The sequence below is a fragment of the Pseudarthrobacter sp. S6 genome, from assembly GCF_050156575.1.
Taxonomy (GTDB): domain Bacteria; phylum Actinomycetota; class Actinomycetes; order Actinomycetales; family Micrococcaceae; genus Arthrobacter.
Map to the genome: position 1 here is coordinate 3,525,047 of NZ_CP189581.1, position 114,262 is coordinate 3,639,308.

106 protein-coding genes, 2 pseudogenes and 1 riboswitch (1 of these 109 only partly in view) are annotated in these 114,262 nt (G+C 65.5%); of the genes and pseudogenes, 44 read left to right on the top strand and 64 right to left on the bottom strand.

All coding sequences use genetic code 11. The features are described 5' to 3' along the window. The first annotated feature begins 330 nt into the window (after positions 1-330). Both ACQCS0_RS16920 and ACQCS0_RS16925 read left to right on the top strand, forming a co-directional pair. Positions 331-2,196, top strand: a complete 1,866-nt coding sequence (locus tag ACQCS0_RS16920) for a protein kinase domain-containing protein (protein ID WP_354155288.1) — start codon at positions 331-333, stop codon at positions 2,194-2,196. Further along, positions 2,196-4,490, top strand: coding sequence for an ATP-binding cassette domain-containing protein (locus ACQCS0_RS16925; protein ID WP_354155287.1), 2,295 nt, complete (start codon positions 2,196-2,198; stop codon positions 4,488-4,490). Before ACQCS0_RS16920 ends, ACQCS0_RS16925 begins: the two co-directional genes overlap by 1 nt. Before the next feature lie 24 nt (positions 4,491-4,514). Here the strand turns inward: ACQCS0_RS16925 and ACQCS0_RS16930 are convergent, their stop codons facing one another. Genes ACQCS0_RS16930 through ACQCS0_RS16945 form a run of 4 tightly spaced genes read right to left on the bottom strand, consistent with a single transcriptional unit; the run spans position 4,515 to position 9,897 of the window. After that, positions 4,515-5,240: a hypothetical protein gene (locus ACQCS0_RS16930; RefSeq protein ID WP_354155286.1), complete on the bottom strand. Its 726-nt coding sequence runs from the start codon at positions 5,238-5,240 to the stop codon at positions 4,515-4,517. 10 nt (positions 5,241-5,250) lie between these two features. After that, on the bottom strand, positions 5,251-6,237 hold the full coding sequence (locus ACQCS0_RS16935; RefSeq protein WP_426938823.1) for a GDSL-type esterase/lipase family protein: 987 nt from the start codon (positions 6,235-6,237) through the stop codon (positions 5,251-5,253). 23 nt (positions 6,238-6,260) lie between these two features. Continuing rightward, on the bottom strand, positions 6,261-8,042 hold the full coding sequence (locus ACQCS0_RS16940; protein ID WP_354155284.1) for a zinc ribbon domain-containing protein: 1,782 nt from the start codon (positions 8,040-8,042) through the stop codon (positions 6,261-6,263). A gap of 49 nt (positions 8,043-8,091) precedes the next feature. Continuing rightward, a complete protein-coding gene (locus tag ACQCS0_RS16945; RefSeq protein ID WP_426939917.1) occupies positions 8,092-9,897 on the bottom strand; it encodes a hypothetical protein in 1,806 nt (601 codons plus the stop codon). Positions 9,898-10,451: 554 nt separating this feature from the next. On the opposite strand from ACQCS0_RS16945, the gene ACQCS0_RS16950 reads away from it, so the two are divergent. Further along, positions 10,452-10,892 (top strand): AraC family transcriptional regulator, encoded by a 441-nt coding sequence (locus ACQCS0_RS16950; RefSeq protein WP_354155282.1) that lies wholly within the window; start codon positions 10,452-10,454, stop codon positions 10,890-10,892. A gap of 154 nt (positions 10,893-11,046) precedes the next feature. Here the strand turns inward: ACQCS0_RS16950 and ACQCS0_RS16955 are convergent, their stop codons facing one another. The 9 genes and pseudogenes from ACQCS0_RS16955 to sigK all read right to left on the bottom strand — a co-directional run bounded on the left by ACQCS0_RS16955 (position 11,047) and on the right by sigK (position 19,443). Further along, on the bottom strand, positions 11,047-11,658 hold the full coding sequence (locus tag ACQCS0_RS16955; protein WP_426939918.1) for a transposase: 612 nt from the start codon (positions 11,656-11,658) through the stop codon (positions 11,047-11,049). Next, positions 11,556-12,485: pseudogene (locus tag ACQCS0_RS16960) on the bottom strand (transposase); the annotation flags it as partial. The gene ACQCS0_RS16955 and the pseudogene ACQCS0_RS16960, both read right to left, overlap by 103 nt. 440 nt (positions 12,486-12,925) lie before the next feature. After that, positions 12,926-15,472, bottom strand: a complete 2,547-nt coding sequence (locus ACQCS0_RS16965; protein ID WP_426939919.1) for an AMP-binding protein — start codon at positions 15,470-15,472, stop codon at positions 12,926-12,928. A 207-nt stretch (positions 15,473-15,679) separates the two neighbouring features. After that, the gene (locus tag ACQCS0_RS16970) at positions 15,680-16,132 is read right to left on the bottom strand and encodes a cupredoxin domain-containing protein (RefSeq protein WP_354155279.1); all 453 of its coding nucleotides are present in this window, start codon (positions 16,130-16,132) and stop codon (positions 15,680-15,682) included. A gap of 42 nt (positions 16,133-16,174) precedes the next feature. Then, positions 16,175-16,741 carry a class F sortase gene (locus tag ACQCS0_RS16975; protein WP_426939920.1) on the bottom strand — a complete coding sequence of 189 codons (567 nt, stop codon included), beginning with the start codon at positions 16,739-16,741 and terminating at the stop codon, positions 16,175-16,177. 146 nt (positions 16,742-16,887) lie between these two features. Further along, positions 16,888-17,658, bottom strand: coding sequence for a CHRD domain-containing protein (locus tag ACQCS0_RS16980; RefSeq protein WP_426939921.1), 771 nt, complete (start codon positions 17,656-17,658; stop codon positions 16,888-16,890). A gap of 184 nt (positions 17,659-17,842) precedes the next feature. Further along, a complete protein-coding gene (locus ACQCS0_RS16985) occupies positions 17,843-18,271 on the bottom strand; it encodes a hypothetical protein (RefSeq protein ID WP_426939922.1) in 429 nt (142 codons plus the stop codon). Positions 18,272-18,315: 44 nt separating this feature from the next. Beyond that, entirely contained in the window at positions 18,316-18,699 is a 384-nt protein-coding gene (locus ACQCS0_RS16990) for a cupredoxin domain-containing protein (RefSeq protein WP_354155275.1), read from the bottom strand. A gap of 162 nt (positions 18,700-18,861) precedes the next feature. Beyond that, positions 18,862-19,443: an ECF RNA polymerase sigma factor SigK gene (sigK, locus tag ACQCS0_RS16995; protein ID WP_426938830.1), complete on the bottom strand. Its 582-nt coding sequence runs from the start codon at positions 19,441-19,443 to the stop codon at positions 18,862-18,864. A 290-nt stretch (positions 19,444-19,733) separates the two neighbouring features. Here sigK and ACQCS0_RS17000 point away from each other — a divergent pair, with 290 nt between their 5' ends. The 4 genes from ACQCS0_RS17000 (at position 19,734) to ACQCS0_RS17015 (ending at position 22,522) form a co-directional block, all read left to right on the top strand. Continuing rightward, a complete protein-coding gene (locus ACQCS0_RS17000; protein ID WP_426938831.1) occupies positions 19,734-20,354 on the top strand; it encodes a TetR/AcrR family transcriptional regulator in 621 nt (206 codons plus the stop codon). A gap of 169 nt (positions 20,355-20,523) precedes the next feature. After that, positions 20,524-20,949, top strand: a complete 426-nt coding sequence (locus tag ACQCS0_RS17005) for a helix-turn-helix transcriptional regulator (RefSeq protein ID WP_426938832.1) — start codon at positions 20,524-20,526, stop codon at positions 20,947-20,949. Positions 20,950-20,971: 22 nt separating this feature from the next. Next, on the top strand, positions 20,972-21,373 hold the full coding sequence (locus ACQCS0_RS17010; protein ID WP_104063759.1) for a VOC family protein: 402 nt from the start codon (positions 20,972-20,974) through the stop codon (positions 21,371-21,373). 174 nt (positions 21,374-21,547) lie between these two features. Then, complete coding sequence (locus tag ACQCS0_RS17015; protein ID WP_426938833.1) at positions 21,548-22,522, top strand: hypothetical protein; 975 nt, start codon at positions 21,548-21,550, stop codon at positions 22,520-22,522. Between the two features lie 74 nt (positions 22,523-22,596). Here the strand turns inward: ACQCS0_RS17015 and ppsA are convergent, their stop codons facing one another. Together ppsA and ACQCS0_RS17025 are read right to left on the bottom strand one after the other, a co-directional pair. Then, a complete protein-coding gene (ppsA, locus tag ACQCS0_RS17020) occupies positions 22,597-24,990 on the bottom strand; it encodes a phosphoenolpyruvate synthase (protein WP_426939923.1) in 2,394 nt (797 codons plus the stop codon). A gap of 151 nt (positions 24,991-25,141) precedes the next feature. Then, positions 25,142-25,960, bottom strand: coding sequence for a pyruvate, water dikinase regulatory protein (locus ACQCS0_RS17025; RefSeq protein ID WP_426938835.1), 819 nt, complete (start codon positions 25,958-25,960; stop codon positions 25,142-25,144). A gap of 144 nt (positions 25,961-26,104) precedes the next feature. Here ACQCS0_RS17025 and ACQCS0_RS17030 point away from each other — a divergent pair, with 144 nt between their 5' ends. The 4 genes from ACQCS0_RS17030 (at position 26,105) to ACQCS0_RS17045 (ending at position 29,905) form a co-directional block, all read left to right on the top strand. Continuing rightward, positions 26,105-27,472 (top strand): TrkH family potassium uptake protein, encoded by a 1,368-nt coding sequence (locus ACQCS0_RS17030; RefSeq protein WP_426940235.1) that lies wholly within the window; start codon positions 26,105-26,107, stop codon positions 27,470-27,472. After that, positions 27,465-28,157 carry a TrkA family potassium uptake protein gene (locus ACQCS0_RS17035; RefSeq protein ID WP_354224621.1) on the top strand — a complete coding sequence of 231 codons (693 nt, stop codon included), beginning with the start codon at positions 27,465-27,467 and terminating at the stop codon, positions 28,155-28,157. Before ACQCS0_RS17030 ends, ACQCS0_RS17035 begins: the two co-directional genes overlap by 8 nt. A 108-nt stretch (positions 28,158-28,265) precedes the next feature. Beyond that, positions 28,266-29,000 carry a GAF and ANTAR domain-containing protein gene (locus tag ACQCS0_RS17040; RefSeq protein WP_354155266.1) on the top strand — a complete coding sequence of 245 codons (735 nt, stop codon included), beginning with the start codon at positions 28,266-28,268 and terminating at the stop codon, positions 28,998-29,000. 167 nt (positions 29,001-29,167) lie between these two features. Further along, a complete protein-coding gene (locus ACQCS0_RS17045) occupies positions 29,168-29,905 on the top strand; it encodes an ANTAR domain-containing protein (protein WP_426939924.1) in 738 nt (245 codons plus the stop codon). Between the two features lie 46 nt (positions 29,906-29,951). Here ACQCS0_RS17045 and purU read toward each other — a convergent pair whose 3' ends face one another. The 9 genes from purU to gcvP all read right to left on the bottom strand — a co-directional run bounded on the left by purU (position 29,952) and on the right by gcvP (position 41,626). Next, on the bottom strand, positions 29,952-30,806 hold the full coding sequence (gene purU, locus ACQCS0_RS17050) for a formyltetrahydrofolate deformylase (protein WP_354224619.1): 855 nt from the start codon (positions 30,804-30,806) through the stop codon (positions 29,952-29,954). After that, positions 30,803-32,296 carry a D-serine/D-alanine/glycine transporter gene (gene cycA / locus ACQCS0_RS17055; RefSeq protein WP_354224617.1) on the bottom strand — a complete coding sequence of 498 codons (1,494 nt, stop codon included), beginning with the start codon at positions 32,294-32,296 and terminating at the stop codon, positions 30,803-30,805. Before cycA ends, purU begins: the two co-directional genes overlap by 4 nt. After that, on the bottom strand, positions 32,286-33,116 hold the full coding sequence (locus ACQCS0_RS17060) for a methylenetetrahydrofolate reductase (protein ID WP_426939925.1): 831 nt from the start codon (positions 33,114-33,116) through the stop codon (positions 32,286-32,288). Before ACQCS0_RS17060 ends, cycA begins: the two co-directional genes overlap by 11 nt. Before the next feature lie 27 nt (positions 33,117-33,143). Next, on the bottom strand, positions 33,144-34,154 hold the full coding sequence (gene lipA, locus ACQCS0_RS17065) for a lipoyl synthase (RefSeq protein ID WP_354155263.1): 1,011 nt from the start codon (positions 34,152-34,154) through the stop codon (positions 33,144-33,146). Positions 34,155-34,167: 13 nt separating this feature from the next. After that, positions 34,168-35,565 (bottom strand): L-serine ammonia-lyase, encoded by a 1,398-nt coding sequence (locus ACQCS0_RS17070; RefSeq protein ID WP_426939926.1) that lies wholly within the window; start codon positions 35,563-35,565, stop codon positions 34,168-34,170. A gap of 240 nt (positions 35,566-35,805) precedes the next feature. Beyond that, positions 35,806-37,116: a serine hydroxymethyltransferase gene (gene glyA / locus ACQCS0_RS17075; protein WP_426938838.1), complete on the bottom strand. Its 1,311-nt coding sequence runs from the start codon at positions 37,114-37,116 to the stop codon at positions 35,806-35,808. Further along, positions 37,113-37,496, bottom strand: coding sequence for a glycine cleavage system protein GcvH (gcvH, locus tag ACQCS0_RS17080; RefSeq protein WP_252570121.1), 384 nt, complete (start codon positions 37,494-37,496; stop codon positions 37,113-37,115). The genes glyA and gcvH overlap by 4 nt, the downstream gene beginning before the upstream one ends. A 142-nt stretch (positions 37,497-37,638) precedes the next feature. Next, positions 37,639-38,751, bottom strand: a complete 1,113-nt coding sequence (gcvT, locus tag ACQCS0_RS17085) for a glycine cleavage system aminomethyltransferase GcvT (RefSeq protein ID WP_426938839.1) — start codon at positions 38,749-38,751, stop codon at positions 37,639-37,641. Between the two features lie 22 nt (positions 38,752-38,773). Next, positions 38,774-41,626, bottom strand: a complete 2,853-nt coding sequence (gene gcvP / locus ACQCS0_RS17090; RefSeq protein WP_426939927.1) for an aminomethyl-transferring glycine dehydrogenase — start codon at positions 41,624-41,626, stop codon at positions 38,774-38,776. Positions 41,627-41,786: 160 nt separating this feature from the next. Continuing rightward, a riboswitch (glycine riboswitch) is annotated at positions 41,787-41,884 on the bottom strand. A gap of 652 nt (positions 41,885-42,536) precedes the next feature. Between gcvP and ACQCS0_RS17095 the strand changes: the two genes are divergently transcribed. From ACQCS0_RS17095 to ACQCS0_RS17130, 8 genes are all read left to right on the top strand, one after another. Further along, positions 42,537-43,304 carry an integrase catalytic domain-containing protein gene (locus ACQCS0_RS17095; RefSeq protein ID WP_426940211.1) on the top strand — a complete coding sequence of 256 codons (768 nt, stop codon included), beginning with the start codon at positions 42,537-42,539 and terminating at the stop codon, positions 43,302-43,304. 431 nt (positions 43,305-43,735) lie between these two features. Beyond that, positions 43,736-44,275: a hypothetical protein gene (locus ACQCS0_RS17100; protein WP_354222363.1), complete on the top strand. Its 540-nt coding sequence runs from the start codon at positions 43,736-43,738 to the stop codon at positions 44,273-44,275. A 231-nt stretch (positions 44,276-44,506) separates the two neighbouring features. Continuing rightward, entirely contained in the window at positions 44,507-45,055 is a 549-nt protein-coding gene (locus tag ACQCS0_RS17105; RefSeq protein ID WP_426938842.1) for a protein tyrosine phosphatase, read from the top strand. 34 nt (positions 45,056-45,089) lie between these two features. Beyond that, complete coding sequence (locus ACQCS0_RS17110; RefSeq protein WP_426938843.1) at positions 45,090-45,641, top strand: RNA polymerase sigma factor; 552 nt, start codon at positions 45,090-45,092, stop codon at positions 45,639-45,641. After that, a complete protein-coding gene (locus ACQCS0_RS17115; protein WP_354222369.1) occupies positions 45,638-46,216 on the top strand; it encodes a hypothetical protein in 579 nt (192 codons plus the stop codon). The genes ACQCS0_RS17110 and ACQCS0_RS17115 overlap by 4 nt, the downstream gene beginning before the upstream one ends. Positions 46,217-46,386: 170 nt before the next feature. Next, complete coding sequence (locus ACQCS0_RS17120) at positions 46,387-46,560, top strand: hypothetical protein (RefSeq protein WP_354222371.1); 174 nt, start codon at positions 46,387-46,389, stop codon at positions 46,558-46,560. A gap of 254 nt (positions 46,561-46,814) precedes the next feature. Continuing rightward, entirely contained in the window at positions 46,815-47,456 is a 642-nt protein-coding gene (locus ACQCS0_RS17125; protein WP_354222373.1) for a low molecular weight phosphatase family protein, read from the top strand. A 109-nt stretch (positions 47,457-47,565) separates the two neighbouring features. Beyond that, on the top strand, positions 47,566-48,672 hold the full coding sequence (locus tag ACQCS0_RS17130) for an LCP family protein (protein WP_354222375.1): 1,107 nt from the start codon (positions 47,566-47,568) through the stop codon (positions 48,670-48,672). 81 nt (positions 48,673-48,753) lie between these two features. On the opposite strand, the gene ACQCS0_RS17135 is transcribed toward ACQCS0_RS17130, so the two are convergent. Together ACQCS0_RS17135 and ACQCS0_RS17140 are read right to left on the bottom strand one after the other, a co-directional pair. Next, complete coding sequence (locus tag ACQCS0_RS17135; protein ID WP_426939928.1) at positions 48,754-48,951, bottom strand: hypothetical protein; 198 nt, start codon at positions 48,949-48,951, stop codon at positions 48,754-48,756. Between the two features lie 83 nt (positions 48,952-49,034). After that, positions 49,035-49,451, bottom strand: a complete 417-nt coding sequence (locus ACQCS0_RS17140) for a hypothetical protein (protein ID WP_354222377.1) — start codon at positions 49,449-49,451, stop codon at positions 49,035-49,037. Between the two features lie 170 nt (positions 49,452-49,621). On the opposite strand from ACQCS0_RS17140, the gene ACQCS0_RS17145 reads away from it, so the two are divergent. Both ACQCS0_RS17145 and ACQCS0_RS17150 read left to right on the top strand, forming a co-directional pair. After that, a complete protein-coding gene (locus tag ACQCS0_RS17145) occupies positions 49,622-51,286 on the top strand; it encodes an alkaline phosphatase D family protein (protein WP_354155248.1) in 1,665 nt (554 codons plus the stop codon). 385 nt (positions 51,287-51,671) lie between these two features. Next, positions 51,672-53,915: a S9 family peptidase gene (locus ACQCS0_RS17150; protein ID WP_354155247.1), complete on the top strand. Its 2,244-nt coding sequence runs from the start codon at positions 51,672-51,674 to the stop codon at positions 53,913-53,915. An 89-nt stretch (positions 53,916-54,004) separates the two neighbouring features. Here the strand turns inward: ACQCS0_RS17150 and ACQCS0_RS17155 are convergent, their stop codons facing one another. The 3 genes from ACQCS0_RS17155 to ACQCS0_RS17165 form a co-directional block, all read right to left on the bottom strand. Next, entirely contained in the window at positions 54,005-54,472 is a 468-nt protein-coding gene (locus ACQCS0_RS17155; protein WP_354155246.1) for an SRPBCC family protein, read from the bottom strand. Positions 54,473-54,587: 115 nt separating this feature from the next. Next, positions 54,588-55,142 carry a GNAT family protein gene (locus ACQCS0_RS17160; RefSeq protein ID WP_354155245.1) on the bottom strand — a complete coding sequence of 185 codons (555 nt, stop codon included), beginning with the start codon at positions 55,140-55,142 and terminating at the stop codon, positions 54,588-54,590. Between the two features lie 9 nt (positions 55,143-55,151). Then, on the bottom strand, positions 55,152-56,318 hold the full coding sequence (locus tag ACQCS0_RS17165; protein WP_354155244.1) for an acetate kinase: 1,167 nt from the start codon (positions 56,316-56,318) through the stop codon (positions 55,152-55,154). Positions 56,319-57,301: 983 nt separating this feature from the next. On the opposite strand from ACQCS0_RS17165, the gene ykgO reads away from it, so the two are divergent. After that, positions 57,302-57,424: a type B 50S ribosomal protein L36 gene (ykgO, locus tag ACQCS0_RS17170; protein WP_354155315.1), complete on the top strand. Its 123-nt coding sequence runs from the start codon at positions 57,302-57,304 to the stop codon at positions 57,422-57,424. A 62-nt stretch (positions 57,425-57,486) separates the two neighbouring features. Here ykgO and ACQCS0_RS17175 read toward each other — a convergent pair whose 3' ends face one another. Then, on the bottom strand, positions 57,487-58,722 hold the full coding sequence (locus ACQCS0_RS17175) for a transposase family protein (RefSeq protein WP_354156531.1): 1,236 nt from the start codon (positions 58,720-58,722) through the stop codon (positions 57,487-57,489). 186 nt (positions 58,723-58,908) lie between these two features. Here ACQCS0_RS17175 and ACQCS0_RS17180 point away from each other — a divergent pair, with 186 nt between their 5' ends. Next, positions 58,909-59,169 carry a hypothetical protein gene (locus ACQCS0_RS17180; protein ID WP_354155243.1) on the top strand — a complete coding sequence of 87 codons (261 nt, stop codon included), beginning with the start codon at positions 58,909-58,911 and terminating at the stop codon, positions 59,167-59,169. A gap of 56 nt (positions 59,170-59,225) precedes the next feature. Here ACQCS0_RS17180 and pta read toward each other — a convergent pair whose 3' ends face one another. Then, positions 59,226-61,310: a phosphate acetyltransferase gene (gene pta, locus ACQCS0_RS17185; RefSeq protein WP_354155242.1), complete on the bottom strand. Its 2,085-nt coding sequence runs from the start codon at positions 61,308-61,310 to the stop codon at positions 59,226-59,228. A gap of 154 nt (positions 61,311-61,464) precedes the next feature. Here pta and ACQCS0_RS17190 point away from each other — a divergent pair, with 154 nt between their 5' ends. From ACQCS0_RS17190 to ACQCS0_RS17200, 3 genes are all read left to right on the top strand, one after another. Further along, entirely contained in the window at positions 61,465-61,938 is a 474-nt protein-coding gene (locus ACQCS0_RS17190) for a hotdog fold thioesterase (protein ID WP_354155241.1), read from the top strand. A gap of 7 nt (positions 61,939-61,945) precedes the next feature. Next, positions 61,946-63,301 (top strand): AMP-binding protein, encoded by a 1,356-nt coding sequence (locus ACQCS0_RS17195; protein ID WP_354155240.1) that lies wholly within the window; start codon positions 61,946-61,948, stop codon positions 63,299-63,301. A gap of 101 nt (positions 63,302-63,402) precedes the next feature. Next, positions 63,403-64,008, top strand: coding sequence for a TetR/AcrR family transcriptional regulator (locus ACQCS0_RS17200; protein ID WP_160673990.1), 606 nt, complete (start codon positions 63,403-63,405; stop codon positions 64,006-64,008). Between the two features lie 28 nt (positions 64,009-64,036). On the opposite strand, the gene ACQCS0_RS17205 is transcribed toward ACQCS0_RS17200, so the two are convergent. Together ACQCS0_RS17205 and paaZ are read right to left on the bottom strand one after the other, a co-directional pair. Further along, positions 64,037-64,432 (bottom strand): VOC family protein, encoded by a 396-nt coding sequence (locus ACQCS0_RS17205; RefSeq protein WP_354155239.1) that lies wholly within the window; start codon positions 64,430-64,432, stop codon positions 64,037-64,039. A gap of 73 nt (positions 64,433-64,505) precedes the next feature. Further along, the gene (gene paaZ, locus ACQCS0_RS17210; RefSeq protein ID WP_354155238.1) at positions 64,506-66,608 is read right to left on the bottom strand and encodes a phenylacetic acid degradation bifunctional protein PaaZ; all 2,103 of its coding nucleotides are present in this window, start codon (positions 66,606-66,608) and stop codon (positions 64,506-64,508) included. A gap of 131 nt (positions 66,609-66,739) precedes the next feature. Here paaZ and ACQCS0_RS17215 point away from each other — a divergent pair, with 131 nt between their 5' ends. Then, positions 66,740-67,186 (top strand): hotdog fold thioesterase, encoded by a 447-nt coding sequence (locus ACQCS0_RS17215; protein WP_354155237.1) that lies wholly within the window; start codon positions 66,740-66,742, stop codon positions 67,184-67,186. A gap of 70 nt (positions 67,187-67,256) precedes the next feature. Here the strand turns inward: ACQCS0_RS17215 and ACQCS0_RS17220 are convergent, their stop codons facing one another. The 3 genes from ACQCS0_RS17220 to ACQCS0_RS17230 all read right to left on the bottom strand — a co-directional run bounded on the left by ACQCS0_RS17220 (position 67,257) and on the right by ACQCS0_RS17230 (position 70,232). After that, positions 67,257-69,269, bottom strand: coding sequence for a S1 family peptidase (locus ACQCS0_RS17220; RefSeq protein ID WP_354155236.1), 2,013 nt, complete (start codon positions 69,267-69,269; stop codon positions 67,257-67,259). Between the two features lie 109 nt (positions 69,270-69,378). Then, positions 69,379-69,540, bottom strand: a complete 162-nt coding sequence (locus ACQCS0_RS17225; RefSeq protein ID WP_354155235.1) for a hypothetical protein — start codon at positions 69,538-69,540, stop codon at positions 69,379-69,381. Continuing rightward, positions 69,537-70,232 carry a tyrosine-protein phosphatase gene (locus ACQCS0_RS17230; protein ID WP_354155234.1) on the bottom strand — a complete coding sequence of 232 codons (696 nt, stop codon included), beginning with the start codon at positions 70,230-70,232 and terminating at the stop codon, positions 69,537-69,539. Before ACQCS0_RS17230 ends, ACQCS0_RS17225 begins: the two co-directional genes overlap by 4 nt. A gap of 198 nt (positions 70,233-70,430) precedes the next feature. Here ACQCS0_RS17230 and ACQCS0_RS17235 point away from each other — a divergent pair, with 198 nt between their 5' ends. Next, a complete protein-coding gene (locus ACQCS0_RS17235) occupies positions 70,431-71,240 on the top strand; it encodes an SGNH/GDSL hydrolase family protein (protein ID WP_354155233.1) in 810 nt (269 codons plus the stop codon). 34 nt (positions 71,241-71,274) lie between these two features. Here the strand turns inward: ACQCS0_RS17235 and ACQCS0_RS17240 are convergent, their stop codons facing one another. From ACQCS0_RS17240 to ACQCS0_RS17265, 6 genes are all read right to left on the bottom strand, one after another. Continuing rightward, positions 71,275-71,883: a GNAT family protein gene (locus tag ACQCS0_RS17240; RefSeq protein ID WP_354155232.1), complete on the bottom strand. Its 609-nt coding sequence runs from the start codon at positions 71,881-71,883 to the stop codon at positions 71,275-71,277. 9 nt (positions 71,884-71,892) lie between these two features. Continuing rightward, positions 71,893-72,753: a 3-hydroxyacyl-CoA dehydrogenase family protein gene (locus ACQCS0_RS17245; protein WP_354155231.1), complete on the bottom strand. Its 861-nt coding sequence runs from the start codon at positions 72,751-72,753 to the stop codon at positions 71,893-71,895. Further along, complete coding sequence (locus tag ACQCS0_RS17250) at positions 72,750-73,574, bottom strand: enoyl-CoA hydratase/isomerase family protein (protein WP_426938855.1); 825 nt, start codon at positions 73,572-73,574, stop codon at positions 72,750-72,752. The genes ACQCS0_RS17245 and ACQCS0_RS17250 overlap by 4 nt, the downstream gene beginning before the upstream one ends. Beyond that, on the bottom strand, positions 73,574-74,785 hold the full coding sequence (locus ACQCS0_RS17255) for an acetyl-CoA C-acyltransferase (RefSeq protein WP_354155229.1): 1,212 nt from the start codon (positions 74,783-74,785) through the stop codon (positions 73,574-73,576). The genes ACQCS0_RS17250 and ACQCS0_RS17255 overlap by 1 nt, the downstream gene beginning before the upstream one ends. A gap of 90 nt (positions 74,786-74,875) precedes the next feature. Beyond that, positions 74,876-75,538 carry a pentapeptide repeat-containing protein gene (locus ACQCS0_RS17260; RefSeq protein ID WP_354155228.1) on the bottom strand — a complete coding sequence of 221 codons (663 nt, stop codon included), beginning with the start codon at positions 75,536-75,538 and terminating at the stop codon, positions 74,876-74,878. Next, a complete protein-coding gene (locus ACQCS0_RS17265; protein WP_354155227.1) occupies positions 75,538-75,996 on the bottom strand; it encodes an SRPBCC family protein in 459 nt (152 codons plus the stop codon). The genes ACQCS0_RS17260 and ACQCS0_RS17265 overlap by 1 nt, the downstream gene beginning before the upstream one ends. 133 nt (positions 75,997-76,129) lie before the next feature. Between ACQCS0_RS17265 and ACQCS0_RS17270 the strand changes: the two genes are divergently transcribed. Continuing rightward, entirely contained in the window at positions 76,130-76,303 is a 174-nt protein-coding gene (locus tag ACQCS0_RS17270; RefSeq protein ID WP_282330097.1) for a CsbD family protein, read from the top strand. Between the two features lie 98 nt (positions 76,304-76,401). Further along, the gene (locus ACQCS0_RS17275; protein WP_354155226.1) at positions 76,402-77,160 is read left to right on the top strand and encodes a dienelactone hydrolase family protein; all 759 of its coding nucleotides are present in this window, start codon (positions 76,402-76,404) and stop codon (positions 77,158-77,160) included. A 77-nt stretch (positions 77,161-77,237) separates the two neighbouring features. On the opposite strand, the gene ACQCS0_RS17280 is transcribed toward ACQCS0_RS17275, so the two are convergent. From ACQCS0_RS17280 to ACQCS0_RS17300, 5 genes are all read right to left on the bottom strand, one after another. Beyond that, positions 77,238-78,698, bottom strand: coding sequence for an amino acid permease (locus ACQCS0_RS17280; protein WP_354155225.1), 1,461 nt, complete (start codon positions 78,696-78,698; stop codon positions 77,238-77,240). A gap of 189 nt (positions 78,699-78,887) precedes the next feature. Next, complete coding sequence (locus ACQCS0_RS17285) at positions 78,888-79,241, bottom strand: Rieske (2Fe-2S) protein (protein WP_354155224.1); 354 nt, start codon at positions 79,239-79,241, stop codon at positions 78,888-78,890. Beyond that, a complete protein-coding gene (gene nirB / locus ACQCS0_RS17290; protein ID WP_354155223.1) occupies positions 79,238-81,754 on the bottom strand; it encodes a nitrite reductase large subunit NirB in 2,517 nt (838 codons plus the stop codon). The genes ACQCS0_RS17285 and nirB overlap by 4 nt, the downstream gene beginning before the upstream one ends. Then, entirely contained in the window at positions 81,754-82,101 is a 348-nt protein-coding gene (locus ACQCS0_RS17295; RefSeq protein ID WP_354155222.1) for a molybdopterin oxidoreductase, read from the bottom strand. The genes nirB and ACQCS0_RS17295 overlap by 1 nt, the downstream gene beginning before the upstream one ends. A gap of 130 nt (positions 82,102-82,231) precedes the next feature. Continuing rightward, positions 82,232-83,959: an ABC-F family ATP-binding cassette domain-containing protein gene (locus tag ACQCS0_RS17300; RefSeq protein WP_354155221.1), complete on the bottom strand. Its 1,728-nt coding sequence runs from the start codon at positions 83,957-83,959 to the stop codon at positions 82,232-82,234. A 339-nt stretch (positions 83,960-84,298) separates the two neighbouring features. Here ACQCS0_RS17300 and ACQCS0_RS17305 point away from each other — a divergent pair, with 339 nt between their 5' ends. From ACQCS0_RS17305 to ACQCS0_RS17330, 6 genes are all read left to right on the top strand, one after another. Then, positions 84,299-85,549 (top strand): Nramp family divalent metal transporter, encoded by a 1,251-nt coding sequence (locus ACQCS0_RS17305; RefSeq protein WP_354155314.1) that lies wholly within the window; start codon positions 84,299-84,301, stop codon positions 85,547-85,549. 66 nt (positions 85,550-85,615) lie between these two features. Continuing rightward, on the top strand, positions 85,616-86,377 hold the full coding sequence (locus tag ACQCS0_RS17310; RefSeq protein ID WP_426939929.1) for a CPBP family intramembrane glutamic endopeptidase: 762 nt from the start codon (positions 85,616-85,618) through the stop codon (positions 86,375-86,377). 137 nt (positions 86,378-86,514) lie between these two features. Continuing rightward, the gene (locus ACQCS0_RS17315; protein ID WP_354155219.1) at positions 86,515-86,955 is read left to right on the top strand and encodes a VOC family protein; all 441 of its coding nucleotides are present in this window, start codon (positions 86,515-86,517) and stop codon (positions 86,953-86,955) included. A 21-nt stretch (positions 86,956-86,976) separates the two neighbouring features. Then, positions 86,977-87,930: a 1,4-dihydroxy-2-naphthoyl-CoA synthase gene (locus tag ACQCS0_RS17320; RefSeq protein ID WP_354155218.1), complete on the top strand. Its 954-nt coding sequence runs from the start codon at positions 86,977-86,979 to the stop codon at positions 87,928-87,930. An 86-nt stretch (positions 87,931-88,016) separates the two neighbouring features. Beyond that, positions 88,017-89,207, top strand: coding sequence for an AMP-binding protein (locus ACQCS0_RS17325; RefSeq protein WP_354155217.1), 1,191 nt, complete (start codon positions 88,017-88,019; stop codon positions 89,205-89,207). Positions 89,208-89,286: 79 nt separating this feature from the next. After that, the gene (locus tag ACQCS0_RS17330; protein WP_354155216.1) at positions 89,287-90,168 is read left to right on the top strand and encodes a 1,4-dihydroxy-2-naphthoate polyprenyltransferase; all 882 of its coding nucleotides are present in this window, start codon (positions 89,287-89,289) and stop codon (positions 90,166-90,168) included. Positions 90,169-90,184: 16 nt separating this feature from the next. Here ACQCS0_RS17330 and ACQCS0_RS17335 read toward each other — a convergent pair whose 3' ends face one another. Beyond that, positions 90,185-90,511 carry a DUF4229 domain-containing protein gene (locus tag ACQCS0_RS17335; protein WP_354155215.1) on the bottom strand — a complete coding sequence of 109 codons (327 nt, stop codon included), beginning with the start codon at positions 90,509-90,511 and terminating at the stop codon, positions 90,185-90,187. 60 nt (positions 90,512-90,571) lie between these two features. Between ACQCS0_RS17335 and ACQCS0_RS17340 the strand changes: the two genes are divergently transcribed. Continuing rightward, the gene (locus ACQCS0_RS17340; protein ID WP_354155214.1) at positions 90,572-91,033 is read left to right on the top strand and encodes a PLDc N-terminal domain-containing protein; all 462 of its coding nucleotides are present in this window, start codon (positions 90,572-90,574) and stop codon (positions 91,031-91,033) included. 6 nt (positions 91,034-91,039) lie between these two features. Continuing rightward, the gene (locus tag ACQCS0_RS17345; RefSeq protein WP_354155213.1) at positions 91,040-91,660 is read left to right on the top strand and encodes a hypothetical protein; all 621 of its coding nucleotides are present in this window, start codon (positions 91,040-91,042) and stop codon (positions 91,658-91,660) included. 9 nt (positions 91,661-91,669) lie between these two features. On the opposite strand, the gene ACQCS0_RS17350 is transcribed toward ACQCS0_RS17345, so the two are convergent. The 10 genes from ACQCS0_RS17350 to ACQCS0_RS17395 all read right to left on the bottom strand — a co-directional run bounded on the left by ACQCS0_RS17350 (position 91,670) and on the right by ACQCS0_RS17395 (position 105,684). Further along, entirely contained in the window at positions 91,670-93,163 is a 1,494-nt protein-coding gene (locus ACQCS0_RS17350) for a dynamin family protein (RefSeq protein ID WP_354155212.1), read from the bottom strand. After that, positions 93,160-95,052, bottom strand: a complete 1,893-nt coding sequence (locus tag ACQCS0_RS17355; RefSeq protein WP_426939579.1) for a dynamin family protein — start codon at positions 95,050-95,052, stop codon at positions 93,160-93,162. The genes ACQCS0_RS17350 and ACQCS0_RS17355 overlap by 4 nt, the downstream gene beginning before the upstream one ends. 157 nt (positions 95,053-95,209) lie before the next feature. Next, a complete protein-coding gene (locus ACQCS0_RS17360; protein ID WP_354155210.1) occupies positions 95,210-96,262 on the bottom strand; it encodes an IniB N-terminal domain-containing protein in 1,053 nt (350 codons plus the stop codon). A gap of 164 nt (positions 96,263-96,426) precedes the next feature. Continuing rightward, positions 96,427-98,481, bottom strand: a complete 2,055-nt coding sequence (locus tag ACQCS0_RS17365) for a LuxR C-terminal-related transcriptional regulator (RefSeq protein ID WP_354155209.1) — start codon at positions 98,479-98,481, stop codon at positions 96,427-96,429. 3 nt (positions 98,482-98,484) lie between these two features. Further along, on the bottom strand, positions 98,485-100,578 hold the full coding sequence (locus ACQCS0_RS17370; protein ID WP_354155208.1) for an Hsp70 family protein: 2,094 nt from the start codon (positions 100,576-100,578) through the stop codon (positions 98,485-98,487). A gap of 154 nt (positions 100,579-100,732) precedes the next feature. Continuing rightward, complete coding sequence (ccsB, locus tag ACQCS0_RS17375; protein ID WP_354155207.1) at positions 100,733-101,854, bottom strand: c-type cytochrome biogenesis protein CcsB; 1,122 nt, start codon at positions 101,852-101,854, stop codon at positions 100,733-100,735. Beyond that, a complete protein-coding gene (gene resB, locus ACQCS0_RS17380) occupies positions 101,854-103,596 on the bottom strand; it encodes a cytochrome c biogenesis protein ResB (protein ID WP_354155206.1) in 1,743 nt (580 codons plus the stop codon). Before resB ends, ccsB begins: the two co-directional genes overlap by 1 nt. Next, entirely contained in the window at positions 103,596-104,351 is a 756-nt protein-coding gene (locus ACQCS0_RS17385; RefSeq protein ID WP_354155205.1) for a cytochrome c biogenesis protein CcdA, read from the bottom strand. Before ACQCS0_RS17385 ends, resB begins: the two co-directional genes overlap by 1 nt. A gap of 15 nt (positions 104,352-104,366) precedes the next feature. After that, positions 104,367-104,999, bottom strand: a complete 633-nt coding sequence (locus ACQCS0_RS17390) for a TlpA disulfide reductase family protein (RefSeq protein WP_354155204.1) — start codon at positions 104,997-104,999, stop codon at positions 104,367-104,369. A 4-nt stretch (positions 105,000-105,003) separates the two neighbouring features. Beyond that, complete coding sequence (locus tag ACQCS0_RS17395) at positions 105,004-105,684, bottom strand: histidine phosphatase family protein (protein WP_354155203.1); 681 nt, start codon at positions 105,682-105,684, stop codon at positions 105,004-105,006. Positions 105,685-105,887: 203 nt separating this feature from the next. Between ACQCS0_RS17395 and ACQCS0_RS17400 the strand changes: the two genes are divergently transcribed. The 3 genes from ACQCS0_RS17400 to ACQCS0_RS17410 all read left to right on the top strand — a co-directional run bounded on the left by ACQCS0_RS17400 (position 105,888) and on the right by ACQCS0_RS17410 (position 108,191). Further along, the gene (locus ACQCS0_RS17400) at positions 105,888-106,436 is read left to right on the top strand and encodes a YceI family protein (RefSeq protein ID WP_354155202.1); all 549 of its coding nucleotides are present in this window, start codon (positions 105,888-105,890) and stop codon (positions 106,434-106,436) included. Positions 106,437-106,541: 105 nt separating this feature from the next. Beyond that, complete coding sequence (locus tag ACQCS0_RS17405; RefSeq protein ID WP_354222400.1) at positions 106,542-107,150, top strand: hypothetical protein; 609 nt, start codon at positions 106,542-106,544, stop codon at positions 107,148-107,150. A gap of 255 nt (positions 107,151-107,405) precedes the next feature. Continuing rightward, entirely contained in the window at positions 107,406-108,191 is a 786-nt protein-coding gene (locus ACQCS0_RS17410) for a hypothetical protein (RefSeq protein WP_354155200.1), read from the top strand. Positions 108,192-108,248: 57 nt separating this feature from the next. On the opposite strand, the gene ACQCS0_RS17415 is transcribed toward ACQCS0_RS17410, so the two are convergent. Then, the gene (locus ACQCS0_RS17415) at positions 108,249-108,992 is read right to left on the bottom strand and encodes a redox-sensing transcriptional repressor Rex (protein WP_426938863.1); all 744 of its coding nucleotides are present in this window, start codon (positions 108,990-108,992) and stop codon (positions 108,249-108,251) included. A 93-nt stretch (positions 108,993-109,085) separates the two neighbouring features. Then, positions 109,086-109,337: a glutaredoxin family protein gene (locus ACQCS0_RS17420; RefSeq protein ID WP_282330126.1), complete on the bottom strand. Its 252-nt coding sequence runs from the start codon at positions 109,335-109,337 to the stop codon at positions 109,086-109,088. Between the two features lie 72 nt (positions 109,338-109,409). Here ACQCS0_RS17420 and ACQCS0_RS17425 point away from each other — a divergent pair, with 72 nt between their 5' ends. Further along, a complete protein-coding gene (locus tag ACQCS0_RS17425) occupies positions 109,410-110,228 on the top strand; it encodes an HAD-IB family hydrolase (protein WP_354155198.1) in 819 nt (272 codons plus the stop codon). Positions 110,229-110,346: 118 nt separating this feature from the next. On the opposite strand, the gene ACQCS0_RS17430 is transcribed toward ACQCS0_RS17425, so the two are convergent. The 4 genes from ACQCS0_RS17430 to ACQCS0_RS17445 all read right to left on the bottom strand — a co-directional run bounded on the left by ACQCS0_RS17430 (position 110,347) and on the right by ACQCS0_RS17445 (position 113,368). Beyond that, complete coding sequence (locus tag ACQCS0_RS17430; protein ID WP_003792170.1) at positions 110,347-110,445, bottom strand: 30S ribosomal protein bS22; 99 nt, start codon at positions 110,443-110,445, stop codon at positions 110,347-110,349. Between the two features lie 157 nt (positions 110,446-110,602). Then, a complete protein-coding gene (locus ACQCS0_RS17435; RefSeq protein WP_043452394.1) occupies positions 110,603-110,815 on the bottom strand; it encodes a helix-turn-helix domain-containing protein in 213 nt (70 codons plus the stop codon). Positions 110,816-110,957: 142 nt separating this feature from the next. Continuing rightward, the gene (locus ACQCS0_RS17440) at positions 110,958-112,064 is read right to left on the bottom strand and encodes a 3-deoxy-7-phosphoheptulonate synthase (protein ID WP_354222402.1); all 1,107 of its coding nucleotides are present in this window, start codon (positions 112,062-112,064) and stop codon (positions 110,958-110,960) included. Positions 112,065-112,354: 290 nt separating this feature from the next. Continuing rightward, the gene (locus ACQCS0_RS17445) at positions 112,355-113,368 is read right to left on the bottom strand and encodes an acetylxylan esterase (RefSeq protein WP_354155196.1); all 1,014 of its coding nucleotides are present in this window, start codon (positions 113,366-113,368) and stop codon (positions 112,355-112,357) included. Positions 113,369-113,468: 100 nt separating this feature from the next. On the opposite strand from ACQCS0_RS17445, the pseudogene ACQCS0_RS17450 reads away from it, so the two are divergent. Together ACQCS0_RS17450 and ACQCS0_RS17455 are read left to right on the top strand one after the other, a co-directional pair. After that, positions 113,469-113,885, top strand: a pseudogene (locus ACQCS0_RS17450) (substrate-binding domain-containing protein); the annotation flags it as partial. Further along, positions 113,845-114,262: the beginning of an FAD-binding oxidoreductase gene (locus ACQCS0_RS17455; protein WP_426939930.1), read on the top strand. It continues 977 nt past the right edge of the window; 418 of the gene's 1,395 nt are visible here — the first part of the coding sequence; its start codon is at positions 113,845-113,847; its stop codon lies off the right edge, out of view. The pseudogene ACQCS0_RS17450 and the gene ACQCS0_RS17455, both read left to right, overlap by 41 nt.

Genomic DNA, 114,262 nt, shown 5'->3' on the forward strand with positions numbered 1-114,262 from the left:
TCAAGGAGGGGCCTGGGGTTGACCCCTAAAGCATCCGGGAACATCGGTGGGAGGCGATCCAGCCGGACCGCCGCCCCGGGCAGCGCCGGCCCGTCCGAATCCCACGTTCCGTCCGCCAGTACGCCGCCGTTGCCTGGTCTCGCTCCATTTCGTGACACAAATGCGCCGGTACGCTGTTCTGCCTCATCGCGGCCATAGACTGGTCACGCTCGGCCAAGTAATGGACGGGCACGAATTTCGGACACGAGTCGTTCCGAGTCGTTGATCGCGGTTGTGGGGGCATCGTGGTTTTGCCCTCACACCTGTCTCAGGTGGGATAGTGGGGGCGTCTTGAACCGTCAGCTTGGCAGTAAGTACATTCTTGAAGACAGCATCGGCCGGGGGGCCATGGGTGAGGTCTTCCGGGGGCACGACCATCAGGGCACCGCCTTGGCGTTCAAAGTTCTGCATCCGGACCTCGCAAGCGATGCCGACGTCGTGGGCAGGTTTGTCAAAGAACGCGGCATCCTGGAAGCGCTCAAGAGCCCCAATCTGGTGGGCGTGGTGGACCTTGTTGTTGAGGGCGCAACCCTGGCAATCGTCATGGAACTAGTGGACGGACCGGATCTCCGGTCATACCTCAGCCAGCGCGGAACCCTCGCCCCGTCCGAAGTGTGCCGGATCGGCTCTGCCGTGGCCACGGGCCTGGCAGCAGTCCATGCCGCCGGAATAGTCCACCGCGACATCAAGCCGGAGAACGTCCTCATGAAGGACTCTGATAGCCACGCCCTTCCCAAGCTGACAGACTTCGGCATTTCCTCATTGGTGGATACCGAACGCGCCCGCAGCACCATGCTGGTGGGAACTCCCCAGTACATCGCCCCGGAAGTCAGCGAAGGCCACGATGTCACGGCCTCGTCGGACCTGTATGCCCTGGGCATCATGCTCTACGAACTGGCCTGCGGGGTCACGCCCTTCGCCGGCGGTTCGGTGATGGCAGTGCTGCGCCGGCACAGCGATGTTCTTCCCGGCCGCCCGGACTCCCTTCCGGACGAACTGTGGGACCTCATTTCGTGGCTGCTGAACAAGCAGCCCGGACAGCGTCCGCCCACTGCCAGGCAGGTAGCCACCATCCTTGACGCGCTGGGCCCTTCCCTGACCAATTTCCCTCCGGGCCAGGTTCTGACAGAACCGCCGGCTCCTGTCACCGGCCTCCAGTCCGGTGTGACCATGGCAGTGCCGTTCACCCAACTGCCCGCCACGTCGGCACTTCCGCGCCAGGGCGCGCCGGACAGGCCCGCTGCCCTGCCGCTTCCCCCTGCGCCTGCGCCGGCAGCTGCGGCCTCAGTGCCCGACAAGCCAAATAAGAAGCGGCGTCTGGTGATAATCGCCGGAATCGCGGCGGCCGTGCTGGCTGTTTCCGCCGGCGCATTCACGGCCGTCAACGCGCTGAGCGGCGCCGGCAAGGACGCAACGGCAAGCGAGACCGCTGTGGCGTCGCAGTCGGCCACCGCAACATCTTCCATTTCGCCTTCAGCATCTGCCTCCGCGCAGAGCACTTCGTCCGCCAGTGCCAGCGCGGCTGCGTCGGCATCGGGCTTCGTGAATGTAGTGGGCAAGCTCCTGCCTGACGCACAGAAGACCCTGGGCACTTCTGTAACCGTGCAAGTGGTGGACAAGTATGACGCCACCAAGCCTGACGGCACGGTGCTGGCACAGGCAGCGGTGACCGGGTCGACGTCGCGCATTGAACTGACGGTGGCGCGCTCGGAAGTAGTGGCGTACCTGGCAGACCGGATCCCCGTCAGCGGCCGCTGGGGCAACTTTGAACCGGCAGTCACTATCTCCGGGACCACATACGCGCACAGCGTTGCCGCGCAAACCTGCGGCTACAACTCGGGCGAATCCGTTGAGTACAACCTGGGCCGCAACTACCAGACGTTCAATGCCACCGCTGGCTTGGGGGATGGCTCCCAGGACAGTACGGCGGTGGTCCTGGTGGAAGTCTTCGCCGACGGCCGCAAGGTGTCGAGCCAATCGGTGACGTATGGTCAAGCGTTCCCTATCAACGCTGACATGACGGACGTACTGCGTATGAAGATCCAATGGCAGCCAACCTCGTGCAACAAGAACAACGGCTCAGCGAACCTTGCGCTGGGCAGTGCGAAGCTCCTGGGTCTGCCTGGCCGCGTACCCGTACCCACTACGGCACCGTGATGACAGCAGCGGGAACCCATCTTGAAGTCCGCTTCGGCGTCCGCTCCTGGGTACTTGCGCCGGGCGATTCAGCCCGGATCGGGCGGGGCACCGAGGTGGAAATCAGCGTCCCGGAGCCGTCCGTTTCGCGGATCCATGCCTTCGTCCACTACGACGACGGTTGGTGGATCCAGGATGAGGGGAGTGCCGCCGGGCTCTGGGTAGGAGGCAGGCACGAGCCCCATGCCAGGATCGACGCCGCCACCTTCGCCCATTTAGGCAATCCAGAGTCGGGTGCACCCGAGGTCACCCTGACGCTGCGCGCGCCCGAGCGTGCGCCCGCCGCTTTCGCGGCCGGTCCTGCCCCGGCAATGCTCACGGCAGGGACTGTGCGGCTGGGCCGCGGCGCGGGGAACGACGTCGCGATCTCCGACGTAATGGCCTCGCGGAACCACGCGGTTCTTCGTCCGGCCGGAATGCAGATCCTGGTTGAAGACCTGGGCAGCCTCAACGGCACCTTCCTTAACGGCCGGCGCGTTTCCGGAGAGGCCACCGCCCAGCCTGGCGACCGGCTCACGATCGGCAATACCGACTACCGGATCGCCATGGCCGGCACGGGCCTGACAGTCGAGAAAGTTCCGGACGGGGAAGGCCTGCGGCTGGATTCGGTTGGCTATGAGATCCGCGATGGACGCAAGGCTAAGGCGCTGCTCCGGGACGTCGACTTCGCCTCCGCCCACGGACGCCTGCTGGCGGTCATCGGCCCGTCGGGTGCCGGAAAATCCACGCTTATGAGCGTCATGACCGGCGCCAACCGTCCGACGTCGGGCAGCGTCCGTTTCGATGACCAGGACATCAACAAGAACTACGAAGCCCTCCGCACCCGGATCGGGTTTGTCCCGCAGGAGGATATCCTGCACCGGACCCTGACCGTCCGGCAGGCCTTGGAGTTCGCCGCCAGGCTTCGCCTGCCCGCGGATACAACTGCCGAAGAGCGCCGCGCGCAGATCGACAGCGTCCTGGCGCAATTGGGTCTGGTGGAGCACGCCGGAACGAAGGTCAGCAGGCTGTCCGGCGGGCAGCGAAAACGTGCGTCCGTGGCCCTGGAGCTGTTGACTGAACCCTCACTGCTGATCCTGGACGAACCCACGTCCGGGCTGGACCCCGCCATGGACAAACAGGTGATGGACACGCTGCGGCAGCTCGCCAACGCAGGGCGCGTGGTGGTGGTAGTGACGCACAATGTGGCCAACCTGGGGGTCTGCGACCAGGTGATTCTCCTAGCCAAGGGCGGATTGCCCGCCTACGCGGGGCGGCCCGACACCATCCTGTCCCACTTCAAGACGGCCGACTGGGCCGGTGTGTTCAAGAAAGCCTCCGAGGAAGCGGACGAGCTTTACGGAAACTTCCGCAAACTGAACCCTGCCGAGCCTAACGTCCACCCGGAGCCCTCGGACGTGGCGACAGCACCACCGGCAGCAGCTGCTCCGCCGACGACGTCCCGCATCCGCCAATTGCGGGCGATCATCACACGGCAACTGTTCCTACTCTGGGCAGACAAGGGCTACTTCATCTTCCTGACGCTTCTGCCCCTCGTTCTGGGCGGCCTCGCATTAGTGGTTCCCGGCACTAAAGGCTTCGGCACACCCACGCTAAAAGAAATAGGCGAACCCAGCCAACTTCTCGTGGTACTGATTTTCGGGTCCGCGTTTATGGGAATGGCGCTTTCCGCCAGGGATTTGGTCAGCGAAAGAGCTATTTTCCGTCGCGAGAATGCAGTCGGCTTGCGCCCTGGACCTTATCTTCTTGCTAAATCAATTGTCTGCACCGTTGTGTGCTTTATTCAGTCTGCCGTGATGACGGGAATTGTCTTGGTTGGGAAGCCCGCGCCCGACAATTATCTGGTGTCCGAAATTCCGGGACTGGAAATCTTCTTCGCCATTGCCCTGACGGCCTGCGTGTGCAGTTTCCTGGGGCTGGCCATGTCCGCCTGGGTCCAGACCTCGGAGCAGGTGATGCCGCTGCTGGTTGTCACTGCCATGGCCATGCTTGTCCTCGCCGGCGGCCTGATTCCCGTCACTGGCCGGGCCGGCCTGGAGCAGGTCTCCTGGCTGTCCCCCACCCGCTGGGGCTTTGCCATCGGGGCGCAGTCCATTGATTTGAAGGCGTTGGTGCCCACCACCGAGGATGACTGGCTGTGGACCCACTCGCTCAAGCGTGCAGGCCTCGCCACGGGGGCGCTGCTGGCGCTGGGGGCCTTCTCCTGGATCCTTGCCTGGGCGCGGCTGATCAAACTGCCGCGGAACAACGGGTAGCGGCATTCCGTCCCAGGAGTGCCCTCAGCTGCAGGCCACCGTCGATTCCGAATTGCCGCTGGGGTTCATGACCTTGACGTAGGCCCCCGCGACTCCGGCCAGGGCCTGGCACGCGTCCGAGGCGCTGGTGTAGGGACCGCTGTAGACGGCGTAGATCCGCGTACCGTTCTTTGAGACTTGGTTCAGGGCACTGCAGCTTCCTTCTGTCACCAAGTAGCTGCTGCCAGGGTAGGCGTTCAGTGACTTCTGGATCTCGGTAGCGTAGCTGCCGGGGGTGATAGCCGAAGCGTAAAACGTCAGGTACTGGCCGTCGCACGGCACAATCTTCACCGGCACAGTAAGTCCGAGATCCAGGCTGGAGATTCCGGAACCCGCATTCGCCGTCGCGGCCGCCGGAGGCGCGGTTTCGGCCACGGGCGGCGGGCTGGTGATGACAGGTGCCATCTGGAACGTCGGCGTGGAAATGGCGCTGGGTGAAGCTGCCGACGGCGTTGCGGACGCTGCGCTGGAGGCGGAGGCTGCGCTGGAGCCGGAGACTGCCGGTGCGGCACTGGACGGCGCCGCCCCATCGAACCCGGCCAGTGCGGAGAGTCCCGGGATGAACACAACAGCCGCCGCCCCCACGGCCGCAAGGAGAAGAAGCCCCGCGAAGACCAGCAGGGCTATCCGGCCCCTTCGCGGCCCTGTGTTGCCGGACGGCACGCCTGCAGGACCGGGCGCGGGCGGGGGTGGCGGAGGCGGCTGCGACATTGTGTGGTCCTTACGTGGCTTTGGTGGCGATTGAAGGGTTGTTGGCCAGCCACCCCATGAGGGCTTCGGTCAGCCGGCCGTAGCCGGCCCGGTTGGGATGCAGAAGTTCCTGCGCAGCGCTTTGCTTCTGGGCTGCGTCAATGAGCGCAGTGGGCAGAACGGTGTGGACGTAAGGCTCCTGACCACAGGCGCCATGGCCCGCCAAAGCGTCCTCGGTGGCGGGGACAAAATGGATGCCTGGGTACGAGGCCGCGGCTTCTTCCGCACCCCTGCGGATAGAGCTGTTCAGGGCGGCCGTCAGCTCCCTGGCGAAACCGGCCTCCGCCGGGCTGATCCGGCCGCACTCCCCAGAGGTCTCCCCAAAGAGCTGTGGGTACGCAGGGGCCAGGACTGTTTTGCCGTCGACCCGGTCCGCCACGCGGCGGTATGCGCCCGCCAGTGCGTCGGTCAACGCTCCTGCAGACCGGAGCGCTCCCGCTGTGAACGCCGGGTCGAAGGTGCAGTCGGCTTCTGAGAGGACGCATTGATTGAATATCTCGGCGAAGCGCATGTCGTTGCCACCCAGCATCACCAACGTGATGTCAGGGGCCTCGCCGGAAATCGCCTCCAGCTGGGCTGGTTCGGCGCGGGCGTTGAACTCTTCGTCCTGCTGAACAGCGTCAAGGTTCCGGATGATGGCCCGGGAACACCCTGCGTTGGTGAGGTCTGCAGCCGTCCCGGAAAACCAGCCAGCCGCGCTTCGGTGGCAGCGCTGCTGCGGCCCGTCCGTGCCGCTGAAGTAGCTGCCGGCACCCTCACCCGCCGCCAGGGAATCCCCCAGTAGCATGATGGTCACCCCGGCTAAGGCGGCGGGGTCCTGCGGCGGCTGAACGGGCTGGGGCGAGGAAGCAGTGGCTGTGGCGACCGAAGTCGGTCCTGCCGCGGTGGGCGTGGCGGGAGCGACCGCCTGTCCCACGCCGGTGAGCGCAGCAACGGTGGCCGCGGCAAGAATTGCCACGGCCACCGAGGCTGGCCGTTTTTTCACTCCCGGCGCTGCGCCAGGGCTGCGTCGATTTCGGGGTCCTGCTGCTCGGCAAGCCAGGTGAGGAGAGCCGGATAGGCCGCAGGGTTTCCGGCAATCAGGGCGCGGGCCTGCGGAAACTGCGCGGCGATCTCATAGAGGCGGGCAGGCGGCGCTTCGGGATCGGCCGACTCCGCCAGGATCCGGGCCAGCGCCTCGTCTACCTGAACTGCCGTGCCCCCACCCTGCATCTCCGGCTCGCTGCCGGAGGCGCCATGGACCACGGGGGCCGGCTGGAAGGCGTCGCTCGGCTGGAAGGCTACATCCGGCGTCGTGCTTTCCGGCTGGCTCCACACGGGCGCGGGATTCTCAAAGGTGAAACCGCCCTGGACGGCGTTACCGGCAGTCCGGAAAGCTTCCCGCTGGGACGTTGAACCGAACATCGACAGAACCAGGGCTACCGGGAGCGCAAAAGCGATCAGCAGGCCCGGTGTACCGTTCCACGCCATGTGGGCCGTGGCAGCCATGATGACGATGACGAGGCCAAGAATGAACAGCACCGCAGCGTAACCGGCCGTGACAAGGTAGGACTGCCTGGTGTGCTGCTTCAGGGCAGACTTTGCGACGAAGCCGCCTGCCGCGCCGACCACTGCCAGGAAGATAACCACGACCCAGGGGACCGCATTGGCGGCCACGCCGTAGCCTGCGTAGGTTGCGTAGGAAATCAGCACGAGCGCGGACACCACCACCAGCAGGGCCAGGACGATGATCGCGAGCGTTGTAAGCACCCGGGTCCTCGCCAGGGCGCCGTTGGCGTCCCCCGCCTCGGCGTGGGTGCAAATCCTGGCCACTGAGGGAGACGCCGCCAGCGCTCCGAAGGCCATCCAGAAGAAGATACTGAGCTCTGGCGAGAATGCCTGGAAGTTGAGTGAGGTCACGGTTACGGCGGGGATGAGTGCCAACAGCGCCATTCCGGTACCGGCCACGCCCACACCGATTCCGATGAGGCGGCGCAGATTGTGCCCGCGGCTTGCCCCGTTGGCGGTCCAGACCAGGAGGGCCACATTGGCTGCTGCGAGCAGGACAGTGGCAAGCGTGCTAGCCCACTCGACGGACGGCATCAGGGTCATCCGTTCAATGAACTGAACCACAGAGAGCACACCGACGACGACGGCGAAACCGAGGAGCGCGATGCCCCACCGCTTATCCGTGGTTGCGTCCGCCGCTGCCGATCCCAGCTCCGCGCGGCGGGGTTGGGCCGCCAAAATCGCCCCGGCGAGGCCAAATGCCATGGCCGGACCCAGACCGCTCTTGTTGATCAGTTCCAGGACCAGGTAGACCAGCACGAGTACAAAGTACGGGGCGTTGGCAGCAAACCGGGCCAGCTGTGTCTTCCGGTAATCCCAGGCGTGCCCGAAGACCCCGGAACGCCAAAGGTAAGGAATTGCAATGCTGAACATACTCACCAGCGTGATGAGGATGACGTCGATCCTTGTGGCCGCGACGCTCCCGGCGGCGGTGGTGCCGTAAGTCCAGACCATGAACATGGAGATCAGGAGGAGGAAGACCGACAGTCCGTCCCGGACGTAATCGGACACAGGCACGGATGCGAACGCACCCGACGTCACGCGGGGTGCTGGAGCGAGGCCCTGGTGCGGGTTTTCGTGCGTGGCCTGCTGGGCTTTGGGCTGGGGCTGTTGGGCTTGGGCCTGCTGAGCTGGGGCCTGTTGCGGCGTTCCGCAGGAGGTGCAGAACCGTGCGCCCGGCGCAAGCTGGCCTCCGCAATTGGTGCAGTAAGACATGACTGCCTTTCAGTGGTTGATGGAAGTGCGGGAGCGGCTGTTTCGCCGGCTACTGGTTCTCATAAGACAGGTCGAGGTATGCGTAGCCCGAAAAGTAACTCTTGGAGGATGTGGACTCCACATCCAGCATGAGAGTGTGGCTTCCCACGCCCACGGGGATGCCTGTGCTCTTCCCGACAGTGGGATCAACGTCATAGCTCTTTCCGTTGATGGTGGCTACGATCTTGATGCCGGAGCTTGTGCCGGAAGTCGGTTTCAGCAAGAGCGCGCCGGCCCGGTCCGTGGGCACGGTGACGCTAAAGCTCTTTGACGACGACGAGATGTACGTGCTGGAAACGGATTTGCTTCCACTGATGGTTGCCGGCTCCACGTATTCCAGGATGTGGATCTTGCCCTTAAGCCCTGCGCTCTTGCCCGTGCGGGCAGCATCCCGGAATTCGCTCCCCGCCCAGGCCATGACCTTGTACTCACCTGGTTCGAAGGTGACGGAGTTGTAGTCGCCCGTGGCGACGCCTCCCTTTTCCTCCTTGCCGTCGGCGGAATAGAGCCTCACCGCGCCAAGGGTGGACTTGTTCTCAAGCTGTAACTTGGTGGCCTCTTCCAGCTTGAGAGTGGACACCGCGTACCCGGCATTGTTGAAGTCGAGGTCCTTGGACTCGCCCAGGCTGATCGAACCTGAGGCAGCCTGCGAACGCGCCAGGCTGCTCACAGCCAGTGACTGCTCATGCGTAAGGCTCTTCACGGCGCTGACCAGGTGATCAGCCGCAGAGTCCAGGACGCTGACCCGCCATTTGCCGTCCTCATTTACCGTGGTCAGGGCAAACTTGCCATCGTGCGAGAGGAGGGCACTGACCCAGTTGATCTCGCCGTAGCCATATCCACTGGTCTGGTAGGCCGAACCGTTGAGGCAGTTGCCATCCTGGCTGGAGGAACTGTTCTTGAAGCACTTGTCCGTCAGAGTGAACTTGTCACTGCTGCCTGTGGAGACGTTGATTTGGCTGACGTAGGCCTGTGCCCGGTTGCCTTCACGGGGACCTTCGGTGAAGTCCACGTTGCCAAAGGAAAACTTGGAACTGGAGCTCGTGTTGACCTTGTTCCACAGATGCCCGTAGAGGTACAGGATGTTGGCTTCGTCCTTGACCAGGAACGGCGCAACCTGCGAAGCAGTCTGTGACTGGGACGCCTGGACAGCCGATTTGGCTGCGCTCTGCGGGCTATCGCCGCCTGTCTGGCTGGACGCCGGGATAAATCCGCGCGGTGTTGCCTGGTAGCTGTTGACAGCCTCCAGCACTGAACCGGCCACGTTGATGTACCAGCGCCCGTCCTTCTTGGTCGCCAGTAACGACAGGCCGGAGTTGGACGGCCCCAGGTCACTGATGTCCAAGGTCTGGTCTGTGACCGAAGCATTTTCAAAGTTGTCCACGAAGGAACGGATGGCGCCCTTGGTCTGGGCCGGATCGACGTGCAGTTTGATCTCGCCGCTGCTGATGTGAACCACTGCAACGTCCTCGGACACCTGGCTGACGGAGGGGTTGATCCCCGAGAACGTCACATCCACGCCGTCGAATACGAGCTCTGAACCTGCGTCCGCGCTGTCCTTCGTGGAAACGGACTTGGCAGCGTCGGCGATGCCCTCATCCTTGACCTTCTTCACAACTGCATCCTGGACCCGCATCACCGCGTCGCGCTCGTGCGGTGACACCATGGTGAAGAGTCCCACCAAGTCCTTGTTGGTCACAGCCTCGAGGGACTTCGTGACCGCCTGCTCGGGGCTGTCCGCACCACCGCGCAGGATGTTGGTCAGCACAATGGCGCCCACTACACCCGCGATGGCGAGCACGCCCAGCACAGACAACAGAATTGTCAGGCGCCGCGACAGCTTGAAGGACTTGCGCGGCGTCCTGGGCTGGGGGGCGGGCGGAGGCGCAGCTCCCGGGTTGACTTGGTCAGTCAGCAGGACACGGGAACCGCATGACGCACAAAATTGTGCTCGCGGCGCGAGAGCCGTCCCGCACGCCGGGCAGAATGACGCGGCTCCGCTCGGTGTTCCATCCTTTGTGGACTCACTAAAAATGGTCTGTTCCACGGCATTCCCCCAAATGTTTTTATGTGTCTCCATAGAACATTCGATGGAGATTTATAAGTCAAAGCTTAGATTAGAGGGACGATGCCGCCACTGCAAGTCGGTATGAACATACTTACTGGAAACATTTCAAGTCAATGCAAAAGCATGGGGAACGCTGAGCTTTTCAGTCCTATTTCAGCTGCTCCCAGCCCTACCTCCGTATTCCGGCAATACAACGCATAGGCGGTCCTAAAACAAGCCGAAAAATAGCCAAGCTTTTCCACAAAAGTCCGGTTAACGACGTCGTGCGTTCACTGGGGTTCTACAAGCTCGATCACCACCTCATGACACGGCCGGAGCTGGCCAACCTGGCCCACTTGCGCCGGGCCCGTGACCTGATCGACCGTGACTACGCCCGGCCGCTGGACGTGCCCACCATGGCCGCCAGGGCCCTCATATCAGCGGCGCACTTCTCCCGCCAGTTCAAGGCCGCCTACGGTGAGACGCCGTACAACTACCTCATGACGCGGCCGATCGAACGCGCCATGGCGCTGCTGCGCGCCGGCGCCAGCGTGACCGACGCGTGCATGGAAGTGGGCTCTACGTCCCTGGGTTCGTTCAGCTCGCGGTTCACCGAGATCGTCGGCATGACGCCCAGCGCCTACCGGGCCCGCGAACACCACGCCGTGAAAGCGATACCCCCATGCATCGCCCGCAGCACACCCGGCCCGCACGCAAACCGAGCAGGATTGAAGAAGCCTCTTCCTAGCCCGAATTTTTCATGAAGGTCGGGCTGGCCTCCGGGTCCCGGTTTGATTCTCGTCCGGGTTGATTCTTTGGTTTCGGGCGCGCTGGTGGGGCCGGGTGTCGCTGGTTGGGCGTCGGGTTCCACGTCTCCGATGGGTCGCGCTGGTCGTTGTTGGGGTGGCCGGGTGGCTTTCAGGCCAGGAGCCGGCCCCGTTGTCGGAGACCGGTTTTCAACTCTGCAACGGCGGTCAGGAGCATGGTGATTGTGCCGGCTTCGGGGGCTTTGTCGGGGATGAGTAGCCGGGTCCGCCGTGCCCGGGTGATGAGTTTCCCGGCGGTGGCGAAGAGCCGGTAGCGCCACCGTTTCATGTCCCATCCCCGGGCTCTGTGGCCCGTTGGTAACGCGGTCAGTTGCAGCCAGGACACCAGATTCATGGCCAATGCTGCGATGTTTGCCCAGGCCTGATTGGCGTGGAAGTCAAAGAACGGAAGCTTCCCGAGCCCGGTGTTCTTCAGGGTTTTGATCCGGTTTTCACACCGTCCGCGGGCCCGGTGCCGGGCATCAAGGCTGGGCCCGTGCCAGGACGGCGAGTTGGTCAGGAACGCTGTCACCCGGTGCCCGTCCACATCCAGCAGCGTCGCCTGCCCCCGGGATGCAGCGGCTCGGCACGCAGATACAGGTTTGTCCCTGCCGGGTAGTCGGTGAGCCCGAGGACGTCGGTGGCGTTGACGACCCACGCGTCCTTGCGTTCGTCGCCGGTCTGGTCCAGTGCCGGTTGCCAGTACTGCTTGTCGTCGATCCACGCGACCATGCGGGTCTTCATCACCGGGACCGGGTAGGAGACACTGAACTGGACCCCTAACGATGCGAGGTAGTGCAGGAATTTCCGGGATGCCCCGGCGCTGTCGGTGCGCACGAGGATTTTCTCACCCATGAGTTTTCCGTGCTGGTCGTAGAAGTCGTCGGGGAGTTGGGCGATGGCCTGGGTGAAGACCTTGATGTGGTCATCCGCGCTGTTTGCCCCGGCATTACCAGGGCGTAGGAGTGCCGCCAGGATCTCCCCGGTCCCGTTGAGTGTGCCGTAATCGACGCTGGCGATGAAGGGAGCGAACCCGTACCCGCCCTTGTATGTGCCGACGGCTTCTTCCTTGTCGCTGTGGGAGGTGACGAGGGTGGCATCCAAGTCCACGATGAGCGGATCCAGCGCTGTGGCCTTCAGGCCCGGGTTCCGGTCCCCGGCAGCCTCCCACACCCGTGAACGCAACTCCCGCGTCAACGTGGCGAACCCGTAGCTGAAGAGATCCGGGTTGGTCACGGTCCGCTCAAAGAACCGCGAGATCGTCGCGTTCGAAGCAACCTTCCCGAAGACCCCCGCACCTGTCCGCAGAATATCCAGATCGGACACGTGCTCCCCGCCGCCGGCGAGCATGACCGCCAACGAGCCCAGGATCGTGCCGGGCCGATGGCGGGCCCCGGAGGGGACGAACTGGCCCAAACGGTCCTCGCACAAGCCCCGGAATCCGAGCGCGTCAACAAGGGACGTCACCACATTCAGCCCGGCGTGGGAGACCAGTTGCTGCCCCGTCGTGGCGACAGGAAGGGACGGGAAAACTCCGGTAATCTTGGACATCAGAAAGGTGCTTCTTTCAGCCGGTAGAAAAGTGCGTCAACAACACTATTTTCCCAGCTCAGAAGCACCTTTCGTCGCTTAAACACACCCTGCGGGCACCACCCTCATGAAAACCCCGGGCTAGCCGCTGACAATCCACTGTCGAGAGCGGGGCGTGTGATGGCCTCGATGGCGTCGTCGTCGTATCAGCGCCCTATTAAAAGTGAATAAACCGTCCATACATTTGCTATGGCTACGACGCAACGCCGCTCATAGACTTCATCGTCGACTGCCGGCCTGAAGGCTAGGCGGGCGACTGCCGCCGTCGGACGTCCCTCCCCACTTCCTCCGCCCTGGACACGCAAAAGCACGGTGTGTCCCGGGGTTGCGGTGGTTTCTTGGAGGGCAACTGGGCGGGAGCGGTTTGATTTCGACAAGCTCAATCACCGGGCGGGGAAGGCTCAAGCACCGGGTTTCGACGGGCTCAACCACCGGGTTTTGGCGCGGCCGATGACCGTTGGCGCATAGTTGCAGAGTGCCCAGTACGCGGAGCCTGCGGCCAGCGAGGCCACCACGGCGAGGGCGGGGCTGAGCTCAACCACCAGGGGGTAGACCAGCCAATGCACGAGATAGATGTGCAGGGACGCGCTGGCCAGCAGAACGGTGAGGCGCCGGAGCCCGGCCGGGACGGGAATGCTGGGCAGCCACAGGAGCAGGAGGATCCCGGCCAGGACAGTCAGTTCTCGGGCGGGGTTGTCGAAGAACCCCGGGATGGTCAGAGCGGCAAGGACACTGACGGCGCCTCGCTGAAGGATATGGCGGGCCCGGGCAACCGCCCATCCCAAAGCGAAGAGCCAAAGCGCCGGCGTGGTGTGCGGAATTCCCGGCTCAAAAAGCTCATAGCGGGTGAGCAGCCCGGCGGCGAGCAGCACCAGAGGAAAAAGGAACGGTAAGCGCTTTTCGGCACGGCTTACCCAGGGCACGGCGAGCAGGGCCGTCATGCTGGCCAACACGTAGAAGAGCACCTCGATGAACCAGAAATGCGAGCGGGTGGTCACCTCTTCGGGTCCGATAATGGCGTGGAGGAGGACGATATTCGCCAGGCTGTATCTGTCGGTGATCAGGTAGGCGAAGCCGATGAAGGCCATGCTGGGGATGATGACCCTGGCCAGGCTGGCGGCTTGTTTCCGCAGCCGCGGCACACGCTCCCCGGCAAGCTGGAACCGGGCGAAGTTGAACCCCGCCACGGCCATGAGCACGTGTGCGGCACCCTGCCAGTGCAGGAATCCAATATGGGTACTGACAATCAGGAAAATCGCGGCCGCCCGCAACACGATGCTGGTTTCAAGCCGGGCAAACACTCCTCTCCGCTTCCGCGTCCGTGGCTGCTCAAGCCGGGCCCCAAGCACTCCCACCGGGGTGATGTGCCAGTCCGTTGGCAAGTGTCCCAATGCCTGCTCAAGCCGCACTGACGCTGCCACATACGAAAGCGAGTCCCCGCCGAGCGAAACGAACGTGTCGCCGTCGGAAATGTCAGTCAGCTCCAGCGTGTCCGCAAAAATCCGCACCACGCTGTCCTGCGGGTCAGCCCCGGATACAGCGCTGGACGCCGGGTCCTGAACTGCGGGGCCGCCCTGCTGGGAGAGGGCCAGGACGGCAGGGTAGTCCGGTTTGCCCGATGCCAGCCGCGGGAGTTCCTGCACCGCGTGGACGTCCAGGGCAGCGCGCGGCAGGCCGATGCCCTGGGCGAGGAGTTTGCCCACCAGCGCCGGGTCGTGTTCACCTTCGACGGCGACCACGAGCCCCTGGTCCGTGCCGGCACTCGCCGCCTGAATGCCAAGGTCGGCAAGGATCCGTTCCACCTGCCCAAGGTCGACGCGGAGACCCACGACCTTGACGAACCGGCTGCGCCTCCCCACCACCTCGTACAATCCGTCCGCATTCAGGCGGGCCAGGTCTCCGGTGCGGAGTTCATCCACAGTCCGCCCGAGGCCCAGGTCCTCCGGCGTCCCGGCGTATCCCAGCATCACGTTGGGCCCGGAATAGACCAGCTCCCCATCCTCCAGTCCAGGGACCGGGTCGATCCGGAACGCCCCGCCCGGGACCGGGATTCCGATGGCGCCGGGCGAAGCACTTGCCAGCCGCGGCGGGAGGTATGCCATGCGCGCGGTGGCCTCCGTCTGGCCATACATCACAACGAGGCCCCAGCCGCTCCGTGCACCTAGTTCAGCGTATCGCCGGACCAGGTCAGGGCCGAGCCTGCCGCCGGCCTGCGTCACATACCTGAGCGTGGGCAGATTCATTGCCGCGAAGCCCACCCGTTCGAGCAATTCGAAAGTATAGGGAACGGCCGCGAATGACGTGGCGCCCTCGATGCGGAACAGATCCCAGAAGGAGGGGTCCACCACGGACAGATCCGTCAGGACCAGCCTGGCGCCACGCAACAGGTGGCTGTTGATCACTGACAGTCCGTAACAGTAGGACATGGGCAGCGTGGTCATTGCCCGGTCATCTTCGGTGATGCCAAGGTATTCCGCGATGGATTCTGCGTTGGCCTGCAGGTTTTGATAGGACAGCCGCACGAGCTTGGGTGAGCCGGTGGACCCTGAGGTGCTCAGCAGAAGCGCCAGGTCTGGGTGCAGAGTATGTCCGGTGCCAGGCCTTCGCTCCTCCAGGACCATCTGGCCGTTTGCGGAACGAAGGATAACGTCCGGATCGTAGGCCGCGACAAGGGACTCCAGGGCGGCAGGCTTGTCCGCGGGCAGGAGGATCAGCGGATGACCGGCAGCCATGGCCGCCAGATACCCCACCAGCGAGTCGACGTCATTACCGGCCGTCAGGGCCACCAGCCGGCGTTCGGTGCCGAGGCGCCGGCCAAGCTCCCAAACACGGTCAGCCAGTTCCCGGTACGTCAGGACACCATTGCTGGTGGCAACGGCAGTCCTGTCACCGTTGTCCGCAAGGTTGGCGGCAAAGTGCAGGCGTTGAAGGTCAAGTTGGATGCTCATAGCGCGGGTGGTCCATAAGGTGTCTTCGGGGAGATTAGGGGAACCTAACTCGAAAACAGTACACCGGGCTTGGGTGAATTAAGAAACCAAAGTGTGCCCTATTTCCACGGTTGCTGGCGTAATGGGCGAAGACCGGACGGGTAATGCCGGACGGGTAATGCCGCGAAGGGTGGTGATGTCCAGGTTCCCTCGGGTTGTGCTGACGTGTCATTTCACGGTGAGGGTGCCTTTCATGTTGCCGTGGAAGATGCAGTGGTACGGGTAGGTTCCGGGCTCGGCCGGGGCGGTGAAGCTGCCGGCGCCGGCTTGGATGGTGGTATCGAACGCCGCGCCGGTGTCCGCGGTGATGGTGTGCGCTTCTACGTCTTCGTTGACGACGCTGATCGTCGCTCCGGGGCTTACGGTTTCGGATCCCTGGTATTTGAAGCCCTTGATCAGGATTTTTGCCGCGGCTGCGGCCGGCGAAGATCCGGGGCTGGAGTTGGAGGGGGCGGGGGCTTGGGTGGTGGGCACCGCTGAGGCTGATCGTTCCGTCACAGTCGGTGCCGCAGTGGTGCCGGACCCGGACATGCCAGGGGTTCCACAACCGGCCAGAGCCAGCAGCGAAGCTGCTGCCGCTGCCAGTCCGAGAAACTTACGCGTGCTGCTGTTTTCCTTCATGGTCAAACCTTTCGTCGGCTGCTGGATCAATCGAGGTCCGTTTCAGGCTTTGAGTTTGGCGTAGATGACGTAGTTGTCGTCGAAGAGCCCGGTGGCGGGGTCGTAGCCGTCGCAGGTGATCAGGCGGAGTTCGGCTCCCGGGGTGTTGCCGTAGACCTCGAGGGTGGGGAACTCGTTTTTGCTGTAGAGGGCTCCGCGGTCAACGGTGAACACGGCCGTACTGCCGTCGGTTCGGGAGACGTTGATCTCGGTACCGGGTGTGAGTTTGCGGAGGTCCGCGAAAACACCCTGGTTGCCGCCGAGCGCGTTGACGTGGCCCAGCATCACGGCGGGCCCGCGTTCGCCGGGGGTTGGTGAGCCGTTGTACCAGCCCGCTGGTGCGCCGCTGCCGGTGTCCTGCGGGACTTCCAGGGAGCCGTTCTCCCGCAGGCCCAAGTGGAGCAGGTCGGTCCGGACCCCGATCGAGGCAATGCTCAGGGTGACCGGAGCTGAAGCACCCAACACCGGAAGCTGTTGGGCAGCCGCCGCCGGTGCAGCCGGTGACGGCACGGCGGGTGTGGCCGAGGGCGGGCTGGCCGCCACCGAAGACGAGGCAGAGGCCGAAGGCACCGCGCCGGCCTCGGGAGTTCCCGCTGTTCCGGCGGCGCAGCCAGCCAGGGCCAGCAGGAGCAGAACCCCGGCCGACGCGGGGGCCAGGAAGCCCCGCGGCGGCCGTGGTTCTTGGTTCTCACAGTAGTGATCCGCTCAGCCTGGGCTTAGGCTGCTGCGTTGGCGTTGCGGCGGCGCACAGCGTACGCTCCACCGGCGAGAGCGACCAGGACCAGGCCACCGCCGAGGGCGAGGGCTCCGGCGTCGTTCCCTGCCTGCTGGCTGACACCGGTGTCAGCACCGCCGGCAGGCATCTTCATCTGCCCGGCCGTCAAGGTACCGCACAGCGCGGGGGACGTCGCGGCCAGCGGCAGGGTCGGCGCGAGGTCTGACTTGGCGGCCTGGCCGGCTGCGCTGAGGGTGGCGGGGTCAAGGCCGTGGACCACAACAACGGCGGTACCGGCTTTCAGGGCGGCCTTGGTTTCGGCGTTCACCTCGAACGTGCGGTCAATGGTGTAGGAGGCACCCTGCCCGGCGACCTTAAGGTCCAAGCCCGCTGCCGGGCTGGTGTCCCCGCTGGTGGAGAGCGTGGTGAGGATTCCGCCGTAGAACGGGGCACCTTCGGTGGTGGAAATGACCTTGTCGCCGTCCTTATCGGCCGACGGTGCCGGACAGGTGCCCTTGGCTCCGCCGTGGATGTGCTGGACGTGCGGGTACGGCGCGTCCATAAAAGTCGCGGCCAGGCCCGAAACATTCAGGACAACGTGAGCCTGATTGCCCGTAACGTCAACAGTGACGGTGCCCGAGCCCGTGCTGCCGTTAATCTGGCCCAGGGTCGACTGGTAGGACTGATCCGCTGCCATCGCGGGGGCACTGGAAAGGGCCAGTGCGGCCAAAGCCAGCGTGGGGACGGCCATAAAGCGAAGTGTCTTATTCATTGAAAAGATCTCCTCATACACGCGAGTGTGATGTTGGTGCCCCCCGAAGAAGGGGGCACGGGTACTTCGGAGCCATAGCGGAAAAGGATGGGAACGGATGTGAACCCGGACACACCAATGTTTCGTTCCGCACGGCTCGGCCGGTTACGGCTGGCCTTGCTCAGGACAGGGGACCCGTCTTGGATCAGCCCGCTGCAGCCCTGCGGCGGCCCCGGGCAGTTAGCGGCGATCCCGGCCACCACGTCCGGTGCAGGGCGTAACCGGCCACAGCCAACCCGCCCGCAGCTGCTTCGGCGACCGCGGTGAGGACCTTGGCCGCATACCAGACGGGTTCATACATGGCAGGCAGCGGCCCGAGGGCAGGGACCTGCACGTACCGGTAGAGGATGACCGCGGCCAGGGATGAGAACCCAACCACTGCGGCGGCCGCGAAGGCGGCCGGCGAACCCTTGAACAGCACAAACGCCGCGGCCACCACTGCGGCTCCCGCCTGGACCAGGAACAGGGTGCCTTGCCCCAGACCGCCGGGCGCGGCCTGCTGGTACCCCGGGGCGAGCTGGACATGGACCACGGCACTGATAACCAGGGCCGCCGCGGCACAGCCACGCAACACCCAAACAGTGTTCTTCCGTGCGGCGGGGCTTAGTTCCGGCCGGTTCATTTCACAACCAGCGTCCCGGTCATTCGCGGATGAAAAGTACAAATAATCCCGTACTCACCGGGAACAGCCGGTGCCTGAAGGATCACAGTCGCGCCTGCCGGGACCTCGACGTCGAAAGCGCGGTTGTCTTTGGCCGTGAAGGTATGCGGGGCGCTGTCCGCGTTCGTTACCGTGACCGTCGCTCCCGGTTTTACGGATGCCGGAACTTCGTACGCGAAGTCCCTGATGGTGACGACGGCGTCACCGGACTGTCCCGGCGCATCAGGGGACGGGGCGGAGGTACTGCTGCCGGCCGGGGGTGCGCTCTGCACCCCGCATCCGGTGATGCCGGCGAGCGACACGGCCATAGCTACGGCCAGAACACGATCGATGGTTCTCATGAGAATCTCCTCGACGGGCGTGTTGTTGTTCCTCCGCGCACGCCCGGTGGCGAACGTCAGGAAACTACCCCGCGCAGATTATTCGCCGCCGACGGCGCCACGGACTGCCCGGTACGGCATCTCTGCGGTCCGGGCGCCGGCAGCAAGGCCTGAAGTGGCGGACTACGCCGGTTCGAGTTCCGCTCGGAGCCGCGAGAGGCCGTCCCTGATGCGGGACTTAATGGTGGGCAGCGGTGTGGCGAGCCGTTCGGCGACCTCGCGGTAGGTCAGGCAACCAAGATAGGCCAGGACGATGGCCTCGCGCTGGAGCGGGGACAGGCAACCCAGGCTCTGGTGAAGGGTTTGGGCGTCCATCCTGTTGATGACCGTCTCGGATACTTCGTCATTAGCCGTGTTCTCGGTATAGCCGGCCCAACGCCTGTCCCGGATTTGGCTGCTCTGTTGCGAACGGACCCTGTCAACCGCTCTGCGGTGCGCGATCGTCATGAGCCATGCCATGGGGCTTCCCGCGATCGGGCTGTATTTCGACGACGTTTGCCAGACCATGAGGAAAACTTCCTGGGTTACGTCCTCACTTAGCTCGTGATCGATGAGAACGCGGCGGACCAGGCCGAAAACCCGTGCCGACGTTTGACCATAAAAATCGCTGAACGCCTGATGATCACCCTGCGCTGTCCGGCCAAGGAGATGCGCCAGGGCATCCCTGGCCGTCTCGGAGGACAAGGGAAGTTGTGGCTCTTTCAAACTGTTCATCGTGCCTTCAGCCGTCAGGTGCGACCACCCCCAGCGGGCAGCCCTGGTCCAGCAGGTATTGCAATCGGGCCAGCCGTCACCAGGGCCTGCAACCGGGCCCTCGGCCTAGTCGAGACAGATCCCACCTCGCACCGTGCGCATCGTGGCCTTCACCGGCCAGAGCCTGCGAAGAGGCGCCAAACGGGTTATTCAGCAAGCTAGAGAACGCATGTTCTCTAGCTTGACCTTTACAATAGAGAACGATCGTTGTCCATGCAAGCGAACAGGAAGAAACACTCTCTGTGTCTCCACACGAGTCAGTCGGGAAGGCCCTTGCCCCCGGTAAGCCGGATGATGACGCCGCCAGAGAGCTCGTGCTCGCGGCCGCGAGCCGACTCTTTTATGCCCGCGGGTTCACGTCGGTGGGGATGGATGAGCTGCGGGCCGAATCCGGTGTCTCGCTCAAGCGCCTGTACCGTCTGTTCCCGGCCAAGGAGGCCATCGTGGAGGACGTCCTCCACATCTGGAGGGACATCTGGACCACCGGAGTCACCGCCCAGGTCGAGGCAGCACAGGAGCCCCGAGAACAACTTCTGGCGGTTTACGACTTTCTGGCCAGCTGGTTCACATCAGAGGGATTCCGCGGGTGCGCCTTTATCAATTCCTTTGGTGAGGTGGGAGGGGCATCCGGACGCATCACCGACATCGTCAGGGAACAGAAGAAGCACTTTCAGGACTATCTGGCCCAGCTGGCCGCAGGGGCGGGAGCACCCGCTGCGCTTGCTCCGCAGCTGGCCATACTGGCGGAAGGGGCAATCACAACAGCGGCGATCTCCGCCAGCGCAGAACCGGCCCGCCAAGCCCGCGCAGCAGCGGAAATCCTCATTGACGTCGCCTTCCACAACTCCCGCACCAGCCGTTGATCGCGGCTGGGATGTGCTATTCAGTGGTGGTCGGGAGTCCGGTAATCCCGGGGCGGCCCGGGCCGCCCGCCGGCGCATAGTCCCTGCGGCCAGACCCGGCACCTTGGGCCTGCCACGTACCGAAGACGGGATCCGTGAAGCTGCCGCATGGCCCTACTAGAATTGCCCCATGAACCCGCAGGAGCTGGCTAACCTGGCCCACTTGCGCCGGGCGCGCGACCTGATTGACCGCGAGTACGCCCAGCCACTCGACGTGCCCACCATGGCCGCCGGCGCGCTCATGTCAGCGGCGCACTTCTCCCGCCGGTTCAAGGCCGCCTACGGCGAGACGCCGTACAACTACCTCATGACGCGGCGGATCGAACGCGCCATGGCGCTGCTGCGCGCCGGTGCCAGCGTGACCGACGCGTGCATGGAAGTGGGCTCCACCTCCCTGGGTTCGTTCAGCTCGCGGTTCACCGAGATCGTCGGCATGACGCCCAGCGCCTACCGGGCCCGCGAACACCACGCTGTGAATGCGATGCCCTCATGCATCGCCCGGCAGCACACCCGGCCCGCGCGCAAGCCGAGCAGGATTGAAGAAGCTTCTTCATAGCCACTGACATAGCGTGTGACCCATGAACATTTCATTGAAGTACGCACACGTCACCGTCAACGATCTCGATGAGTCCCTCGCGTTCTACCGCGACGCCCTTGGCTTGGAAGTCCGGAACGACGTCGGCTCGGACGGCCAGCGCTGGGTCACCCTGGGCAGCGCTGCCCAACCCGATCTTGAGATTGTCCTGTCCCCGCCGCACGCCGGCCGCTCCCAGGCCGACGGGGACGCCATCCAGGAGCTGGTCACCAAGGGCGTTATGCCCATGCTCGTGTTCAGCACGGACGATCTCGACGCCGCCTTCGAGGCCGCCCGGGCCTCCGGCGCCGAGGTCCTCCAGGAACCCATCGTCCAGCCCTGGGGGCCACGCGACTGCGCCTTCCGCGACCCGTCCGGCAACATGATCCGCATCAACCAGGGCTGACGTTCTGTGCGACGCGCAACTTCGCTACCGACGCCCATATTCCAATACGCAGTCCATTTTCCGGGTGCGCCAGGGTAGCTGCGGGTCGAAAACGAACAAGCGCGTCGCCAGCACTTCTCCACATAGCCGCCCCGGCCTCTCCCCCAGCGGATGCGCAGCTGGCAACGTCGGTATATGAGAGACCTTCCGCAGCTTGTCCTGTCCCGCGACCGCGTCCTTCATGGGCTGACCCCGAATGAGCTTGCCAGGCGGGTGAAGGCCGGCAACCTGGTCCGCGTCCGCCACGGCGTCTACACCGACGGGCCCACCTGGAAAGGGCTGAAGCCGTGGGAACAATATCGGCTCCGCGTCCAGGCAGCTGCGGAAACGTTCGAGAAACCCACGGTCTTCGCCAGGCACTCTGCCGCCAGCGTGTGGGAAATTCCCACCATTGGCCTGCACCACCCGGTCCAGGCCCTCGCTGTGAAGAACGACGGCGGCCGGTCACGTGCCGGAGTCCGCCGTCACTTTGCTGCGCCGGCGGGTCTGATCGTGGCCCGCCGGGAGGGCCTGCTGGTCACCGACCGCATCCGCACGGTCCTGGATCTGGCGGCGTTCACGCCGTTCACCGAAGCTGTCGCTCCCCTGGACCATGTGCTTCGACCAGACCGGATCCTGCGGCTGCCTGCCGTGACCAAGGCTGAACTGGAGGCGGGCATCGGAACGTGGTATTCCGCTGCGGCGGGGCGAAGAATTCGGGCGGCCATCGAGTTCGCGGATCACGCCTCGGGATCGGCTGGCGAGTCTTTCAGCCGCGCACTGATCCATGTGGCCGGTTTCGAAGCCCCGGTCCTGCAGCAGGCTATTTCCGATGAGGCCGGTTTGGTGGGCTACACGGACTTCTGTTGGAAACAGGCCAGGGTCGTTGGCGAATTCGATGGTGTGGAGAAGTACGTCAAACCCGAGTTCCTTAAGGGCCGGACCGCGTCGCAGGCTGTGGTGGAGGAGAAGAAGCGCGAGAACCGAATCCGGGCCGCTGGGTTCAACGTGGTCAGGTGGGATTGGGCCGATCTGACGGAGCCCGGGAAGCTGGAACGCATGCTGGCAGCGGCCGGCGTGCCCCGCCGTCGTACGCGTTCTGCCGTTTTCGACGCGCAAACCCGACCCTGACGCGCATATTCCCTGGCGCCACCGATATTTAGGTGTCGCCAAGGAATATGCGCAGCGCCAGGTCCGGCTTACGTTCAGCTCGCGTCTGCGGTGACTGCTGTGCCGGCGAGCCGGAGCCAGGTATCCACCACGGTGTCCGGGTTCAGGGAGACCGAATCGATGCCTTCCCCGACCAGCCACTCGGCGAAGTCCGCGTGGTCGCTGGGACCCTGGCCGCAGATGCCCACATATTTACCGCGCTCCTTGCAGGCCTTGATGGCCATGCTCAGGAGCTTCTTGACGGCAGGATCGCGTTCATCGAAGCCGCCCGACACGATCGCGGAATCCCGGTCCAGGCCCAGGGCCAGCTGGGTCATGTCGTTGGAGCCGATCGAGAAGCCGTCGAAGTAATCCAGGAAGTCGTCCGCCAGCAGCGCGTTGGAGGGGATCTCGCACATCATGATCACCTCGAGGCCGTACTCGCCGCGGACCAGGCCGTTCTCCGCCAGCAGCTCGATGACGCCGCGGGCCTCGTCCAGGGTCCGCACAAACGGGATCATCAGCTTGACGTTGGTCAGGCCCATCTCGTTGCGGACGAAGGACAGGGCCTCGCACTCGAGGTCGAAGCAGTCCCGGAAGGAGGGCTCCAGGTAGCGTGAGGCGCCGCGGAAGCCGAGCATCGGGTTCTCTTCGTGCGGCTCGTAAGCCGGTCCGCCGGTGAGGTTGGCGTACTCGTTGGACTTGAAGTCGGACATGCGCACAATCACCGGGTGCGGGGCGAAGGCCGCCGCGATGGTGGACACGCCTTCGGCCAGCCGCTTGATGTAGTACTCGCGAGGGCTGTCATAGGCGGCGATCCGTTCCCGGATTTCCGCGGCCACGTCAGCCGGCTGGCTGTCCAGGTTCAGTAGCGCCTTGGGGTGGATGCCAATCTGGCGGTTGATGATGAATTCCAGCCGGGCCAGGCCCACGCCGTGGTTGGGCAGCTGCGCGAACGTGAACGCCTGCTCCGGCGTACCCACGTTCATCATGACCTTGACCGGGGCCTCCGGCAGCTCGGTGATGGCGGTTTCCTCGACACTGAAGTCCAGGAGCCCTTCGTAGATGGTGCCGGTCTCGCCGTCGGCGCAGGAGACGGTCACTTCGAGGCCGTCGGTGAGGGCATCCGTAGCACTTCCGGTGCCCACGACGGCGGGAATCCCCAGTTCGCGGGCGATGATGGCCGCGTGGCACGTGCGTCCGCCGCGGTTGGTGACGATGGCGGAGGCCCGCTTCATGATCGGTTCCCAGTCCGGGTCGGTCATGTCCGCGACCAGGACATCGCCGGTCTTGAAGGCGGCCATCTGGTCGATCGCGGTCAGGATCCGGACGCTGCCGGCACCGATCCGCTGGCCGATCGCGCGGCCCTCCACCAGCACCCGGCCGGTTCCGTTGAGGCGGAAACGGCTCAGGCTGCCCGCGGCCCGGCGGGACTGCACGGTCTCCGGGCGTGCCTGCAGGATGTACAGGCCGCCGTCGATCCCGTCCTTGCCCCACTCGATGTCCATGGGGCGGCCATAGTGGTTCTCAATGGCGACGGCGTGCCGCGCGAGCTGCTCGACGTCCTCGTCGCTGAGGCTGAAGCGGTTCCGGAGCGAAGCCTCCACCGGCACGAAGTCGATGGTGCGGCCGATCTCGCGGCTCTCCGTGTACGTCATCTGGAGGGCCTTCTCGCCCAGGCCGCGCTTGAGGATGGCAGGGCGGCCGGCCTGCAGCGCAGGCTTGTAGACGTAGAACTCATCCGGGTTCACGGCGCCCTGGACCACGGCCTCGCCCAGTCCGTAGGAGGACGTGACAAACACGGCGTCCTGGAAACCGGACTCGGTATCCATGGTGAACATCACGCCGGAGGCCCCGACGTCGGAGCGCACCATCCGCTGGATGCCGGCGGAGAGTGCCACCTCGGCGTGTTCGAACTTGTGGTGCACGCGGTAGGCGATGGCCCGGTCGTTGTAGAGGGAGGCGAACACGTCCTTGATGGCGATCAGGATGTTCTCGATGCCGCGGACGTTCAGGAAGGTTTCCTGCTGACCGGCGAAGGAGGCATCCGGGAGGTCTTCCGCGGTCGCGCTGGAACGGACGGCCCAGGACAGGTCCTCTGAGCCCCCGTGCTTGTCCACCAGCTGCTGGTAGGAGTTCCGGATCTGCGCCTCGAAGTCCGGCAGGAAGGGCGTCTCGCGCATCAGCGTCCGGATTTCCTGGCCGGCCGCGGCGAGGGCCGTCACGTCATCGGTGTCCAGGCCAACCAGCCGGCCCACGATCTTCCGGTCCAGGCCCGAGTCAGCCAGGAAGCTGCGGTAGGCGTCCGCTGTTGTGGCGAAGCCGTCCGGGACCTGCACGCCGGCGGAGGTCAGGTTCTGCACCATCTCCCCGAGGGAGGCGTTTTTGCCGCCTACCCGGTCCAGGTCCTTGAGTCCGAGTTCTGAGAACCACAGTATGTCTGTCGTCATGGTTGCTGCTCCTTTGCAGATGATGGCATGCGGGGGCGCCGCCCCGCTCGCGGCTGTAGCCGGTTGGTGGGCGCGAATCCTGTCTACAGTGACAGGTTCAGAGCGCTCTTCCAACATGATGTGCGCCACATAGGGCTTGTGAAAATTTTCCCTAATGCTTGAGGTTCATGCGCTGCAGGATGGTGGCGGCCATTTCCTCCACGGAGACCGTCGCCGAATTCAGGTACGGGATCCGGTGGGAAACGTATAACTGCTCGGCGCTGCGCAGCTCGAAGCCGCACTGCCGCAGCGACGCGTAGGGTGAGCCGCGGCGCCGTTCGGTGCGGATCTGGCTCAGCCGAAGGGGGTTGGAGGACAGCCCGAAGCACTTCTCAACAAAGGGCCGCAGTGGCTTGGGCAGCCCTTCCCGCTGAAAGTCCTCGTCCACCAGCGGGAAGTTCGCGGCGAAGATGCCGTGCTGGAGCGCCAGGTACATGGTGGTGGGCGTTTTTCCGCAGCGGGACGGGGCCACCAGGATGACCTGCGCCTTTTCCAGCGCCCGCAGGCTCTGGCCGTCGTCGTGTTCCATGGCGTACTCGACGGCGGCCATCCGGGACTGATACCGCTCCGCGTTGCCAAGGCCGTGGGCCCTGCCGGGTTCATGGCTGGCCTGGGACCCGAGGGCCTCCTCCAGCTGTCCCACATGCATCCCGATAAGATCCACGATGATCCCCCGGCACGTTGCAATGGCCTGCCTGATGTCGCTGCTGACGGCCGTGGAAAAGACGATGGGCCGCGGACCGGTGGCGACCAGTTTGTCGATGGTGCCCACCACGGTCCTGGCCTGTTCGACGGTGGTAATGAACGGGACCGTGATGCGGTCAAAGTTATTGGCGGGGAACTGGGTCAACAGGGTGTTGCCGAGCGTTTCCGCGGTGATGCCGGTGCTGTCCGAAAGGAAGTAGACAGGCCGAATCTCATGATTGGTCATGAACGCATTCTCCACGAAGGACGGCCCCGGTCCGGTATTGGCATGACCGAGGGGAGCGCCCTGGCGGTGATAACGTGACGCTATGCATGTCCTGCCCGCCGTATGGCGAAGAATCTCTGCGTGACCGGGCGTCTTTGGGCGGCCCTGGGAGCCGCGACGTCCCGCACCGGTGAAGCCGCCCGGGCGTTTACGCCTAAACACCCGGCCCAGGTAATTGTCCTGGGCTTCGCGGCGGCGGTCGCCATCGGTACGGGGTTGTTGATGCTGCCGGCTGCTAAACAAGGCCCCGGCGGTGCCAGCTTTCTGGAAGCATCGTTCACCGCGACGTCCGCGGTGTGTGTCACCGGCCTGGTCACCGTGGATACCCCCGTTTTCTGGACCGGCTTCGGGCACGTGGTGATCCTGGTCCTCATCCAGGTGGGCGGCTTCGGCGTGATGTCCTTCGGCACGCTGCTGGGAGTACTGATGGCCCGCCGGCTGGGGCTGCGGTCCCGTATGACCTCAGCGGCCGAAACCAAGAGCACCGGCTTCGGCGACGTCCGGGGGGTCCTGCTGGGCGTCCTGACCGTCACCGCGGCAACGGAACTCCTGCTCGCCGGGATCCTCACGGCCCGCTTCATGGAGGGTTACAACTACCCGTTGGACAAGGCCCTCTGGCACGGGGTCTTCCACTCGGTCTCATCCTTTAACAATGCCGGGTTCGCGTTGTACCCGGACAGCCTCATGGGCTTCGCCGGTGACCCGTGGGTATGCCTGCCCATCGCCTTGGCCGTGATTATCGGAGGTCTCGGCTTCCCCGTCCTCTTCGAACTGCGGCGCCGATACCGCACCCCGGTCCACTGGAGCATGAATACCAAACTGGTGCTGGCCGGGACCGGAGTCCTGTTGGTCAGCGGAACCGTGTTCCTGACAGCCGTGGAATGGGCCAACCCGGCCACCCTGGGCGCCCTTCACCCCGGTGAACGCCTCCTCGCGGGGTTCTTCCAGTCTGTGATTACCCGCACGGCCGGTTTCAACAGCGTGGACATCAGCCAGTTGCATCCCGTCTCCTGGCTGGGCATGGACATCCTCATGCTCATCGGAGGCGGACCTGCGGGTACTGCCGGTGGCCTGAAAATCACCACCTTCGCCGTCCTGCTCTTTATCCTCACAACAGAACTTCGCGGCGACACCGCCGTGAACATCTTTGCGAAGCGGCTCTCCCGCGCAGTCCACCGCCAGGCCATCGCCGTGGTCCTGCTCGCCCTTGCCCTGATCATGGGCTCCACCATGTTCCTGATGCTGATCACCGATTTCGGGCAGGAAAAGATTCTGTTTGAAGTCATCTCCGCTTTCGCCACCGTCGGATTGTCCACCGGCATCACCGCGGCGATGCCCCCGGCAGGACAGATCGTGCTGATACTGCTGATGTTCATCGGACGGCTCGGCCCGGTGACCCTCGGAGTGGCCCTGGCAGTCCGCACCCGCCCGGTCCTGTTCGAATACCCCAAAGAAAGGCCCCTCATTGGCTAGGAAAATCTTCTCCCGCGGCTCGGAACGCCTCGCCCAGGCCGGGTCCGTCGCCGTCATTGGCTTGGGCCGCTTCGGCGGCGCACTCGCCCTGGAACTGGAAGCGCAAGGCACGGAGGTACTGGGGATTGACGCGGACGAAAACATCGTCCAGTCCTTCAACGGCCGCCTCACCCACGTGGTCCGCGCCGACGCCACCAAGGAGGAAGTCCTCCGCCAGCTTTCCGTCCACGAATTCGACCGCGCCGTGGTGGGCATCGGATCAGACATCGAAGCCAGCATCCTCACCACCTCACGGCTCCTGAAATTCCAGGGACCACAGATCTGGGCCAAAGCCATCTCGGAACCCCACGCGGAAATCCTTGGCCAGCTCGGCGTCGAGCATGTCATCCGTCCCGAGCATGACATGGGTAAACGGGTGGCGCACCTGGTCCGCGGTGGCATCCTGGATTACGTCGAGTTCGAAGACGACTTTGTGATGATCCGCACCAGCCCACCCAGCCAGGCCCTGGACCGGCCGCTCGGAATCCTCGGGCTCCGCGACAAATACGGGATCACCGTCGTCGCCGTCAAACGCCTCGGCGGCACGTGGGGCCACACCACTGCGCAGACGGTCCTCTACGACGACGACCAGATCATAGTCCAGGGCAGCAAAACCCAAGCCGAAAAATTCAGCACCCTCACCTGAAAGCCGCACGTGTGACTTCAAGATCCGCAGCGACATCAGCGGACCAGCCAGGTTGCGAGATCACCGCCGTCAACTTGTGGGCACCCTGCGTTCGGCCTAGATTTGGGCATGACCAATTCGCCCGAACACGAACTGCTCCTTGAGCTGCAGGACCTGATCATCGGCACGGGATCGGTGGCCGACTTCCTGGGCGGGCTATCCATCATCGCCGCATCCGCACTGAGCCGCAGCGCCGGCGCCACGGTGGAATGCGGGGTCACCCTCAAGCTCGCCAGGAAGACGGCAACGGTGGGCGGAAGCACCGAGCGGGCCATCCAGCTGGACCGCATCGAACAGGCCGTGGGCGAAGGGCCGTGCCTCACAGCATTGAAGGCGGCCACCCCTGTCCTGCTGGCCGATGTCCGCACTGACACGCGCTGGCCTACCTACCAGAAACGCCTGATGGAGGAGGGCATCCACAGCGCCCTGGGCGTCCCCCTTGAACTGGGTCAAAACGCCGCCGCAGTCCTGAACTTCTTCGCGCCGTCCACCGGCGTGTTCACAGAGGACACCATCACCGAGGCAGCCAGCTTCGCCGCCGTCGCCGGCAGCGCCGTCCGCCTGGCCGTCAGGGTGGGAACCGCCGAAAGCGCCGCGGATGACCTCAGCGCGGCGATGATGAGCCGCACCGCCATCAACCTTGCCAGCGGAATCATCATGGCCCAGAACCGCTGCAGCCAGTCCGAGGCCATGTCCATCCTGATGAACGTCTCCAGCCACCGGAACCAGAAGCTCCGGGACGTGGCCGACGAGATCGTCCGGAAGGTCTCGGGCGAGGAAGCCACCACCTACTTCGACAAGTAGGCGTAGTCAGCCCCGTCCAGCGCTCAGCCTGAATTTCAGCCGGGCTCAGTGTGCACACGCAACCTGGTCCGGGCCTGGCTGTAAAAAAGCGAGTACTCACTACTCGTGTCCTTGCCCGCCGGCCCTTTTATGATGAAGGCGTACCGACACATGAGGACTGGGGAATCATGATCGATCAACTGGTGGACTGGCGCTTCTCAGGCGCCCTGCTGGACATCCGGGGACACTCGGAAGCGGCATCGGCGTGCACCCTTGCCCGGATAGCGGCTCCCGCGGTGAGCGACATGGCAGGTTCCGAGGTGGAGAGCACTGTGACCATCGTGCGGCCCGACGGAACACCTTCCACTGCGGCAACCACCGACGGCGCCGGCGGCCTTTCCCGCTGGGACCAGCTCGCCGGACGGGGCCCCACCTCGCGGGCACTGGGCGGCCGCCTGACCATCATTCTCAATGCCCGCTCCCTGGACAAACGCTGGGATGAGTACCCGGCCACTCTCAGGGCAGCAGGCTTCCGTTCCGCTTTCGCCGTGCCATTGCCGCTGGAACGCGGCTACCGGGCCGCACTGACGTTGTATACGGCGGAAACGAACGTGTTCACCCCGGTTGTGGCAGCCGAGGTGCTGGCATTCTCCGTCGTGGCGGCCAAAAGCCTGGTCCTGGCACTGCAGGTCCGGGCGGGCCTGGCCCAATCCGCGGATCTCCGCGCAGCCATGGCCGGCCGGACCGCGATCAACACCGCCTGCGGCGTGATCATGGGCCAGAACCAGTGCTCCTACGATGCGGCGGTCCAGATCCTCACCGCCGCCTCGAGCGAGCAGAACCTGACCCTCCGCGACGTCGCCGAAGGGATGCTGAGCACCCTGCAAGGCGGCGTACCGACCACACACTTCCAGCACCGCGCCTGAGCCGGCTTCCGCCGTCGGGCATTGCGCGGTGGGACGCTCCGTACGGTCAGCGCAGAACTACCGTGCGCCCGCCGTCGAGCATTACCCGGCCTTCACAGTGCCACCGGACCGCGTTACTGAGCGCCTTGCACTCAGCATCGCGGCCCACGCGGACCAGGTCATCGGCCGTGTACGTGTGGTCCACGTCGATGACCTGCTGGGCGATGATCGGTCCCTCATCCAGTTCGGCATTGACGTAGTGCGCCGTAGCGCCCACTGTCTTCACGCCGCGGTCATAGGCCTGGTGGTACGGCTTGGCGCCCTTGAAACTGGGCAGGAACGAGTGGTGGATGTTGATGGTTTTGCCCGTCAGCTGGGCCGACAGCTCATCGCTAAGGACCTGCATATAGCGGGCCAGGACCACCAGTTCCACCTCGAACTCGTCCACGAGCTCCAGCAGGCGGGCTTCCTGCGCACGCTTGGTCCCCTGAGTGACCGGGAGGTGGAAGAACGGGATGTTGTGCCACTTGACCAGCTCTTCGTGGTCCGTGTGGTTGGAGACCACGGCCACGATTTCCACCGGAAGATCACCCGTGCGGGCCCGGAACAGCAGGTCATTGAGGCAGTGCCCGAACTTGGACACCATCACCAGGACCCGGCGCTTGCGGCCATGAGGTTCCAGCTGCCAGCTCATGGCCCACTCAGCGGCCAGCGGCTCGAAGTCCCGGCGCAGGTCCTCGGTGCTGAAGGCTGTTTTCCCTGCCGCGAAATGCACCCGCATAAAGAACTGCTGGGCCTGGCGGTCACCGAAGTGATTGGTGTCGATGATGTCGCACCCGTGATCCAGCAGGTACCCCGTGATCGCGTGGACAATGCCCGGGGACTCGGCGCAATTGACTGTCAGAACATGTTCGGTTGTCACTCCCGTGAAGCCTTCGCCGCGGCCAGGGCCTCTTCGTCAGCCAGGGCCTTCTCCTCTGCCACGACCTTCTCGCCCGCGAGGTCCTTCTGGAACTCCGCGTAGCGGGCCAAGTGGGACGGGCGCTTGCGCAGGATGACCCAGGCGATGCCCAGCAGGACGAACCAGATGGGGGTGACCAGCAGCGCCACCAGCGTGTCCGGCTGCGTGGTCAGGGCCCACAGGACGAACGCGAAGAACGCGAAGACCACCCAGACCATGGGGACGCCGCCGGGCATCTTGTACTTGGATGATTCGTGCAGGTGCGGGCGGCGTGAGCGGAACTTCAGGTAGCTGGCCAGGATGATGGACCAGACAAACACGAAGCAGACGGCGGACACGGTGGTAACCATGTCGAAGGCCTTGCCGATGTCCGAGCCCGCGTACATCAGGATGACGCCGGAGAGCAGCAGGATGCAGGAGAGGAACAGGGCGTTCTGCGGGACCTTGCGGGCGGACAGGCGGCTGAACACGGTGGGCGCGTCGCCCTCCTGGGCCAGGCCGTAGACCATGCGGGAGGTGGAGTAGATGCCGGAGTTGGCGGAGGACATGGCCGAGCTGAGCACCACCAGGTTCACCACGGTGGCTGCGGCGCCGAGGCCGGCCAAGGAGAACATGGCGATGAACGGGCTGTGGCCGGCCTGGAACTGGGTCCACGGGGTGACGGACATCAGGATGATGAGGGCGCCTACGTAGAAGAGCAGGACGCGGATGGGGATGGAGTTGATGGCCTTGGGCAGGTTCTTCTCAGGGTCCTTGGCTTCGGCGGCGGTGGTGCCCACGAGCTCAATACCCACAAACGCGAAGACGGCGATCTGGAAGCCGGCAACAAAGCCCATGAATTCGTTCGGGAACATCCCGCCGTGGCTCCACAGGTTCGTGAAGGTGGCCGGGCCGGCGTCGGACTCGAAGCCGCTGAAGATCATAAACAGGCCCACAATGATGAGCGCGGCGATGGCGATGATCTTGATCAGCGCGAACCAGAACTCGGTCTCACCGAACGCCCGCACGGTGGCGAGGTTCAAGAGCAGCAGGATGCCGATGGTGACCAGGCCCGGGATCCACAGCGGCAGCGAGGGCCAGAGTTCCTTCGAGTATCCGGCGATGGCGATCACGTCCGCGATCCCGGTGATCACCCAGCAGAACCAGTAGGTCCAGCCGGTGAAGAAGCCGGCCCAGGGGCCCAGCAGGTCCGCGGCGAAGTCGCTGAAGGACTTGTAGTTCAGGTTGGACAAGAGAAGTTCGCCCATAGCCCGCATGACGAAGAACAGCATGAAGCCGATGATCATGTAGACAAAAATGACGGACGGGCCGGCGGCCGAGATGGTTTTGCCGGAGCCCATGAACAGGCCCGTGCCGATGGCGCCGCCAATGGCGATCAGCTGGATGTGCCTGTTACTGAGCTGGCGTTCAAGGTGGGGAGTTTGGGGGGAAACGGTGGTCTTACTGCTCACGTGCTGCTCCTCGAATCAGTGCTGGCTGGAGTGCCGTTGGGGATGATGCGTGGCCCGCTTCATTGGGGACCGCATCGAGGTTGTTGAAGCTGTAAAGGTGGATCCCTGCGATGCCGGGCTGGCTTTCGAGCCCGGCCACCAGGGTGTGGGGTGAGTAGCGGTCGCCGCTGAGCAGCTTGCGCGCCAGCGTTCCTTTGCTGCTGAGGAACTTCAGGGAACTCCCGACGCCGATCTGCGTGGCAAGTGCCAGCAGTTTGCTCCGCGGGACGGACCCCGCCACGCCCGCCCAGACGGGCAGGTTCACGCCTTCACGGCGCAGGAGCGCCGCAAAGTCAAGGATTTTGGGCGCGTCGAAGCACATCTGGGTGACCACGTGGGTGGCCAGGTGCTGCTTGTCCTGCAGGGCCTCGAGCAGGTCCAGGGCGGCCACGGTCGGGTGGCCTTCCGGGTACCCTGCCACGCCGGCGCGCATCCGGCCGCCGGTGTACTGGGCGATGTCTTCAAGCAGCGGCAGGGCGGACCCGTACGGGCCGGCAGGCTGCTTCCGGTCGCCGCCGATCACAAACACCTCGCCGATGCCCGCGCCGTCGCAGTCCCGCATGAACCGGGTCAGTTCGGCCCGGTCATGGATGCTGCGCGCGGCCAGGTGCGGGATGACGGTGTAGCCGAAGTCGCTCAGCTCCACCGACGTGCGCATGGTCCGCTCGATTCCGTGGTGCGGCAGGCACGTCATGGTCAGCGTGGTGGTCAGCGGAACCAGCGCCCGGACCTGGTCAACGATCCCGGTTGAGGGGATGATTTCGATTCTTGTAGGGAGCATCTTCGGTCCTTTCCTGATATCGAAGGGTCAGCTGGCGTGGGCTGCCAGCAGTGTGCTGGCTTCCTGGCGGGTGCTGCCGGAAGACTCGATGTGGGCGAGCTGGGCGGGGATTTCCCAGCCCTTCTTGCGCATCGCGGTGGCCCAGAGCCGGCCGGCCCGGTAGGAGGAACGGACCAGCGGTCCGCTCATGACGCCGAGGAAGCCGATCTCCTTGGCCTCGTCCTGGAGGTCCACGAACTCCTGCGGCTTGACCCAGCGGTCCACCGGCAGGTGCCGCTCGGACGGTCGAAGGTACTGGGTGATGGTGATCAGGTCACAGCCGGCCTCGTGCAGGTCCCGCAGCGCCTCGGAGATCTCCTCGCGGGTCTCGCCCATACCCAGGATCAGGTTGGACTTGGTCACCATGCCCAGGTTCCGGCCCTGGGTGATGACATCCAGGGACCTCTCGTACCGGAACGCGGGCCGGATCCGCTTGAAAATCCGGGGCACGGTTTCAACGTTGTGCGCGAAGACCTCCGGCTTCGAAGCGCAGATCGCCTCGATGTGCTCGGGCTTGCCGGAAAAGTCTGGGATCAACAGTTCAACGCCGGTGCCCGGGTTCAGCTCGTGGATCTTCCGCACCGTCTCGGCATACAGCCACACACCCTCATCGGCCAGGTCATCCCGGGCCACCCCGGTGACGGTGGCGTAGCGCAGCTGCATGGCCAGGACCGAACGGGCCACCTTCGTGGGCTCAAACACGTCCACCGGGGACGGCTTACCCGTATCGATCTGGCAGAAATCACAACGCCGGGTGCATTCGGAGCCACCAATCAGGAACGTCGCTTCCTTATCTTCCCAGCACTCAAAAATGTTCGGGCAGCCGGCCTCCTCACACACCGTGTGCAGGCCTTCCTTCTTAACCAGGTTCTTGAGCTGGACATACTCCGGACCCATCTGGACCTTCGCCTTGATCCACTCCGGCTTCCGCTCCACAGGTACTGCAGAGTTACGCTGCTCAACGCGCAGCAGCTTCCGGCCTTCTGGTGCCAGTGTCATCAGTTCTCTTCCCTTAGCATTCCACGACGTTGACGGCGAGGCCGCCCATGGCTGTTTCCTTGTACTTGGAGCTCATGTCCCTGCCGGTCTCGCGCATGGTCACGATCACCTCGTCCAGCGACACCCGGTGGGTGCCGTCGCCCCAAAGCGCCATCTTCGCGGCGTTGATGGCCTTCGCCGCCGCGATCGCGTTGCGCTCGATGCACGGAACCTGGACCAATCCGCCGATCGGATCGCACGTCAGGCCCAGGTTGTGTTCCATCGCGATCTCCGCGGCGTTCTCCACCTGCTGGGGTGTGCCGCCCATGACCTCGGCGAGGGCACCGGCCGCCATCGACGACGCCGACCCCACCTCGCCCTGGCAGCCCACCTCGGCGCCCGAAATGGACGCCTGTTCCTTGTACAGCACCCCGATGGCACCGGCCGTGAGCAGGAACTTGACCACAACGTCGTCGCGGTCTTCCTGCGTGGCTTTGTCCATCCCGGGTGCGAAATGCAGTGCGTAATACAGGACTGCCGGGATGATCCCCGCGGCACCGTTGGTGGGTGCCGTGACCACCCGGCCGCCGGACGCGTTCTCCTCGTTCACTGCCAGGGCGATGAGGTTCACCCATTCCTGCCAGTACTTCGGGTCCCGGTCCTTGTCCTCCTTTTCGAGGCGCTCACGCCAGTCCGGAGCACGACGGCGGACCTTCAGTCCGCCGGGCAGCAGCCCCTCACGCTTGAGGCTGGTTGCCACGCACTCCTCCATGACGGAGTAGATGTGCAGCAGGCCCTCGCGGATTTCCGCCTCCGACCGGGAGGCAAGCTCATTCACGAACATGACCTCGCCGATGGACAGGCCCTTGGACTGGCACCGGCCCAGCAACTCCGCGGCGGTGCGGAATGGCAGCGGCAGCTCCTTCTTGGACTCGTCCAGTTCCTTCAGGGCCGCGTCCTCTTCACCTTCGCGGACAATGAAGCCGCCGCCCACGGAGAAGAACGTGGCCTTGTGCAGGACCTCGCCTTCTTTGTCGCTGACTGTGAAGGTCATGCCGTTGGTGTGCCGCGGCAGGACAGTGAGCGGGCGCAGGACCATGTCCTTGACCCCGTAGGGCAGGGGTACGGAGCCGGCGAGCTGGAGGGTGCCGGTTTCGGCGATCGCGGCGAGCCGCTCCTCTACCTCGGCCGGCAGGATCTTTTCGGGGTGGAAACCCTCCAGGCCCAGCAGGATGGCCGTCATGGTGCCGTGGCCGTGGCCCGTCGCTGCCAAGGACCCGTAGAGGTCCACCCGCAGCCCCGCCACCTTGTCCAGGCTGCCGGAGCCCTTAAGCTCCTCGGCAAACACCGCGGCAGCCCGCATCGGGCCAACGGTGTGCGAGCTCGAAGGCCCGATCCCGACGGAGAACAAATCAAAGACTCCAACGGCCATGTGCGTTTCCTAACTAACTAATTAATTGGTCGGGTTGGGTGGCGCCTGGCCGAATTCCTCCGCGTGCTGGCTCGTACCTCGCCTCTGACGCACGCTTCCGGAATCCGCCCAGTCACCCGCGAACGTCACCAAAGGCGACGGTCCCCGCGAGTGCCGGTGGGGCTGGCATCCGGCAGCGTGCGTCAAAGCGACGAAGGAGCAGCACGCAGAGGATGTCAGTCCCACCGGTACGGGCAGAAGCTAAATGCCCGGGTACAGCGGGTGGGCGGCGGCGAGTGCCTCTACCCGGTGACGCAGGCCGGAAAGGTCCGCGTCGGCGTCGGCAATCAATGCCTCGGCGATGATGTCCGCAACTTCGCGGAAGGCTGCCTCGCCGAACCCGCGGGTTGCCAGCGCGGGGGTGCCGATCCGGAGACCTGAAGTGACCATCGGCGGCCGCGGATCGAACGGCACGGCGTTGCGGTTGACGGTGATGTCAATCGCGGCCAGGCGGTCCTCGGCCTGCTGGCCGTCCAGCTCGCAGTTGCGCAGGTCAACCAGGACCAGGTGGACGTCGGTGCCGCCGGAGATCACGTTGATGCCCTTGGCGGTGACGTCCGGCTGGACCAGGCGGTCGGCCAGGATGCTGGCGCCAAGCAGGACGCGTTCCTGGCGTTCCTTGAACTCAGGCGAGGCCGCGATCTTGAAGGCCACAGCCTTGCCGGCGATCACGTGCTCGAGCGGTCCGCCCTGCTGTCCGGGGAAGACGGCCGAGTTAATCTTCTTGGCGATCGCGGCGTCGTTGGAGAGGATGATGCCGCCGCGCGGACCGGCGAGGGTCTTGTGCGTGGTGGAGGTGGTGACGTGGGCGTGCGGCACCGGGCTCGGATGCAGCCCAGCTGCCACCAGTCCGGCGAAGTGCGCCATGTCCACCATCAGGAAGGCACCCACCAGGTCGGCGATCCGGCGGAATTCGGCGAAGTCCAGCTGGCGGGCATAGGCCGACCAGCCGGCAACGATCAGCTGCGGCTTGTGCTCCAGCGCCAGGCGCTCCACCTCGGCCATGTCAATGGTGTGGGTGTCTTCGCGGACCTGGTACGGGACCACGTTGTACAGCTTGCCGGAGAAGTTGATCTTCATGCCGTGGGTCAGGTGGCCGCCGTGGGCCAGGTTCAGGCCCATGATGGTATCGCCCGGCTTGATCAGCGCGTGCATCACCGAGGCGTTGGCCTGGGCGCCGGAGTGCGGCTGCACATTGGCGAACTCGGCACCGAACAGTGCCTTGACCCTGTCGATGGCGAGCTGTTCGATGACGTCCACGTGCTCGCAGCCACCGTAGTAGCGCTTGCCCGGGTAGCCCTCGGCGTACTTGTTGGTCAGGACGGAGCCCTGCGCCTGCATCACGGCGACGGCTGTGTGGTTCTCCGAGGCGATCATTTCCAGGCCATTGCGCTGGCGGCCCAGTTCGTCATCGATCTTGGCAGCGATCTCCGGGTCCAGCACCGACAGGTCGGTGTCCAGGCTCGCGGAGACTACCTGCTCAAAAACTGCGGTACCGGCAGCGGCGCTCACAGTTCGCCACCGTTTACTTCGGCGTATTCCTGCGCCGACAGCAGCGGGCCCTCGGACTCGACGGTGACCTTGAACAGCCAGCCGGCACCGTAGGGATCAGAGTTGATGAGTGCAGGATCGCCGACGGCGTCGTCGTTGATTTCCGTGACCTCGCCCGTCACCGGGGAGTACAGGTCGGAGACAGACTTGGTGGACTCGATCTCGCCGCAGGTCTCCCCCGCGGTCACCGTGGAGCCAACCTCGGGCAGGTCCACGTACACGATGTCGCCCAGCGCCTCAGCGGCAACAGCGGACACGCCAACAACGGACGGGCCCGAGCCATCAGTGGAAATCCACTCGTGCTCGGCGGAGTACTTCAGTTCAGCGGCAACCTTAGCCATGTGTGTTTCCTTAGGTTTCGAAGTCAGTTGTGGTCGTGCGGTCGGTGGGCGGGAGTATTCGAAAGCGTGCGTCAGAGCGAGGAACGAACAGCACGCGTGAAAACTCCGGTCCGCCGGTCCCGGACTCAGGGAGCCGGAGGACTTACTTTTGGCGCTTGTAGAACGGCAGGGCGACAACCTCGAAAGGCTCTGCCTTGCCGCGCAGGTCGATGTCCAGGGCGGTGCCAATCTCGGCGTGCTCAACGTCGACATAGGCCATCGCGACCGGGTAGCCAAGGGTGGGGCTGGGCTGGCCGGAGGTGACTTCGCCAACCACTGCGCCGTCCTTGAGCACCGGGTAGTGCCCGCGGCCGGCGCGACGTCCGAGTCCCTTCAAGCCCACAAGCTTACGCTTGGAACCGGCTTCCTTGGCGGCTGCCAGGGCGGAGCGGCCCACGAAGTCGCCTTCCTTGCTCTTGAGTGCCACAACGCCACCCAGGCCGGCATCGAACGGTGACCGTTCGAGCGAAAGCTCGTTGCCGTAGAGCGGCATGCCGGCTTCGAGGCGGAGCGAATCGCGTGAGGCGAGGCCGCACGGAACGATCCCGAACTCGGCCCCCGCTTCGGCGACGGACGCCCAAAGGGAGGCGGCGTCGTCGTTCGCTACAAAGAGCTCGAAGCCGTCCTCGCCGGTGTAGCCGGTGCGGGCCAGGATGACGTTGTGGCCGGCCACGGTGAGTTCGTTGAACGCGTAGTACAACAGGCCGGTAACCAGTGCGTGCTGGGCCTCATCGGTCAGCTTGAGCAGGATGGCCTCGGCCTTGGGGCCCTGGACCGCGATCAGCGAGGTGATGGCGGAGGCATCCTCCACCTTCACGTTGAAAGCCGTGGCACGTTCGGCCAGGGCGACGGCGACGGTGGGGGCGTTGCCCGCGTTGGGGACCACGAGGTACTTCTCGTCGCCGAAGCGGTACACGATGAGGTCATCGATGATGCCGCCGTCGGCGTTGCAGATGAGTGAGTACTTGGCTTTCCCGTCCGCGATGGCGGAGAGCTTGCCCACGAGTGCATAGTCCAGGAACGCGCCGGCTTCCAGGCCGGAAACCCAGACTTCGCCCATATGGGAGAGGTCGAACAGGCCGGCAGCGTTGCGCACCGCGTGGTGCTCGGCCAGCTCCGAGCTGTACTTCAGGGGCATCTGCCAGCCACCGAAATCGGTGAAGGAAGCGCCGAGTTTCTTGTGCTCTTCGTAAAGAGCGGTGTAGTTCTCAGTCATTATGAAAGCCTTTCACACGAAACTAGTTCGCGAATTCCTCGATGGGCGGGCAGGAGCAGATCAGGTTGCGGTCCCCGGCTGCGCCGTCGATCCGGCCTACGGGCGGGAAGTACTTGTCCTGCTTGAGGTGGTGGAGCGGGAAGGCTGCCTGCTCGCGCGGGTACGCGCGGTTCCAATCGGAATTCACGACGGCGGACGCGGTGTGGGGTGCGTGGCGCAGCGGGCTGTTCTCGACGCTGAAATCGCCGCTGGCCACCTGGTCGATTTCCTTCCGGATGCTGATCATCGCGTCGATGAACCGGTCGATCTCCACCAGGTCCTCAGACTCCGTCGGTTCCACCATCAGCGTGCCCGCAACCGGGAACGCCAGGGTAGGGGCGTGGAAACCGTAGTCAATGAGGCGCTTGGCTACATCCTCAGCCGTAACGCCGGTCTTCGCCGTCAGATCCCGGAGGTCCAGGATGCACTCGTGCGCCACGAGTCCGCCCTCACCGGTGTAAAGGACCGGGAAGTACTCGTTCAGGCGCGCCGCAACGTAGTTCGCCGCCAGCAGCGCCGACTTCGTCGCCTCGGTCAGGCCCTCGGCACCCATCAGCTTCACATACGCCCACGAGATCGGCAGGACGCCCGCGGAACCGTAGTTGGATGCGCTGATGGCCACGCCGTGGCCCGCTTCGTGGGCTGACTTGTTAGCGTCACCGGGCATAAACGGTGCCAGGTGCGCCTTCGCTGCGACCGGACCAACACCGGGTCCGCCGCCGCCATGCGGGATGCAGAACGTCTTGTGCAGGTTCAGGTGCGAGACGTCACCGCCGAACTTGCCCGGCTGCGCCAGACCCACAAGGGCGTTCAGGTTGGCACCATCCACGTAGACCTGGCCGCCGGCGGCGTGCACGGCGTCGCAGATTTCGGTCACGTCCGCGTCGTACACACCATGGGTGGAGGGGTAGGTGATCATGATCGCCGAGAGGACGTCCTTGTTCGCCTCGATCTTGGCGTTCAGGTCCGCGTGATCAATGCTGCCATCCGCAGCGGTCGCCACCACAACCACCTTCATGCCGGCCAGGACAGCCGAGGCCGCGTTGGTGCCATGCGCCGAAGCCGGGATCAGGCACACCGTCCGCTGGTCATCGCCGCGGGACAGGTGGTAGCCACGGATCGCCAGCAGGCCCGCGAGCTCACCCTGGGACCCGGCGTTCGGCTGCAGCGACACCTGATCGTAGCCAGTGATTTCCGCGAGGTCAGACTCCAGCCCGCCGATCAGCTCACGCCAGCCCACGGTCTGGGAATCCGGGGCAAACGGGTGGATGGAGGCGAACTCCGGCCAGGAAATGGCTTCCATCTCCGCCGTGGCGTTCAGCTTCATGGTGCACGAACCCAACGGGATCATGGTCCGGTCCAGCGCCAGGTCCCGGTCACTGAGCCTGCGGATGTAGCGCAGCAACTGCGTCTCGGAACGGTGCGTGTTGAACACCGGGTGCTGCAGATACTCAGAGGTGCGGAGCACGGACTCGGGCAGTTCAAAGCCCTTCGCCTCCACCACGGGACCGGCACCGAAGGCGACGGCGATCGCGGAGAGGACATCCGTCGTCGTGGTTTCATCAGCGGAGACGCCGATGGTGTCCGCATCGATCTGGCGCAGGTTGATGCCGCGCGCTTCGGCGGCGGCGATGACCTTGGCGGCCTTGCCCGGGACGCGCACGGTGACGGTGTCGAAGAAGGTCTCGGTAACCAGGTCGCGGCCGGCGACCTTCAGCGTGGTGGCCAGGGTGCGGGCGTTGTGGTGGACCTGCTCCGCGATTGCCTTCAGGCCATCGGGACCGTGGTAAACGGCGTAGAAGGAGGAGACGATGGCCAGCAGTGCCTGCGCGGTGCAGATGTTGGACGTGGCCTTCTCACGGCGGATGTGCTGCTCACGGGTCTGCAGCGCCAGACGGTACGCCGGGACACCGGCGTCGTCCTTGGAGACACCGACGAGGCGGCCGGGCATGGACCGTTCCAGGCCCTTCGCCACCGCCATATACGCCGCGTGCGGGCCGCCGAAGAACAACGGCACCCCAAAACGCTGCGTCGAACCGACCGCGATGTCCGCACCCTGCTCCCCGGGAGGGGTGATCAGCGTCAACGCCAACAGATCAGCGGCAACGGTCACGAGCGCGCCGCGCTCCTTCGCAGCAGCAATAACGGTGGCGTGGTTGAAGACCCGGCCGGACACACCCGGCTGCTGCAGCACCACACCGTTAATGACACCGTCCGGCAGGCCCTTCGACAGGTCAGCGACCTCCACCTCGAACCCCAGGGCCTCGGCACGGCCCTTCACGATCGCGATGGTCTGCGGCAGGCAATCCGCATCCAGAACCGTCTTGCCATCCCGGGCCTCCCTGCTCTTGTTCGCCCGGCGCATCATCAGCACAGCCTCAGCCACCGCCGTGGCTTCATCCAGCAGGGACGCGTTCGCGATCGGCAGGCCCACCAGGTCCTGGACCATGGTCTGGAAATTCAGCAACGCCTCCAACCGGCCCTGCGAAATCTCCGGCTGGTACGGGGTATACGCGGTATACCAGGCCGGGGCCTCCAGGATGTTCCGGCGGATCACCGCAGGCGTCACCGTGCCGTAATAACCCTGCCCGATCATCTGCACAGCCGTCTTATTCTTCGCAGCCAGCTTCCGCAACTCGGCAAGGACCTCAACCTCGCTGAGGGCGTCCTTGAGGGCCAGCGGCTTGGCCTGGCGGATGGAGTCGGGGACGGCAACGTCCACGAGGCCGTCAACGCTGTCATAGCCGACGGCCTTGAGCATGGTGTCAACATCGGCCTGGCGGCGCGCACCGATATGCCGATCGGCAAAAGTGGAGGGGGACGACTGGATGGTCATGAAGGAACTCCATAATTCAGGTGGCGTGCTGGGTACGCCACATTGACTCGGGTTCCTCCCCGCTCTGTATTGGACCTGAGAGTTTCCGCGCCTACCTGCTTTCACAGGGTGACACTTGCACCGTCGGTGAGCCCGTTGCCGGACTACTTTCCAGAGTTGCCTAACCGCGGCGGTACGTGGGCCTGAGAGATTCCCGGAGAGGATTTGCTCCTACGGCGCCTGCTGAACGTACCGGCAGGACTCTCCCGCCGCAGATCAAAAGCATGTGCCACTTCGTCAGTGACACGTCTCACAGGATAACCGGATTTCAGGCCGCTTGCAAGGCGGCGACCAGACTCATCAATAGTGCTCGCGAGATGGGGTGCGTGCCTCATTTGAGAAACGCTCGCGTAAATCACGGGCCGCCACGGGCACGGCGGTGACGATGAGGGATGGGCCTGTCGATGGGTACGCGTAGGGAAATCACGAAGCAGTACGCACGCGATTATGCGAAAGGAGCCAAGAAGGCCAAGGGGGCGGTGCTCGATGAGCTGGTGGCCGTCACCGGCTGGTCAAGGGCCAATGCCCGTCGGGCGCTGTCCACGGCCCGTAAGCGTAAGGGTCCTGCGAAGGCTGTTGTGCGGAAGCCGCGGGGACGTACTTACGGCTACGGCACCCTCAAGGTCCTGATCGAGGTGTGGCGGTTCGCGGGGATGCCGTCGGGTAAGTACCTGGCCGCCACCATGGACCTGTGGCTGCCCAAGCTTGAGGCCTTCGGGGAACTGGACAAGGACAGGCTGACCCCTGAGGTGAGGGCGCAGCTGCTGAAGGTCTCCGGTGCCACCATCGACCGGCTGCTCAAACCGACCAAGGACGCCGGCAGGCCTAAAGGCCTGTCCGCGACCAAGGCCGGGCCCTGCTGCGCAACTCAATCACGGTCCGCAAGGCCGGGGATGAACACGAACAGGCTCCCGGTTTCATCGAAGCCGACATGGTCGTCCACTGCGGCCCCACCCTGGCCGGGGAATTCGCCAGGACCCTCACCGCCACGGACGTGTTCACCGGCTGGACCGAGAACGTCGCGGTCCGCAACGGCGCGCACAAATGGGTGCTGGAGGCAATGGATGAGGTCGTGGCACGGCTGCCGTTCCCCATGGTCGGGTTGGATACCGATAACGGAGGAGAGTTCATCAACTACGCCCTGATCAAATGGGTCGATGACAAGGACATCTACTTCACCCGGTCCCGGCCGTACAAGTCCAACGACAACGCCCACGTCGAGCAGAAAAACGGCGACGTGGTCCGCCGGCACGCCTTCCACTACCGCTACGATACCGCCGCGGAGCTGAAGCTGCTCAACGCCCTCTACGCCCTCGTGCGGGTACGGCTGAACCTCTTCACCGCCACCACGAAAGCGGTCGGCTGGCGCTCCAATAAGCACGGGAAGAAGGCCCGCATCTATGACAAACCGCGTACCCCGTACCAACGCGTGATCGATTCCGGGATCCTGACCGGAGCTAAAGCCGCGGAACTCGCCGAGCTGATGGAGATCACCAACCCGGCCGACCTCACCCGCGGCATCACCAAGATCCAGACCCAGCTGATCGCACTCGCCGCAGCGAAAACACGGGCACTGGAAGCATCATCCACGCGAGCACAATTAGATGAGGCAAGCAAGACACTTTCGCGTGCATCTTGACATGAGTCGTTTCGGGCGGCGCGGGGAGGATGGATGCCAGTGCCACCTGGCTGACTGTTTCGCCGGGGACGCTCATTCTGGCGTGGCGCTGCCAGAGGTGGAGGCCGGCAGTGGCGATGAGCCCAGAAGCGACAGCGGCGGCCGTCGAATGACGTTTGTGCCGGCCACAACCACCCGTAACTGTGCGGCGTGTGGGTCACATGGGGTCACGCCAGGGTTCGCAAGGGTCGTTTCGGGATCAGTCGGACCATTCCGGGTGAGTCGCGCCTCCGGCTGAGGCGAGTACCGGGTAAGCGGAGTCATGGCAGGTTCCGATAAGTCGAGTACTGGGTACTCGTACTTTCGGTCGGCGTACGTTCGTAGACTCCGGCTACCGGACGCTGCGATCCGCGCCCCGGTCCGAACCAGATCTGAAGGGGCATTGAGCTCACATGAGAACAACTTCACTTAGAGTGGCCGGCGCGTCGGCGGCGTTGGCAGGCCTTATGGCGGTGGCGGCTCCGGCAATGGCGTCCGTGATATTTGATCCGGCCACGGGGACGGGGTTTGTCGGCAAGGGGGATGTGCAGCTTGTCTTTTCCTGGAATAACAAAGTGCTCCAGGACAACGCATTTGCCGTGGACTTCCGCGTGAATTCTGTTAGCGAGACGACGTGGACCTGCACGAAGATCGTCGTGCAGGGCAACGCTGAAACACGGGAAATTGTTCAACAGCACAGCACCACCAGCACTGCCCAAGGACTCGTCACCACGGTTGCGCGTGAGAACTCCAAGGGTAAGGACGGAGCCGTGACAGGCTTCTACCTCACTGGCTATGAAGGCGCGCCTGTCTTGGGCACGGACGGACCCGCGCCAGGTTCCTGCCCGGCTGACCCCAGCGGCTTCGTCTATGACGGAAACGCGGTGACGACCGAATCCGGCGGCGGCCTCCAGGTCACCCGCGACGGGACGAACTGGTACAGCATCGGATAGGTTCCGGCAGTGCGACGGGCAGCGCAGGGGCGGGACCATCGCTGCTGCCCGCCCGTCGTCGCCCGTTCAGGAACCTTGGGCGGCCGCGCGGCGGGAGTTCATCACGTCCCTTGATCAAGTCTTTCGGATTTAGCGTGCAATCTGCGTCATATTCCCGCACGTCGGGCGATTACTTAAATATGGACCTGACGTCCATCAGCATTTTTCAGGGTATTCACATTGGAGGACTTCATGTCGTTCTTTACCGCATTGGTGACAAGCAAGATCGCGGCCGGGATTCTGGCCGGAGGAACCCTCGCCGCCGGGGGCGCGGCCACCGCAGCCTACACCGGGACACTTCCCGCGCCGCTCCAGCAGGCCAGTCATGAGGTCATGGGCGCCCCAGCACCGGCGGCCGCTTCCACGGCCGCTGAGCATACGCCCGCCGCGGCCCGGCACGGGAAAGCATCGAAGGCCGCCGCTGCGCCAGCGCCGCGGCCGGACGCAACACCTGCGGGCCCGGACGCTACCGGTCCGGCAGCCTTCGGACTGTGCACGGCGTTCACCAACGGCGGCCTGGACCCGGCCTCAACCGCCTCTGAGTCCTTGGCGACGGCAGCGAATGGCGGCGCGGGTATCGCAGCGTATTGCAAATCCGTGCCAGCGCCCGGCCAGGCGGCTGACCATCGGCAGGACAAACCGGCTAACTCGGGCACATCCCTATCACCGGGCAAGGGAACGCCGCTGGCGCAGGCTGACAAGGGCCTGTCCCACAAGCCTGCCACGGCAGGGAAACCCTAAGCCAGGCCGAACGGGGATGTCTGGGAGGCGGGGGATGGATACGATCACTGACGACCTGGTGGCAGCGGGCCACGGGGACTGCGCATCGTTGTTCTCCGCCGTATACCGGGCATTCTCACCGGCAGTCGCTGGCTATCTGCGGGCCGGCGGAGTGGACGATCCCGAGGGCGTCACCCACGATGTGTTCCTGGCCGTATACCCCAGATTGACGGCGGTCAGCGGCGGAGCGAAAGGCCTCCGGGTGCTGATCTTCTCCATCGCCCACGCCCGCCTCGTAGATCACCACCGCCGCCGCAGCAGAACACCCGTCCCGATGGAGTACGATCCCGGCAGGGACGACCGTCTGAGCGCATCGGCCGAGGACACGGTCCTGGACGGCAACGCAGAAGCCAACGCCCTGGCGATGCTTGAGGGCCTCAGCGAGGATCATCGGGAAGTCCTCCGGCTGCGTATCATCGCTGAGTTGTCCGTGAACGACGTCGCCTCCATCATGCAGAAGTCGCCAGGTGCCATAACGCAGCTCCAGCACCGGGCCCTGGCCAGCCTACGGAAGCTGCTCAAAGTTGAGACAAGGGTGGCCTCATGATCACCAGGCACACACTTCGCGACGAACAGGTCGTCGATGAACTACTCTTGGAAACCGGCAGCGAAGATGCCCCTGATCTGAGAGCCGTACTGCTGGACCTGCGCTGTTTTGTGGCCAGTCCCGCTGTGGTTCCTTCCGCTGAACTTGAAGCACTCATGGCCACCGGACCGGCCAGCCTGGACGCCCGCCGCCGGCGCAACCACCGCCGAACCGCCTTCACGGCGGTGGCCATTGCAGCGTCCATGGGAATTGGCACAGCGGCCGTGGCCGCGGCCGATCCCGGATTCCGCGAACATGCACAACAGGCCATCACCACCGTGATCGACGCGGTCACGCACGGCTACTCGGGAAAGCCAACACCCGCCCCCGGCCCCGGTGCCACGAAGACGCCCGCCCGCGTTCCCGATCTTCCAGCACCTGCGCAAGGCGACCCGGGGCGGTCCGGCACGAACCCCGCGTCATCGCCGGTGATCCCGCCAGCCAACGGACCGGCTAACGGGCCTGCACCCGCCGTCCCCCAGAAGCCAGGGAACCGGCCTGCACCCGCATCTCCGTCCTTCAAGGCCCACAGTTAGCCTGAACGTGGGCACCAAGCTGCTGCCGGCGGCCAACCCGGCTCGGGACTGCGGGACCTCGTTCCTGAGGGAGCCGCCGCAGCGATCGAGACCGAGCAGGAGGTCGGCTCTTTGAAATCGTCCGCGGACATGGTGGAGGCGATCGAGCCGGCCGGCAGGTTCGACGAGCGGTGGACCGCTACGTCGCGATGACCCGGGCGAACAGGCCGGGGCGTCCGCGCCACGGTGGACGGGCGGACGTGGTGTCCGTCCCGCTGTCCGCGGGCGTCCTTGCCTTCGCCTGGGTGGTGCCGTCCCCCGCGGCCGGTGCCGTGCTGATGGGGCGTCTGGCGTCAAGCCAGTAGGGTGAACCTCGATATGCCCGATTTTCTGGTTGCGGACAACCGCGGTTGCGGCGCCCGAAGCGCCTGAGCCGTTAAGCTGCATGAGGGTGGCCGTCAGCGTCACGGTTTTCTCCGCCGCCTTTGCGTTCTGGGCCATGACTGGCCCGGCGCCCAGCGACACGGCAGCCGCTGAGCACACCCCGCCCGCACATGTTAAGTTGAGAGCCACGACGGGCCGTCTCGGTCCGGCGCCCCGGCTGGAAAAGAGAAGTTCCGTGGAATCCCCCGCATCTGCCCCCGCACCCGTGAGGATCCTGACGGTCTGCACCGGCAACATCTGCCGCTCCCCAGTGGCCGAACGCCTGCTGCAGGCCGGGCTGGACCAGGTGATGCCGGGCGGCTTCGAGGTCACCAGCGCCGGAACCCGGGCCATGCTGGGCGACCCCATGCAGCCGCTGTCCGGAGACATCGTGCGCACCTTTGGCGGGAACCCGGACGGTTTCGTCTCGCGGCAACTGACCAGCAAAATATTGCGCGGCGTGGACCTGGTGCTCACCATGACCTCGGGCCATCGCGGCGAAGTACTCCAACTGGACGCGTCCCTGCTCAAGCGCACCTTCACCATCCGCGAGTTCGCCCGGATGCTCGACGTCCTGGACGAGCGTGCGGACAGTGCCGCAATCGGTCCGGTAACGGCCGACGGCGGCAATCCCCTCAGTGCCAACACCGCCTTCTGGCGAGGGCTGCCCGCGCGGGCCGCGTCCGTCCGGCACCTGTCGCTGCCGGCGGATTCCTCGGAGAACGACATCATTGACCCCTACCGGCGCAGCCCGGAGGTATACCGCCAGATGGAGGACGAGCTGGCCCCCGCCATCGTTTCCGTCCTGCGGCACGCCCGCCTCAACGTTCCCGCCTAAGCAAGCGCGCTTTTCACCGAACCCGGCGAGCCACCGTCGTACGTCACAGCACGGAAACGACACGCCCCGCGTTATAGCCGTAACCGGGCACGAGGGCGGACACTAAGTCATGGTAAGCACCCCAAGCGGTTCGGATCCGATTGACCCGGCCCCGTCCGGCCCCGAAGCTGCCGCGCCTGCCGCGCTGAAACGGCGGCGCGTGATCGCGGCGGTGCTGTCGCTGGTGCTGGTGGCCGTCGTCGTCGTGTCCGCCCTGGTATTCACCCGGCCAGCCGCGGATGTTGCGGCCCCGGCGCCCATCATCGCTGACTCCGCGACCCCCACTCCTTCGGAGACGCCGCCGCCGCCGCCGGCACCGGCCCCTCCCCCGCCGCCCGAACCCATCGCGGAACTCCCGGCGGCGCCCATGAACATCCTGGTGATCGGCAGCGACAGCCGCGCCAACGCCCGGGAGCAGGCGGCCATCACCCAAGCCACCGGCGAATCCCAGGACCACCGCGCCGACACCCTGATGCTGGTCCACGTCCCGGCCGACCGCCGCAGTGTGCACGTCGTCTCCCTCATGCGGGACCTCTACGTCAACATCCCCGACTATGGCTTCGCCAAGATCAACGAAAGCCTGCAGGCGGGCGGCATACCGCTGGCCACCCGGACGGTGGAGTCCCTGATGGAGACCCACATCGACCACACCGTCATGCTGGATTTCAACGGATTTAAGACGCTCACGGACGGGCTGGGCGGAATCGACGTGAACGTCACAGTGCCGTTCCAGTCCACGCACGAAACGCAGCACGTTTTCACGCCGGGGGTGAACCACCTGGACGGCCAGGCGGCACTGGAATTCGTCCGCGAGCGCTACGCCTTCGTTGACGGCGACTTCCAGCGGGTCCGAAACCAGCAGACGTTCCTCCGCGCCATCCTCGCCCGGCTGACCAGCGACGGCGCCCTGCACGATGTGACCGCAGTGCGGGCCCTGGTGAATTTCGCCGCCGGCTACCTCACCGTGGACCAGGGCTTTGATCCTGTGGGCGTGGCGATCCTTGCCTACGGAATGCGCGGCATCGACCCCAATGCCATTGTTTCGCTCACGCTGCCGACAGCCGGGGTGGGCACGGCACCTGGAGGGGCGTCGGTGGTGTTCCCGGACTACGGCGGGATCGCCCAGGTGGCGGCGGCCATGCGCGAAGGCCGGCTGCCCGAGTACGCCGGCGGATAGCACGCCGGGCAACACGATCCGGTACTAGCGGGCACCAATGAAGCGGCCCCCGGCCGTGCCAGGGGCCGCTTCATTGGTGACTTAACTCCGGGTGGGGTCCGGGCGCAGCGGTGCCGGCCCCGGATCCGGGACGGGCAGCGGGCCTGGAGGTTCCGGCGTCGGGATGGGGCTGGGCCCGTCCGGTCCCGGGTGGCCGGGATGGGTGGGGCCCGGGTTAAAGGGGTCCGGGCCTGGTTCGGGCGGGAACGGCTCTGGTTCGTGCACTGGCGGGATGGTCATGGAACTTCCCCTCATCACTCTGGGCGCGTGCGCCTTTGCGTGATCAGGATACTCCCGTGAGTGCGTTCTAGTCCGCCCTGCTTTTAGGCCGGACGGCGCAGTCGGACCGGGCGGGAAACCGGCGCCTTGGCTTCTTGGCCGGCTTCCTGCATCCGCGGGACGGCAAAGGTCACCACCAGGCGGGCGTTCGCGTCGTCCGTGGACCTGATGGTCAAGCTTCTGGTGCCGGGCGGCACGGACGGGGTGAACACCTGCAAGTTCCGTGAGCCCACACTGGCCGCATCCCTCAATGTGTAGAGCGTGCCCCAATGGTCCTCGACGGCAATTTCCGGGATGGCCCTCCCGGCAGCGGATTCCACGTGGATGTTGACCACCAGGCACGTGCTCCAGACTTCGACGGAGAGCACCGTGAACTCAGCGCCCCGTGTCAGGTGCAAGCCGTACGTGGGCGGCAGGAGCACCTTCCGGAGGATGCCTTTCGGAATTAGGTTTCGCATCATCGCCCCCAAAAATTACTAAGAGTGCTTACAATTAGACGCGATAATGACGCCCTGTCAAGGTCCCGCTGCGCGTTCTGTGGCAAGCCACACCAGCATGAGTTAACCCGCGCCACGCTCGGCGTTCATCCGGGGGAAACGGGCTGTGTATTCGCCCCCGGCAGGGTGGGCCTATGACTGATATCTCACGCCGCACCATCGTCAAAGGTTCCGTCCTCGCAGCAGCGCTGGCGGCCGCGCCCGCCGCCGCGAACGCCAGCAGCTTCCGGGCCGGCCGGTCCGGGATCCCCTTGGTGCGGAACCGCCTCACCCTGCCCAGCGGCATCGCCACCGGCGACGTCACCTCGGATTCCGCCGTGCTCTGGTCCCGTTCCTCCGCCGCTGGCCGGATGACCGCCATCTTCCGCGCCGTGGACGACGGCGGCACTGTACTGAGCGGGCGGGGTGCCTTCGAACGCACCCTCCGCGGTCCCAGAGCCACCCAGGCGTCGGACTTCACGGCCAAAATCCACGCCAGCCACCTCCCCGCCAACACCCGCTTCGCGCTGGAGATCAGTTTCGAGGACGACGGCGGCGCGGCCGGGGAAACCGTCAAGGGAACCTTCCGCACGGCACCCGACGCCGGGACCTTCAACGGCGAGGGACGCACCGGCGGTGACCTCCCGCGGTCATACGCCCAAAGCTTTGTCTGGACCGGCGACACCGCCGGCCAGGGCTGGGGCATCAACGAGGAGATCGGCGGCATGCGCGGCTACCGGGCCATGCATAACACCCGGCCCGACTTCTTCATCCACTCCGGCGACACCGTCTACGCCGACGGCCCCATTGCCGAAACCGTGGTGGAGAAGGACGGGCAGGTGTGGCGCAACCTGGTCACCGAGGAGATCTCCAAGGTGGCCGAAACGCTCACCGAGTTCCGCGGCCGGCACCGCTACAACTCCCTGGACGCCAACATGCGCGCCATGTTCGCCGACGTCCCGGTGATCGCCCAGTGGGACGACCACGAGACCCACAACAACTGGTACCCGGGCCAGATCATCGACGACCCCCGCTACACCGTCCGCGACGTCAACACCCTCGCAGCGCGTGGCCGGCAGGCGTGGCAGGAGAACATGCCCATCGCTGACAGTTCCGCGCTGTGGCGCCCGGGAACGTTCGACGACGGCGGGCACTACCAGCCGGCCCGCATCTACCGGAAGATCCCCCGCGGTCCTCAGCTGGACGTGTTCTGCCTGGACATGCGCACCTTCAAGTCACCCAACACCGACGGCAAGGAGGCCCACGCCACCTCCATCCTTGGCCAGGAGCAGGTGGACTGGCTGATCCGCGAGGTTTCCAAGTCCAAGGCGACCTGGAAGGTGATCGCCGCGGACCTGCCCTTGGGCATCATCGTCCCGGACGGCCCTGTCAATGAGGAGAGCGTCTCCAACCGGGATCCGGGCGCTCCACTGGGCCGTGAACTGGAGATCGCCGGGGTGTTGAGCGCGTTCAAGCGCAACCGGGTCAAGAACGTGGTGTGGCTGACGGCCGACGTGCACTACTGCGCCGCCCACCACTACTCCCCCGAGCGTGCGGCGTTCACGGACTTCGATCCGTTCTGGGAATTCGTGGCCGGGCCCATCGCCGCCGGATCCTTCGGGCCGAACCCGATGGACGGGACCTTCGGCCCCGAGGTGGTATTTGCCAAGGCCGGACGGTTCCCTGGCGAATCACCGCGCGACGGCGAGAACCAGTTCTTCGGCCACGTCCAACTGGGCGAGGATGACAGCTTCATCGCTAGCCTGCGGAACGCCAACGGCGCCACGCTCTTCTCGCAGGTGCTGACGCCGGAGCGGTGAGGACGGCCGCCGTCGGGAGTTGAGATGGCCCCCGGCTCAATGCCGGGGGCCACCGTATCGGGAGGGTCACCCGCAGACTGCCGATGCGCTATCTGGCGCTGTGGCGTGCCCAAACGGCTATTCGCCCTCAAGAGGCAGATGAAAAAGAAACGCGTCCGGATCCTCCCGGTAATGCCGTTCTAGCACCGGGCGGGGGACGTTTCAAGGGGTTCCGGCGGGTAACTTTGGCTGCCTGCCCAGCCCGCCCCGTTGATCTATCACTTAGAGTCGCTTTGCCCCGGGTTTAGGAACCATAAGTGATAGATCAACCGAGGCGGGAAGGGGCCGCGCTACCCCGGTAGCGAACGGCCGCGCCGTTGTCCGCGCGGCTCTATATATTGAAGGCATGACCCAGACTCCGCTGCAGGATTCCGCCAACTCTTCCGCTGCCCCTGCGCCCGCCGCACCGCCCGTCGCCAAGAAGGTCCCGCACGAGCGTACGCACCACGGGGACACCTTCGTGGACAACTACGAGTGGCTGCGCGATAAGGAATCCCCCGAGGTCGTGGAGCACCTGAAAGCCGAGAACGCCTACCAGGAGGCGGTCACCGCGCACCAGGAGCCGCTGCGCGAGGCCATCTTCCAGGAAATCAAGGGCCGCACCCAGGAAACAGACCTGTCTGTCCCAAACCGCAAGGACGGCTGGTGGTACTTCAGCCGCTCGGTTGAGGGCAAGGAGTACGGCATCCAGTGCCGCGTCCGCGCCCAGGACTCCGGCAACCCCGTGGCCGATTGGACTCCCCCCGCGGTGCAGGCCGGCGTCGAGATCCCCGGCGAGGAAGTCCTGCTGGACGGCAACATCGAAGCCGAAGGCAAGCCGTTCTTCTCCGTGGGCGGATCGGCTGTCACCGTGGACGGGAACCTCTATGCCTACGCCGTGGACAATGCCGGCGACGAACGTTTCACCCTTCACATCAAGGACCTCCGCACGGGCGAACTCCTGCCGGACGTCATCGAGAACATCTTTTACGGCGTCAGCTTCTCCCCCGACGGCACCCGCATTTTCTACACCGTGGTGGACGATTCGTGGCGCCCGTACCAGGTCAAGTCCCACGTCCTGGGCACCCCCGTCACCGACGATGAGGTGATTTACCAGGAGGACGACGTCGCCATGTGGCTGGGCTTTGAGCTCTCCTCTGACAGGCGTCACCTCGTGCTGGGCATCGGCTGCTCCGAATACAGCGAGACCCGCCTGCTGCGTTTTGATGACCCGACGTCGGCCCTCACCACGGTGATTTCGCGGGACGAGCGCGTCCTCTATGAGGCCGAACCGTTCCTGCTCACCGGTCCTGACGGCGAAACGTCAGAGCGCATCCTGCTCACCCACAACCGCGGTGCCATCAACTCCATGGTCTCCCTGGCGGACCCGGCCGAGCTCGCCAAGCCGCTGGCCGAGCAGCACTGGATCACCGTCGTCGAGCATTCCGACGACGTCCGCGTCAACGGTGCCGGCGTCACCTCCACGCACCTGATTGTCTCCGTCCGCAAGGACACCATCGAACGCGTCCAGGTGATGGGATTGGCCGGCCTCGGTACGCCCGCTCAGGAAGCCCCGGTGGAACCGGCGTTCGATGAGGAGCTCTACACGGCCGGCGTGGGCGGTTCGGACTACGAGGCGCCGGTGATCCGGCTGGGCTACACGTCCTACTTCACGCCGTCGCGCGTCTACGACTTTGTGCTGCCCACCCCGGCTTTGCCGCTTGGTGAGCTGCTGCTCCGCAAGGAAAGCCCGGTGCTGGGCGGCTACTCCGCCGGCGACTACGTGGCCACCCGCGAATGGGCCGACGCAGCGGACGGCACGCGGATCCCCCTGTCTGTGCTGCGGCACAAGAGCGTCAAACAGGATTCGACGGCGGCTGGCCTGGTCTACGGGTACGGCTCCTACGAACTGAGCATGGACCCCGGTTTCGGCATCGCCCGGCTATCACTGTTGGACCGTGGTGTGGTGTTTGTGATCGCGCACATCCGCGGCGGCGGCGAGCTGGGCCGGCACTGGTATGAGGACGGCAAGAAGCTCACCAAGAAGAACACGTTCACCGACTTTGTGGACGCCACCGACTGGCTGGCCGCCTCCGGGTGGGTTGATCCGTCCCGGATTGCGGCGCTGGGCGGTTCTGCGGGCGGTCTGCTGATGGGTGCCGTGGCCAACCTGGCGCCGGAAAAGTATGCAGCGGTGGTGGCGCAGGTGCCGTTTGTGGATGCCCTCACCACCATCCTGGACCCGGAGTTGCCGCTCTCCGCTCTGGAGTGGGAGGAATGGGGCAACCCCATCACGGACCCGGAGGTGTACGCCTACATGAAGTCGTACTCGCCGTACGAGAATGTGCATTCAGTCGCGTACCCCAAGGTGGCCGCGGTGACCTCGTTCAACGACACGCGCGTGCTATACGTGGAGCCCGCCAAGTGGGTCCAGGAGCTGCGGAACAGGACCACCGGCACGGAGCCTGTGGTGATGAAGATCGAGATGGACGGCGGCCACGGCGGCGCGTCCGGGCGCTATGTCCAGTGGCGCGAGCGGGCGTGGGACTACGCCTTCCTCGCCGACTCCCTCGGCGCCAAGGACCTGCTGCCCGGGGCTGGCCTCAAGTAGCCCATCGGATTCCTGGATCTCGCTTCCCATCCGCTCCCTCACCGGGCCGAATCCGGTGGTTGAGCTTGTCGAAACCCGGATCCCGCGACTCAGCCGTCATCCCGGCCGTATTCGGGGTGCTCGGCCAGAAGTTCGGCCAGAGTCTCGAGGTTGGCATGGACGGTGCGGGACTGGGCTTTTTCCACAAACCGGTCGGCGAGTTTGCCGAATACCCCGCCCAGTCCCGACGCGGCGTCGATCCGGTAGTTCAGGCGGGTGCCGTCGCCTTCAGGTTCCAGGACATTGGTGACAGTGAATTCCAGCTTTCCTTCCACCGAGCGGGATACAAAGCGGGTTGGAGGCTGGAATTCGATGACCTCCGTTGTCCAGTCGAATTTCCTGCCCACCACCTTGCTGGCGCCCTTGACCCGGGTGCCGACTGCAACAGGCTCGGTCCCGACCGTTTCGGCATGGACGGCCGAGGAGTCCCAGACTGGAATGTTTTCGCCCTTTGACAGGAAATTGAAGACTTCCTGTGGCGGGCGGGCGATGTAGACAGTTTCTTCCACGACAGGCATTGGATTCTCCTCAGACACGCCTGTTGCCAGCGCGGCATGGCCGGCAGCTAGGCACAACGCCAGTTTGGCCTTGACCCAGCAGGCAGTCAATGGCGTCCGGAAACCTCCGGTGGGCTCAGCTCCGCGCAGTCCATTCTTCGGCGAGGATCGCGTAGACCAACTCGGTGGCCCACTGGTTTTTGTAGTGCCATTTGTCCACAAACCTGGCTTCCAACCGCATGCCCAGCCGTTCGCACAGAGCCGCGGAGGCGGTATTCAGGGCGTCGAGCCTTGCCTCGATCCGGTGCATCCCCAGCTCCTCGAATCCCAGCTTCAGCACCGCATCCGAGGCCTCGGCCCCGTAGCCCTTGCCCCGCGCGGCTGGTGCCAGGGTCCATCCGACTTCGCCCTGGCCGCGCCCCGGAAGCCACTTCAGCACCACTTCGCCCAGCAGTCCCGGCGATCCCTTCGCTGCGATGGCCAGGCAGACCCAGTCGCTCTCCTTCTCGAAGACGAAATTGGCGTACTTGCCCACGGACTCCATGCACTTGTTGTAGCTCTTGGCCTCCCCCGGCAGGAAGCGGGCCGTGTCGGGCAGCGAATGGTAGGCATGGAAGGCGTCCAGGTCCGCAGCTTCGAACCGGCGCAGGATCAACCGCTCGGTGCGGAGGGGCAAAGTGATATCAGGCATGGACTGAGGCTATGCCATGGACCCGGAGTGGACGACGGCGGCAGTCGCCTCTGCGATGGCGCGCTCCTCGTCGGTGGGCACCACCAAAACGGGGATGACGGACGCAGCCGTGGAAATCACCCGCGGCTCCTTGGACCGCTGACTGTTCAGGCCGGCGTCGAGCTCTATCCCCAACGCACGCAGCCTTTCAGTCACCAGTGCGCGGAACTGGTGCGAGTTCTCGCCGATCCCCGCGGTGAACACAAGTGCCTTGGCCCCGCCGACGGCCACATGGTAGCCGCCGATGTACTTTGCCAGCCGGTAGGACGTGACCGCGAGCGCCATTGAGGCCTTGGCGTCGCCAGCCTCTGACGCCTCCACCACCGAGCGCATGTCGTTGTTCCCAGCGAGCCCCTTCAGCCCCGATTCACGGTTGAGCATGGTGTCGATGTCCTCCGGCGTCCACCCGATCCGGCCGAGGAATACCAGGATGGAGGGATCAAGGTCGCCTGAGCGGGTGCCCATCACCAGGCCCTCCAACGGAGTGAAGCCCATGGACGTGTCCACCGAATGACCACGGCTGATGGCCGTGACGGAGGCACCGTTCCCCAGGTGGGCGATCACGCCGTCGAACTCTTCCATGGGAAGATCCAGCAGCGCGGCGGCGCGCTGCGTGACGTACTCGTGCGAGGTGCCGTGGAAGCCATAGCGGCGGATGCCGTGGTTCGTGTAGAGCTCGTCCGGGACGGCGTAGCGCCATGCGTGCTCCGGCAGGGTGCGGTGGAAAGCGGTGTCGAACACCGCCACCTGCGGCAGGTCGGGCCACTTCCTGCTGATGGCTCGGATGCCCAGGACGTTGGCGGGGTTGTGCAGCGGCGCAAGCGGATTGAGGCGCTCGATGGCACGGGTGATCTCGTTGTCGATCAGCACCGGCTCGGCGAACCGCTCGCCGCCGTGGACCACACGGTGGCCCACCGCCGCCAGCTCGAGGTCCCCGAGCTCGGCATGGATCGCGGCATCTACCTGTACCAGCGCCTCGGCATGGTCCCGGGGGCCCTCGATTTCGCCGTCGCCATCACCGCCGTTCCCCATGCCGATCTTCTCGATCAGCCCCTCCGTCAGCACAATGCCGGCGGCCACGTCACGGACCTGGTACTTGAGCGAGGACGAGCCGGAATTAATGACAAGCACAAGCATGGGGCCTCCTGAAGCCTTGGTACCGCGTGCACAGCTGACGAGGTGGTGCTGGAGCCTGGCGCAGCGCCCCGGAATCCACTCTATAAGTTGCCCCTTGGATACTTCGATTGCAAATGATAATGATTCTCATTAGAGTGATCGGCATGCATATCACTGTCATCAGCTCCCTGGACGCCCTGTGCCGCCAGCAAGCCTGCCAAGACGCGGCTGCGGCCAATCCCGGCGCAGTGGTGGTCCTGCACGACCTGCTGGAGAACGGCGTGGTCATCCGCAGGATTTTCAGCCAGTCCAGGCTCCTGGAGAGCGCCCAAACGCAGTTGGAACACGGTTGCTTAAGCTGCACCGTGCGGCTGGACCTGGTGCCCACCATCGAGCGGCTGCTCGAACGCGGGGAGACTCAGGCCATCATCGGGCTCCCGCCGGCGGTGTCCGCGGAGGCTGCGATCGGGGCGCTGCGGCGAGGCCTTTCCCGCCCGGTGACGATTGATTCCGCTGTCCTTGCCTGCGCCCCTGACACGCTGGAGGACCACATTTGGGACCATCACACCCTGTTTGAGTCCGGGTTCACCCCGGTCCCGGAGGACCAGCGCACTGCGGGCGAATTCCTCATCGGCGAACTGTCGTTCAATGACACCATCCTCCTGGCGGAGGTGGACTTGTTTCCGGCCGACCCCGCCCTGAGGGTTCGCGGTGTGCAGCTTGTGCGGGAACGTCCGCTGCACCCTGAGCGGTTCCAGCACGCCCTGGCATCCCTCGCGGAGGGCTGCTGCTGGTTGCGCGGCCGCCTGTGGATCGCCGCCGCGCCGCAGTGCCGGATCGCCTGCTCTCCGCCTGTGAGCTCACCGACGCGGAAATGGAGGGTTCGCCGGTCTGACCGACCCTTTCCAGCTCGACCCCGCCCCGAACTGAACGGCCCGGCTACACGCTGCCGAACCGGTCAAATCGCCACCCACCAACCGCCACCAACAACAAGGAGCAAGCCCATGAAAGTCAGAAATTCCCTCCGCGCCCTGAAGGAGGTTCCCGGCGCCCAGATCGTCCGACGCCGGGGCCGGACCTTTGTGATCAACAAAAAGAACCCGCGGATGAAGGCCCGTCAGGGCTGAGGCTGCGGACCGGCTCACCCCGCTATTGCCGCTGCGCAGGCCACCCCGCGAAACGACTCATGTCAAGATGCACGCGAAAGTGTCTTGCTTGCCTCATCTAATTGTGCTCGCGTGGATGATGCTTCCAGTGCCCGTGTTTTCGCTGCGGCGAGTGCGATCAGCTGGGTCTGGATCTTGGTGATGCCGCGGGTGAGGTCGGCCGGGTTGGTGATCTCCATCAGCTCGGCGAGTTCCGCGGCTTTAGCTCCGGTCAGGATCCCGGAATCGATCACGCGTTGGTACGGGGTACGCGGTTTGTCATAGATGCGGGCCTTCTTCCCGTGCTTATTGGAGCGCCAGCCGACCGCTTTCGTGGTGGCGGTGAAGAGGTTCAGCCGTACCCGCACGAGGGCGTAGAGGGCGTTGAGCAGCTTCAGCTCCGCGGCGGTATCGTAGCGGTAGTGGAAGGCGTGCCGGCGGACCACGTCGCCGTTTTTCTGCTCGACGTGGGCGTTGTCGTTGGACTTGTACGGCCGGGACCGGGTGAAGTAGATGTCCTTGTCATCGACCCATTTGATCAGGGCGTAGTTGATGAACTCTCCTCCGTTATCGGTATCCAACCCGACCATGGGGAACGGCAGCCGTGCCACGACCTCATCCATTGCCTCCAGCACCCATTTGTGCGCGCCGTTGCGGACCGCGACGTTCTCGGTCCAGCCGGTGAACACGTCCGTGGCGGTGAGGGTCCTGGCGAATTCCCCGGCCAGGGTGGGGCCGCAGTGGACGACCATGTCGGCTTCGATGAAACCGGGAGCCTGTTCGTGTTCATCCCCGGCCTTGCGGACCGTGATTGAGTTGCGCAGCAGGGGCCCGGCCTTGGTCGCGGACAGGCCTTTAGGCCTGCCGGCGTCCTTGGTCGGTTTGAGCAGCCGGTCGATGGTGGCACCGGAGACCTTCAGCAGCTGCGCCCTCACCTCAGGGGTCAGCCTGTCCTTGTCCAGTTCCCCGAAGGCCTCAAGCTTGGGCAGCCACAGGTCCATGGTGGCGGCCAGGTACTTACCCGACGGCATCCCCGCGAACCGCCACACCTCGATCAGGACCTTGAGGGTGCCGTAGCCGTAAGTACGTCCCCGCGGCTTCCGCACAACAGCCTTCGCAGGACCCTTACGCTTACGGGCCGTGGACAGCGCCCGACGGGCATTGGCCCTTGACCAGCCGGTGACGGCCACCAGCTCATCGAGCACCGCCCCCTTGGCCTTCTTGGCTCCTTTCGCATAATCGCGTGCGTACTGCTTCGTGATTTCCCTACGCGTACCCATCGACAGGCCCATCCCTCATCGTCACCGCCGTGCCCGTGGCGGCCCGTGATTTACGCGAGCGTTTCTCAAATGAGGCACGCACCCCATCTCGCGAGCACTATTGATGAGTCTGGTCGCCCCGTTGCGCAAGCCGCGGCAGGCGCTTAGAGTCGGCGGACACGTTGCACTACGCAGAGAGGGACTTCCATGCCGAACGACACCACTCAGCCCGACAACACCGAACCCGACACCGCGGAATCTGACACGGCAGGCACCAAGGACCCCACCGGCGTCGAGGGTGCCAACCCGGCCCTCGACGACACCGGAAGCCCCAAAGCCGGCGAGGTGGGTGACGCTCCGGAGCAGCCCGAGGATCCGCAAAACCTGGACCTCACGCCCGAGGGCCTCTCCGATGAGCCGGCCAAGCAGGAAGACCCGGACAGCGTGGCCAAGCCGGAAAACAGCTAAGCCAGCGAGCTGGGACCGGCGACGGCGGCACCCAGCCCGGGTGCCGCCGTCGGGCGTTAACCCTGGGGCGTGGGCACCTGCGCCTGGATGGCCGTGATGGCCACTGTGTTCACGATGTCCTCCACGGTGCATCCGCGCGAGAGGTCGTTGACCGGCTTGCGCAGGCCCTGCAGGACGGGCCCGACGGCGACCGCCCCGGAGCTCTGTTGCACCGCCTTGTACGTGTTGTTGCCGGTGTTCAGATCCGGGAAGATGAACACGGTCGCCTGCCCTGCCACGGACGAGCCGGGCATCTTGGAGGCCGCGATGGAGGCGTCTACGGCGGCGTCGTATTGGATGGGGCCCTCGATGGCGAGATCCGGGCGGCGTGCACGCACCAGTTCGGTGGCCTGCCGGACTTCGTCCACGGCCTCGCCGGAGCCCGAGCCGCCGGTGGAATAGGACAGCATGGCCACCCGCGGCTCCACCCCGAACTGGACCGCCGTTTCGGCCGAGGCGAGGGCGATGTCCGCGAGCTGCTCCACGTTGGGAGCCGGGTTCACGGCACAGTCGCCGTAGACCAGTACCCGGTCCGGCATCAGCATCAGGAACACGGAGGACACGATCTTTACGCCGTCGCGCGTTTTCACGAACTCCAGCGCGGGGCGGATGGTGTGCGCCGTGGTGTGCGCGGCGCCGGATACCATGCCGTCCACCACGCCCAGCTGGACCATCATGGTGCCGAAGTAGCTGCCGTCCTGCATGATTTCCAGTGCCTTTGGCAGGTCCACGCCCTTGTGCGCGCGCAGCTCGGCGTACTTTTCCGCGAACCCCTGCCGCAGTTCCGAGGTGGCCGGGTCCACGATGTTGATCCCGGCGAGGTCGATGCCGTTGGCCGCCGCCAGCTCACGGACCTGCGAATCAGGTCCCAGCAGGGTGAGGTCGCAGACGTCGCGGCGGTGCAGGATTTCGGCGGCCTGCAGGATCCGGACGTCCGTTCCCTCCGGCAGCACCACGTGCCGGCGCTGCCCCCTGGCCCGTTCGATGAGGTCATGCAGGAACCGCAGCGGAGTCATCCGTTCCAGGCGCGGCAGGTGGAGGCGCTCCACGAGCTCAGCCTCATCCACCCGTCTGGACCACAGGCCCAGCGCGGAAGCCACCTTGCGGCGGTGCCCGGACCAGATCTCGCTGCGGACCTCGGAGACGCGCTTGGCCGTGGTGTAGGTGTCCTCGCTCGCTGCGAACACAGGGAACGGGGCCTGCGCCAGGAGCGGGTAGATGTTGGCGTCCGGGGACAGGCCGCCGGTCAGGATCAGCGCAGACGGCACCGGGAATTCCGGCGAGAACGACGACGCCAGGCAGGCCACCATCACGTCGGCGCGGTCGCCGGGAACGATCACCAGGGCGCCCTCGTCCAGCACGTTCAGGAAATTGCCCACGTTCATGGCGGCCACCTTGATGTCCCGGACGTCGCGTTCCATGTCCGCGAGGCCGGCAATCTGCCGCACGCCAAGGGCCGCCGCAACCTCGCCGGTGGTAGGCCGGGCGATCTCCTCCAGCTCCGGCAGGACGTACACGGGCCGGCTGGATGCACCGGGCTTGATCTCCGCGGCGATCTCCGCCACCAATTCAGGGTCCGCGCGGTTCACCATGATGGCCAGCAGCGTGCACTTTTCGGCCGCCAACTCCTTGCGGGCAACCTCGACGGCGGCCGCGGCCTCCGCGACGCTGAGCCCCTTGGCGCCCACCACGGCAACCACGGGCGCGGCCAGGTTGTTGGCCAGCCGGGCGTTGAGGTCAAACTCGACGGCGGCGTCCTGGCCGGTGAGGTCCGTCCCCTCCACGATCACTACGTCGCAATGCCTGGCGATCTCGGCGAAGATCTCCACGCAGCGCGCATCGATGTCGGCGCGTTTTCCGCCGGCCAGGAGGGCCCGCACCTCGGCAGACGTCAGCCCGCCCCGGCACCGATCGTCGTCAAGCGCGAAGCGTGATTTCATCAGGGCAACCATGGGGTCCTCGGCGGCATCCGGGCCGTGGACCACCGGTTTGAAGAACCCGATCCGGTCCGCGTGCCGGTGGAGTGTGTCCGCGAGGCCCAGAGCCACGAGCGATTTGCCCGATCCCGGGGTGGTCGCGCTGACGTAGATGCCTTTGGCCATGGTCCGCCCTTTGCTGTGCGTGGTGCCGGTATCTCCATCCTTGCACTTTCCGGGCCCGTCACAGGGCACCTGAAACCGCCGCGCCCTTGACATCGGACCTGCATCTGGGATTACCTAATGAACATTCGGTAAATAAAGCTGGAGGCAATGACGCATGGCTGAAGCAGCACTCTCCGGGGCCACCCACCCCATCTTGGAAAACGACTATGCCTCCGAATGGATGGGCATTGAAGTCCTCGCCGTCAGCGACGGGCACGCCACTATCCGCATGACACTCCGGCAGGAAATGCTCAACGGCTTCGGCATGGCGCACGGCGGAATGATCTTCGCCTTCGCCGATTCCGCCTTCGCCTTGGCCTGCAATCCGGTTAACCCGACGCCGGGAGAGATCAACAACATCACCGTTGCCGCCGGCGTGGACATCAACTTCCTGAAGCCCGCCTACCGCGGCCAGGTGATCACCGCCGTCGCGGACCGCCGGTCCAGCTCGGGCCGCAGCGGCCTGTACGACATCCAGATTTTCGCGGCCGACGGCGGTGCCCAGCCCGATTCGCTACCCAGTTCCGGCACGCCCGGGGAACTCATTGCCGAGTTCCGCGGACGCAGCCGCACCATCCCCAAGAAGTAGGAAAACCATGACCCTCCACGCCCCCGAAACTCCCGTACCGCAGGCACCTGCCAATGCCATCCTGGACCGCGAGGAAACCATCTCCCGCGATGAGCTCGAGGCCCTCCAGCTCACCCGCCTGCAGCACACGGTCGCCTACGCCTACAGCCGGGTGCCGCTGTACAAGCGCAAGTACGACGCCGCCGGCATTCACCCTACGGACCTGCGCGAACTGAGCGACCTCGGCAACTTCCCGTTCACCACGAAAGAAGACCTGCGCGCTGAGTACCCCTTCGGCATGTTCGCCGTCCCCCAGAGCGAAGTAGCCCGCGTGCACGCGAGCTCCGGCACCACGGGCCGGCCCACCGTCGTCGGCTACACCAAACAGGACCTGGCCGACTGGGCCAAACTCGTGGCCCGCTGCCTCCGGGCGTCCGGCGTCCGGCCCGGCATGAAGGTCCACAACGCCTACGGCTACGGCCTGTTCACCGGCGGACTGGGCGCGCACGCCGGCGCGGAAGCGCTGGGCTGCACCGTGATCCCGATGTCCGGCGGGCAGACCGAACGCCAGATCCAGCTCATCCAGGACTTCGCGCCGGACGCCATCCTGGCCACGCCCACCTACCTGCTCACCATCGCCGACGCGATGGCACACAAGGGCATCGACCCGACGTCCACCTCCCTCAAGTACGCGGTCCTGGGCGCCGAGCCGTGGACGCAGGAGATGCGGCACGAACTCGAAGTGACCATGAACATCAAGGCGTGCGACATCTACGGTCTGTCCGAGGTGATGGGCCCGGGCGTCGCCGGGGAAGCTGTGGAAACCCAGGACGGCAGCCACATCTGGGAGGACCACTTCCGCCCCGAAATCATTGACGCGTTCAACCCCACGGTGGGCAAGGAAAACGTGCTGCGCGATGGCGAACACGGCGAACTGGTATTCACCTCGCTCACCAAGGAAGCCCTGCCGATCATCCGCTACCGCACCAAGGACCTCACCCGCCTCCTGCCCGGCACGGCCCGCCCCGCGCACCGCCGGATGGGCCGCATCACCGGCCGCAGCGATGACATGATCATCCTGCGCGGCGTGAACCTCTTCCCGTCCCAGATCGAGGAGATCGCGCTGCGCATCCCCGAACTCAGCCCGCACTTCCAGCTCGAACTCACCCGCCCGGAAGGCCAGCGGATGGACCAGCTCACTGTCAGGATCGAACGCCGGGACGCTGTCACCCCCGAGCAGAGCACGACGGCGGCGCGCGCCCTGCAGGAACAGATCAAGATCCATGTGGGTTCTTCGTGCGCCGTTGACGTGGTGGACCCCGGCTCGCTGGAGCGGTCAAACGGGAAGTTGCGCCGGATCTACGACCTCCGGCCCAAGGCATAGGGCCCGCCACCTTCCAGCGCGAAGGGACACTTGGGGCCCCGGCCTGCGGGTCTGCTGCGCCGCTGCCGGGATTACCGAACGTTCATGGGAAAATAGCAGGTATGCCCACTACAGCAGCCCCCAACAAGCGCGGCCGTCCCGGTTACGACCAACAGTCGGTGCTGCTCATCGCCGTCGACGTCTTTAACCGGCACGGCTATGACGCCACGTCCATGGGAATCCTCGCCGAGAACCTGGGCATCTCGAAATCAGCCATTTACCACCACGTGCCGTCCAAGGGCGACCTCCTGAAGCTCGCGCTCGACCATGCGCTGGGCGGCCTGGAATCAATCCTCGAACAGCCCGGCGCGCAAAGCGGCGCGGCGGATGCGCGGCTGGAATTTGTCCTGCGGCAGACCGTGGCGGTACTCGTAGAGCGGCTGCCGTTCGTCACGCTGCTCCTGCGGTTGCGGGGCAATACTGACATTGAGCGCGACGCCCTGGAACGGCGTCGCGCGTTTGATCACGAGGTGGCCGCCCTCATTTCCGCAGCCCGCGACGAAGGATCGCTGCGCCAGGACATCGATCCGCGCACCGTCACGCGCCTGCTGTTCGGGACCATCAACTCAATCGTCGAATGGTACAAACCGGGCGGCTCCCTCACACCGGAGAAACTGGCCGACGACGTCATCACCATCGCGTTCGACGGGCTCCACGCGCAGCACTAGGTTTTCGACAAGCTCAACCACCGGGCGGTCAGAGCTGGTATTCGGCCTGCATACCCAACGTCTCGTGAACGCAGAGGATGTTGTGCTCCGTGTCCATGAACCAGGCGCATTTCTCGGAGTCCGTGGTGCAGATGTGGTTCTCGGTCTTGAGGTTGGGCAGGTCGTAGTCCTGGAACCGGACGCCCTTGGCCTCCATGTCCTGCACGATCCGCTCAATGTTTCGCACCTCGAAACTGAGGGCGGTGTGCTCGGAGTGCTTCCCGTCCGAGACCGGCAACAACTGCAGCATCGGGCCGCCGTCGCTACCGAGTAATTCGCTTCCATTGTCCGTCATTCCGCGGTGCGGGAGGCCCAGTTTTTCGGTGTAGAAACTGCGGGCGCGCGCTGCGTCATCGACGGGCAGGATGGTTGTGGCTGTGTTCATGGCTAGGTTCATTTCGCCACCTCCTACGGTGGAAATTTTACGCCGCGGCAACCCGGAAAGATCCAAATGGGGGCTACTTTTCGACCAGGGTGAGGACGTCGTAGGTGGCTACAATCTCGTCGTTCTGGTTGGTCAGGAGCGCGTCCCAGGCCACCTCGCCGTATTCGTCCGTTTCGCGCGGCGTGATCTTCTTTGCCGTCAGGGTGACCCGGATGGAATCCCCGGCAGCCACGGGTGTGATGAAGCGGAGGTTCTCCAGGCCGTAGTTGGCCAGGACCGGGCCCGGCGCCGGTTCCACGAACAGTCCGGCGGCCCAGCTCAGCAGCAGGTATCCGTGCGCCACGATGCCCGGGAAGAACGGGTTGGCTTCGGCCGCTTCCCGGTTGGTGTGGGCATAGAAGGTGTCTCCGGTGGAGTTGGCGAACGCCGTAATGTCCGCCAGGGACACTTCACGCAGGCCGGACCGGACGGCGTCGCCGATCCGCAACGAAGCCAGCGGCTTCCGGAACGGGTGCGTCCCCTCGGTCTCCATAGTGAAGTTCCGGTCCGCCCCGGTGTGCCAGAGGCCGGTGACGGCGGTGAGCATGTTGGGCGAGCCTTGGATAGCGGTGCGCTGCATGTGATGCATGACCGAGCGGATGCCGCCCAGTTCCTCGCCGCCGCCGGCGCGGCCGGGGCCGCCGTGGACCAGATGCGGGACAGGGGACCCGTGGCCGGTGGAGCTGCGGGCGTCTTCACGGTTGAGCATCAGGACACGGCCGTGGTGCGCGGCGATCCCGGTGACCAGTTCGCGTGCTACGGCCGGATCGTTGGTGCACACCGATGCCACGAGGGAGCCGCCGCCCCGGGCGGCGAGCCAGACGGCGTCGGGCAGGTCCTTGTATCCGATCACGGAGGCTACCGGGCCGAACGCCTCCAGCGAGTGGATCGCGTCGGTCTCTGCGTCAGCCCAGCTCAGCACCACCGGCGACATAAAGGCACCGGCATCCACTACACCCGTGGTACCGCCGGCAGAGGTGACCGACGGCGAATCGAGCGTTCCGTACGCAAGCTCACCGCCGGCGTCGAGCATTGACTGCACCGCGGCGCGGACGTCGGCGAGCTGCTCAAGCGACGCCAAAGCGCCCATGGTGACACCGTCGGCGCGGGGATCCCCCAGCACTACACGCTCGTCCACCCGTTTTCCAATGGCGGCGATCACCGCCGGCACCAGCTCCTGCGGGACGATGGCGCGTCGGATGGACGTGCACTTCTGGCCCGCCTTGACCGTCATTTCGGTGACCACGGACTTAATAAAGGCATCGAATTCCGGCGTGCCCTCCACCGCGTCGGGCCCAAGGATGGCGGCGTTGAGGGAGTCCGTTTCGGACGTGAACCGGACGCCGCCCTGCACCACGTTGGGATGCGATTTCAGGGACAGCGCGGTGGACGCGGAGCCGGTGAAGGCCACCAGGTCGCGGTAGTCCAGCACGTCCAGGAGGCCGCGGACGGAACCGGAAATGAGCTGCAGCGAGCCCTTGGGCAGGATGTTGGATTCGATGATCGCCTTCACCACGGCCGCCGCCACGTACCCGGTGGGGGTGGCCGGCTTGACGATGGTGGGGACCCCGGCGAGGAAGGCCGGCGCGAGTTTCTCCAGCATGCCCCAGACCGGGAAGTTGAACGCGTTGATCTGCACCGCAACACCGGGAATGCGCGTGTAGATGTGCTCGGCCACGAATGAACCGTCCTTGGACAACACCTCCATGGGACCGTCCACCACCACCTGCGAATTAGGCAGCTCGCGCCGGCCCTTGGAGCCGAACGTGAAAAGGACGCCGATGCCGCCGTCGATATCGATCATCGAGTCGATCTTGGTGGCACCGGTCTGGGCCGAAAACGTGTAGAAATGCTCGCGCCGGGCATTCAGGTACTGCGCCAGCTCCTTAAGCTTGAGCGCGCGCTGGTGGAAGGTCAGCTTGCCCAGTTCAGCCTGTCCCGTGGTGCGGCCGTAATCCACGACGGCGGCAAGGTCCAGGCCGTCGGTGCTCACCTTGGCCAGGACTTCCCCGGTGCTCGCATCCCGTACGGGGACAGCCGAAGCTGCCGAACCGGGGTCGGGAGTCCACCAGGAATCCTGGACAAAACTGGGAACGGTCTGGGCTGTGTCGACTGTGGCTTCGGCAGTGGTGGTCATCGTTGACGGGTCCTTCCAACACGGGGACAAACGGGGCCACGGCTTTACTGACCGTCCGTTCGGTAATATGTCTACAGTACATGACTGTGCCGTACTGCACACTGGAAGTTCAGCCTCGACAAAGGAGACCCATGAGCGCCCTATCCCCCGACGCCGGTGCGCGGGACGCCACCGCCCATGGTGCTGCCCCGTGGAAGATCGTCCTCGGCGAACTCGACCAGAAGATGGGTGTGAAGATCCTGGAGGAATCGGTCCAGCGCGTGGTGGCCACGATGCCGGTGGAGGGCAACAGGCAGTCGTTCGGGTTGCTCCACGGCGGCGCGTCCTTGGCGGTGGGCGAGGCTGTGGGCTCCTGGGCGGCCGTGATCCACGCCAGTACGTTGGGAAAAACTGCCGTGGGCGTGGACGTCTCAGCGACGCATCACCTCTCGGCGCGCGAGGGGCAGATCACTATCACCGCGACGCCCATCCACCTCGGCGGCACCCTGACCACGCACGAGGTCCTGATCACCAACGACGCCGGTCAGCGCCTCTGCACGCTGCGCATCACCAACCTGCTGATGAAGCCAAAGGAATAACCCTCCCACCCCCGGTTGCCGTATCACTTAACGTCGCCATCTGACGCTGATGACGACGCTAAGTGATAGGTCAACTGCGGGTGGGGCGCTGCCGCTTCCGCCGCTTCACCAAGACCAGGAACACACCGCCGACGGCAAGCGCACCGGCCGCGAGCCCGGCGAACAGAACCAGCCCGGACGCTCCAGTATTGGCCAAGCTAGCCGCCCGGCTGTCACCCAGCGGACGTACGACGCCGGCGCTGTCATCTGCCGAAGGCACCGCACCGTTCGCGGCTGGTACCTCAGCCGGCGCTGCGGCAGCAGGGATTACTACGGGGGTCGGGGCCGGCGGGGAAAGCTGGCTGACCGGGGTGAAGTCGAAGGCCACGGCTCCGGACGTGCTGAATCCGTTGACCGTTTCGGCCGTGAAACGCAGCGGTCCGGCCACAGCAGGGGCAGTAAACGACCACGCACCGCCGGCATCCACGGGCACTTCAACAGGCGCCCGTCCACTGACGGTGATCCTGATCTTCGAACCGGCCGCGACAGCCGATGCCGGAGCCGCGGCCACCACACCCGTGACGGTCTGGCCGGCGTCGAACGTTGCCCCCGGCGCGGGCGACGTCACCGTTGGCTTGTTGAGGAAAAGTTCCAGCTGGTAGCCGGGGAGCACGGCCATCGCGTCGTCGAGCGTGGCGGCGATGGCGAAGTTCTTGACGAAGCGGCCATTCTCATCGGGGGTATCCCCGGCCGAGTGTGTGCCCACTGCGTAGTTCCCGCTGACCCAGGGCCCGCCGGAATCTCCGCCGCTGGATTGGACGTCGAAGGACAGGAAACCGTTGAAGGCCCGCAGGTCTGCGGGGGCCGACGTGATGCCCCGGACCACGTAGATCCCCACCTCGTCGGTGGTTCCGCAGGACCATGCTGACGTGCGGCCGGAGCGGCAGACCGGCTGGCCAACAACAGGGGCAGCCGTTCCGATGATCTTGACGTCCGGGCCCGGCTCTGACGGATCGCCCCACGTACTGGCGGCGGGCAATGGGTCCAGGTCCGCGCGGAGTTCCTCAATGACGGCGATATCCGTTCCGACGTTGCCGGGGTTGGCTGGGTCCAGCGGATGCAGGACGGTGGAGTTTCCAGGTCCGCCGAACTGGCTGAAGCCAAACTTTCCGAGTAACCCGGCAGGCACCCCTTGGAATTGGAGCGTGGCCGTCTCCGCATCGCCGTCAGCGCTGCAGTGGCCGGCCGTGAGGACTGCGGGGAGGCCAGCGGAGTCGAAGGCCGAGAAACCTGTGGAACAGATAATGCCGTTGTCAGCGGCGTAACCCAATCCTCCGGGGACGTCTGCCTCGGGCGCGAGCGGCGCGCCGGCGTCGAGCTCCACGTTGGCGTAGCGGGCCACGAACTCGGCGGCCGAGATCTTGCCGTCCGCGATGGGGCTGGTGCGGTTGGGGCCGGTAAGACTCGGATTTCCGGCGGCCACATCAGGAACCGTGGCCTCGGACCCGTTGATGCCGCCCGTACGGACTACGAACCTGCTGCCGGTGAACGCCACGGCCTGCAACCCCACCGCGCCCACGTCGCGGAGGTACGCCTGGTACAGGTCCTGGGTGCTCCGGGCCAGTTCGGTACCGGCTGCGGGAGAAGCAGCGTTCGACGGCGGCGCGGCGGACGGTGCGTCAAGGGCAACGGCCGGGATAGCCGCGCTGAGCCTGGCCACCTCAGCCTCCAGCTCGGCTCCGGAGCCGGCAACCAGAATGCTGCCCTCGCGGATCCGTGTTCCGAGGTAGCCGGGGATGTCCCGCAGGGCCCCGGCAACGTCCGCGGCCTGCTTGCCCAGCTGGCCCGCAGCAGCAAACTCCTCGGGGGTCAGGCCAAGATCGCGGAGGGCGGCTTTGTGAAGGCCGGCATCGCTGGGCTTCGCGTCGCTCGGCTGCACGGCACTCGACTGAACGTCACTGACCCCGGAACCACCCGCCGTCGGGCTTTCCGAAACCGCAGACGGCTCAACCGCCGGCTGCTCTACAGCCCAGGCCGGCACGGCCCCGAGCCCCACGGAAAGTGCCACTCCGGCAGCCGCTGCTGCTGCAAATACACGTTTCAAACTGGGTGCCGTCACTTTCGTTCTATTCATCTGTATCGCTCCGCCGTGCCATGTACGCGGCGACCACCGCGGCCAGGCACAAAACTGCCCCGCCCACCATGAGGACGATCTAGCCCGGGAGCCACTCGCCGCCGACCGTTCCGTCGCCGAGCCCGAAGTTCTCTTCCGTGGTCCCGAAATCTGACGCGAGGACGGCCCAGAACGGCCCGGGCACAAGCATCACCACTCCCGCCACTGCGAGCGACGCTGCCACATACGTCTCGGAATTCATGGCGCCACCCGGCTGCCGAGCAGGTTCAGGACGGCGCCGAGTTCGGCCTCGGACAGGCCGTTGCGCAGCAGGAAGGTTCGCGTGTCCAGCTCTCGGACAAACTCCACCGCGGCCCGGCCGCGCCGCTCAAGCAGGGGTGTCAGTTCAGCGTCGTCGATGTAGCGTTCGCCGGCATGGGGCGGGCCGTGGGTCCGGAAGCGTTCGTTGATGCCGCGGGCGGCTTTGGCGTAACCGTCGGCGATGCGGTCATCCGGGTCGCCGGCAAGGTCCTGCAGCATGGCTGCGACCATTCCGCTGCGGTCCCGGCCCGCCGCGCAATGAACGACGACGGCGCCGGCCTCGGCTGCCCCGATGGCGCGGAATATGTCCACGAACTTTGCCGGGTAGAGCCGGACATTGTGCAGATAGTGGGCGGGGTCGTTGAGGTACGGCCCGCAGACGGCGGTGAACCGCGGATCATCGGGTTCTTCTGTGGGTGCCGAGACGATCCTGATGCCAGACCAGGCCGATTCGGGCACGTCAGGGTCGGTGTCCCGGCGCCGCGCTTCACGGGAGTTACGGAGATCAATCACGGTGCGGACGCCGTCGTCGTACGCCTGCCGCCAACCTGCCGCGGTGAGCCATTCACGGCGGCCTATCCGGTAAACGCGGCCGGCAACGTGCCAGGCATTCACGGCTCCGTCCCAGCCCACGGCTCCCCCTGTCGTCTCCACCCGGACAGCTAACCACAAAGCCGTTGCCGCATGCACGCGCGGGGCAGTTACCGGGCAGGTACCGGGCGCGGAAAAGACGGGTACTCCGACCCGACGACGGACCTTTGCGCGAGGCGTACGTTGGCTGTTACACGCCCTGTGTCACTCGTCCAATTGATAGTCAAAAGGGGAAATTCGATGGCAACTTCAGCAGTACGACGGCGGCGCTCGGCTTTTGGGGCCGGCCTCGCCACCATGGCAATGGCTTTGGGCTTCGCAGCCATCCCGGCACAAGCGGCCCCGCCGCCCCAGGCGGACTATGTGGCGCTGGGCGATTCCTACGCCGCCGGGCAGGGCGCGGCACCGTACACGGACCCGACCTGCTACGTGAGCCGCAAGGGGTACCCGGCCATTGCGGACAACCTTAAGGACATACAGCTGAACATAAATGCCGGCTGCTCCGGGTATACAACCGGAGCGGTCGCCGCCAATCTCCCGGCCAGCGTCAGTGGCGCAGAGGTCATCACCATCACGGTCGGCGCGAACGACATCGGCACCACTGGCATACTCCTGGCCTGCCTGCCAGCCCCATCGTCAGCAGCGTGCGGAGGCGCCCTGGGTGCCGCGCAGGAAAAACTGACGGACGGGACGCTGGCCACTGCCCTGGCAACAACGGTCGGCGCCATCCGGTACCAAGCCCCCACCGCCAAGATCGTCCTGACGGGCTATCCGCGCCTCTTCGCTCCTAACCACCCGTTCGCCGCGGTGGCCAACCCCATGGTGGACGGGCTCAACGCTGTCATCGCAGGTGTCGCCGGCGTTACGGGCTCCTCGTTCGTCGACGTTACGGGTGCCTTTGCGGACCACGGCGTGGGTTCCGCGGCGCCATGGATCAACTTCAACGCCACCAACATCCTGGACCCCGCCAACTTCCATCCCACCGGGAAGGGCTACCGCCTTGGCTACTATGCAAGTCTGGTCAGCCAGGGCGCCTTCGTTCTGAACTAGCCCCTCCCGTCGGGGCGTTTCGGCGGTTGGGGCGCTAAGCGTGCCTGGCGAGCCTGTGTTCAAGCCCGTTCCGGACCATGGGCCATTCGTGCTCCAGGATCGAGAACACCACAGTGTCCCGCAGCACACCATCCGCGGTCCGGGAGTGGTTGCGCAGCACGCCGTCCTGCTTCGCACCAAGCCTGGAAATTGCTTCGCGTGACTGGTGGTTCAGCCAGTGCGTCCGGAACTCCACCGCCGGGCAGCCAAGGGTCTCGAACGCGTGGCGCAGGAGCAGCAGCTTGGAGTCCGGGTTGGTGCCGGTGCCCTGTACTGACGCGGCATTCCAGGTGGAGCCGATCTCCACGCGTGGAGTGCCGGCGTCGATATTCATGTACGTGGTCATTCCGATGATCCGGCCCGGGCCGCCCGTTGCCGGGTCGATGAGGCGCGTGGTGAACGGCAGCATGGACCCCGCCTCCTGCAGGGCCAGCCGGCGCTCGATCTCCGCGGCCATCCCCTCCGGCGCGGGAACAGAGGTGTACCAGAGCTGCCACAGCTCGCCATCCTGCGTGGCCGTCACCAGGCCATCATGGTGATCGCGGCGCAGCGGCTCGAGGATGACGTGCTTGCCGGTCAGGGTGAGGGGTTCAAAGAGGATCACCCGGAAATCCTACTCAGCCCAGTCGAAGAATCCCTTGCCGGTCTTCCGTCCAAGCTCTCCGCGGGCCACCTTGTCCTTGAGGATCTGCGGCGGGGCGAAGCGCTCCCCCAGCGTGGACTGCAGGTACTCGGCAATGCCGAGCCGCACGTCCAGGCCCACAATGTCAGTGGTCCGCAGCGGGCCGGTGGGGTGTTTGTAGCCCAGGACCATGGCGTTGTCGATGTCCGCCGGCGATGCCACGCCCTCCTCCACCATCCGCATGGCCTCCAGCGCGATCGCCACGCCCAGCCTCGAGGAGGCAAAGCCCGGTGCGTCATTGACGACGACGGCGGTCTTGCCGAGTGCGTCGACCCACCTTTTCGCCGCTGCAGCCAGGTCCGGGGACGTCCGCTCGCCAAGAACCACTTCAATAAGGGTGGAAGCGGGGACAGGGTTGAAGAAGTGCAGGCCGAGGAAGTTCTGCGGGCGCTTGAGCTCACGGGCCAGGCCATTCACGGACAGGGACGAGGTGTTGGACGCCAGGAACGCGTCAATGCTCAGTCGCTCCTCAATGCCGCGGAGCGAGGTGATCTTCAGGTCCCAGTCTTCGGGGACGGCTTCGACCACCAGCCGGCGGTCCTTGAAGTCGTCGTAATCCACGGTGACATTGAGCCGGGAGACCATCTCATCCAGGTTGCCGTCAACTGCTCCACGCTCGATGCTCCTGGCCGCCGCGGCTTCCACGCGTTCACGGGCGGCCTCGGCGGACGCTTCATCGCGCTCCACCACCAGGACGTTGGCCCCTTTGATCAGGAACGCGTGGGCGATTCCCGCGCCCATGCGGCCGCCGCCCAGGACGCCGACTGTGGAGGGAAGGTTCGGGTTCGTCATGATTGTTTCTTCTCTGATTTCTTGTCGAGGAACGCCTGCATGCGGTCAAACTTGGCCTGGGATTCAAAGAGGATCCCCTGCGCCAGCTGGTCGATCAGCGGGTGGGCCTCGGCCGGGGCGTGAAACACCGACTTGGTGATCCGGACGGCCAGCGGGTCCTGGCGGCCGATCCTGTCCGCCAGGCTGTGCGCGGCATCCAGCAGGTCCGGTGCCTCGTGGATTTCGGTGATGAGGCCGGCAGCCAGGGCCTCCTCAGCCCTGAGCACCAGGCCCGCGAGCAGAATCTGCTTGGCCAGAGGCTCCCCCACGAGCTCCTTCAACCGCCAACTGGCCCCGGCCGCGGCCAGGATCCCCAGCCCTGTTTCTGGGTTGCCGATCCGGACACTGGGCGTTCCGATCCGGAAATCCGCAGCATAGGCGAGCTCGGCGCCGCCGCCCAGGCAGTACCCGTCCAGGGCGGCAATGACCGGCATGGGCAGCTTCGCGATCCGCACAAAGATCGTGGAGTTAATGCCCTGCAGGGCATCATCGCGGCGCCGCTCGCGCAGCTGGGCGATGTCCGCACCCGAGGCAAAGACGCCGTCCACCCCTGAGATGATCAGGACTTTGGGATTCTGCTCCAGCGCAGCGCAGATCACGTGCAGTTCGTCCACCATTTGCTGGTCGATGGCATTCCGGACTTCCGGGCGGTTGAGGAGGACCACCACCCGGTCTTCCCGCTCCTCGACCAAGAGGGTGCCGAAGTCAACGGTGCTCAAGGGTCCGTTCGCGCTGTCTGGGGAGGGGCTCAAGTGCCCGTTCGCGCCTTCCGGGGCGGGCATCAGACACGCTCCAGCAGCATCGCGGTGCCCTGGCCCACGCCGACGCACATCGTGGCCAGACCAATCCTGGCATCCTCGCGTTCCATCCGGCCCAGCAGGGTGATGGCGAGCCGTGAACCGCTTGAACCGAGCGGATGCCCCAGACTGATGGCGCCGCCGTCGTTATTCACAATCTCCGGGTCCAGCCCGAGCCGGCGCATGCTCGCGAGCGACTGCGTGGCGAACGCTTCGTTAAGCTCGACGGCGCCCAGGTCACCAACGCTCAGGCCGCTCCGGGCGAGCACTTTCTGCGTCGCCGGGACCGGGCCGATGCCCATGATCTCGGGTTCGCAGCCGGCGGAGGCGCCGTCGATGATCCGGGCCCGCGGCGTCAGGCCAAGACGAGCGATGGCGGCCTCGGACGCGACGATGATGGCCGAAGCGCCGTCATTCAGCGTGGACGAGTTCCCGGCCGTGACCACGGAACCGCCCGGAACCACCGGGCGCAGCCCGGCAAGGACCTCCAGGGTGGTGCCGGCACGGGGGCCTTCATCGGTGTCCACCACCGTTTCGGACTTGCGGGACTTGACCGTCACCGGGACGATCTCTTCCCTGAACCGGCCCGCGGCGATGGCGGCGAGGGACCGCTCGTGGGAGCGGACCGCGAAGGCGTCGGCGTCCTCGCGGGTGATGCCGTCCACGCGGGCCACTTCTTCGGCGGTTTCCGGCATGGAGTAAGTCATCTTGCCGTCCCGCGCCAGGCCGCCCTTCTGGAAGAGGGGGTTGACGAAGCGCCAGCCGATGGAGGTATCGAAGATCTGGCCCGGCTTGGCGAACGCCGCGGCCGGCTTCTCCTGGGCCCACGGCGCACGGCTCATGGACTCCACGCCGCCGGCAATCACCACATCCGCGGCGCCGGACTTGATCATGTGGCTGGCCTGGATAATGGCGCTCAGCCCCGACGCGCACAGCCGGTTGACCGTGATGCCGGGGATGTGGACGGGAAGCCCGGCCAGCAGGGTGGCCATCCGGGCGACGTTGCGGTTTTCCTCACCCGCACCGTTGGCATTGCCCAGGATGACTTCCTCAACACTGTCCGGATCCAGGCCCGCTCGGGACACGGCCTCGCGGATCACCAGTGCAGCCAGATCATCCGGGCGGACCGCCGACAACGCACCGCCGTACCTGCCCACGGGAGTGCGGACACCGCCAACAAGAAAAGCCTCGACCATCAGAACATCCTTTACGCCAGGGAGCCGGAATATTCGGGACCGTCCAGTGACCGCCCTATTTACCGACCGTTCGTTCTATAAAGAGTACACTCACAGAACCACGAGGCCGAGATGCCCGGCCAGAAGCGGCGCCAGCAGGCTCAGCTGATAATGGTCGATCACCACACCAGCCAGGTTCCCGAGGCCGCTGATGGTGCGGAAATCCGTGCCACGAAGGTCAAAGTCCTTCAGCCGGGCGCCGGTGAGATCCAGGGTTCCGATGGTGCAGTTCTTCAGCGCCACACGCGTCCCGGAGGCGGAGCCGAGGTCCAGTTCGTTGATGATGCAGTCGCTGATGACGACGTCGGTCAGCTTGGACCCGCGCAAATTGAGGAAGTCCAGCTTGCCACCGTCGATCCGGACAGACTGCCAGCCGGTCTCATACAGTTCAGCCGATCCCAGCCGCGGATTGTTCAGCTGCACGTCCCGCCAGGTGGAGCGGGCGGCCCGGAACACCGGCGCGTACACCTCGGACAGAATGCAATCCCGGAAAGTGGCCCCGCGGAGCTGGGTGTCATTGAAGGAGACGCCCTGGAACTCACACTCGGCGAAATCCGTGCCGCTCAGCTCCAGACCGTCGGCCGCCGCACGGCTGTACCGGACGCCGTCGTACCTTTCACCACGCTGGAAGTGCGGGGCGGGATTATCCGTGACATCCTCCAGGCTGACCGGCGAGAGCCGGGGAGCCGTTACCTTGGGGGCCTTTGCCGCCACTAGAGCGACTCGGCTTTGGCCGCGATTTCCGCCAGGTCCTTGGCAAGCGCCTTGCGCGTCATGCTCATGCCCAGCTTCCCGAAGAGTGCCATGGTCACCTTGCTGACGAACGTGGGTTTGACCACGTCGGCGCCGAAGGTCAGCGTCAGGGCCGTCCCGCCGTCACGCTCGGCCAGGCTGAAGCGGGACGTGTAATCGGCCCCGCCCTGGAGCGCCTTGACCACGGTGCTGCGGGGAGGATCGGCCTGCGCCACCCACACCTCCACAGTCTCCGCACGGCCCATCATTGTGCGCGTTTCCTTCCAGCGCGTCCCTTCGCCGTAGGGCCCGTCACTGAGCATCTGCACAGCGTCGATGCCGGACAGGGTGGCTGCGGAGCCCGGGATGTCCGAGATGACCGCCCAAACCTTTTCCGGCGTGGCATGGATGTGCTGGGTCAGGCTTGTGCTGTGTACCATGCTTCGAGCCTAGCCGGGGGCACTGACATCCGTCAGGCAACCCGTCTTCGGATCCCTTGAAATAGTAAGCATGCTTTGTGTTATTCTGAAAAGGCATTGTCAGTTCAACGGGAAACGAAAGGCGGCCAGACACATGGGCCTCGGAGACAAGATCGGTAACGAAGCAGAGCACCTGGGCGGCAAGGCCAAGGAAGCGACCGGCAACGCCACGGATAACGACAAACTCAAAGCCGAAGGCCAGGCGGACCAGGTCAAGGCTGACGCCAAGAAGGTCGGCGAAAACGTCAAGGACACCTTCAAGGACTAGTCCTCGACATTCGAACGGCGGCGGATTCCCATCGGGATCCGCCGCCGTTCCTGTCTCTGCCCATCCCGTCGATGAAGATCGGCGGCTACCCTTGGCCCATGACGTACGTAGACCTGAGTACCCAGGGTGCCGCCGCCGGCGGTTCACCTTCCCTCGGCGGATATCTCGCCACACCCGCCGGACCCGGACCTTTTCCCGCGGTCCTGATGATCCACGAGGCTTTCGGCCTGAACGACCTGGTCCGCGGGCATGCCGACCGGATGGCCCGCGCCGGATACCTGACACTCGCGGTGGACCTGTTCAGCGACGGCGGCCCGCGCCGCTGCCTGGTCAGCACCATGAGGAGCATGGTCACGAGAAGCGGCCGGGCGTTCACCGACCTTGCCACCGCCCGCACCTGGCTGGCCAGTTCGCCGCTGTCCACCGGCAAAACCGGGGTGATCGGTTTCTGCATGGGCGGCGGATTCGCGCTGCTGGTGGCCCGCGACGGCTTCGACGCGGCCTCGGTCAACTACGGCCGCCTGCCCGGCAATCTCGAGGAATCCCTCCGGGGCGCCTGCCCCATCGTGGCCAACTTCGGCGGACGGGACCGCACTCTCAAAGGCGCGGCTGACAAGCTCCAGACCGCCCTGGACAACCTCGGCATCGAAAACAGCGTCAAGGAATTCCCCACCGCCGGGCACGCGTTCCTCAACGAAACCGACCTGGGCCCGGCAGTTTTCCGGCCGCTGATGCGGGTTATGGGCATCGGCCCGGACCCGGAATCCGCCCCCGAAGCCTGGCAGCGGATCGAAGACCACTTCGCCCGGCACCTCACGAGCACGGACGACGACGGCGGGCCGCCCCCGAAAGGGTGACCCGCCGTCGTCGGACTTCTTAGCGTCCGTCCGCTAAGCGGGCGGCTGCAGAGCGGCCGGCCGCAGAGGCGAACGTCCTAGCAGAACAGCTCGCTCTTGGGCTCGTTGTTCCGGACCTTCTGCCAGCCGAGCCACAGGACCAGGGCGAAGAACGGGATGGTGGCCAGGGTCCAGAGGCCAAGGTGGAAGACCTCGCCGGACTTGCTGGTCATGGTGTCAAAGCCGATGAGCACCGTGATGGCCAGCAGGGCAATCAGGCCGGCCCAGCTGCTCCAGGTTCCGCCGGGTGCGGGCAGGGAGGAAACCTTGCCCTTCTTCTTGCGCAACGCGATCTGGCTGGCGAAGATGGCTCCCCAGGTGAAGATCACGCCGATCGAAGCGGAGTTGAGCGCCAGGTCAAAGGCGTGTGAGCCGCCGAGCCAGATGTTGAGCAAAATGCCTACGAGGTACACGGCGCCGATGGCCAGGATGGCGGCATACGGCACGTGGCTCTTGGACATCTTGGTCAGCCACTCCGGAGCGTGTCCGTTGTTGGCCATGGTGCGGAAGATCCGGCCGATCGAGTACAGGCCAGAGTTGCAGGAGGACAGTGCGGCCGTGATGACGATCATGTTCATCACGTCGCCCATCCAGCCGAGGCCCATCTGCCCGAACACGGTGACGAACGGCGAGGTACCCGCCACGTACTGGTCCGAGGGCAACAGCATGGCCAGGAGGGTCACGGAACCGACATAGAACACCACGATGCGGAAGACGACGGCGCGGATGGCCTTGGGAACTTCCTTGGCGGGGTCCTGCATTTCACCGGCAGTGATGCCGACGAGCTCAATGCCGTTGTAGGCGAAGATCACGGCGTTCAGGACCAGGATCATCACCAGGGCGCCCTTGGGGAACATCCCGCCTTCGGCCGCGAAGAGGTTGTTCACGGAAGCGTTCCCGTCGCCCACCCGGGCGTTGGTGACCACCATGAAGGTGCCCACGGCAAGGAAGATCAAGATGGCGCCGACCTTGAGGCAGGAGGCCCAGAATTCGAATTCTCCGAACGCCTTGACGCTCAGGAGGTTGACGCCCACGAGCAGCAGCAGCGCTGCGATGGCGGACAGTTCAACAGGCACGTTGGGGAAGAAGAACTGGAAGTACAGTCCGATCGCAATGAGTTCGGCGATGCCGGTCATGGCCCAGTTGATGAAGTACATCCAGCCGGACAGGTACGCGCCCTTCTTGCCGAACATTTCACCGGCGTAGCTGACGAAGGAACCCGACGTCTGGCGGTACATGATCAGCTCGCCCAGGGCCCGCATCAGCAGGTAGGCGATGACGCCGGCAATGGCGTAGGAGAAGATGAGGGCGGGGCCCGTGGAGGCCAGGCGTCCGCCGGCACCCATAAAGAGGCCGACGCCGATGGCGCCACCCATGGCAATCATGGTCACCTGGCGGCCGCTCAGGGATTTTTTGTAGCCCTCGGCGCTGAGGGTGGAGTCGACAACGGCGGATTGCGCCGTGGGGCTCTCGAGTTCTGTGGGGGTACTTTGAGGCACAACAATTCCTTGTGGGTAGGGGATTGGCCGGAACCGGAAACCTCGAGTTTTTGTCCAGATAATTCGGGATAATCCCGCATCTGGGGTATTTATATGGACAAAAACTCTAAGGCGTCGAAGGTTCGCACGGCCTGTCCATCCTACAAGATCCGAACCGCAACAAGTGACGCGGGCTACACCCGAGCCCGGTTAAGGCAAACTTTTGCCACGTATATGGTGGCTTTGCAGAACAATGTTCTGTTCGGCATCCTCCTGGACGCTGAACGTGCGCAGAGGTTCGGCGCCGGTGCTGGAGCAGCCCGTTTCCAGACTGAACGCGTGCTGGTGCAGCGGGCATATCACCACCTGCAGGTCGATGGTTCCGTCCGCAATGGGACCGCCGCGGTGCGGACAGACGGCGGACAGTGCGCGCAGGGACCCATCCCTCAGCCGGAAGACCGCCACCTGCTCGCCGTCAACCCCGAAGGCGCGCCCTTCGCCAAACGGGATCTGGTCCACGGGCCCAAGGCTGTGGCTGTTGGTGCTGACGGGCACGGTGCTCATTGGACCGGCACCTGGGGCAGGACGGTGAGCGGAAGCGCCGTCCGGAACTGGCCAGGCGTAAGCGGATCGTCGCGTTCGCTCCACGGGTCCACGTAGCTGTCCACGGCGGCCTGCATCGCGGCGTCCAGTTGCGCGGCGATGCCTTCGGAATCGTCCACGATCACCGCACGGAGGTGTTCGATGCCCACCCGCGGCACGAAGGCGTAGGTCCGTTCCAGCCAGTTGGCCTGTTCCCGGTAGTACTGCATAAAGCGGCCGGTGAGGAGCTTGACCTTCCCCGGATCGTCCACGGTGGCCAACAGGTCGCCCTTGCGGATGTGCGCCCCCGCCGCTCCCCCGACGTAGAGTTCCCAGCGGCCGCCCTCCACAGCCACCACACCCACATCCTTGACCAGCGATTCCGCGCAGTTCCGCGGGCAGCCGGACACAGCCAGCTTCAGCTTGGCCGGCGACTCGATCCCCTGGAACCGGGACTCGATCTCGATGCCCAGCTTGGTGGAATCGCCGGTGCCGTAACGGCAGAAGTCCTTCCCCACGCAGGTCTTCACCGTGCGGAAGCTCTTGCCGTAGGCGTACCCGGAGGGCATGTCCAGGTCCGCCCACACCTGCGGCAGGGCTTCCTTGGGGATTCCCAGCAGGTCGATCCGCTGCCCGCCGGTCAGCTTGATCAGGGGTACCTTGTGCTTTTCGGCGACGTCGGCGATCCGGCGCAGCTGCTGCACGGACGTCACTCCGCCCTTCATCTGCGGGACCACGGAGAACGTGCCGTCGCGCTGGATGTTGGCGTGCACCCTGTCGTTGATGAAGCGGGCGTCGCGTTCGTCGATGTACCGGTCCGCGAGCATCATCTTCAGCAGTGAGGCCAGTCCCATTTTGGACTTCGCGTCCTCGGCCCTGCCGGGAGCCAGGGCCGTGAATACCTGGGACACGGAGCGCAGGCCCTGCTTGCGGATGGCGGCCATCAGGGCCGGCTTGTCCAGCGGGATCCCGGGAACGTAGTAGCTTGCGGCCGGGTCATCTTCAACTGCGCCGTCCGCCGCCCACTCCACCACTTGCTTGACCAGGAGTTTGCAGGAACCGCAGCCTTTGCCCGCCCGGGTGGCGTCCATCGCGCCGGAAACCGAGGTGCAGCCGCCCTTCACGGCGTCCACCAGGGCCTTCTTGCTGACGCCGTTGCAGTTGCAGACCTGGGCGCCGTCGTCGAGCTCGGCCACGCCCACGTCCTCCCCCGGCCCGCCGACGTCGAACATCAGGGCGATCCGCTCCTGCGGCAGGGGCAACCCGCGGTCGTAGGCCTGCGTCAGGTAGGCCACCTTCCGGCTGTCGCCCAGGAGCGTGGCGCCCACCATTTTGTTGTCGCGGACCACGATGGACTTGAACACCCCGCGGCTGGGCTCCGAGAAGACAATGTGTTCGTCGGTGTCGAGTTCGGGACCGTGCAGTCCCATGGATGCGACGTCGACGCCGGCCACCTTGAGCTTGGTGGCGGTCCGCGAGCCGAGGTAGGCCGCGGAGGTGTCGGCGCCGGTCACGTGGTTGGCGAGCACTACTGCCTGTTCCCACAGCGGCGCCACCAGGCCGTAGACCTCGCCGCGGTGCTGGACGCACTCCCCCACGGCGTAGATCTCGTCTTCGTCCTGGACCCGGAGCCGGTCATCCACCACGATGGCCCGCTCCACCGGCAGCCCGCTCAGTACCGCCATGTCCACGTTCGGACGGATCCCCGCAGCCACCACCACCATGTCGCAGGCGATGTCGTCCCGGTCCCTGAGGCTGACGCCGGTCACCCGGTCCGAACCGAGGACAGCAGCGGTACGGCTGGACGTGTGCACCCGGATACCGAGGGCCTCCACGCTCCTGCGCAGCACCGCGCCGCCGTCGGGCCCCATCTGAGCGTTCATGAGGTGCCCGCCGGAGTGGACCACCTCCACCTCGATCCCGTGGCTTTTCAGGCCGTAGGCCGCCTCGAGACCGAGCAGGCCGCCGCCGATCACCACCGCCCGTAGGTGCTGCTCCTGCTGCGCGTGCTGGACCATCCTCCGGGTGTCGTCGATGGTGCGGAACCCGAAGACACCGTTCTTCACGGACCCGCCAGGTGTGTAGAGCCCGTCCATCGGAGGCATGTGGGAGCGGCTGCCGGTGGCGATAATGAGGGTGTCGTAGGGGGTCACCCGGCCGTCGTTGGAGAAGACATGCTTGGTGAATTTGTCGATCCGGTCAACACGGACGCCGGCATGAAGGGTGATGCTGTTCTCGCGGTACCAGGACAGGGCGTTCAGGAAGATGTCGGCGTCGTTTTCCTCGCCGGAGAGGACGTGGCTGAGCATGATCCGGTTGTAGTTTCCGTAGGGCTCGTCGCCGAACATGGTGATGGTGAACTGGTCCGCGCCGCCGCGGGCCAGGATCTCCTCCATAGCCCGGGCACCGGCCATCCCGTTGCCCACCACCACCAGCCGACGGCGCGGCGCGGCGCCTGAGTGCCTGCCCTGCGGCCGGTCCAGCACGCTGGTCATCAGTGCTCCACCATGCCCAGGTCCACCACCACGGATCCCCCAACACCATCCGGGGCGGCGAGATAGAGCTCCACCACCGAGCCGCCGTCGATGTCCTCCACCACCCGCAGCGGCACATGGACTTCGCTCTTGGCGCCGATGGGGAAGTAACGCATGGGCACGCCGTTGCGCAACAGCACCACCGTGATGAGTTCGCTGCTCGAATTTCCGCCCCGGAAATACAGCGTCTGGTTGATGACACCGTCCGGAACGTAGTGCGACAGTTCACTGTGGATGGGTACGGGTTTTTCCAGCCCGGTACCCACAAACGGGAAAATGCCCTGCAGGAAAAGGTTCTTGGTGATCACGGACAGATCCTTTCGGCCGGCGGGAAGACTGGCATAGGCCTATCTTCCGCCGCCGATGTTTCCGCCGGCCGGGCTGTGCGTAACTTTTCCTTTGCGGAAACCTCACCGTTTCCGGGGCGCCGTGGCGGCGTCAGGCCGGGGCCAGGACGCCCTTGTCCATCGAATACCGGATCCAGCGCCCGGATTCGTCCGTGCGCGAGGTGTCGCTCCTTTTCGCGCAGCGGGCAAACCAGTCCCGGAGGGCGCGGTCGTGGCTGACCATAACCAGGGTCCCGGCGAAGCCGGCGAGAGCCTCTTCGAGCTGCTCCACGAGAACCGGCGCCAGGTGGTTGGTGGGTTCATCCACAATCAGCGTGCCGTAGCCGCCCAGCAGCAGCCTGGCCAGGGCGAGCCTGCGCTGCTGGCCCGCGGACAGGCTGCCCACCGGGACGTGGAACTCGCTGGTGCGGAACAGCCCCAGCCGCAGGAGAGCCTCGGCGTGCTCATCAATGTTTCCGCCGAGGCCGGCCGCGAATGCCGGCAGCAGGCGGAGCGCGGGCCGTTGCGGCAATTCGAGTTCCTGCTGCAGGTAGCCGATCCGGGCAGGCCGCTGAACGAGCCCTTCAACGGGCTCCAAGGTTCCTGCCAGCACGGAGAGCAGGGTGGATTTGCCGGCGCCGTTGGGGCCGGTGATGAGGATCTTCTCGCCGGCGCGGGCCGCGAAATCAGTGACGCGCAGGCGGCCCGGAACGGCGACGCCGCGGGCCACGAGGACCGCCGACGCCGGCAAGTGGGAGTCCCCGGCCAGGTCAGCTGCCCCGGACCTCACCGGTGCAAGAGGCGCCGCAGAGAGAGCCTCCGGATCCACTGCCAGTTCCGCCGCAAGCCGCAACGGCACCGGCGGCCGGTCAATGGGGCTAGCTTCCAGCCGCCGGAGCCGTTCCTGCGCGTTGCGGACCTTGCTGCTCGCCGCCTTCTGCCAGGTGCCGGCCTTGAAATCGAAGCCCACTTTGTCATTGTCGCGCTGACGGGCGTAGCCCATCTTCCCGGTCACTGTGTCCGCCTGCCGCTGCTCGGCATCCATCGCATCGATCCACTCGTGGTACTGCTGGACCCAGCGCTGGCGTTCGGCGGCCTTCTCACGGAGGTAGCCGTCGTAGCCGTTGCCGTAACGGGTCACGGCCAGGCGCTCGGCATCGACCTCAATCACGGTGCTGGCCACTTTGCGGAGCAGGACACGGTCGTGGGACACCACCACCACCGTCCCGCGATGGGCGGCCAGCCGGTCCTCCAGCCAGGCGGTTCCGCGCGCATCGAGGTGGTTGGTGGGCTCGTCCAGGAGCAGGATGTCCGCCGGGTCGGCCAGGACACAGGCCAGCGCCACGCGTTCCTGCTCGCCGCCGGAGAGCGATCCCAGCGTCCGTTTCCGGTCCAGGCCACCCAGACCCAGCCTGTCCAGCGCAGCCTCAACACGGGATTCCGCGGCATAGCCCTCGCGCAGCTGATACTCGGTCTGCAGCCGGCCGTACGTTTCCAGCTCGTCGTCCTCGGCATCGGCGAGGCCGGCCTCCAGCCGGTCAAGCTCGGCTTCGAGGGCTCGCAGCGAGGCCAGGGAAGAGTCGACGGCGGCCCCCACGGTGAAGGATTCCGGCAGGCCATGCGTCTGGGCGAGGTAGCCCACGCGGCCGTGGCTGACAGCAGTTCCCTCGTCGGGCGCTTCCAGCCCGGCCAGGATCCGGAGCAGCGTGGATTTGCCGGCGCCGTTTTCGCCGACGATGGCAACATGCTCCCCGGCCGTAATGACCAGGCCGATTCCGTCCAGCAGCTGCCGGTCGCCATAGCCATGGGAGATGCCGGAAAGGTTCAGGTGTTCAGTCAAGACAAGTCCTCGCAAGATTCCGCAGTGTGGCCGCCGGAACTGGTGCTCGACGGCGGCCCTGGATTCGGGAAAACAGCCCGGCATTGCCGGGCTGCTGCTCAGGACTTCATCGCTCCAGCTTCCCCGCCGGAAGCCGCAGCGTCAAGCCAGGACACCACCGGCGCCACCATAATCTGCCAGCAACGCGGGGTCACTTAACGCCCATGTTTCCCCTCGGGATGGGCCGTAAGTGACCCCGCGTTGGCACACGCCCCGCGGAACCCCGAAATAAATGTTTTCGGCTTGCCTAAATTAGGCTATCTTGGTGGTATCAGTTTGCCCCCGATGATGAGGACCATGATGGCCATTCCCACACTCCAGGCGCGGCCAGCAACGGGGCGGCGGTGGTCACGTCTACTGCTGATGGGGCCCGCGTTCGTTGCGGCCATTGCCTACGTGGATCCCGGAAACGTTGCCGCTAACCTGACGGCCGGTGCCAGCTACGGGTACTTGCTGGTCTGGGTTCTGGTGGCCGCGAACGCCATGGCCGTTCTGGTGCAGTATCAGTCTGCGAAGCTAGGTTTGGCAACGGGTCTGAGCCTTCCCGAGATTATGGGTAAGCGCCTAGGCAACGGGCGCCGGCGGTTGTATTGGGCCCAGGCTGAAGTTGTGGCAGTGGCAACGGACATGGCCGAAGTTATCGGCGGTGCAGTGGCGCTGAACCTGCTGTTCGGACTGCCGTTGTTGGCCGGTGGCATCATCATCGGTCTTGCGTCGATGCTGCTGCTGGCTCTGCAGTCCGCTCGCGGCCAAAAGTCTTTCGAGTACGCGATACTTGTCCTTCTGGGGGTGATCGCTGTGGGCTTTGTGTCGGGGCTTTTCGTGAACCCACCGGATGCCGGAAGTGCCTTAGATGGCCTGATTCCCCGCTTTGAGGGTACGGATACGGTCCTCTTGGCGGCCAGCATGCTCGGGGCAACAGTGATGCCGCACGCCATCTACCTGCATTCAGCGCTGGCCAGGGACAGGCATGGCTTCTCGGAGGATCCTGCCGTCCGGACACGACTCATAAGGGCTACCCGATTTGACGTTGCCGGGGCCCTGATGCTGGCCGGCGTAGTCAATATCGCGATGCTCCTACTGGCCGCGTCAAGCCTTCGGGGCATCGAAGGAACAGATACCATTGCCGGTGCCCACGCCGCTGTCAGTTCTGCCCTCGGTCCGGTGATTGGTGTGGTATTCGCAATCGGGCTGCTGGCTTCCGGCCTTGCCTCAACCTCTGTCGGCTGCTACGCAGGTGCCACCATCATGGGCGGGCTACTGAAGGTCCGGGTGCCGCTGTTGACCCGCCGGGTGATCACCCTGATCCCGGCCCTGGTGGTTCTCGGCGCCGGGATCGAGCCGACGCTGGCCCTGGTTCTGAGCCAGGTCCTGCTCAGCTTCGGTATCCCATTCGCCCTGATCCCGCTGATTCGACTCACCGGTAGGCGCGACGTAATGGGCATCCACGCGGACTCAATGCCGCTGAAGATTGCAGGCTGGACCAGCGCGGCGTTGATCGTTGTCCTGAACTGTGTCCTGATCGCCCTCACCATCACGGGCCAAGCCTGACGGAACCCGCACACGGGGGCCTACGGGCCGCCCGCCCCCGTTGAAACGGGGAGCTAGGCTGAAGACATGGCCACCACACACCGGAAACCACCCGCGCCGCAGCCCGACCTGTACCGGTTTTCCAGCCTTGATCTCCCCACCGTCGGCCTCTACGTGGCCGTGGCCGGACTCTTCGCCATCGCCGGGGAACTGCTGGCCCCGTTCATCCGCCAGCTTGCCCCCAGTCCGGCCGCGGCATCGTACGCCGTGAACCTCATCTTTTATGGCACCATCGGGATCCTGGCCCTGGCAGCCGCGCGCCGGGTAGTAGCCCGGGACCTGCGCGTGCTGGCCACCCGTCCGTGGTTCACCGTACTGATGGTGCCCGCCGCGGTGGTGGCCATGATGATCCTCACGGCCGTTGTGGTGGCGGCCGGCGGCGGAGTGGAGACCTCGGCAAACCAAGCCGGGCTGCATGCACTGATGCAACAGGTGCCCGCCTGGCTTATAGTGCCTGTCCTGGTGGTGGTGGGCCCGTTTGTGGAGGAGTACATCTTCAGGCACCTTCTGATCGGCAAGCTCAGCCGCCGGCTCAACATCTGGTTCTGCTGCGCCCCGTCTATGGTCCTCTTCGCCGGCATCCACATCGCGGGCCAGGAAACCATCACCCTCAGTGCATTGCTCCCCTATCTGGCCATGGGCGCCACACTGGTCTTTGTCTACGTGTGGACCGGGAAGAGCGTGATGTTCTCCTACTTTGTGCACGCGGCCAAGAACCTGCTGGCGGTCATCTTCATCTACGCCATCCCGCCCGAACTCTTTGAGCAGCTACAGCAGGTCCAGCCCTAACCCAACCAACGCGGGGTCAGATACAGCCGGTGCCTGGCCGCCAGATGGGCCGTATCTGACCCCGCGTTGCAATGCCGGGGGGAGCATCGCCCAGCCGCCCCCTACCCAGCAGCCACCCGCCGTCGTATTTTGGTGGGATGGGACTGAACATCCAGATCGTCGTGGACAGCAAGAACCCGCATAAGCTCGCCGACTGGTGGGCGGAAACCTTGGACTGGGCCGTTGAGCCACAGGACGAGGGCTTCATCCGTTCCATGATCAGCCAGGGCTACGCCACGGACGCCGAGACGTTGGTCCATAGGGGCAAACTCGTGTGGAGGACAGGACAGGCCATCCGCCCGGTCGAAGAACTCAAGGCCAAGGCACCTGCCCGCCGCATCCTGTTCCAGACGGTGCCGGAAGGAAAGACCGTCAAGAACCGCGTCCACTGGGACGTGCGCCTGGATGGCCGGGACAAGGATGACGTCCGGAAGGAACTCGAAGCCCGCGGCGCCAGCTTCCTGTGGACGGCTGGCCAGGGCCCGCTCGAATGGCACACCATGGCCGATCCGGAGGGCAACGAGTTCTGCATCAGCTGAGCCGATTACTAGACTTGTCCGGTGAGCAACCAACTTCCCGCCAAGGTGTCCGATGTCTTTGACCCCACCCGCTGGCGCACCGTGTCCGGTTTCGACGGCTTCCAGGACATGACGTACCACCGGCAGGTAGAACGCTCCGAAGACGGCACCGTCATCCGAGACCTGCCCACCGTCCGGATCGCCTTCAACCGCCCGGAAGTCCGCAACGCCTTCCGCCCCGGCACCGTGGACGAGCTCTACCGCGCCATGGACCACGCCCGGATGAGCCCGGACGTCGCCACCGTGCTACTCACCGGCAACGGCCCCTCCCCCAAGGACAGCGGGCACAGCTTCTGCTCCGGCGGGGACCAGCGCATCCGTGGCCGCGACGGGTACAGGTATGCCGACGGCGAGACGCAGGAAACCATCGACCCCGCCCGCGCCGGCCGCCTCCACATCCTCGAGGTCCAGCGGCTGATGCGGACCATGCCCAAGGTGGTCATCGCCGTGGTGAACGGCTGGGCTGCCGGCGGCGGGCACTCCCTGCATGTGGTCTCGGACCTCACCATCGCCTCCCGCGAGCACGGCAAGTTCAAGCAGACGGACGCCACCGTGGGAAGCTTCGACGCCGGGTACGGCTCTGCCCTGCTGGCCCGCCAGATCGGCCAGAAGTCTGCCCGCGAAATCTTCTTCCTGGCCCGAGAGTACTCGGCGGATGACATGGTCCGGATGGGCGCCGTCAACGAGGCCGTGGACCACGAGCGCCTCGAAGAGGTGGCCCTGGAATACGCCGCGGACATCGCACGCCAGTCACCCCAGGCCATCCGTATGCTGAAATTCGCGTTCAACCTTGCCGACGACGGCCTGGCCGGCCAGCAGGTCTTTGCCGGCGAAGCCACCCGCCTGGCCTACATGACGGACGAGGCCGTGGAAGGAAAGGAAGCCTTCCTGGAAAAACGGGATCCGGACTGGTCCCGCTTCCCGCACTACTTCTAGGCACCTTCGAGGCACCTCCTCGGTACAAAACTTCCAAGCCGGCCGGCCTCCAGGCTTCCGGCTGACTTCACAAGGCAGGACGGCACATGAATCTCGGAACCCAGACCATCGGTCCCACGGACATCGACCCGGTGCTTAAAGCCCTGGCCGCCGCCCTCCACGGTGAGGGACCCGCCGTCGAACTTTCCGTGAGCCCCAACGGCGAACTGGTAGTGGGACACACCGAGACGCCCGGCTGCGATGACGCCGTGGCGGTGGTCCGCACGTCCGGCTCGACGGGCGCGCCGAAGGCCACGATCCTCACGGTCGAGGCGCTGGCGGCCTCATCCATGGCCACCGCCCTGGCGCTCAAGGGCGAGGGCCAGTGGCTCCTGGCGCTGCCGGTGCAGTACGTGGCCGGCGTGCAGGTGCTGGTGCGCTCGCTGTTCGCCGGCACCCGGCCGTGGGTCATGGACATGTCCGGCGGCTTCACCCCCGAGGCCTTCACGGCAGGCGCCCTGGAACTGACCGACAAGCTCCGCTTCACCTCGCTGGTGCCCACTCAGCTCCAACGCCTCCTGGAGGCGCCGTCGCCGGAGACCCTGGCCGTGCTGCGCCGCTTCAACGGCATCCTGCTGGGCGGCGCACCGGCGTCGGCCGGACTGCTGGACGCAGCCCGCGAGGCCGGCGTCAGGGTGGTCACCACATATGGGTCCGCGGAAACCTGCGGCGGCTGCGTGTACGACGGCGTGCCGCTGGAAGGCGTCCAGGTTCGGGTGGCCGAGGACGGCCGCATCCTGCTCGGCGGCGACACAGTGGCCGCCGGGTACATGGATGCGCCCGAAGCGACGGACACGTTCTTCGAGGAGGACGGCGTCCGCTGGTACCGCACCAATGACCTCGGCACGCTGGACGCGGACGGCCGGCTCACCGTGCTGGGCCGCGCCGACGACGTCATCATCAGCGGCGGGGTCAAGGTCTCTGCCGCGCATGTGCAGGAAGAGCTGGAAAAGTTCGACGGCGTCGCGGCGGCTTTTGTGGCCGGCGTCCCGTCCACGGAATGGGGCCAGGCCGTGGCCGCCTTTGTTGCCCTCGATGGAAGTAACTCTGGCGCCGGTGCCACGGGCACCCCTACCGGGGATCACGCCGTCGTACTCAAAGAGGAATGGCACCGGCGGCTGGGCCGCCTGGCACCGAAAACCGTGCTGGCCGGCCCGGAGCTGCTGATGCTTCCCAACGGCAAGCCGGACCGCCTGGCGATGATCGACCGGCTCAACGCGCTGCATCAGGGAAAGTAGAGTAGAGCTGCACCGGCGGCCCGTTCGCGGCCGCCACCACCGTTTCACCGTTCTCCCGACCCAACACGAGGTACTGACCGTGGCCACAGCCGCACAATGGATCCAAGGCGCCCGCCTCCGCACGTTGCCGGCCGCCATCGCCCCGGTACTGATCGGCACCGCCGCGGCCTACGAGCTGGATTCTTTCCGCCCCGTTAATGCCGTGCTGGCCGCCCTGGTGGCGCTGCTGCTGCAGATCGGCGTGAACTACGCCAATGATTATTCGGACGGAATCCGCGGCACCGACGAGGACAGGGTGGGGCCGCTGCGGCTGGTCGGATCCGGGACGGCCCGCCCGGAGCACGTCAAATATGTGGCCTTCGGAACGTTCGCGCTGGCCATGATGTTGGGCCTGGTTCTGGTAATCATCACCCAGAGCTGGTGGCTGATCCTGGTGGGTATCGGCTGCGTCATGGCCGCCTGGGGCTATACCGGCGGCAAGAACCCCTATGGCTACATGGGCCTGGGCGACGTTTTCGTGTTTGTCTTCTTCGGCCTGGTGGCAACCCTCGGCACCACCTACACCCAGGCCGGCCAGGTCAGTCTGCCGTCCGTGGTCGGTGCGATCGGCACCGGGCTGATCGCCTCCGCCCTGCTGATGGCCAACAACGTCCGCGACATCCCCACCGACATCCAGGCCGGCAAAAAGACCCTGGCCGTGCGTCTGGGTGACAAGCACGCCCGCGAAAGCTATGTGCTGATGCTGGCCGTGGCCATCCTCCTGGTGGTCATCCTGGCTCCCGGACGTCCGTGGATGCTGATTGTGCTGCTGCTCATCCCGGCCTGCTTGATGCCCGCCTGGCTGATAATCAACGGCCGCAAGCGCAAGAGCCTCATCCCCGTACTCAAGCAGACCGGCCTGATTAACCTGGGCTACAGCCTGCTGTTCTCACTGGGGCTGGTGCTCAGCCACGGATTCTAAGCCGGCTCCAGGCCGGCTAGGCCTCGGGGGACTTTGTTTCGGGCGCCTTCGGGCCGCTGTTCCGGATGGTGATGTCCGGGTTGGCGTCCAGGAGGCTGTCTTCGGCTTCGGCATCGGCCACCTCGCCTTCGCTGCGCAGCGGCTTGGCCTTGCCGGAGAGCCGGCCGTGAATGGCGGCAGCGGCGTCGTCGCGCTGTTTCTGGAAGAAAAGGTAGCTGACCGCAAACGCGATCAGCGCTGCGCAGATGACTGACAGCACCGCCCCCAGCTTCAGGAACATAAAGAGCACAAAGAGGGGCGCAAACAGCGCCAGCCGGATCAGGGAGTATTTTAGAAAAGCCACGGTGCAAGTTTAGCCGCCCTGCCTGAACGCCCCCGGCCTGCGGACGATAGACTTAATGGCATGCTCTTCCGTGTGGTTCTCGCCGTCGCCGTTCTCGTCATCTTTGTGTATGGCCTGGTGGACGTGATCCGCACTGACGGCCGCCTCACCCGCGGGATTTCCAAGCCGGCCTGGATCGTGGTGATGATTGTCCTTCCGGTGCTCGGCGCCATCCTGTGGCTGCTGATCGGCCGTCCCCGCGACTCAGCTCCGGTCCGCCAACCACGCAGCCACCCCACCGCGCCGGATGATGATCCCGATTTCCTCCGCAACCTGGAAATGCGCCGCCGGAACCAGGCTGAGGCCGCCCGCCTCAAGAAACTCAAGGATGACCTTGAGGCGAAGGCCAAATCCGACGGCGGTCCGGCGGGCACCGGGCAGGACAGCACCGGCAAACGGGGCAACGGTGGGATCGGCCACGACGAAGCCGGCGATGCCAGCACGGGAGACGCGGACAGCCACGATACCGGCGACATAAAGTAGGAAAATATGGCGCAGCACCCCGACGGAGAATCCCAACAGCCTCTTGCACCCGCCGCGGCTGCCAGCCCGCCGCCGCCGCGGCCCGGGCTGTCCTACGCCGCTCCTGCGCCCATCGTGGTCATTCCGCCGACACCGCGGAGTGTCCGCTTGGGGGGGGCATTCTGGCTGTTCAGCTTCGTGGCAGGCGTGGCCGTGCTTATCGGTTCGTTCCTGACCCGCGACTCACACCTGGAGCGGCTCCGCACTGTGGTGGACCAGATGTCCCCCGGCGGCGGACCTGACGCTGTGACCACATCCGCGACCATTGTTTTCTGGGGCAGCCTGGGCGCCCTGCTGCTGGTGATCCTGCTCGAAGCGGCGGCGCTGGCAATTTTCTCATCGCGCCGCGGCTGGTCCCGCTGGCTCATGATCCCGCTGCTGGCCGGGCAGGTGGTGTGCATGGTGGTGGCCTCAGCTTTCCTCGTCCCCGACGGCGACGCCGGCCGCTACGTTGTGATGCTCTGGGGAGCCCAGCTACTCCTTGCGCTCCTCGGCCTGGTGGCGGTTTTCGTGCCCTCGGCCGGCGGGTGGCTCAAGGCAGCGCGGATCCAGTCGGCGCAGTTCAGGCCGGCGCGGACGCGGCAATAAGGGCTGAGCTCAGGCGGACTGCGCGTGCAGCTGCAGCGCCGAGCATTCAGCCACGACACCCTCACAGCTGCGCATCACCACCCGGCAGGCCTCCACGGCTGAGCGGTCCGTCAACGGGTTTTCCGATACTGTCCGCCAGCGGTCCACGCAGCGGCGGGCTTCGGCCAGGACTTCGTCCGGTCCGGCATCCGGCGCCAGCCCCATCCTCAGGGCAGACGCCGCTCCCCAGCCGCCGACCAGCCTTTCGGCTTCCGCCGCCAACTCATCGTTGAGGGATACACCGGTGGTACGGATCGTGGCGAGCAAGCGGAGCTCACGGAACTCATGGGCGTTGGCCTGAAGGCGTTCCAGGGCAGCGGCCAGGTGGCCGGCACCCTCCCGGGGCACAGTGCGCAGCAGGCCTTCCACTCCCACCAAGGCAGTGCGGGCTTTGAGGGCATCCCCGCGGGCCTGGAACTGTCGCGCCACAAGATGCAGCAACGGGTCCAGGCCGCTGCGCCGGGCCAGTTCATGCGCCAGTGGCGTGGGCTCGGTGAAGCCGCTCCGGATCAGCACCACGCCCAACCGAATCCCAAACAGGCCGAACCGCTCCAGGAGCGAGGCACGGGCTTCAGCGCCCAGGCCTTCCGGGACAGAGGCCCTGATGAACCTGTCCGCCGAGAGCAGCATCCGCTCCCGGGCGGACCGCTCCATGCCGGCCAGGACCTGCAGGGACTCGAAGTCCGACTGGCGCATGCTGCGTGCGCTCTGCGCCAGCAGCCCGGCCACCGGGACCACCCCCAACGCCAGCTTGCGCAGGCTGTGGTCCCGGCGGTACCGGTCAGCGATGTCACCCGCGGAGAGCAACGAATCAATGCGGCCCGCACCGATCTCATCGGCCCGGGACAGCACGGCAAGGGCGTTCACGGTTCCCGACCTACCCGCCTCGGTATCCCTGAAGGATTCGAGGAACCGCAGGTCCGAGGCGTGCATGTGGCGCATCAGGTAAATGATGGCATCAGCCTCGGAGGGCGCGTCCACGGGGATGAGGAAATCGGTGGACCGGGCAGAGACGTTTTCGGACAACGAGGCAATTCCCGGGGTGTCTATCAGCGTGAGCTCGCGCAGGGCCGGCGAGGGCCACTCCACCACCAGCCGTTCCATGTCCTCGGCGCGGGCGTTGCCCAGGACAAACACCAGGCGGCCGTCCACGCGCTTCAGCGGCAGGATGTGCGGTTCACCGGCAATGGGGTAGGCCGTAATCCGGGGTGTGTGCCCGTAGCGGTACCAGGTCACAATCTTTGTGCATTCCCCGGTGTCGGTCGGGGCGATCTCCTCGCCGATAATGGCGTTCAGCAGCGTGGATTTTCCCGCCTTGGCCATGCCTGCCACAGCGATCCTGAGGGGCTCGGACAGCCGCCTGGCGAAGGCTTCCAAGGCCGCAGCCGCAGCGGGGTCGTCCGCATACAGAAGCAGGGCGTCCTGGATCAGGTCCCCCACTCCCGTGCTGATGGACTCCTTCATCTGGCCTCCGCAACCACCGGCGCCGTGCCCACCGACGGCCCGCCCGCCGTCGGACTTCCCGGCGCCGGGGATTGCGACACTTCGGCGGCCAGCAGGGAAGCCGCATGGTGCAGGGCGTCCACCTTCTTGAGCTCGGCCTTGATCTCGCGGATGCGGATGTCCTTTTCCAGCGTGTACGTGGTGGCTGCCTTCTGGGCTGCGGATACCGAGTCCGCCAGGGAGCGGTGGTGTTCGTCGGCGATTTCCGTGAAGTGGTCCCGGGTGGAGCGCTGCACCAGGCGGAGGCGGTCCTTGAGCTGCTTGCCCACCTGGAAGGTGACATCGTCCAGCTGGCGGCGGACCAGCGCTTTCGCTTCGGCCTGCCGGCGCTTCAGCCGGGCTTCCTTGTCCTCCCGGTACGCCTTGCGGCCCAGCAGCAGGCCCGCGCCCACGGACAGGGGATTGATCAGGGCCATACCGAAAATTCCGGTCAGGAGCCCGAACATCAGCACGCCGCCGTAGGATCCGCGCATGCCGATCAGGACCTTCTGCAGGGGGTTCACGTGCCCGTCGTCGAGGGTTGGCATATTGTCCACGGGGTCCAGGGCATCGCCGGTGTCCGAGACGTGCAGCACGGGCAGGGCCACTTCGTCCTCCGAAAAATGCTCCGCCACCTGTGCGGCCAGCCACTGCGCGCGTTCGCTGGTCCAGACAAACGTGTCCGAGATCGCGGCGGCGGCGCACTCCTCGAGCCACGCGGAAAACTGGGTCCAGGTGGGGCCGGGGTCGCCCTGGTCAATAGCGGCCTCGGCTTCGCGCTGTATGCGCCGCAGCCGGTCGCGCAAGTCGTACTCCATGTCCGCGATCAGGTCCCCGATGCCGTCGTTGAGCGTGATTTGCCACCTGGCAGACCGTTTGCGGAGCTCATCGGCCTGCGACTTCGCCTCCTCCAGCCCGGCAATCATCTGCGGCGTCCCCTCAGGATCCTCAAGAGCTCCCAACTCGGACCGCAAGGACAGGCGCAGGTTCTCGGTCACGGAGAGCAGATCCTGGCTGACGGAGCGCCGTTGCAGGCGTTCCGCTTTCCCCACAATTTCATTGCGGAGATGGCCTATCAGCCCGGGGAAACCTGACTCCACATTGAGCTCGCTGTCCTGCAGGCGGGCGGCCTCCAGCCGGAGGTCTGAGGAAACCGCGAACAATGGGATGTCCGGCGCCACCTGCGCGAGCTGGGCCCGGTCCATGGCCTCCACACGCCGCCAGTCCGGATACAGGTCCGTTTTGGACAGGATGCCCGCAACGCTCGGGGTAATCCGCATGGCCTGGCGCAGGAACCGCATTTCGGGCTCGGTGTACTCCTGGGAGGCATCTGACACGAGCAGCATGGCGTCCGCGGTGGGCAAGGCCGTCAGGGTGGTCAAGGTGTGCGAGGAGCCCAGTCCTCCCACACCCGGGGAATCGATGACTGTGAGTCCACCGCCCAGGACCTTACGGGGCAGGAACACCTCGGCCGCTACCAGCTTCTTGACGTTCCCGGGGTTGCCCCGCTCGGAAACGTAAGCCGCCAGGTCGGCTATGTTGATGGGCTGCCGCTCCAGTCCGGCTTCGTCGCCGGGCTCTGTGCCGGCTGTGGGCAGCAGGATGGCGGCGGACGCGGGGTCCCCGTGGCGTACCAGGGTGGGCACCGAGGTGGCGATGTCGTCGTCGACCGGGCACACGGGGGCGTTCACCAGGGCGTTGATAAGTTTGCTTTTGCCTTGCTTAAATTCCCCCACCACGATCACGCGGATACTGGGATCCTTCAGTCGGCGCAGGGTATGGTCCAGGCGTTTGTGCAGGTCCGCGCGGTCCCCGGTCCCCACCAGTTCGATGCCCTGCTCCACCAGCGACGCCAGCTGGCCGGAGTTCATCGGAACCGACGTCCGTCCATGGACTCCCGGTCGTTGCGATTCAGCCATAATTTGTCCTTTGCAGCTGGGGTGCGGGTGGGACGGGGGATAATCCGCGAAGAGCCCGGCAGGAGGCTGGTGGCCTCTGCCGGGCGCTCCCGGTACCCGGAACTGATGCCTAGAGAACGATCGTCGAATCCTCGACTGCGACGTCTGTTTCGACGTCCAGATCGGTGTTGGTGGAGTTGTCCGAGTTGTCCTGGAAAGAGTCCTCGACCTCAACCGGGTTGAAGGAATCAACAACCTCCACCTCGGTGGTCTCGGTCTGCGAGTTGTCGTTGAAGGAGTCCGCCAGGTCCACGGCCACGTCGGTGTTGGTGGAGCTGTCCACGGAGGAGTTGTCCTGGAAGGAATCCTCGATCTCGACGGCAACATCTGTGTTGGTGGAGTTATCCGAGTTATCGGAGTTGTCCTGGAAGGAATCCTCGATCTGCACCGAGTTGTCCATGGAGTTGTCGGAGTTGTCGTTGAACGAATCAGCGACATCAACGTCAACGTCGGTGTTGAACGAATCGTCCACATCCAGCTGGCTGTTGCCGATGTTGACATTGCCGCCGGCGGTGATCGAGTTGTCCGTGGAGTTGTCCGTGGTGTTGTCCGTGTTGTACGAGTCGGTGGTGTTGTAGGAGTCCCGGACGTTGTTGTCGTCGCCGGCAGCCAGGGCCTGGTCGCCGGATGCGATGACAGCCTCGTTGTCGAACCACTGGTTCACGTCGCCGTCGGCCCAGATGTTTTGGTTGACCGACTGGTCCGTGATCGTGTCGCGGTCGTCCACCGTTGAGGTGTAGGAGTAGTTGTTCACCACGTGGTGCAGCTGCTGCACGGCGTGGGCGTGGTCGTCATGGTGGTCGTGCACCGCTGGTGGCGGGATGTGGCCTGCGCCACCGCCTGCGCCTGGAGGAGGCGGGGTGTGGCCGGCGCCGACGTTGCCGCCGGTCCACGAGGTGTTCCCGCCGGTGTTGTACTCCCGGTCGAAGGAAGAAGCGTTGACAGTGATGGGTGCGTAGTCCAGGACAACCGGCATAGCGGCGTCAACATCGGCGGCGCAGACTTGGCGCAGGCCGGCACCCTCGAGTGAACGCTCCGGATCGTTCAGGAACTCCTGGGCAGCGGCGGGGTTGTTGAACAGGCCCATCAGGAACTGGACGAGCTGGTTTGCGAGTGTAGGCATTGGATGGGCCTCAAATCTTCTCGGAGTTGTGGATCGCCGGGCCTCGGTGCCGGGCTTAAATCAAACCTAAGGTCCTTCGTAGGGGCCGGGCATCGGGTTGTGTCCCCGTACCCGGATGCCCCGCATTAGGGGTTTGCCTGTTTCGTGGCTAGGGGCAGCACGGCTCAGTCCGGGCCCGGATGATCTGCCCTTAGCGCCAGCCTCAGGCGCACCAGCAGATCGGAGCGGTTTTCGGCCCCAAGCCTCCGCCGCATCCTGGCAATGTGATGTTCAGCGGTCCGGGGGGAAATGTAGATGGCTTCGCCGATTTCCCGGTAGGTCTTCCCTTCCAGGACCAACCGCGCCACTTCCTTTTCGCGTTCGCTGAGCCCCGAGGCGTCAGGATGCGCGCCATGATTGTTCTCGGCTGCGCTGCGGCGCACTTCCGGTGACAGCCCGTCGGGCGGCCCGGTGGTTCTGCCCTGCGGGTGGAGGTCCCTGGCGCAGGCAAGGAGCCGCATCATGTCCCTGCGCTCGTCTACCTGCGCGGCAGCATGTCCTGCCAGCCGGGCCCCTTCCCACGGCATGCCCACCACTTTCAGTCCCCGGGCAGCGTTCTCCACATCCGTCGTCTGGAACCGGCCGGCCAGGACGCTGACCCAGGCCTTGCCTGCGGCGGCGAGCACAGCGGCCATGTGACTGTAGTCCGCGGCCCGCACCAGCGCTGCCGCATGCGGGGCAAGGTCGGCCGGGCTCTGGTTCAGCAGGGCAGCCTGGACGGCCGCCCAGTGAAGCGGAACGGCCCACAGGGGTGGCTCCCCCAGCTTGGTCAGCAGAGCCCACGCTTCATCCAGATAATCCGCGACGCGCCGTGTCTCCCGCAACCGGGCGGCAGCAATCATCAGTTCGCCCCACGGCAGCAGGCTGTAAAGGTCGACGGCGGAGTGCAGCATCGCTTCGCGGGCGCGCTCCCAGGCCATCACCAAGTCATGGACGTCGCCGCTACGCCGCGCAAGGCCCACTTCCAGGGCCGCGCACAGGAACTCGTCCCTGGGAACCAGCGGCCAGTGGTTGGCTTTGGAGGCTTCGTTGATGGCCAGCCGTGCTTCGCCAGCATCGTCCTGCTGCATGGCCGACCACGCCTGCAAGAGGTGGAGCCGTGGCTTGGCGGCGTCACCGCCCTGCCTCGCGGCGACGGCGGAGCGGATGATGGTGTCCGCTACGTGGGATTCACCGCTGTGGAGGGCCAGTAACGCGGCCAACGCTCCAGGCGTGTCCGGAAGGGGCAGCGCCGAACCGGACGCGTTGAGCATGTCCGAAGCATGGATCAGCAGGGGGAGGCCCTTGTGTGGATCCCGCTCCATCGACTCCATCACGCCCTTGCCCGTTTGCGAAAGCGCTACCGCCAGTAGGGTGGGCGACACCGGTGCCGACCCGGCGGGAAAGACCTCTTCCGCGCCCGCCCGGTCGCCGCTGCCGATCATGGCCACCGCGGCAAGCGGGGCGGACCGGCCCATGTTCGCCGGACCAAGCCAGGCATAGAGGTCGGCACTGCGGACCAGCAGCCCTCGCTGTGCCCAGACGGAAGCAGCAACATCGACGCCAAGCCTGACATCCGGCGGATCGGAGCTCACCAGGAGCCCGTCAATAATCCGGCCGGCGGCGTCGAGGTCGCCCGTGGCGGCTGCGGCCTGGGCGCGGCGGGCAGCGATGCGCAGTTCGTCCGCCCCTGCCAGCAGCGCTTCGCTGTACAGCTGGGCGGCCAGACCGGGGTTGTGCTCCAGTGCTTTGTCCGCTGCGGTTTCGAGTTCGGCGGCGACCCTCGGGTCCGCCAGTCCGCCCCTCGCCAGCTCGCGGGCAAGGTCGCCGAAGGGCCGGCGCTCGGCCGAAACAAAACCGACGAGTTCCCGCTGCAATGCATGCACCCGGGCTGTGGGCGTGCCGTTCAGGAGCGCGTGCTGCGCGGGGCCGACGACGGTCCCGTCGGCAAGCAGCAGACCCGAGGCCTCGGCGCGGTGTACCACGGCGTCCAGGCCCGGACTGTCAGGGCTTTCCAGCTTGTGCGCCAGCGCACCGGGCAGCGGACCGGGCAAGGTGAAGCCCACGGACAACGCCAGCACGAGTTCCCGGACTGCCGCGTTCTCGCCCCGCAACTGCTGTGCCATGTCAGTGGCTCCGCCGGGCGCCGACGTCCCTGCCTCGTGCAGTTCCCGTTCGTGCTGCGTTTGATCGGCGGCCATGCCTCAGACCGCCGCTTCGGTGGTTGGCGCGGGATCCATGGTGGGTGACGGCTCGGCAACCGGGTCAGGTACCGGTGCAGGGTCCGTCGTCGGGTCAGGCACCGCCTCCAGGACCGTCGTTGGCTCGGGGGCCGGCGCCGCGGAGGTGGTCGGATCCGGTGCAGGCTCCGTCGTCGGGTCGGGTGCGGGAGTCGTCGGGTCCGGAGCCGACTCGGTGGTCGGGTCCGGCGCGGGATCCGTCGTCGGGCCGGGAGCCGGGTCAGTTATAGGAGCCGGGGCAGGGTCAGTTGTAGGAGCCGGGGCCGGGTCAGTGGTCGGATCGGGCACAGGAACGACGGGCACCGTGCCCGCGTCCGTTGTCGGGTAGGTCACCGGACCTGGAAGGGAACCTCCGGAACCCGGTGCGGGCTCACCCGAGGTACCCGTTCCGGCAGCGGCCCCGCCGGCGACCGGTTGGCCGGCTACGGTTGGTGGCCTGCTGGTGGGCGACGCAGCGATGTCCAGTCCCGCAGCACTGGCCGCCACATTGCTGTTCTCCGGCCTGGCGCTGGCTTCAATCCCCTGCACCGGGGCCTGCGCCGCGCCTGCTCCCGCCGCGGCACCCCCGGCCCCGGAACCGCCCGCCGCCGAACCACCGGCGCCGGTTCCCGGAACCGCGGCATCTCCGGCGGCGGCATTCGCCGCGTCTGCTCCCGCCGGGACGAACATCGCCGTGAGGCTGCCGAGTCCGTCGGGGCTTTGGGCTGCCGTCGCCGTAAGCCCCGTGAAGAGGGCCGCTACCGCTGCTACCGCCGTCAGCCGCACGGTGGAACGGGGCCCGTGTGCACCGGCCTTGCGCCCGGGGGCATGGGCACCGCCGGCACGGGCTCCAACGGAGTGTGCGGCAGCACCGGCGTCGGCAGGCCGGGACCAGCTGGCACGTCGGCCCGCTGCTCCAGGATGCCCCTCAGCCAGTGTGAGGACGACGACGGCTGCCGGCTGAGCGGTCAAGGCAGCAGGCTGCGCGGTCGCCTCCGGCTGTGCGCGGAGGGCGGCAACCGCGGCGCCGAGGCAGATGGATGACTTGGGATCGGCATCCACGGCGATGGGCCGGTCCAGCTGCTCCGAAATCAGCTGCGCGACCAGGGGAATGCGCGACGAGCCGCCGATGAGAAGCACCGCGGACAGGTCAGCCGGGGTGAGCCCCAGGTCCTGGAGCGAACGCTCCAAGGCATCCACTGTCTCCCGGATGGGCTCGCTGATCATCGCCTCGAACTCGGAACGGACCAGCCGCACCTGCTGCTGGAACCCCGGCAGCAGCACCCAAATGCTGGCCTCGCTGTCCGCGGACAGTGCCTCCTTGGCTTCAACACACTCCCGCCGCAGGCGCGACAGGGCCGCCAGGGCGCCGGGCGCCGACGGGTCAAGATTGGCCAGGCCCTGCCCGGAGTGATCGGCAACGTACCGCAGGACCGCCGCGTCGAAGTCGGCGCCACCCAGCCCCTCGATCCCTTCGGGACGGCCCAGGAGTTCAAAGTGTCCGGCGTCTGTTTTCTTCAGGACGGCGGTGTCGAAGGTCCCGCCACCGAGGTCGTAGACGGCGATGGTGCTGCCGTCCTCCACGCGCATCTGGGCGGCGTAGTGCAGCGCCGCTGCTTCCGGTTCGCTGATCAGGGTGACGTTGGCCAGGTCTTTTGCCGCCAGGGCGGCGAGGATGCGCTGGGTCCGGTGCGCGCCCCAGGAGACAGGGTGGGAAAGGATAATGTCCGACGGCGGCGCGCCCTCGCGCTCTTCCGCCCGGTCAGCGACCCAGCGCGCCATCGTGGCGAAAACGTCCTCAGCGGGAAGGGAAAGCGTGCCTACCGCAATGGGGACGTCGTCCCCCACCCGCCTTTTGAATTCCCGCACCACCCGCTCCGGAGAGTCGAGGCCGCGGCGTTCGGCAGCCTCCCCCACCAGGACGGGGCCTTCCTCGGGGTAGTACACCACAGATGGCACGGCCGCTCCGCGGAGGCCCAGCGGCAGGCTCTCCGCAACACGCGAAGCATTCTGATCAATCCGGACTATGGCGGCGGCGGTGAAACTGGTCCCGACATCAACGGCCAGAACATAGTTCATGGGCACCTCGGCAAAACGCAGCTAGTTGCCTGCGAGCTTCATCACTGACAACTCCCACCAAGGTAGCATCACCGTCTGCGGGGCAACACCCTTATTCATACATCGATTGGCGTATTGACTGGCCGCTTCCCGGGACGCCCGGAGAAACCCCAGTTCAGAGGCCCGAGTAGGAGTGCAGACCGTTAAAGAACTGGTTGACGATGGTGAAATTGAAGACCACGCAGAGGTAGCCGACGATCGAGAGCCAGGCCGCGCGGGTGCCGGTCCAGCCGCGGGTGGCGCGGGCGTGCAGGTAACCGGCGTAGACCACCCAGATCACAAAGGTCCAGACTTCCTTGGTGTCCCAGCCCCAGAACCGGCCCCAGGCCTTTTCGGCCCAGATGGCGCCGAACATCAGCGTGAAGGTCCAGCCGATGAACGCGATGGCGTTGATCCGGTAGGACAGGTTTTCCAGGCTCAGGGCCGAGGGAACCAGGCGCATAAAGCCAAGCTTGTCCGCGCCCCCGGCGGCCACCGTCTTTTGCCGGTGCGTCTGCACCAGCTGCAGGGCGGACATCGCGAACGTGAGGGTGAAGAGGGACGATGACATCACGGCGATGGAAACGTGGATGACCAGCCAGTAGCTCTGCAGCGCCGGAACCAGGTGGCCCACGGGCGTCCAGAACGCCACCGAGGCGGCCACGAGCATGATGATTACCAGGCCCACCACGAAGGTGCCCAGGAAGCGAAGGTCGCGGCGGATCAGCACCAGCAGGAACACGGCCGTGACAACGAACGCCCCCGTGGTGAGGAACTCATACATGTTGCCCCAGGGCACGCGGCCGGACCCGATGGCACGCGTGATCACGCCGGCGCCGTGGATCAAGACACCGAGGACCGTGAGGGCGACGGCGACCCGCGCCGGAACGCGCCGTTCCGCCGCGTAGCGCATGTCGGCGTCGGCGGTCTGCCCTGCCCCGGAAGCCGGCCCGCCCTGCTTGGCAACGGACGACGACGGCCGCTCGGCCCGTCCCACGGGTCCGGCCAGGTGTGAGTCCACCCTGTCCGCTACCGCGGCTGAGCCAGCCAACGCTCCAACAGACGCACCGGCGCCGGCCATCGCGGGTACCCTGGCCCCGGCAGCCTCGGCCGCTTTCAGGTCAATGGCGCGCAACGCTTTGCTGCTCTTCGCGAGGTCCCAGGCGAAGGCGATGAAGGCCACGGTGTAGGTGCCGGCGGCGAGCAGCATAAACAGCTCGCTGTACTGGCCCATTGTTTCGTTGATGGCGAACGGCATTACTTGTCCTTTTTCGGCCCGGTGGGGCCAGCTGGGGAGGTGAGCGAGACTGCGCCATTATCGCCCTGGCGGCTGGGAGTTTGCTGGGTGACGCTGGAAGCAGAGTCGGAATCGGGATCCTCGAGCTGCCACTCTTCGGACAGCAGCTTCCGGATGACGGCCACCTCCGCGGCGAGCCGGTGGTCCTCACCGCGGGCAAGCAGGCCATACTCCACCATGGTCCGGCCATCCTCGTGGGTTCCGGTCCGGATCCAGACGCGGCGCCGGTTGACGTAGAGCGAGACGATCAGGCCGCCCACGGCCAGCAGCGCGAATATGAGCGCGTAGAGCTGGCCCGGGTTGTGGTGGATGTCTACGCCCACGTATCGCTTCACGCCGTCGAAGCTGATGCTCCCCTTGCCGTCCGGCAGGGTGTAGCTCATGCCGGGCGCCAGGGTGATGCCGCCGGCCTCCAGGTTGCGGGCGTTCAGCGGGGTCAGGTCCTTGACGTCGATTTCGAAGACGTTCTGCGGCGAGCCGCTGTCCAGTCCAAGGTCGCCGTAATACGAGTTCAGGGACAGCCGCGGGTTGAAAAGATCGGGGTCGCCGCTGAAGGACACGCCCTTATCGTTGACGAACGCCGTCGGGAGGAAGAACCCCTGGAACCCGAGCTGCTCCGGCTTGGCGTCCGGGACCTTGATCACCAGGGACGAGTAGTAGTTGTCACCCTGGAGTTTGGCCACCACGGGACCCTGCATGGCCACGTTGCCGGCGCCGTCGCGGATTGTTACCACCGGCGCGTAGCCGTTGCCGGTCAGGTAGATGCTGGTGCCGCCCAGGGTCACGGGATCGTTGACCTTCAGGACTTCCTGCCTGGCAGGCGAGTCCGGGGTTTCCCGGGTGGTGACTTCGGCGTTGAAGTCGATGGGCTGACCGATTTTGCCTGGTGATTCGCGGTCAAACAAGACGTCGAATTTGTCCAGCTGGATGGAATACGGCTGCAGCTGGCTGGACTGGAAGTTGGTGCCGGGGGTGAATTGGTCGTAGCCCACCAGCGTGTTCACGAAGGTGTCGCCCTCCACCAGGATGCGCTGGCCGCTGTAGCCGAACAGGCCGCCCACGGCCACGGACACCAGCACGCCGATCAGCGACGTATGGAACACCAGGTTCCCCACTTCCTTGGCGAAGCCGCGCTCGGCGCCCAAAGACGGCCGCGCACCGTCGTCGTCCCTCACGTCAACGCGGTAGCCGCGCTTCTTCAGCACTCCGGCGGCACTGCGGATGGCGTCCGACGCCGGGAGGCCGGCGTCGGCGGGAACCACCAGGGTGCCGTACTCGGGGAGGCGGGAGAGACGTTTGGGGGTCCGCGGCGGCTGGGAGCGCATGGCCCTGTAGTGGGCGATGGCACGCGGGACCACGCAGCCGATCAGCGAGATGAACAGCAGGATGTAGATGGCCGAGAACCAGGCCGACGAATAGACGTCGTAGAGCTGCAGGGTATCCAGCAGCTTCCCGTAGTCCGGGTTGCCCTTGATGTACTGCGTCACGATGGACGGGTTGGCCGGGCGCTGCGGGAACAGGGACCCGGGCACCGCGGCAACGGCCAAGAGGAGCAGCAGGAACAGCGCCGTGCGCATGCTGGTCAGCTGGGTCCAGGCCCACCGCAGCATCTCCACCGGCCCCAGGACCGGCAGCGCCGCCTCAGTTTTGGCTGCGCCAACGGGGGCCGGAGACTTTTTGTTTGCTTTCACGCGCTCGCTCATCAGATTGGCAACTTCACATCGGTTTGGAACCAGTACTGCAATTCGGTGACCCAGGTGCCCCAGACGCCGCTGGCCATCAGCAGGCCCAGCACCACCAGGATCCCGCCGCCGATCCGCTGAATGGCCACGCGGTGCGTGCGGAAGAAGGACATCACGCCCATGCCGCGCCGGACCGCCAGTGCGATCAGCAGGAACGGGATGCCCAGGCCCAGGCTGTAGACAAACGCCAGGAAAGCACCCTTGGCTGCTGATGAACCGCCGGACAGGCTCAGGAGCTGGACGGCGGAGTAAGTGGGGCCGATGCACGGGGCCCAGCCGAGTCCAAACGTGAGGCCCAGCAACGGTGCGCCCCATAGGCCGGCCGGCGGCTTGGCGTGGATCTTCGCATCGCGCTGCAGCCAGCCGAACCCGCCCATAAACACCACGCCCATGAGGATGACCAGGACCCCTAGCAGTTGGGTGATCCAGGCATTCTGCGAGCCGGTGATCAGCGTGCCCAGCTGGCCGAACGCGCCGCCCAGCAGGACGAAAATTACCGAGAATCCCAGCACAAAAAGCCCGATGCCCGCAAGCATCCGGCCACGTTTCTGCTTCTCCAGGTCTACGCCGCTCAGTCCGGTGACGTATCCGAGGTAGCCGGGCACCAGGGGCAGCACGCACGGCGACAGGAAGGACACCAGGCCGGCGAGCAGCGCCACCGGGATGGCAAGCAGGAGCGAGCCACTAAGGATAGTTTCGGCGAAGGGGCTGTTCACGGTCCGGGGCCGCCGTTACTCTGCCACGGCGGCGGTGATGAGGGCTTTGAGGGTGCCCTTCTGGACTTCGCCCAGCACGCGCGAGGCCACGCGGCCCTGCTTGTCCAGGACCAGCGTTGTGGGGACCGCTCCCGGTGGGACCAGGCCGGAGACCGCAAGAAGCACGCCGCCGCTCTTGTCATCAAAGCTGGGGTAGGTCAGGTTGAACGTTTTGTCGAAGGCCTCTGCGGTGGCTTTTTCGTCGCGGAGGTTGACGCCGAAGAACCGCACGCCCTGGTCCTTGAACTCCTGGTGCAGCTCTTCCAGGATGGGTGCCTCCACCCGGCAGGGTGCGCAGGCGGCGAACCAGAAGTTCAGGACCGTCACCTTGCCCTGGAAGTCCGCGGGGGCTATCTGGGTGCCGTTGAACAGCGTGCCGTTAATGGCGACGGCGGCCTTGCGGTCCGCCGCCGTGAACTCGGTCACCGAGCCGTCCCCGGCCACGTAGTTCTTGTTGTCGCCGGCTTTGGCCTGCTTTGCGAGGGCGTCTTCCTGCGCACAGGCGGACAGGCCCAGGGTCAGGGCGGTCAGGGCGGCGCCGCCGGCAGCGAGCACTGCGCGGCGGGATGCGGTGCCAGCCGTTGTGCGGGATGTTGTCCGGTTGTCCATCACGTCAGGCTCCGGGGGTGCTGGCGGCGCCGGGAAGGAGCGCGGCAGCGGGCTCACTGTACTCAACACGCAGGAGCGAGCCGTCGTCGTCGAACACCAGGGAGGTGATGGACGTCAGAGTGCACTCGCGTTTGCGCGGGTCATGCCACAGCGGCTTGCCTTCGGCGCTGAGACGGGTGGCCCAGATGGGGAGCTGGTGGCTGACCATGACGGCTTCCGGACCGCCTGTGCCGTAGTCTCCGGCGGCCAGTTCGATGGCTCGGAGCCGGGCGTCCTCAACAGCTGCCCTGACGCGCGCGGCCTGTGCCTTATAAGGTTCGCCCCAGGAGGGCCGGAACGGGTTGACCAGGTGCAGCCAGTGCTTGGGCTTCCGGAGCTCGGCTTTGGTTACCTTTATGCCCTGGAAGTAGTTTTCCGCTTCGATGATGCGGCCCTCCGTGTGGATTTCCAGGCCCAACGCCTCAGCAGTGGGAGCGGCCGTTTCCTGCGCCCTGACCAGCGGCGACGCCGCGAGATAGACGATCCTGGCCCCGCGCGCGGCACGCTCGGCGAAGTGGTCGGCGAGCATCTGCGCCATTTCCCGGCCCAGCTCGGAGAGGTGGAATTCGGGCAGCCTGCCGTACAGAACGCGGTCAGGATTGTGGACCTCGCCGTGGCGGAGCAGATGGACAGTGGATTGGGGCATGTTTACCAGTTTCTCAAAGATGGCGTGCGATCCGAAATCTTCTACATCCAGTAGAACTCAATTTTTTGGAAATATGTTCCGAAACCGGGAACAGAACATGCAAATGCATGTTTATACTGGATGCAGCGGATAGTTGAGGATTCAACAGATGAAGCGTCAAGCTATCCGGATATACCACCTGACAAACCCTAAGGAGAAACATCATGGCTCTTCCCGCAGACGTCACCACCGGCACCTGGACCCTCGACAACTCGCACAGCGAGATCGCCTTCACCGTCCGGCACGCAGGCATCAGCAAGGTCCGCGGCCAGTTCAAGGATGCCGCGGCAACACTGGACCTCGCCGACAACGTGGCCGATTCCAAGGTCAGCGCCATCATCCAGACCGCCAGCTTCGACTCCGGCGATGTCAACCGCGACGGCCACGTCCGCGGCGAAGACTTCTTCGACGTCGAGACGTTCCCGGAAATCTCCTTCGTCTCCAACGGACTCGTGGCCAAAGGCAACAGCTACGAGCTGACCGGGGACCTCACCATCAAGGGGGTCACCCGCGCGGTTGCTTTCGAGACCGAGTTCAACGGCGTGGCTGTGGACCCGTTCGGCATGACCCGCGCCGGCGTCTCCGCGGAAACCACCATCAGCCGCAAGGATTTTGGCCTGACCTGGAACGCCGTACTGGAAGCCGGCGGCGTGCTGGTCAGCGACAAGGTTGCCATCAACCTGGAGCTCGCGTTCATCGCACCCGCAGCATAGTTTTCATCCTGAAGCACCCCGGCCGCCCTACCCCGGAATCTGGCGGCGGGGGTGCTTTGTTTTGTCCCCTAGGTACCGGCGAACCCGCGGTCTACAGTGAGACCCATGAGCAACAATGAAGTGCCACAGCCCCAGCAGCCTCAGCAGCCCGGTGCCGAGCAGCCTGGTCCCCAGCCGTACAGTCAGCCGGGCCCGGCCTACAACCAGCCGGGCCAACCGGGCGGCTTCCAATTTGCGATGCCTACCGACGGCCCTCACAGCCTTAATGACGTTATGCCCAAGGGCGGTTTCTCCGGCATGTTCAGCGTGACCGGGCTGCCCACCGAGCTCAAGATCTCGTACTGGATCTGGCTCATCGGCGGCATGTTGGGAGTCCTTGGCGGCCTGTTGGCAGTGCTGGGCTCGCTGGCGTTGTTCGTTGTGGCACCCGGGCTGGCTGCTGTGTTCCTCCTACTCATCCTGGTGGCCCTCGCCCTGGCCGCGGCCCAGATTGTCCTGGTCCTGAAGATGAAGGAGGGCAAGGAGTGGGCCCGACTGGCCCTCACGATCGTCGCAGGCGTTTCACTGGTGCTCGCCGTGATCGGCGGCAGTGTGGGCGGCGGCAGCGGGATCGGCAACAACTGGCTGGGCTTCCTCATCTCCGCCGCGGCAACCGTCCTGATGTGGCTGCCGAACTCGCAGGCCTGGTTCAACTCCGTCAAGGGACGCGCGTAGACGCATCTCACCCGGCGGGGATGTTAGCCGGGCTGATATGCGCGTTGACGAAGCTGGATAGACAGCTTGTGCGCACGAATATCCGCTGAAAACAGGGCCGTGGACGAACCGGGCTGACTTCCGCCCGAATACCTCTCTGGAATGATCCCCCGCGGCATGCGCCGGGGGTACGGTGGGAACTAAGCCGTACTGGGGGCAGGCCAGTTGGACTGCACCCAGCAGCCGAACTGACATCCGACCTGCAAAGGACCGCTCATGAGCACGCCTGTCCCGCCTCCTGTCCCGAACGAGCCTGAGCCCGGCAACCAACCGCCAGCCCCCCGATACGGCGAGAACAGCCCGCCGTTCGGGCAGCCCACGCCACCTGCGCCGCAGTACGGGCAGAACGCCCCGCAGTATGGCCAGCAGACTCCCCCGGCGCCGCAGTACGGGCAGAACGCCCCGCAGTATGGCCAGCAGACTCCCCCGGCGCCACAGTATGGGCAGAACACCCCGCCGTACGGACAGTCCCCTTACGCGCAGTACCCGTCAGAACAGCCGCAGGCTACTGAATCGAACGGAGTGCCCCGGCTGGTCAATATCTCGTTCTGGCTGCTGATCGGCGCGGGTGTTGTGTACGTCATCAGCCTGCTGATGGGCATCGGCATGCTTGATGATCCTCAGATCCGGAATGCGTTCGACGACGCCATGCTCAGCAGCGGCGCCACTCCTGCTGACTTCAACTACGAAAACTTTAAGGGCATCCTTGCCGGATCGCTCGTAGTCTTCGCGATTATCGGTGCGGGGTTGTACGCACTCGTGGCGTTCTTCGTCCGGAAGGGCAAGAACTGGGCCCGCATCCTCGGCACCGTTTTCGCGGCACTGTCCATTTTTGGCCTCTTTGGCGTACCGAGCTTCGGAACCCTGGGGACTCTGGCGGGGATCGCGGCCATCGTGCTGCTCTACCTGCCGGCGGCGGCCCCGTACTTCCGCAAGCCGCAGCCGTTCGCCAGCCCCTACGGCGCCCCGGGCAGCACGCCTGGCAACCCGTACGGCCAGTAGCAACACAAGGCCAAACCACACCCAAATGGGCGTGGACCCAACCAACGGCCAACGAAACTAGGCGGACTGGTCCGGGGTCTGCGCCCGTTGGGCGTGATAGGCGAGGATCTGCAGCTCGGTGGCCATGTCCACCTTGCGCAGGTTCACGCCCTCGGGGACCTGGAGCATGACGGGGGCGAAGCTGAGGATGCTGTGGACGCCGGCAGCCACCACGCGGTCGCACACGGCCTGCGCCACGGTGGCCGGAAGCGCAAGGACCACCATGTTGGCGCCCGTCCGCTGTAGCACCGCCTCCATGTCCGCGGCGTCGCTGACCCGCAGCCAGCCCACCTCATTGCCCACCACCATCTGGTCGGCGTCGAAAATGGCCACCACGTCAAACCCGCGGGACTCGAAACCGCCGTAACGGGCCAGTGCTTTGCCGAGGTTACCCGCGCCAACAATGGCGACCTTCCAGTCGTGGGTCAGCCCCAGGGCGGCGGAGATGTGACGGCTCAGGTACTGCACTTCGTAGCCCACGCCACGCGTGCCGTAGGAGCCCACGTAAGAGAGATCCTTGCGAAGGGTTGACGAGCTCACGCCCGATGCTTCCGCCAGGGACTCCGAAGATACCCGTTCGACGCCGTCGGACAGCAGCGTGTTAAGGGCGCGCAGGTAGATGGTCAGCCGTGCCACTGCTGCGGGCGGGATCTGCTTGGCCGCCTCTGTACCGTGGGCAGGCTGCGGACCGTGGCCAGGCGGTGTCCCCTGGACGTTCTCTGCACCTTGGACAGCCTGGGGAGATGAATCCAGTGATGTCACTATCCCCTCCATCCCATCGCGTCGTGACTCCACTCTAGAGCCCCGCCGCTAGTGCCAACAAAGCCGGCGTCATTCCGCGAGGCCGCTTTCCTATCAGGCCATGGCGCGTTGGAGGACGCGCTCCAGCCGGGCTTCGTCGATCTTCCAGAAATCGCGCTGGATTCCATCCACCAGAACCACGGGGATTTCCTCCGCGTACCGCTCACGCAGTTCCGGCAGCTCATCCACTAACTGTTCCGTCCACCCAAGTCCCAGCAACGCAGTAACGCGTCCGACGGCGTCGCGCGCGGCTGCGCACAGGTGACAGTCTGCTTTGGTGATGAGGACTACCTCGGGTTTTGCCATGCATTAACCGTAACGCCCCACTGGCACTGGCACTGAAATCCTGGCCGCCGAGTATTGACTAGACTCGTGGACATGCCCGAGGAGAAATACGTCGCTGTGGTGACCCAGCCGGATGCGTTGATGCAGACCGGCGAAGCCGCCTTCTTCGACGTCGATAACACCCTCATGAAGGGCGCCAGCCTTTTCCACGTTGCGCGCAAGATGCACCAACGCGGTGCCTTTACGCTGACGCAGGCTGCAGGGTTTGCGTGGAAGCAGTTTAAATTTGTGACGCGTGGCGAGAACATGGACGACGTGCACGCTGTCCGCGATTCTGCCCTCACCCTCGTTGCCGGCATCACGGTGGAAGACGTCAAGGCCTTGGGCGAAGAGGTCTACGACGAAATGATCGCGTCCAGGATCTGGCCCGGCGCCAAGGCACTGGCGCAGCAGCACCTCCGCGTGGGCCGGCGGGTCTGGCTGGTCACCGGCACCCCCATTGAGGTCGCCACCGTCATTTCCACCAGGCTGGGCCTGACAGGAGCCTTGGGCACGGTTGGCGAGGTTGCCGACGGCATGTACACCGGCCGCCTGGTGGGCGACATCCTGCATGGTGCAGCGAAGGCTGTGGCCGTCCGGGAACTGGCAGGCGCCGAAGGCCTTGACCTGAAGCGATGCTGGGCCTACAGCGACTCATACAACGACATCCCACTGCTGACCTTGGTAGGGCACCCGGTAGCCATCAACCCCGATGCCAGGCTCCGCCGCCACGCACGGGACAATAACTGGCCGGTCTACGACTTCCGATCCGGCCGACGCGCTGCCACCTTGGGCCTCAAGGCAGCAACGGCCGGTGGCGTAATTTACGGACTTTGGAAAGGCTTCGCCCGCATCCGCGGTCCCCGGGCATAACCGCCGCCGCAACTGTCGCCGTCGACGTTTCACGTAGGAGCGCATCGCGGCCGCTCACACGCAAAAAAATGCCCGCTGCCGGATAGGCAACGGGCATTTCACGCTTGTTGAAGTATCTCTACTTCTTATTACGGCGCTGGTGACGGGTCTTACGAAGCAACTTGCGGTGCTTCTTCTTGGCCATACGCTTGCGACGCTTCTTAATAACTGAACCCACGAAAGTTCCTCACAAACTAGATGCAGTACCTGTCTGATGGAAAAGGTCCGTGGACAGAGCTACAGAACTGAAACAACTGACAGATTCTTACAATGACGTAAAACGTTCCTTAACAGGGTACCGCTTCTTGAGCATGCCCACTGACCGCAGGTAATGCTCAGGCGGTTTCGGTGTGTCCGTCCACCACAGCACCCTTAAGGTACTGCTCGACGGCGTTTTCCGGCACCCGGTACGACCGGCCGAAACGCACAGCGGGCATTTCGCCTGAATGGACCAACCGGTAAACGGTCATCTTAGAGACGCGCATGACCTCGGCCACTTCGGCGACGGTCAGGAACTTCGCGTTCGAGAAGTTCTGTTCTGCGGACATTTCGCTATTCCTTTGCTGATGGATGACGACAGTAACCCCAGCTGTGTTTCATTGCGGTGTGCCGATGCTGAGCCATCCACCAACCATGTGTTAGATACTCTAGAGGTTCATGGGGCTGTAGTGAAAGTCATCCGGGCAATCATTATGAGGTCCGCCGCTTCCGGGAGGACGCCGCGAGCTGATCAAGGACCGAAACGGATACGTCCCAATCCATGCACGCGTCCGTGACACTCTGGCCGTAGACCAGTTCCGCCCGGGCCGCCGCGTGCTCGGTGACATCCAGGTTCTGGGCACCGCCCACCAGGAAGCTTTCCAGCATGACGCCCGCGATGGCCTGTGCCGCCTCGCCGCCGTCTTCCAACTGCGCGCCGATTTCCAAGGCCACTTCCGCCTGCCGGTGGTGGCTCTTAGCACTGTTGGCATGGCTGGCGTCCACGATCAGCCGGGGGTTGAGTCCCTTCCCGGCGAGCTTGCCGGAGGCGCTTTCGACGTCGGCCGCTGAGTAATTGGGGCCCTTCCGTCCGCCGCGGAGGATGACGTGGGTGTCCGGATTCCCCGCGGTGGCAACCAGCGCGGCCCGGCCGTCACCATCGATCCCCAGGAAGGCCTGGGCGGCAGCGGCGGCGCCGCACGCGTCGAGCGCGACTTGGAGGTCGCCGTCGGTCCCGTTCTTGAATCCGATGGGCATGGAGAGCCCGGAGGCTAGCTGGCGGTGGATCTGGCTTTCGGTGGTGCGGGCCCCGATGGCTCCCCAGGAGATCAGATCCGCCATGTACTGGGGGCTGATGGGTTCCAGGAATTCGGTGGCGGTGGGCAGTCCCAGTGCGGTGACCTGCTGCAGGAATTCCCTGGCGGTCCGGAGCCCCGTGACCATGTCGTGGCTGCCGTCCAGGCGAGGATCGTTGATCAGGCCCTTCCAGCCCACCGTTGTGCGGGGCTTCTCGAAGTAGGTGCGCATCACGATCAGGAGGTCGTCACGGTGCTTTTCTGCCTGGCTGACCAGCCGGCGGGCGTATTCCAGTCCAGCCTTGGGATCGTGAATGGAGCAGGGGCCTACGATGACCAGCAGCCTGTCGTCCACGCCGTCCATGATGGCCCGGACTTCGTCGCGGCCACGCTCGACGACGTCCGTCACCCGGGCGTCCATGGGCAGCTCGGCGATAAGCTCCTGGGGCGTGGGGAGCGGCGTGAATTCGCTGACGCGCAGATTGGACGTGGATTTTGCGGGAGTGGCTGTCGCGGTGCTCATGTTCGGGTCCTGTTCCAGATAGGAAAGCGGGCCCAGATCAGAACCCGCCGGAGAAATGGCGAAGGGCAGAGAATGATCTCTGCCCTGTTGGCTCTGAAGGAAGATGCATACGTGTCAGTTAGACGCGGGCTCCTCCAGAGCCAACGAAAAATACGCATACCAACGGTTTGTCATAGGCAAACCATAACCGTGTGCTGCGACGGCCGCAAAATCGAGGCCGTAACGTTGCGTGAACTGGCGATAACCCCCAGATCCCTCTGGAAACGTCCTACCTGCCAGTTCGCACGGCGTCAGGCCAGGAGCCTGTGGAGGTACTGCAGCTGCCTGATCCAGTGGTGCTCCTGGCCGCCTTCGTGGTTGTTGAACCGGTAGACCTCGATCTGCTTTTGCGCCGCGGATAGTGCCGTGGAGTCGCCGCCGTAGGCATTGAAGCTGGCGAACACCGTGGACGGCGGGCACACATCGTCCATCTGCGCCACCGAGTAAAGGGCAGGCACGGTGGCTGCCCTGCCCAGGTTAACGCCATCAAAATAGTTCAGGACCGCGAGCATCGGCTCATACCGGTCCCGGTGCCTGCCCAGGAAAGCCGCAATTTCCGGATAGGGGCCGCGGGCCGCGATATCGATGGACCTGGGGAAGTCCTGCAAAAAGGGGACGTCGGGCAGCGCGGCGATGACGCCGTCGAGCCTTCCCGCCACCAGCCCGGCAACGGCTACCACGATGCCGCCGCCCTGGCTGACGCCGGCCAGGACCACGCGCGACGGGTCCACCTCCGGGTGGGATTGCGCCGCTTCCACCGCGCGGAAAGCGTCCACGTACACGCGGCGGTAGTAGTAGTCCTCGCGGCTGCCTGCACCCCTGGTCATGAGGCCCGCGTAGGCCACTTCGCCTGCTGACGGGTGCGGATCCGCCGTCTCGCCGAGGATCCCGCCGTAGCCCTGGCCTCGGGTGTCCATGATGAAATGCGCGTAACCGGCCTGCGCCCATTTGGTGTCCTGGTTGACCAGGCCGCGGCCGCCCGAATAGCCGATGTACTGCACAACGACGGGCAGCGGGGTTCCGGCGCTACGGTTCGCCGGGAGGTGCAGCCAGCCCTTGATCGGCGAGCCGCCGTAGCCTTTGAACGTGACGTCGAACGTGTCGATGACTGCCAAATGGTTCTCCACCGGCTCGAATGTTGCGTCGAGCGGGAACGTCCGGGCCTCGTCGAGCGTGGCGTCCCAGAAGTCCTGCAGGTCCGCGGGCGGGGTGACCCTCGAGGTGTAGCCGCGGAGCTGGTCAAGGGGAAGGTCGAAGAGGGGCATGCTGCCGTCCAGTCTGTCTCGTCGGGTTGCTATCGGAGATCCTACGTCACACAATACGTCCGGGGCGCCGCTGATGAGGCGATAGGACACGTGCGTCCTGTACAGCTCCGTCTCAGTGGACGACGACGCCGGCGGTTACCTCGCTGCCCGGCACCTGCTGGACACCGGCCGCCGTCGGCTCGCCTTTGTGGGCGGCCCCACCTCCATCCGCCAGCCCACCGAAGCCCTGGGGCACACGGCCATCGAGCTGCTGGCCGAGGAGCTCGAGTCTGACACTCCAAAGCACCGGGCCGTCATCTTCAGGCCCGAACTGGTGGTTCGGCAGAGCACGGCCCCGGCGGAACCTCCCCTTAGGCATTCCCCGCCAGTCAGCGGCCAGGCCTGCCCTGGCGGGCGTCCGAGCTCCCGCAATTTCCTCTTGCCAGTTGGTGCCAACGGTGGGACTCTGCAGGGAGAGCGAGAGGTCCGTGAGTCCCATGGCACAAAGCACGGAGATCAACGGCGTTGCCGTCGATGAATTACAGACATCCTTTCAGGGCGACCTTGTCCGCCCGGCTGACGCTGGTTACGACGAGCACCGCAGGGTGTGGAACGGATCGATTGACCGCCGTCCCGCACTTATTGCCCGCTGCACCGGCGTCGCAGACGTGCGAGCTGCCATCCGGTTCGCCCACACGCAGAACCTGCGGGTCTCTGTGCGGGGAGGCGGTCACAGCTTCCCCGGGCTGTCAGTCTGCGACGACGGAATGCTCATCGATCTCGGGCCCATGAAGGGCATCCGCGTGGACCCCGAGGCGGGAACGGCACGTGTCCAGGCCGGGGTACTGCTCGGCGAGCTCGATCGCGAGACGCAGGAGTTCGGCCTCGCAGTTCCGTCTGGGATCGTCACCCACA

Bases quoted from the DNA above. Each gene is read 5' to 3' on its own strand.
- ACQCS0_RS16925 (WP_354155287.1), top strand. From the start codon at position 2,196: ATGACAGCAGCGGGAACCCATCTTGAAGTCCGCTTCGGCGTCCGCTCC.
- ACQCS0_RS16930 (WP_354155286.1), bottom strand. From the start codon at position 5,240: ATGTCGCAGCCGCCTCCGCCACCCCCGCCCGCGCCCGGTCCTGCAGGC.
- ACQCS0_RS16940 (WP_354155284.1), bottom strand. From the start codon at position 8,042: ATGTCTTACTGCACCAATTGCGGAGGCCAGCTTGCGCCGGGCGCACGG.
- ACQCS0_RS16950 (WP_354155282.1), top strand. From the start codon at position 10,452: ATGACACGGCCGGAGCTGGCCAACCTGGCCCACTTGCGCCGGGCCCGT.
- ACQCS0_RS16965 (WP_426939919.1), bottom strand. From the start codon at position 15,472: ATGAGCATCCAACTTGACCTTCAACGCCTGCACTTTGCCGCCAACCTT.
- ACQCS0_RS16970 (WP_354155279.1), bottom strand. From the start codon at position 16,132: ATGAAGGAAAACAGCAGCACGCGTAAGTTTCTCGGACTGGCAGCGGCA.
- ACQCS0_RS16980 (WP_426939921.1), bottom strand. From the start codon at position 17,658: ATGAATAAGACACTTCGCTTTATGGCCGTCCCCACGCTGGCTTTGGCC.
- ACQCS0_RS16990 (WP_354155275.1), bottom strand. From the start codon at position 18,699: ATGAGAACCATCGATCGTGTTCTGGCCGTAGCTATGGCCGTGTCGCTC.
- ACQCS0_RS17005 (WP_426938832.1), top strand. From the start codon at position 20,524: ATGAACCCGCAGGAGCTGGCTAACCTGGCCCACTTGCGCCGGGCGCGC.
- ACQCS0_RS17010 (WP_104063759.1), top strand. From the start codon at position 20,972: ATGAACATTTCATTGAAGTACGCACACGTCACCGTCAACGATCTCGAT.
- ACQCS0_RS17015 (WP_426938833.1), top strand. From the start codon at position 21,548: ATGAGAGACCTTCCGCAGCTTGTCCTGTCCCGCGACCGCGTCCTTCAT.
- ppsA (WP_426939923.1), bottom strand. From the start codon at position 24,990: ATGACGACAGACATACTGTGGTTCTCAGAACTCGGACTCAAGGACCTG.
- ACQCS0_RS17025 (WP_426938835.1), bottom strand. From the start codon at position 25,960: ATGACCAATCATGAGATTCGGCCTGTCTACTTCCTTTCGGACAGCACC.
- ACQCS0_RS17040 (WP_354155266.1), top strand. From the start codon at position 28,266: ATGACCAATTCGCCCGAACACGAACTGCTCCTTGAGCTGCAGGACCTG.
- ACQCS0_RS17045 (WP_426939924.1), top strand. From the start codon at position 29,168: ATGATCGATCAACTGGTGGACTGGCGCTTCTCAGGCGCCCTGCTGGAC.
- ACQCS0_RS17060 (WP_426939925.1), bottom strand. From the start codon at position 33,116: ATGCTCCCTACAAGAATCGAAATCATCCCCTCAACCGGGATCGTTGAC.
- lipA (WP_354155263.1), bottom strand. From the start codon at position 34,154: ATGACACTGGCACCAGAAGGCCGGAAGCTGCTGCGCGTTGAGCAGCGT.
- ACQCS0_RS17070 (WP_426939926.1), bottom strand. From the start codon at position 35,565: ATGGCCGTTGGAGTCTTTGATTTGTTCTCCGTCGGGATCGGGCCTTCG.
- gcvH (WP_252570121.1), bottom strand. From the start codon at position 37,496: ATGGCTAAGGTTGCCGCTGAACTGAAGTACTCCGCCGAGCACGAGTGG.
- gcvT (WP_426938839.1), bottom strand. From the start codon at position 38,751: ATGACTGAGAACTACACCGCTCTTTACGAAGAGCACAAGAAACTCGGC.
- gcvP (WP_426939927.1), bottom strand. From the start codon at position 41,626: ATGACCATCCAGTCGTCCCCCTCCACTTTTGCCGATCGGCATATCGGT.
- ACQCS0_RS17100 (WP_354222363.1), top strand. From the start codon at position 43,736: ATGAGAACAACTTCACTTAGAGTGGCCGGCGCGTCGGCGGCGTTGGCA.
- ACQCS0_RS17105 (WP_426938842.1), top strand. From the start codon at position 44,507: ATGTCGTTCTTTACCGCATTGGTGACAAGCAAGATCGCGGCCGGGATT.
- ACQCS0_RS17110 (WP_426938843.1), top strand. From the start codon at position 45,090: ATGGATACGATCACTGACGACCTGGTGGCAGCGGGCCACGGGGACTGC.
- ACQCS0_RS17115 (WP_354222369.1), top strand. From the start codon at position 45,638: ATGATCACCAGGCACACACTTCGCGACGAACAGGTCGTCGATGAACTA.
- ACQCS0_RS17130 (WP_354222375.1), top strand. From the start codon at position 47,566: ATGGTAAGCACCCCAAGCGGTTCGGATCCGATTGACCCGGCCCCGTCC.
- ACQCS0_RS17135 (WP_426939928.1), bottom strand. From the start codon at position 48,951: ATGACCATCCCGCCAGTGCACGAACCAGAGCCGTTCCCGCCCGAACCA.
- ACQCS0_RS17140 (WP_354222377.1), bottom strand. From the start codon at position 49,451: ATGATGCGAAACCTAATTCCGAAAGGCATCCTCCGGAAGGTGCTCCTG.
- ACQCS0_RS17145 (WP_354155248.1), top strand. From the start codon at position 49,622: ATGACTGATATCTCACGCCGCACCATCGTCAAAGGTTCCGTCCTCGCA.
- ACQCS0_RS17150 (WP_354155247.1), top strand. From the start codon at position 51,672: ATGACCCAGACTCCGCTGCAGGATTCCGCCAACTCTTCCGCTGCCCCT.
- ACQCS0_RS17155 (WP_354155246.1), bottom strand. From the start codon at position 54,472: ATGCCTGTCGTGGAAGAAACTGTCTACATCGCCCGCCCGCCACAGGAA.
- ACQCS0_RS17160 (WP_354155245.1), bottom strand. From the start codon at position 55,142: ATGCCTGATATCACTTTGCCCCTCCGCACCGAGCGGTTGATCCTGCGC.
- ACQCS0_RS17165 (WP_354155244.1), bottom strand. From the start codon at position 56,318: ATGCTTGTGCTTGTCATTAATTCCGGCTCGTCCTCGCTCAAGTACCAG.
- ykgO (WP_354155315.1), top strand. From the start codon at position 57,302: ATGAAAGTCAGAAATTCCCTCCGCGCCCTGAAGGAGGTTCCCGGCGCC.
- ACQCS0_RS17175 (WP_354156531.1), bottom strand. From the start codon at position 58,722: ATGGGTACGCGTAGGGAAATCACGAAGCAGTACGCACGCGATTATGCG.
- ACQCS0_RS17180 (WP_354155243.1), top strand. From the start codon at position 58,909: ATGCCGAACGACACCACTCAGCCCGACAACACCGAACCCGACACCGCG.
- pta (WP_354155242.1), bottom strand. From the start codon at position 61,310: ATGGCCAAAGGCATCTACGTCAGCGCGACCACCCCGGGATCGGGCAAA.
- ACQCS0_RS17190 (WP_354155241.1), top strand. From the start codon at position 61,465: ATGGCTGAAGCAGCACTCTCCGGGGCCACCCACCCCATCTTGGAAAAC.
- ACQCS0_RS17195 (WP_354155240.1), top strand. From the start codon at position 61,946: ATGACCCTCCACGCCCCCGAAACTCCCGTACCGCAGGCACCTGCCAAT.
- ACQCS0_RS17200 (WP_160673990.1), top strand. From the start codon at position 63,403: ATGCCCACTACAGCAGCCCCCAACAAGCGCGGCCGTCCCGGTTACGAC.
- ACQCS0_RS17205 (WP_354155239.1), bottom strand. From the start codon at position 64,432: ATGAACACAGCCACAACCATCCTGCCCGTCGATGACGCAGCGCGCGCC.
- paaZ (WP_354155238.1), bottom strand. From the start codon at position 66,608: ATGACCACCACTGCCGAAGCCACAGTCGACACAGCCCAGACCGTTCCC.
- ACQCS0_RS17215 (WP_354155237.1), top strand. From the start codon at position 66,740: ATGAGCGCCCTATCCCCCGACGCCGGTGCGCGGGACGCCACCGCCCAT.
- ACQCS0_RS17225 (WP_354155235.1), bottom strand. From the start codon at position 69,540: ATGAATTCCGAGACGTATGTGGCAGCGTCGCTCGCAGTGGCGGGAGTG.
- ACQCS0_RS17235 (WP_354155233.1), top strand. From the start codon at position 70,431: ATGGCAACTTCAGCAGTACGACGGCGGCGCTCGGCTTTTGGGGCCGGC.
- ACQCS0_RS17245 (WP_354155231.1), bottom strand. From the start codon at position 72,753: ATGACGAACCCGAACCTTCCCTCCACAGTCGGCGTCCTGGGCGGCGGC.
- ACQCS0_RS17250 (WP_426938855.1), bottom strand. From the start codon at position 73,574: ATGCCCGCCCCGGAAGGCGCGAACGGGCACTTGAGCCCCTCCCCAGAC.
- ACQCS0_RS17255 (WP_354155229.1), bottom strand. From the start codon at position 74,785: ATGGTCGAGGCTTTTCTTGTTGGCGGTGTCCGCACTCCCGTGGGCAGG.
- ACQCS0_RS17265 (WP_354155227.1), bottom strand. From the start codon at position 75,996: ATGGTACACAGCACAAGCCTGACCCAGCACATCCATGCCACGCCGGAA.
- ACQCS0_RS17270 (WP_282330097.1), top strand. From the start codon at position 76,130: ATGGGCCTCGGAGACAAGATCGGTAACGAAGCAGAGCACCTGGGCGGC.
- ACQCS0_RS17275 (WP_354155226.1), top strand. From the start codon at position 76,402: ATGACGTACGTAGACCTGAGTACCCAGGGTGCCGCCGCCGGCGGTTCA.
- ACQCS0_RS17285 (WP_354155224.1), bottom strand. From the start codon at position 79,241: ATGAGCACCGTGCCCGTCAGCACCAACAGCCACAGCCTTGGGCCCGTG.
- nirB (WP_354155223.1), bottom strand. From the start codon at position 81,754: ATGACCAGCGTGCTGGACCGGCCGCAGGGCAGGCACTCAGGCGCCGCG.
- ACQCS0_RS17305 (WP_354155314.1), top strand. From the start codon at position 84,299: ATGGCCATTCCCACACTCCAGGCGCGGCCAGCAACGGGGCGGCGGTGG.
- ACQCS0_RS17310 (WP_426939929.1), top strand. From the start codon at position 85,616: ATGGCCACCACACACCGGAAACCACCCGCGCCGCAGCCCGACCTGTAC.
- ACQCS0_RS17315 (WP_354155219.1), top strand. From the start codon at position 86,515: ATGGGACTGAACATCCAGATCGTCGTGGACAGCAAGAACCCGCATAAG.
- ACQCS0_RS17325 (WP_354155217.1), top strand. From the start codon at position 88,017: ATGAATCTCGGAACCCAGACCATCGGTCCCACGGACATCGACCCGGTG.
- ACQCS0_RS17340 (WP_354155214.1), top strand. From the start codon at position 90,572: ATGCTCTTCCGTGTGGTTCTCGCCGTCGCCGTTCTCGTCATCTTTGTG.
- ACQCS0_RS17345 (WP_354155213.1), top strand. From the start codon at position 91,040: ATGGCGCAGCACCCCGACGGAGAATCCCAACAGCCTCTTGCACCCGCC.
- ACQCS0_RS17350 (WP_354155212.1), bottom strand. From the start codon at position 93,163: ATGAAGGAGTCCATCAGCACGGGAGTGGGGGACCTGATCCAGGACGCC.
- ACQCS0_RS17355 (WP_426939579.1), bottom strand. From the start codon at position 95,052: ATGAACTCCGGCCAGCTGGCGTCGCTGGTGGAGCAGGGCATCGAACTG.
- ACQCS0_RS17360 (WP_354155210.1), bottom strand. From the start codon at position 96,262: ATGCCTACACTCGCAAACCAGCTCGTCCAGTTCCTGATGGGCCTGTTC.
- ACQCS0_RS17365 (WP_354155209.1), bottom strand. From the start codon at position 98,481: ATGGCCGCCGATCAAACGCAGCACGAACGGGAACTGCACGAGGCAGGG.
- ACQCS0_RS17370 (WP_354155208.1), bottom strand. From the start codon at position 100,578: ATGAACTATGTTCTGGCCGTTGATGTCGGGACCAGTTTCACCGCCGCC.
- ccsB (WP_354155207.1), bottom strand. From the start codon at position 101,854: ATGCCGTTCGCCATCAACGAAACAATGGGCCAGTACAGCGAGCTGTTT.
- resB (WP_354155206.1), bottom strand. From the start codon at position 103,596: ATGAGCGAGCGCGTGAAAGCAAACAAAAAGTCTCCGGCCCCCGTTGGC.
- ACQCS0_RS17390 (WP_354155204.1), bottom strand. From the start codon at position 104,999: ATGGACAACCGGACAACATCCCGCACAACGGCTGGCACCGCATCCCGC.
- ACQCS0_RS17395 (WP_354155203.1), bottom strand. From the start codon at position 105,684: ATGCCCCAATCCACTGTCCATCTGCTCCGCCACGGCGAGGTCCACAAT.
- ACQCS0_RS17400 (WP_354155202.1), top strand. From the start codon at position 105,888: ATGGCTCTTCCCGCAGACGTCACCACCGGCACCTGGACCCTCGACAAC.
- ACQCS0_RS17405 (WP_354222400.1), top strand. From the start codon at position 106,542: ATGAGCAACAATGAAGTGCCACAGCCCCAGCAGCCTCAGCAGCCCGGT.
- ACQCS0_RS17410 (WP_354155200.1), top strand. From the start codon at position 107,406: ATGAGCACGCCTGTCCCGCCTCCTGTCCCGAACGAGCCTGAGCCCGGC.
- ACQCS0_RS17420 (WP_282330126.1), bottom strand. From the start codon at position 109,337: ATGGCAAAACCCGAGGTAGTCCTCATCACCAAAGCAGACTGTCACCTG.
- ACQCS0_RS17425 (WP_354155198.1), top strand. From the start codon at position 109,410: ATGCCCGAGGAGAAATACGTCGCTGTGGTGACCCAGCCGGATGCGTTG.
- ACQCS0_RS17435 (WP_043452394.1), bottom strand. From the start codon at position 110,815: ATGTCCGCAGAACAGAACTTCTCGAACGCGAAGTTCCTGACCGTCGCC.
- ACQCS0_RS17440 (WP_354222402.1), bottom strand. From the start codon at position 112,064: ATGAGCACCGCGACAGCCACTCCCGCAAAATCCACGTCCAATCTGCGC.
- ACQCS0_RS17445 (WP_354155196.1), bottom strand. From the start codon at position 113,368: ATGCCCCTCTTCGACCTTCCCCTTGACCAGCTCCGCGGCTACACCTCG.